We start from the raw sequence: 115,343 nt of genomic DNA on the forward strand, positions 1-115,343 counted from the left end.
TTATTTATTTTTGAAAGCCTGGTATACTATTGTGGCTTATGTAAAGCGATATCTCCTGCTTTTTAAAATTTACAAATACGATATTGTTTATATTCATTTATGGGGCACTCCATTTGGTTTACCAATAGTTATTACTTCAAATATCTCTGATGATTCGGATATAATAGAGAAAAATAATGCCGGTTATGTATTGAAAAGTTTAACTGATAAAGAATACAATCAGGCAATAGTAAAGATAGATGATTTATTAAAAGAGGATAAGGACCTTTTGAAAAAAAGAATTAGAGCTTTAGCCTATAAATATCGTAATTTTGATATCGCGGAAAAAATCTATAAGCAAATTTATAGCGTCCCGGATACTGTTAAATAGCTTGAAAAATTCAATTCTTTTTATCGTCCCTTATCCGTACAATACTGCTCCCAGTCAGCGCCTAAAGTTTGAACAGTATTACGCTTCCTTTCAGCAAAAAGGTTATACAATAACACAAACCCCTTTTATGGATGATAAGCTATGGAATATTGTATATAAGCGTAATTATTTGTTTTTGAAAGCCTGGTATACTATTCTGGCTTATGGAAAGCGCTATCTCCTGCTTTTTAAAATTCACAAATTCGATATTGTTTATATTCATTTATGGGGCACCCCGTTCGGTTTACCAATATATGAGTGGTTGTTGCGTAAACATTCAAAAAAAATCATTTATGATATAGATGACTTAATATACAAAGGAGCCTCAAGCCCTAACAATAAATTTATGCGAATTTTCAAATCAGGTTCTAAAGTAAATTTTTTGATGAAATATGCCGATAATGTATTAGTTAGTACAGACAAGTTATTGGAGTATGCGAAAGGATTAACAACCAAGATCAGTGTAATACCTGCAACGATTGATGTGAATAAATATATTGATCATAATAAAAAGGAATCTGATGTAGTAGTAATTGGCTGGAGCGGCAGTCATACAACCAGTAAATATTTGCATCTACTGGATAATGTTTTAAAAGAAATCTCAAGTAAGCATAATATAAAAATAATGGTTATGGGTGACACGAGTTTTTACATTAAAGGATTAAATATCCAATTAATAGAATGGACAGAAAATACAGAAGTAAATTCTTTAATGCAATTTGATATAGGTATCCACCCATTACCGGATGAGGAATGGGTTTATGGTAAAAGCGGTGGTAAGCTGGTTCAATATATGGCAGCCGGTATTCCTATAGTGGCTTCAGCAATTGGGCCCAATTTTAAGGTTATTAAGAATGGCTATAATGGATTTTTAGTGAATGACGAAAAAGACTGGATTGATAAATTGGATTTACTGGTTACCGATTCAACTTTAAGAAAAACAATGGGTAACAATTCAAGAAAAAATGCAGTTGATTTTTATTCGGTCGAGGCTAATTTGGCCAAATATTTAAAGGCGTTTGATTGTTAAACATGCTTTATATTAATTGATATGGCTAAAGGAAAACTAAAATATGCAACTATCATTTGTATTGTAGTTGGATTTATATTGTTAATTGTAGGTTATATTAAAAGCGATAGTTTATATTATGATAATTTATTAAAGTCAAATAATCTGTCTAACCCTTCACAGGTATTTAATTGGACAACTCAAAATTTCAGTACTCCAAAATCCTTATATGTTCATCCTAATCTCTCTCCACGATATTTAATAGAAAAACATAAATCATTGTGGTGCGATGAAGGCGCAATTGTTATGGCGACACTTGATAATAAACTGGGCTATAAAACCAGGTTAGTGGATTTATACGGTTATGACAATATTGCACATCACACAATTTTACAGGTTATAGAAAAAGGCCAATGGGTCAATTATGATTTTACTTTTAGATTAAGTAACCAACCACTCGTTAAGAGCAGCGACAGCTTCCATATGAAGCTGAAGAAAGGCCGGATAAAAACCTACCCTAAACTTTATAACTACCTGATTAATAATAACTATTTTATAAAACGCATAGTATTTGCATTACGCGGTATTAAAGAAGAGGATCCGGTTCGCTAAAATTTTCTGGTAGTTTTTTTTCATCCTTGTTAAATATCAGAACCATCAAAAACAGCATATAAAACGGAGTGCAAGGAATTTTGTACCTTGATAAAGAACCAAAATTATAGCTGGATATCCCAACAAAAAAAGCGAATATTAAGGTAAAAAATAAACACATGATAAGATTTGGGTCCTTATAAATATTTGTAATTGTATTAAAAATATTTCTTTTTAGAATTAAATACAATGTAAGCAGTAATACGCCTGTAGATTCTATAGAGTTAAAAAATTGAATAATGCTTTTGGCTTCCCAAGGATACGGCCGAAAAAGCGTTACATTAATAGCCGGTAGTATTTTATTTATTATCCCTGCTAAAGTTGGATCAAAATCTCCTAAATTATATGCGGCGCCATCCTGATCTATAGAAACTCTTAATAAATAATCCTTTTGTTTAACAACCTCTAATAAGAGGTTATCCATAGTGAAAGAAGACAAATAAATAGCAATTTTCCTGAAGATAATAAATGCTGCAAAAGCAAATACTGCTAAAATGATATAAAAAACCATTTTCTTTTCAGGTTGTAAAGCGGCTTTTTTCTGATAAATCAAAATTGTTTTTAATAGCAGCACAGGTAATAAAACAACGAGTATATATGCTTTAATTAATATTAAAAGTATAATGGAAACAGAAACGAGTAGAATTAAAACTAGTTTAATTGTCCGTTTTTCAAATAAGGTATGGAAGCAATAAACTAAACATCCTACAGAAAACATACAGAAGCTATCTTTAAATAAGCCTGATCCCCAGACTATTGGGCCAGGCATTAAAAGAATGGCTATAGCTATTGGTTTAATCAATTTATCATATTGAGTTGCAAATGTTAAAAACATTAACCAAATCCCTATAAAGGTTATAGATGAAATAATTACGTTAATAATTAAATATTTTGTAAAACAGAATATTCCTATGAAAGCGCCCAAACAAGCAGTTGTATATGATGGAATATCATCATACCAATACATATCAGCTACTGCTTGTCCGTCGATTAGATTATCAGTATTTGCATGGTGAGTAATTAATCTAATCCAAGACCCAAATGATTTAGTGAAAGTCGAATTAATAATCTTGGAATGGTAAAAAAAGTTTAAAGAGTCACCACCGGCATAATAATAGTTATAAATTAGACCTATAAATATTGCCCCTGCAATTTTTGCTGTAAGTCCGGGAATTAAGTATGATCTGTAAGGATGGCCTTGGGGATAATATTTATTACGGAAATAATAAGCGATTCTATAAATAAGAAACAGGTAAAAAGGTAGTAAAATATAATCAAGCGAAGTAATTTCACCCATATCAAAAATGGCTCTGGTGTTTTATCAATAAATGTAAAATAACAAAATATATTTCAGTATTATTACCTTAGAAAAAATTGATTAAATCTAAAACTTAGTGTGCGGAATTAACGGCCTATTATACAAGGAAGCTACCCTTGATATCGTTGAACAATTACAATTAATGAATCATCGCATCATTCATCGGGGACCGGATGATGATGGAATATATCATGTCGGCCAAGTTGCTATGGGAATGCGAAGATTATCTATTATTGATCTTTCAACCGGCAACCAGCCAATGTATAATGATGATAACGATATAGCCATTGTTTTCAATGGAGAAATTTACAATTATAAGATTCTTAAAGCCGAACTGGAATTAGCAGGGTGTAAATTTGATACCCAATCAGATACCGAAGTCATATTAAGACTATATGAAAAATATGGAGAAAGTATGCTTGGCAAATTGAATGGCATGTTTGCTTTTTCCATTCATGATAAAAAAAAAGAACTAATATTTATAGCTCGCGACAGGTTCGGTGAAAAGCCCCTCTATTATTACCATAATAATGAAAAGTTTGTATGGGCATCTGAGCTTAAAAGCATTGTCTCTCTATTCCCGGAATTAAAAAAAGTAGATCGAGACGCTTTGGCTCTTTTTTTTTCGTTAACGTATATCCCTGCCCCATATTCCATATATCAAAACATTGAGAAGCTTTTACCCGGTCATTATTTGAAAATTAACACCCTTACCTTGGCAGTTGAGGATAGGCAATATTGGGATATAAACCTACATGATAAAGTTGAAACAAATATCTCTTACGTGGATGCTCAAAAGAACATACATAAATTACTTTTTGAATCTGTTGAACAACGAATGATAGCCGATGTGCCATTAGGTGTGTTTTTAAGTGGTGGAGTTGACTCAACAATTATTGCTGCAATTATGGCCAAAATATCTGACAAAAAGGTGAAAACGTTTTCTGTTGGATATGAAAACAAGCGCTATGATGAATCAGCAAGGGCGAGGCAGGTTGCAGCGCATATTGGTTCCGAACATCATGAATATATACTTGATTATAAAGACATTTTTGACATTGCCGATAAAATTATTTTAAACTATGACGAACCTTATGCAGACTCATCATGCCTGCCAACGTGGTTTATTTCATCAAAAACGGCACAACATGTTAAAGTTGCCCTTACAGGCGATGGTGGCGATGAGGTGTTTGGGGGATATAACAAATATATGCTGCCGCATTATCGAAGAAGGGTAAATATGTATATACCGGATTTTATTAAACCGTTGCTGGCCAAAAAAAGCTTGGCAGATATCCTTTTAAGTCGGGGCGATTCCAAATCAATATTTTCAAAAGCCCGGAAAGTTGTTGGAATTTTAAATGAAGACTTAATATCTGGCCACTTAAATCTACTAGCATTAGGATTCAGGCAGGACGAATTAGATCAGTTATTTACCGGCGAGATATCTGATTATAAAAAACTACTAGCAGATCATCTCGGAACAATTGATCCGGAAGTAGATGAATTAAAGCAGTTGCGTTATATAGATAAACAAATATCATTAGAAGGCGATATGCTGGTAAAAGTAGACAGGGCTAGCATGCTGTGTTCTTTAGAATGCAGGTCGCCATTTTTAGATCATCGTTTAATGGAATATACTTATAAATTGCCGGATGATTATTTAATTCATAAAGGAAATAAAAAAAGGATATTGAAAGATACTTTTGAAAATTTATTGCCCGAAAAGTTTTTTAATTCGCCAAAATCCGGGTTTGAGATACCTGTAGGAGAGTGGTTTAGAGGGCCCTTGAAAAATGATATGCTTGAAACGTTATCCGATGTTCACTTAAAACAATCGGGCTTGTTTAATATCAGTTATATAAAAAAACTAATCTCAGATCATTGTGAAAATAAAGCGAATAACTCCCGTCAGTTATGGACACTTTATTGCTTTCAAAAATGGTTTAAAGCTAACATTCATTAATTATGCCCAAAATTTTAAGAATACTTAACCGTTTAAATGTTGGCGGGCCAACTTTAAATGTAGCCTATTTGTCTGGATATATTGAAAATAATTATCAAACAAAAGTATTGGCGGGGCATAAAGAGCCTTACGAGGGCAGTTCAGAATATGTGTTGAATGATTTGAATATAGGGTATGATTATGTGCCGGATATGTATCGCAGCATAAACCTGGTTAAAGATTATCGTGCCTTTAAATATATTCAGTCTGCTATTAAAAATTACCAGCCCGATATAGTACATACTCACGCTGCAAAAGCTGGTGTATTAGGCAGATTGGCAGCATATCACAACTCCAAAAGACCCAGAGCCATTTTGCATACCTACCATGGAAATGTTTTTGATGGTTATTTTTCGCCTGTTAAAACGAAAATTTTTCTTGGTATTGAACGGTACCTTGCAAGCATAAGTAGTGCTATAATTGCAATAAGTGATGAGCAAAAAAATGACTTGGTAAATAAATACAAAATAGCACCCGAGAATAAAGTTCATGTAATCAGATTGGGGTTTGATTTGGACAGGTTTGCGCAAAACACAGATCAAAAGCGGCATGAATTCAGGAGTTTTTATAACATACAAGAAGAAGAAATCGTTATTACTATTACAGGTAGGCTTACGGCGATTAAGAATCATTACTTATTTATAGCTGCATTACAAATGCTTAAACAACAAAAACCAACCCTTAAATTTAAAGCGTTTATCGTTGGCGATGGTGAATTGATGGAGCCAATAATAAATATGATTAAGGAATCAGGGCTTAGCTTTTGTAGGGCCGACAATAATAACTATCAGGCAGATATTATTTTTACCTCCTGGCGAAAAGATATCGATATAATAAATTCAGGATCGGATATTGCGGCACTAACATCACTAAATGAAGGCACACCGGTTAGCATTATAGAAGCAATGGCATCGCAAAAAGCTGTGATTTGCACAAATGTAGGCGGAGTAAAGGATGTAGTTAAAGACGGGTATAGCGGTTTTTTATGTGACCAAACGCCAGAGAGTTTTGTTAGCAAACTAATAAAACTTATTGAAGATAAGGGCCTTAGAAATAAGATGGCCATAAACGGGCAAATATTTGTATTTGAAAATTATTCTTATCAGCGTTTAGTTAAAGAAACGGAAAATTTATATAATAATTTATTAAATTAAATTATTAACTTAACCTCTTATTAAATAACTATATTTAGTAATAGATTTACCCTAATAATGATAAAAATATTGATCACCGGTGGCGCTGGTAATGTTGGCGGTGCCCTTGCCTGCCATTTCGTACAGAAAGGATATCAGGTTGTTGTCGCTGATAACTTGATTACAGGTTCACTCCATAATCTTCCTCAAGGATATGATAACTTTACATTTGTTAAGTGTGATGTAAATCGTTATACGGATTTATCAGCTGTTATGTTTCGTTTTAATTTTGATTACGTTTTTCATTATGCAGCACTGGTAGGTGTAGCACGTACGTTAGATAATCCCATTTCTGTTTTAGAAGATATTGAAGGCATTAAAAACATATTAATGCTTTCAAAAAATACAGGCGTTAAACGTATATTTTATTCGTCTTCGTCAGAAGTATATGGCGAGCCGGTAGAATTTCCTCAAAATGAACACACAACTCCATTAAATTCAAGGTTGCCGTATGCCATTGTAAAAAACGTTGGAGAGGCTTTTTTCAAATCTTATCATAAAGAGTTTGGTTTGGAGTTTACCATTTTTAGATTTTTCAACACTTATGGGCCTAAACAAAGTAATGATTTTGTAGTATCTAAATTTTTAAGCGCCGCATTAAAGAATCAGGATATCACCATCTTTGGCGATGGAGGCCAAACCCGTACCTTTTGTTATATTGATGATAATATAGAAGCCACTACCAAAATTTTTGAAGAATCGCTTTACATAAATGAGGTTATCAATATTGGTAACTCAAAAGAAATGACGGTTTTTGAGCTCGCTAAAAAAGTAATATCAATAACCTGCTCTTCGTCGGCAATAGTTCATCTCGAAGCATTAAAAGAAGGGGATATGACGCGTCGTCAGCCCGATAATTCAAAAATGCTGCGGGTTTTAAACCGGAATTTATTAACTATTGAAGAAGGTATTTCTAAAGTTTTAGAGCTTAAACATCATGTGTCAATCCATAAGCACTCTCTAAATGTCGTTCCAGCTTAAGTTAATTCTATCAGGCTGTGTTTCGCTATTGGCTTGTGTGGCAATTATGCCATTTGTTATCAAGTTAGCGAAATATAAAAGATGGGTCGTATTTCCGCGTAGTGACCGTTGGCACAAAAAGCCTACGGCTTTAATGGGTGGTATTGGGATTTTTGTGGCTTTTAGCGGCACTGTGCTAAGTATAGGAGGTATATCAGAAACAAATTATTGGATGATATACGCCGCAGCCTTTGTTATGTTTTTAGTAGGTTGGGCAGACGATGTATGGGAAGTAAAACCTGTTATTAAACTATTGGCGCAAATAGCCTGCTCTTTTGTTTTAATATATAACGGTTACATTTTTGGCGGCGGAATGCTGGAGTGGGCAGGAATTCCATTAACATTTATTTGGGTTATAGGTATAACTAACGCTATAAATCTGTTGGATAATATGGACGGCCTGGCTGGTGGTATTTCGGCCATTGTCGCGATAGTTTCAGGCGCATTAGCTGTTTTAAATAACGAATATGCATTGGCTGGTTTCGCTTTTGCTATTGCAGGGTCAACTATTGGATTTTTGTTTTATAATTTTAAACCTGCCTTAATATTCATGGGCGATTCTGGGAGCCTGTTTCTTGGCTTCTCCCTTTCTTTCCTAAGTATAGCGGTGCAGGGCAAAATGGGCTCATCATCACCTGTGTTAATGTTATTAATTCCTATAAGTTTAATGGCAATACCTATTATGGATACAACATTGGTTACTATTAAACGCCTTGCGGCCGGCCGGCGGATTGATCAAGGTGGAAAGGATCATGCCTCGCATCGTTTAGTAGCTCTTGGGTTAAGCGAAAAAAAAGCTGTACTCACTTTGTATATTATTAGCGCTATATGGGGTATATTATGCTTGTTTATGTATCACATACAGATTAACAGCTTGTTTTTATGTGTGCTTTTGCTCATTATTTTTTCAGTTGCGTTTTCGTTGCTGCTTTCTAAGGTAAAGGTGTATAACGAATCGCCAGAGAAGTTGTCCTATTTGGAAAAGCGAGGTTTAAAAATAGATAATAACTTCACATTTCGCTTTTTCTTGCTCCATAAAAAAATAATGATTGGTCTTTGTACTGATATTTTAATAATTTACTGTGCCTTTCTATTTGCTAACAAAGCTACCCAGGTTAATTTAAAGTATGATTATATTGTACTGGCCACCTTTATCTGCGTAAAAATTACTGTGTTATATTTAAGTAATCTCTACTATCGTATGTGGCGTTACATGGAGGTTTTAGAGGTTGCGGGATACTTTATTTTTATCAGCATAGCAACAATCATATTAGTTGTAATACTATATATCAAAGATAGAACAAGCACCTACACGCTGTATTTTTTTATGTTCGATTTCCTACTGACTTTTACAGGCATAGTTTTTTCAAGATTATTTTATAGATCACTAAGTGAATTAATTAATAGAAATAGAAGTTCGGAGAAAAAGGTAATAATTTATGGTGCAGGCGATAGTGGATATTTGTTGATAAAAGAAATTTTGCAAAATCACCGGCACGAATTAAAACCAATCGGGTGGATTGATGATGACCCATCAAAGTATAACCAACTTTTGTATGGGTATAAAATACATGGGGGTAAAAAGCAGTTGCTGACGATATGCAAAAAGTTTAAACCAGATATGGTTTTAATATCAACAGGGGCAATTGATAAAGATGCAGAAGATCAACTGAGAGATTTGTTAGGTGTACATAATATTGGTATCGGTCGGTTTAGTTTAACAATATCTTATAATTAATAGCGGACGACTTTTAGACGGTCGCCCCCCTACTTACCCTTCGCCTTGTTGGCTTTATTAATGTCCTTTAACTGCGTAAAAACATCCTCGGCGTTATAATCAGATAGCAGGATATTATAATCTTTCCAGAACTTTTCATCACCATTACTTTTATAGGCGTTAATGTTATCATTACGGCCAATTTTCGAGTTAAACGATTCTTTCTGAGTGGTATCAACAGCGGTGATCTGGTAGTTAAATTTTACGTGAGCTACATAGTCATGCTTTTGGTCGGCGCTTTTAACAGCCAATGCGTCATCGCCCTCAACGCCTGATAGCACCCATTTGTTGCCGACTTCCTGGTAGCTTACTTTGGCATTGTCGGCCTGTAAGCCAATATCTACATTGCCAGTGCGCATTAGTGAGCGTTCGGCAAAAACGCCCGAGCTAAAATCCTTCAACCCGGCAGGGCTTAAACCAAAATCAAAATAGATAAATGCGTAGGTTTTGACATCAACATACATACGGCCCCGATAGGTGCGCTCGCCCGAACCTGGTTTTTCTTTGAAATCAATTTGATAAGCCTGGTAGCCTTTAAAATCAACAATACCCTTTACCTCGAATTTATGTTTGGCTAGCCCCGCATCGTTTAAAAACTCGCAGGCATATAGGTGGTTAATAATATCCTGCTCGAAAATAGAGTTAGGCTTTTGCCCAAACTCCAGCGAGGTAAAATCGCGGTCGTTTTTTTCGTTGCGCGCTTTTATCAGGCGGAAGATATCAGCGTGCTTATCACCATAGCCAAAATTATAAACATCAAAAACCGCTTCCGACAGTTGCAGCGGGACAGCACTGTTATACGTGTACATGCGGTAAAACCCGCGTAAAATATGGCGATGGTTAATATAATTTACCGGTATGCGGGTAATGGCTTTCTGGATGATCTTTAAAGCATCATAGTAAGCTATGGTGACCTCCTTAAGTTCGGTATTGCTTTTCTCTAATAGGATGTTAAGCTGGCTACCCGCTTTTAATCCGGCTAATGGCACCAGTTTAGTTTTATAGCCGATGCACGAGATCTTTAACGTATCGGCATGGTTAGCGGGGGGGATTATCAACGCAAACATGCCCGCGTTATTGGTGGCTGTACCAATTCCCCTACCGTTAATACTCACACCCGCACGGTTGATGTCCCGCCCGGTTTTCGAATTGGTAATTTTACCGCTGATACTGATCTGCGCACTAACCCGGCAGGCCAGCATCAGCAGCAAAAAGGCAAAAAGTAAACGGCGGGTATTATTCATGCGGATGCAATTATTAATATACTGCAAGATGCAGATAAGCAAGATACCAAAAAATTAAAGTAGACCACCCCCACTAATTATGCGACCATTGAATGTTTTTAAGGGATGTGGGTGTCCGGATTATTCACTAACCACAACGTCTTTGCGAGGAACGAAGCAATCTCTGCACTTGCTAATCAAATAAGTATAATTTCGTAATTGAACGTGCCGTAGCGCTCATGGCCGCTGGGCCTAGTTACTTTACCTTAGATGCAAAGTAACCAAACATCAAGTCAGCCCAATCGCTGCCACCTCATAGGCCAGACTCCCGGCCGCGTGTGCTGACGGGCCTTTGCGCTCTTTTTAATTATCTAAGTCCTCGGAGTTCACTTATATCCGATTGCCATTATAACCCATGTTAAATACTTTAGCTCGATGTTTTATTTAATGACAGACCAGCCAACAACCTGCCCTTTGTGTGGTGCAAGAATTGATATAATAGCCGATCTTTATCATACCAACTTACAGTTGCTAATTAATGAATGTTTAAATATCAATTGTAAACACGTATTTTTAGAGTTAGAAAACTAAAATCTAATAAGTGATCGATGTAACCTGCGCTTTAATTATTGATGAGCACAATCGTTTGTTTACCGCTCAAAGGAGTAAAAAGATGAGTTTGCCTTTAAAATGGGAATTGCCTGGCGGCAAAATTGAACCGAACGAGTCTGCAGAGAGTTGCTTGATTCGAGAAATAAAAGAAGAACTAAATGTTGAAATAGAAATTGTTAAAAGCCTTGAATCTAATAAACATACTTACCCATCTGTAACTATTTGCCTTATTCCTTTCATTTGCAAACAGGTTAGCGGCGTAATATCATTAAAAGAACATGCAAAGTTTAAGTGGCGTAATACAAATGAATTATTAGATTTGGATTGGGCAGAGGCTGATATACCTATTATTAACAATTACTTAAAACACCTAAATGTCATCACTTGAATTGGGGCTCTATGAGCAACTCATTACTAAGTTAATCTCCAATAAACTTCAGTTACTTGATGATAGAGCTTTTTATGTAAAGAGTGCGTTATTAGATAAGGAAGAAGCATCACGTTATTTAAGCTTGTATTTATCTGAAACAATAAAGTTTGCGCTTAATGAAATCAAAGATGAGGACAAGACGATTAAACAAATTGAACTATCAAATAAGATAATTCAATTATTAATAGAAGAACTCCCCAAAATTGGGCTATCAGATAATCTTATTGAAAGTCAAGGGAAAATACTCGAAGCTATATTTTCAAAAATAGATTCCCCATATCCAAACTTAGATGCGCGAATTAAGGAAATAACTCCTTATACCAGATTAAGTCAGAGCGAGCTTTTTACGGGTAACAATGTCGGAATTTCTCTAGAGAGTGAAATTAAGAAAGAGATACTTTCTTCCGATGAGATTTGTTGGCTGGTATCTTTTATTAAATTTTCGGGAATTAGAATATTTAAAGAAGAATTAGAAGAGTTCACGAATACGGGTAACAAGTTAAAGATTATAACCACCTCCTATATGGGAGCAACAGATGTAAAGGCTGTTGAGTTTTTAGCCGGTTTAAAAAACACGGAAATAAAAGTTTCTTATAATGCAGATCATGAACGACTACATGCTAAGGCATATCTGTTTATAAGAAATAGCGGATTCAATACAGGCTATATTGGTTCATCAAATATTTCAAGATCGGCGCTAACAAATGGTCTTGAATGGAATTTGAAGGTAACTTCAAAGGAGATTGGTCATATTATAGATAAGTTCAAGAAAACATTTGATACTTATTGGTTAGATAAAGATTTTGAATTGTATCAGCCTGGTAAAGATATTCAAAAGCTGACTACAGCTTTAAGGCAACAAAAGTCATTCGACAATCAAGGAATAACAACTTTTTTTGATTTAAAGCCATTCCCTTATCAAGAAGAAATATTAGAAAAATTGCAATCAGAAAGAGTGATTCATAACAGATTTAAAAATCTTATTGTTGCAGCTACAGGTACTGGTAAAACGGTTATATCATCATTTGATTATAAAAACTTTAAGGATAATAATCCAAGGGCAAGACTATTGTTTGTAGCCCATAGAAAGGAAATATTAGAACAAGCTCAACAGACGTTTAAGCATGTATTAAGGAACGCAAATTTCGGCGAACTTTGGGTAGATGGCATTGAGCCCATAAATTATGAGTTTGTTTTTGCATCAATACAGACACTTGCTAATCGCATTGATAGGTTAACACTATCCGAAGATTTTTTTGACTTTATCATAATTGATGAGGTGCACCATATTGCTGCATCGAGTTATCGGCCTGTACTTGAAAAGTTTAAACCAAAAGTATTGTTAGGCTTAACAGCAACACCTGAACGTAATGATGGCGATGATATCTTAAAAGACTTTTGCCATGTAATTGCAGCAGAAATTAGATTGCCTGAAGCGTTAAATAGAAAGCTATTATCTCCATTTCAATATTTTGCTTTATCAGACAATGTTGATTTATCCAAACTATCATGGAAAAACGGCAAGTATGAAATCAATGAATTAACGAAGCTATATACCGAAGACGATAGACGCGTTAGTGATATTTTAACCAATTGTGAAAAGTATTTAACAGATGTAAACGATGTTATAGCCCTTGGTTTTTGTGTTAGTCAAGAGCATGCACGTTATATGGCGGAGAAGTTTACTTTAGCAGGGCTAAAGGCTGCTTATTTGACTAGTGAAAGCTCTGGGAACAGGACAGAGTTAAGAGAGCGCCTTAGAAATAAAGAAATTAATTATCTTTTTGTAAGAGACATTTTTAATGAGGGTGTAGACATTCCAGAAATTGATACAGTGCTGTTTCTCAGACCAACTGAAAGTTTAACAATTTTTCTCCAACAACTAGGAAGAGGATTAAGGTTGGCTCCAAATAAAGATTGTTTAACTGTTTTAGATTTTGTAGGAAATGCTAGACCAGAGTATGACTTTGAACATAAATTTAGAGCTTTAGTTGGCAAAACACACACATCAATAATTAAGGAAATTGAAGATGATTTTCCACACTTACCATTAGGGTGTTCAATTGTATTGGAAAAGAAAGCTAAAGAAGTAATTCTAAAAAATATTAGAGAAGCCATCGGGTTTAACAGACGGCAATTATTAGCCAAAATTCTAAACTTTAAGCACCAATCAATGCTTGCTTTAAATCTTCAAAATTTTATTGTGTTTCAAAATATTGATATACAACTAATTTATAAAAAAGGGAGTTGGAAAAGACTTTGCGCAGAAGCAGGGGTAATAGAAGATTTTTATGAACCTAATGAAAATGAGATAACAAGAGGAATAAAAAGATTATTGCAGTGTAATTCTATTAGCTATTTAAGTTTTATTAAACAGTTAATTGATAACGATTTTAACATTGTTGGTTTAAATGACAATGAAGAACGAATGCTACTAATGCTTCACTATGACATTTGGCAAAAGGACGGGCCAAAAGCTGGGTTTAAGTCAATTAAAGAAAGTATAAGGCAAATAGCAAAAAACCCTATTTTAGTTTTGGAACTTCAAGAAGTAATTCAATACTTAATAAACAAAATAGACTTCGTCGAAAAAAGAATAGAATTTGACTATCCATTCCCCCTTAAAGTTCATAGCAGATATAATCGCGATCAAATTTTAGTAGCGCTTGAACTACATCAATTTGAAAAGTCATCGTCAAATAGAGAAGGAGTGGCATTAAATAAAGACTTAAACACAGAAGCATTATTTGTCACATTAAAAAAATCAGAGAAAGAGTATTCGCCAACCACCCTCTATGATGATTATGCTATCAATGAATCCTTGTTTCATTGGCAATCTCAAAATGCCACTACTCCTGAATCGTCCAAAGGTGTTTCATACATAAGACAACAAGCGACAAATAAGAAAATTTTGCTTTTTGTTAGAGAGCAAAACGACGATGAATATGGATTTACAATGTCGTATGTATTTTTAGGCGAGGCCAAATTTATTAACTCTAGTGGAGCAAGACCTATGAATATAGAATGGGAGTTGAATGAACCTATGCCAGCCTATATTTGGAAAGAAAGTGGAAAGTTAGCTATAGGATAAGTTCACTTATATCCGATTGACAGCCAACATTTACTAAGCTATCTTAGTAAATGGCTAATATTAAATTTTCATACCTCTATCGCGATGGTGGAAATTATAAAAATTACGATTCTGTAGTCTTTGCAAATCCCAATAGGATTGAGGTATCAGAATTAGAAAATCTCATTAAATCAAAACTGGTTTATGATACTTGGTTTTATCATGACGAATGGAAGTTGCCTAACCTGCGTTTCATAGATTGGAATTTCGAAACCGACCCTACCTGGCATGAGTTTGAAAATGTCGAGTATACCGATGAGCCGCCTAATACATCTATGATCTTATCTAAATTAATTTATAATATAATTCAACAGCAAACAATGTGCATTGATCATTTTACCGACATCGGAAAAATGGTAGCCTCATCCCGCGTTAGTGACAGCAGCGGATACCGGCCACTTCGTGGGCCTCAGTGCAGGCGCCGCGCCTAATGCCTGCAGCCGTATAAGCGGATAGCACGGCCCCGATGAAAGAGGGGAAACGCCCTTGCAATTACCCTCTTTCATCGGCCATTACAAAGTACGGCAACGTCGTTGTAAATAATGGTGGCGCTACTTTGTCACCACATTTAAGTTAAGTTTTTTAACCGGCGGGTTGCTGCTGTTATCGGCATGATGAGTGTCCATAAAAATGTGTGCAAATGGTGGGTGCGGGTGTACAAACGTCGGCAATTGGCAAGCGTATAAGCCATACAACCAAGGTCCGTAGCACTCCTTTGGAGGTGTATATAACTAAAATCTAATACCTTTTGGTGACACCATATTGTCAGTAAACAAGTGTTCCAAAACTTACTTAAAAGTCATAAAAAGTGTACCAAACTGTATCATGAAACCGGATTTAAAGAATTAACCATTTTATTATCAGCAAATTGAAAAAACAGGTGTACCAAAGTGTATCACGGAGAGACACTCGCGCGTGGTACACCTACTTACAGTGTTTAAGGTGGTTGGCAGCGTAAAACCTATCGCTTTGCTAAACCCCTCCCAGCCCCTCCCAGGGGGAGGGAATCGCACGGGCCGCGGCAACGCCGGGTTCTATTTTGGCTTTGAGCTTGTTGGGCAAATAGCTTATCTTTGCCAAATCCATTATGTCGCAACTCGATAAATTTAAAAGATATACCATAACATCGGCATTGCCGTATGCTAATGGCCCCCTGCATATTGGCCATTTAGCCGGGGCCTATTTACCTGCCGATATCTTCGTACGCTTTTTACGCCTTAAAAAACGCGATGTAGTTTACATCTGCGGATCGGACGAGCATGGCGCGGCCATCACCATAAAAGCTAAAAAAGAAGGTACCACTCCGCAGGCTATTATTGATAAATATCATAACCAGATAAAAGCCAGTTTTGAGGAGTTTGGTATCGCGTTTGACATTTACCATCGCACATCATCACAGATCCATCATGACCTGTCGCAAGAGTTTTTCCTGAATTTGTATGAGAAGGATGAGTTTATAGAGAAATTCTCTGAGCAGTATTATGACGAGGATTATAACCAGTTCCTGGCAGATCGCTATATCATTGGTACCTGCCCCAACTGCCATAACGAGAACGCCTACGGCGACCAGTGCGAACGCTGTGGCACCTCTTTAAACCCTACAGACCTGATCAACCCGATATCGACCCTGAGCGGTAAATCGCCGGTGTTAAAGGAGACCAAACACTGGTTCTTGCCGCTGGATAAATACCAACCCTGGCTTGAGAAATGGATTGATACCAAAGAAGGCGAGTGGAAGGTAAATGTTTTTGGGCAATGTAAATCATGGCTAAAATCGGGCCTGCAACCCCGCTCCATGACCCGCGATTTGGATTGGGGCATTGACGTTCCGTTAGAAGAAGCCAAAGGCAAAAAGCTATATGTGTGGATGGATGCGCCAATTGGCTATATATCAGCCACCAAACAATGGGCCATTGATAACGGAAAAGACTGGAAACTATACTGGAAAAAGCAAGAGAACGAGGCAGACGATGCCTGCCTGATACACTTTATAGGCAAGGATAATATTGTGTTTCACTGTATTATATTCCCGTCTATACTACACGCTCACGGCGAGTACGTGCTGCCACAAAATGTACCGGCTAACGAGTTTTTAAATTTGGAAGGCGATAAGCTGTCAACCTCTCGCAACCACGCGGTTTGGCTGCATGAGTACCTGGAGGAGTTCCCCGGTAAGCAGGATGAGTTGCGCTATGTGCTTACCTCTATCCTACCAGAAACCAGCGACAGCGAGTTTACCTGGAAAGATTACCAGGCCCGCGTAAATAACGAGCTGGTAGCCATCCTGGGTAACTTTGTTAACCGGGTAATGATACTGATGCATAAGTTTTATGATGGCAGGGTTGAAAGCGAATCGGGCAAAATTACCCTAACAGACGGCTACCTGAATGACGAGATAGGCATATTTTATGATTCGCTGGAAAGTAGTTTAGAAAACTACCGCTTTAGGCAGGGCCTGCAAAGCGTTATGGACATAGCCCGCCTGGGTAATAAATACTTAACGGATAAAGAGCCGTGGAAATCGATCAAAACAGACCCCGCCAGCGCTAAGGATGCCTTACATAATTGCCTGTTTATTATAGGCCATTTGGCTACTTGCCTGCAGCCGTTTTTACCGGCAACGGCTAAAAAGATATTCGGCATGCTGAACTTGCCTGAGCAGTTTACTTTCGACCAGGAGATAGTGTTTGCCAACGGTCATCAGCTTGAGCCCGCAGCATTGCTGTTTGAGAAGGTGGAGGACGAAGTAATTGAAAAACAAATAGAGAAACTACATAACAAAAAGCAAGAAAACGCAGTAGTGGAAGCAACACCAATCATCCCCGCAAAGGATAATATCAACTACGAATCCTTTGCTACCATGGACATCCGCACAGGCACCATCTTAACTGCCGAAAAGGTTGCCAAAACAAAAAAGCTGTTAAAGCTGACCATTGATACTGGTATAGACCAACGCATCGTAGTATCGGGCATCGCCGAATATTATGAGCCGGAAGCTATCATAGGCCAAAAGGTAAGCATATTGGTTAACCTGGAGCCGCGCGAAATAAAAGGTATCCTGTCGCAAGGCATGATCCTGATGGCAGAGAACAGCGAAGGCAAACTAAGCTTTGTAGCCCCGGTTGACGATTTGCATAACGGATCGGTTGTGAGATAATTTTAATGTGCAAATGTGTGGATGTGCAAATGGCTTTAATTTGGGCTTTACATAATCGCTTATAATTTGCACATTTGCACTTCTGCATATTTGCACATCAAACTGGTCCCGTAGTTCAACGGATAGAATAGGAGTTTCCTAAACTCTAGATATGAGTTCGATTCTCGTCGGGACCACCTGAGACGATTAAGAAGCCCTTAGAGATGATCTAAGGGCTTTTTTGTTTGGTGAAACTTTGAATAAAAGGTCCACCGCGAGGTACACAAAATCGCCATAGGCACACCGCCTAAATTTAAGATAATAACTTGTATATCAATAAGTAGTATCGAAGCTCTGATTTCATCACATATAATCAGTTAAACCAAGTGGTACACAACATTCACATCCTGTTTTTTCTATACAGGTCAAAGGCAAATGAAAAAGGCACTATGCCGATCTTCTGTAGGCTTACTTTAAATGGTAAGCGTAAACAATTTTCAAGCAGCTTCTATCTTAAAGAAGATACCTGGAATGGGCAAACGCAGCGTTATCGAGGTACATCAGTAAACGCGCAACACATCAATTTAGGTCTTGAGGCAATCCGTATTAAACTTTTAAAAGCTTACGATGCACCAGATCCGCAGTGCGGGTGAATTAAGAGATTTATTAAAAAATACTTACTCTATAGATTTGGTAGATTAAATATTAATTTTTATGTTTGTCCCATCATCATGAAAACAACAGCAATAATTGGAAACTCATCTCGCCCCGAGATCATTGTAAAAAGCCAGGTCGCAAACATCTATTTAATAGATGATATGACGTGTTGTTGTTAGTTCTAAATCTCTGTCAATCAGGAGAGCCACAGGTTATTTGCCTGTTTGGTAACTCATGTTAGCTTATTATCAATCCCCAAAAAAATGTGTTGAAATCAATATAAAAAAATGAACCGGCAAGGAAGCCTCGCCGGTCATAATGAAATATCAGTTCTGTAACGGCAAATCACTCACTGATATTCATTCCCAGTCTTAGCAATGAATTTAATCATTAACATAAAACTCGTTAAATATGGAAATATTTATCCGTAAGAAAAAACCGTTTATAGCGGTAAGCTTTTTTATTTTATTGCTCGCGTTGGCACTCCCAACTACAACGCTGGCCCAAATCGAAGCAGTCCCGCCAAACAATTCAAAGATCGTAGGCATCGTTACCGATTCTATTACTAAACAAACGCTTCCTGGAGCTGTAGTACGTATAAAAGGAGTAACCAACGGCGCGACAGCCGATGCAGATGGTAAATTTATATTAATAACCGCACAACGACTGCCGTTTATTTTGGTGGTAACCTATGTGGGTTATGAAACTCAGGAGATTGTAGTTGATGGCAGCCCTGTAACAATCAGGCTAAAAGAACAAAACAGCCAGTTAAATGACGTGGTGGTGGTTGGGTACGGTACCCAAACCCGTAAATCATTAACCGGTTCTGTTTCTACCATTTCGGTTAATGAAGTTAAGGATAAGCCAACCGCTACTTTTGAAGAGCAGTTGCAAGGCAAAGCGCCCGGCTTACAGGTAAGTGCTTCAACAGGTATACCTGGTGACGGTATGTTTATCCGAATCCGTGGTACTACATCGATCAACGCCGGCAATGATCCATTATATGTAATTGATGGAGTTTATGTAAACAGTGGCTCGTTACAGCGCATTACTACCCAAGGGCAGGCCAACAATCCATTATCAGATATTAACCCTGATGATATTGAGAGCATTACCGTATTAAAAGATGCCGATGCAACAGCTATTTACGGCGCACGTGCTGCCAATGGTGTTATATTGGTAACTACCAAACGCGGTAAATACAACACTGCGCCCAAAGTAAGCATAAGTACCTATTTTGGTGGCGCGCGGGCACCAAAATTATGGGATCTGGTAACCGGTCCACAGCATGCAGAGTTGATCAACGAGTTTTACAGAAACTCGAACGCTGATGCTATAGCTATTGCAACTGCAGGCGGAACAACACCGGCCGCAACTTATAAATTCCAACCTTTCCGCGCGTTAACTGATAACCCTACCGCCTCACCCGCGCCACGTGGTTTACCACAAGACCAGCTTACCTACGATCGTTTGCATAAAGCATTCCGTACCGGATTTTTGCAGAACTATGATTTATCTGTAGCTGGTGGTAATGATAAGACCACTTATTATATAGGCGGCGGTTTAAATAAACAACAAGCAGATTTGAAGACAAATGATTTTAGAAGAGCGTCTTTCAAAATCAACCTTGATCAAAAAATAAGCGACTACGTAACCGTTGGAACCAGCAACTCTTTAACGCAAACTTACCGTACTAACGCCCGTGTAGGTGATGGGCCGCAGGGTGGTATTTTGCAATCGGCCCTGCATACACCAACTTATTTGCCTGAGTTTAATGCTGATGGGACCCCCGGTAAGTGGGCCGGTTTTGATAACCTGAACGTGTTGTTAAACAACACTAATATGAACAGTACCAGTAACCGCCTGATAAGTAATTTGTATGCTGAGGTAAAGATCTCAAAAGACTTGAAGTTTAAAACCAGCTGGAGCGTTGATTATAACCAATATAACGAGTTTCAGTACTGGAATAGTTTAACTAATTTGGGTATAGCTAACCTTGGGCTAGGTACATCGGCAATCAGCAATAATACAATCTGGACTAATGAGCAAACGTTAAACTATAATCATCTGTTTGGTAAACATAGCCTTGGTGCTTTAATAGGTAACTCATTGCAAGGTTCGGTATCAAACCAAACCACGGCTCAGGGTACCAATTTCCCTAATGACTCTTTCACGCAAATATCATCGGCAGCTACCAGTACATCAACGGCTTCAGAAACAAGCTATAAGCTATCGTCTTTCTTTGCCCGAGTAAACTATAATTACGATACAAAGTATTATGCTGATTTCAGTATTCGTGCAGATGGCTCATCTCGTTTCGGCGCGAATCATCAATTTGGATATTTTCCATCAGCAGGTTTAGCATGGCGCGTTAAAAAAGAAGATTTCTTAAAGGACGTAGCTTTTATTACCGACTTTAAATTACGCGGCAGCATTGGTGTAACCGGTAATCAAAACGGTATTAACGATTTTGCATCACGTGGTTTATGGGGTGCAGGTAATAACTACCAGAACAACCCGGGTACTACACCAGCCCAACTGGCCAACCCTGATTTGAAATGGGAAAGTACCCGCCAAACCAATATTGGGTTTGATTTAAGCGTGCTAAATGATCGATTAACCATTAGTGGTGACGTTTATAATAAATATACCAGCAACCTGCTGCTTAATTTACCATTGTCATCCAGCTCAGGTTTCTCATCTATCCTAACCAATGCCGGCGAGATGAGCAATAAGGGAGGGGAGCTAAACATCAGCAGTATTAACCTTGATGGGGCCTTTAAATGGACAACCAACTTTAACATCTCGCGAAATATCAACAAAATAGAAAAACTGCCAACACCGGTTGTTGCGGCCTACGCTGCCGAACGGATGGTACAAGGCCTGTCTATGTATACTTTTTTTGTGTACAAACAACTATATGTCGACCCGCAAATAGGTAATTCTGTTTATGAAGATGTTGACCACAATGGGGTTATCAACGCTAACGATATTGAGCCTGCGGGTAACGCCTTGCCTAAGTTTACAGGTGGTTTAACCAATAACTTCCGTTATCAGGGTTTTGATCTTTCTGTATTCTTCAATTTTGTTTATGGCAACAAGGTTTATAATAACAACAACTTTTTCCTTGAAGGCGGCGGTACCCGCGATGCTAATCGGGCAATTGATATTTACCAGCTAAACCGCTGGCAAAAACCGGGTGATGTTACCGATATGCCAAGGCTAACCGCTTATGGACAAAACTATACCATAAGCCCAACCAGCCGCAATATCGAGGACGGATCATTCCTACGCTTAAGCAATGTTAACCTGGGTTATACCATACCAAAAAGCATTACCGGGAAAGCTAAGATTTCATCTGTCAGAGTTTACGTAAGCGGCTCAAATCTTTGGTTATGGACCAAATATAAAGGGCCGGATCCTGAGATCAACGTGTCGTCATCGGCTACAGTGTTAGGTTATGACCTGGGTACCCCACCCATACCAAGAACTATCCAGGTAGGCGCAAACATTACTTTCTGATCATAAAAACAGCAAATCATGAAAAAAGTAACTTATATATTCTCTTTATTATTACTCTTCACTTCCTGCAAGAAATTCCTGGAAGTGCAGCCAAAGCTCCAGGTAGATCAATCAGAAGCAATTACTAATGCCGGAACAGCAAAAACAGCGGCAAACGGTTTATTTAACCTGGTGGCAAACAATAGTTATTATGGTTCAAACTTCCCGGCGCTGGCTTATCTATCTGCCGGTGATATTCAATGGTCCGGCTCGCAGGGAGATCCAAGCGAGATCACAAAACATTTAACATCGGCCACTAATGGCTATGTACAATCTGCATGGACGGCTATTTATAGAACCATATCACAGGCTAATTATATTATTGATAAAGTGCCTGTTGTTACAGATCCACTGTTAACCACGGCTCTTAAAAATCAATACCTTGGCGAAGCCTATTTTGTAAGGGCCCTGGGTTATTTCGACCTGGCACGAGGCTGGGGTGGAGTGCAGTTGATATTGAAACCAACTTATGCATCAACAGATAACATAGGCATACCCCGCGGCAGCTTAGCAGATACTTACGCGCAAGTTTTAAAAGATTTAAATACTGCCGAGACCTTAGTGCCTACAGGTGTTAACCGCAACCGGGTAACTTTAAGAACAGTACAGGCACTTAAAGCACGTTTTTATCTGTATCAAAAACAATGGGCAATGGCAGAGCAATTTGCAACATCAGTAATTGGCGATAATGCAAATTACTCGTTGGTTACGCCTTATAGCGCGTTTTTCGCCAACAACGCCGTTGCCACTAATGAGTCTGTTTTTGAGCTGGCTTATACGGCATCAAACACTAATGGTCACAGCAATTGGTGGCTGCCACCGGCTTTGGGTGGCCGCAGGGAATGGTCGCCTAATGATGCTTTGGTAGCTTTATTAAATAATCCGGCTATTGGCGGTAACCGCAGCGCTTTAATTGCACAAACTGCCCCTCCGGGAAACTTATGGTATGGTAAATTATATTACCGTACCCCATTGGGTACAGACCCTGCTTACGTTATCCGTATTGCCGAGTTGTATCTTATCCGCTCGGAAGCGCGTGCGCAGCAAGGAAATTTAATAGGAGCAAACAGTGCGCAGTCTGACTTGAACGCGGTGCGCAGCCGTGCAGGTGTAGCCGCAAGTACTGCCGCTACCTTACCGGATATTTTACTGGCATTGGAGAAAGAGCGCCAGGTGGAGTTTCCGTTCGAGGCCGACCGTTGGTTTAACCTGGTGCGTACAGACCGCGCCCAAACCGTACTGGCATTGCCCGATAAACATTTGTACTTATTCCCAATACCATATAACGAAACATTGGTTGATCCGCAATTGGCCGGAGCAAACCGTAACCCAGGCTATTAATCACTTTAAAAATATCATCATGAAAAAATTAAGCATCCTTTTTTTAGCGGTAACAGCATTTAGCTATACATCATTTGCACAAAGATCACCCATCACCGTAAAAAAATCAGACACCAGGCATGGGCCCGAAAAAGGCAGCCTGATCATCATCGGCGGTAACGTTGGGTCGCAGCGTGATATCTGGGATAAATTTACAGAACTGGCCGGTGGAAAAGACAAAGCCGTATTGGTAGTGGTAACCACTGCCTCCGGCGACTCAGCAGCTTACGACAAAAAAGACGTTGAAGAAGTAAAGAAACAAACAGGCATTAAAAATGTCACCCTGTTTCATACCAGCGATTTTAAAGAGGCTAACAGCGAAAAATTCATCGCGCCGCTTAAAAATGCTACAGCAGTTTACTTTGAAGGTGGCCGCCAATGGCGCATTGCCGACTCTTATTTAAATACGCTTACTCACCAGGCTTTTATTGACGTATTGAACCGTGGCGGCGTAATAGCCGGCAGCTCGGCAGGTGCAAGTATTTTGGGGTCTTTTCTGTGGAGGGGTGATACCAAAGGCGCGCAAGTGTTGGTAGGCGATCATACGCAGGGCCTGGGTTTCCTTAAAAACTCAGCTATTGACCAACATATCCTAGTGCGTAACCGCGAGTTTGATTTGGTTGATTTCATACGCAAATCGCCGCAGTTGATAGGCATTGGTTTGAACGAAGCCACCGCAGTGTTAGTACAACGCGATACACTGCAGGTGCTTGGTAAATCATACGCGGCTATATATGATTATAACACCATAATAAATAGCGGCGAAAAACATGTAGTAAATGGGCGTGAGGATTTCACCGCGTCAAACGGGCCGTTTTTCTTCCTGAGCGCCGGTCAAAAGTACGATCTGGCTAAAAGACTGGTAATAAAAGAGCCGCGCAAGCCAGGTAAACAAGTAGCGAAAGCAGATGATGATGGTGACGAATAGTTAGATATTGATTGAGCTTGCTTTGAAGTATCAAAGCAAGCTCAATTATAGCCGGGTGACTGAGTGGTGAGGTTTAGGTCTGCAAAACCTTTTACGGCAGTTCGAATCTGCCCCCGGCGTCTACGCTAACCTTATTAAAATTAAAACAATGGGTAAAACTATAACAACCCGCCCACGCTATGAGTGGGCGGAAAAAGAGAAGGACATTTTTCGGTTCTTTTTCATCTTTTTTATTTTGCAGGCGCTGCCGTTAAGTGTCGATATTTTTAAAGTATTATTTGGCTTTAAATGGCTACACATTGGTTATGGCGACATCTTCCAGTTAACCCGCCTGTCGGCCAAGTTTATCCCGGGTGCGGATAGCTTTATCAACTGGATCATCGTTGCCGTAATTGCGCTGATTGGCACACTTGTTTGGGGCAGATCAAAATATAAAGAAATTGATTATAACAAGTTGTACTATTGGTTAAGGGTGATTGTTAGATACCGTTTGGCAATTGGTATTATAGGTTATGGGTTTATCAAATTCTTCCCTTTACAAGCGCCGTTTCCGTCCATCAGTAATTTAAATACAGCTTACGGCGACTTTACCGATTGGAAAATATTTTCGATGAGCCTGGGTATTGTTCCCAACTACGAGTCGTTTTTAGGAGGGGTAGAGATAGTGGCGGGCTTGCTATTGTTTTTCAGAAAAACAGCCACTATAGGGGCCTTGATCATTCTGGTATTTACTGGAAACGTATTTATATCAAACCTGGCTTATGAGGGTGGCGAATATGTATACGCTGTTTACCTTATTAGCTTAGCAATATTTGTATTATCGTTTGACGCGGTGCGGATCTACAATCTGATATCACTTGAGCGGCCTACGCAGCCAGCCAAATTTAAACCTGTTCATACAGGCAAACAACAAACTATCCTATTAGTGTGTAAGAGTCTTGTAATTTTCTTTTTTGTGTTTTTGTATGGATTTAAAACCTATTCGGGATTGCATCATGATCCTTACCAGTTTCCGCGTACGCCCGGTTTGGCAAAAGCAGCTGGCATTTATAATGTGAGCACGTTTAAGATCAACAACAAAGACCTGCCATATTCTGCAACCGACCCTATCCGATGGAAAGATGTAGTGTTTGAAAAATGGGCTACACTAAGTCTACGCTCTAACCGGCCAGTATTGATCGACTCGGCAAATTATGAACAGGTTTTTACAAATGATAAAGATCGAGATTATGAATTGGCAGGATCCGCAGGCAGGCATTATTACAGCTATACTATTGATACAGCTAAGAAGGTTTTGTCTCTGGAAAATAAAAACTCGCATTATAAAGGCGAGAAGCTGACCTTAACCTATACCCGGCCTGATAGTGCTACGATTATCCTTTCGGGACTGGATCAGCATCGCGATTCCATTTATGTGGTATTAAATAAGGTCGATAAAAAATATCCCCTTCAACTGGGCCGCCGTAAGGCTCTTAAACTTTAACAAAAGCATCAACAATATAAATCCTAAATGTTATGTCTTACAAAAAACAAACTTCAGATTATTCTGAATCGATAGATAAAACACCGGCAGCTAAAACGCCATGGTCATGGTACAAAAAGTTTGGATTTCGTGTTCTGTTTGTATTCTTCCTAGCTATGTCTATCCCTTTTACGGGCAGTTGGTACAACAACGTATTTATGTTGGATTGGCTGCATCCGCATTACCGCGACCTTTATGATATAGCCCGCTTTCAACCAAGTTTCCGGTCCATTTTTGGCGGCCAAAGATATGGCGACATCACCGATGCGCCTACCGACAACAATGCACACGGAGGCGATGAAAAGAAAGACGGCAAACGCCATCGTGGCAATGCTGATACCGCGCAGGCGGCAAATAATGGTGGCGAGGGACACCACAAACATCACCACAATAGAGATTTGACAGCAATAGCCGATAATGACAACGATACCGAGGAGCATCATCGCCACAGAGATACAACCGGTGCCGCTTTTGCTAATGATAATCATGGCCTCCGCGACAGGCATCATCGGGATAGCATAACAGCAGATTCTCCTGGCCGTGGGTTGGCTAAAATTGGAGGACAAGGAAATAATAATGACCGGTTAGCTGATGCTTTGCCACCTAAAAGAAATTTTTTAGAAGATTATACCGATTGGGGTATAGCCTTATTAATTGGTATAGCAGGTGCTTTGATCTGGACCATGTTTGATCGTAAAAGTAAATCGTACAACATTTTATATTACTGGATCCGGGTTGTTGTGCGTTACCGCGCAGGTATAGGTATTATTGGATTTGGGTTTACCAAGCTATTCCCAACACAGATGCCATATCCATCATTGGGCTTATTGAATAGTAATTTTGGCGATTTTACTGCACAAAAAATCTATTGGATGTCGGTAGGTATTGTACCGTGGTACCAGGTGTTTGGGGGAGTAGTCGAGATTGCCGCCGGTACGATGCTATTCTTCAGAAAAACTACCACATTTGGCGCAATACTATTAATAGGTGCCCTGGGCGATATCACTTTTGTAAACTATGCTTATGACGGCGGCGTGCATGTATACGCGTTCTATTTTGTATTGCTTGGCCTGTTCATAGCTGCTGATGATTTCCCTAAACTATATAACCTGTTGATATTGGAGCGCTATACCGTTCCGTGCAGGGTTTACCCTGATTTTAAAAAGCCATGGTTAAAGTATACTCGCATTGGCTTGAAGGTGCTTACGTTCATTATCTTTTTTGGTGTATTAACTTATACCGAGGTAATAAACTTTAAGTATGATCCTTATAAGCAGCCATCAACCGCGGGAGTTAAAAAGCTAAGGGGTAATTATTATGTAACCGAGTTTAAAATTAACGGGCAGGATATCCCTTACAACCCGCTTGATTCTACAAGATGGCAGGAGGCGACTTTCGAAAACTGGACAACACTAACCTTTAAAGTAAATCACCCCGTGTTGATAGATCCGTCAAACGGTGGCGGCAGCCCGATGCGGGATATCCAACGCACATTCGAGATCACCGGTGTCGCTGGTGGCGAACGCGCATTTCATTACTATGCTGATACGGTAGATAAAGTCCTTTATCTGCAGGATAAAAACGTCATAGCCGCAAGGGGAGGCAGAGGTGGCCGCAGGAGTGGTGCAAAACGCAATGACGGCGACAAACCAAAGGAAGACAACTGGATAAGTAAAACGGCTTGGCAGCATATTGGCAGCGAAAAAAACATGATCGACAAACGCGCATGGTCGACCAGGAGAGACAGAGAGTTTGCCGCCAAACAACGCGAACCAAAAAGAAACCGTATGGTATTGAAGTATGATACTACCGACGGTTCAAGAGTAATTTTGTCGGGTATTAACGAACGTAAAGATTCTATTTATGTAGTGCTTGATCGTTATGACCGTAAATATGTATTACCGAAAAGTACTTTAAGCGCGGGTAAATATTAATAGGGCGTAGCTATGCTAACAAAGATCATTAAGACGAAACTTACAGCCATTTTTAGCGGAGTGATATTAATCAGTTTGCTGGCATTTAAAGACAGGGCATTACACCAATCATTCCAAATACAAGCCGGCGACACTACAAAGTGGCCGGCCAGGTTTGGTTTTGGCTATACCCCTACCGCGCAAGAAATAACGGCGTGGGATATAGATGTGCGGCCAGATGGTAAAGGTTTACCCAAAGGGCAGGGTGATGTGGAAAAAGGCAAAGGTTTATATACTTTAAAATGCGCTTCCTGTCATGGTGCAAACGGAGTTGAAACGGGTGCTAAACTACCCGGTCCAGCTTTGGTAGGTGATACAGCGGCCAAAAGTAAACCTAAAACCATTGGCAATTACTGGCCCTACGCCACTACGTTGTTTGATTATGTGCGCCGGGCTATGCCTTATAACCAACCCGGCTCGTTGACAGATAATGAGGTTTACAGCATAACCGCTTACCTGCTTAACGCCAATAAAATAATCAAGGCAGGTGCGGTACTAAACGCTCAAAACCTGCCTAAAATAATTATGCCCGCAAAAAAGCTATTTATAATGGACGATCGTAAAGGAGGGCCCGAAGTTAAATAATGAAAAAGAGCGATGAAAAACACACGGTATCAACTCCAACCAAAATAAGCCGCCGCGCTTTATTAGGTGGTATGGTTGCTGCCGCGATTTTACCAGTTAATACATTTGCCGGCTATGTGCAAACTAGTACGCCTGCTTTATCCGGGCCGGGTGACGACCCTATCAAAATACCGGGTCCCGGTCCGAGCCCGGTTGGTAAACGGTCGCCATTTGAGAACCCGGTACGTAAACCATCCGATATATCCTCGCGCACGCCTTTGCAGGATATGTATGGCACCATTACGCCTGCCGATCTGCATTATGAACGCCATCACGCAGGTGTGCCGGTAATTGATCCTGCAAAACATGAGCTGCTTATACATGGACTGGTGGAAAGGCCCATAAAATTTACCATGGCCGATCTGAAAAGGTTTCCATCGGTTACCCGTATTTGCTTTTTAGAATGCGCGGGTAATTTCCGCACAGGTAAAGAGGAGTTGACACCACAGGACGTATTAGGCTTAACTAGTCAAAGCGAGTGGACTGGCGTAATGTTATCAACTATATTCCGAGAAACAGGGATTAGTCCAAAAGCCAAATGGTTTTTAGCCGAAGGATCAGATGCTACAGTTATGGCCCGCAGTATACCTATTGCCAAAGCCTGGGATGATGCAATGATAGTTTACGCCCAAAATGGCGAAGCTATGCGGCCCGAACAGGGATATCCCATAAGACTGCTGTTGCCGGGCTTTGAGGGCAACATGAATATTAAATGGTTAAGGCGGATAGAATTATCAGACGAACCTTACATGACCCGCGAAGAAACCTCTAAATATACCTACCCTGTAAAAGACAAGATAAGGATGTTTAGCTTTGAAATGGATGCACGTTCCATAATTACGTACCCATCTTATCCGCAAAAAGTAGAACGCGGCTGGATAGAGATCCGTGGCATAGCCTGGAGTGGCAGGGGCAAAATAGTAAAGGTTGAAGTAAGCACCGATGTCGGAAAAAGTTGGCAGTTTGCAAACTTACAGGGGACAATACTAAGCAAGGCACACACATACTTTAGGCATTTGTGGAACTGGAACGGTGAGGCGACAGAAATATTAAGCCGCGTTACAGATGAAACAGGCTATCTACAACCCACTTTAAAACAATTAATTGAAGCCCGCGGAACGGCCTTAGGCGGGTACCATATGAACCCTGTTACCGCGTGGCAAATAAAAGGAAATGGTACTGTTTTATTTAAAGTTGAAAGCTAGATAGGAGATAATAGGTAAGAGAATTATTACACGAACCTATTATCTATTAAATCCATATAATTAATAGATAATAATATATTTGCAACGCAGATGAGTTTTAAAAATCAAGATTATGATGCTGTAGTAGTTGGTTCGGGCCCTAATGGGCTTGCCGCGGCTATATTGTTGCAGCAACAAGGGTTGTCTGTGCTTTTACTAGAAGGGAAAGATAAAATTGGCGGTGGTTTACGTACCGAAGAATTGACGTTACCCGGTTTTTTTCATGATGTCTGCTCGGCGGTGCATCCAATGGCGGCGGCGTCTCCGTTCTTTGAAAGTTTACCTTTACGGCAGTTCGGGCTGGAATATATTTACCCGGATGTTGCTGCTGCGCACCCGTTTGATGATGGTACGGCAGCAATACTGCGAAAGTCTGTCGAAAAAACTGCGATATCATTAGGAGCGGACAAAGACGCATATTTAAAATTGATCGGTCCACTTGTTAAATCGTGGCCCAAAATATCGGCGGATGTTTTAAGGCCGCTGAGCTTTCCCTCTCATCCAATTGATACAGCTTTGTTTGCACTGAATGCTTTAGCCCCGGCAACACACCTGGCTAAACGGTTTAAAACCGAACAAGCCAAAGCATTATTCGCCGGAATGGCGGCACACAGTATCCAGTCGCTAAGCAATATCGCATCATCCGCAATCGCATTGGTATTAATAGCTAACGGACATTTGAAGGGTTGGGCCATCCCGATGGGCGGTTCAAAAAATATAGCCAAAGCGTTGGTAGATTATTTCATCAGCCTTGGTGGGGAGATAGAAACCAATACTTATATAACATCCCTTGACCAATTGCCATCGGCAAAAGCTGTTTTGTTTGATGTAACACCCAGGCAGCTACTAAAAATAGCCGGGCATAAATTCTCTAATATCTACAAATGGCAATTGGAGCGCTATTGTTACGGGATGGGCGTATTTAAAGTGGATTGGGCATTGGCCGATACTATCCCTTTTACGGCTTATGGAGCGGGTACAGCCAGCACAGTACACATTGGCGGCTCTTTAAATGAGATAGTAAGCAGCGAACAAGATAGCAGCGATGGCATTCATCCTGTTAAGCCTTTTGTATTGTTAACGCAACCCTCAGTATTTGACGATACCCGCGCACCTAAAGGAAAGCATGTAGCATGGGCCTATTGTCATGTACCCAATGGTTCAACAAAAGATATGACCGAACGCATCGAAAAGCAAATAGAACGTTTTGCACCGGGTTTTCGCGAACGGATACTTGGCAGGCATACCATCAATACCGAGCAATTAGAACAATACAATCCTAATTATATAGGTGGCGATATTAATGGAGGGATAATAGATATAAAACAATTGTTTACAAGGCCGGCGTTGCGCAGATCGCCATATCGCACGTCTGCAAAAGGGATCTACATTTGCTCGTCATCAACACCTCCGGGTGGCGGGGTACATGGTATGTGTGGGTATAATGCCGGTAAGCGTGCCTTAAAGGATATTTTTAACATCGAAATTAAATAACATCAATAAATATAATAACCAATAAACTAATTAATCTTAAAACCGAAATAACTGATATGACAACAAATGATAGTGAAACATCTGGTATAAAATCTTCCGGCTGGAAGGAATTCTGGTCGAAGGAAGACTGGTGGGCAGTTTGGCTTGGCCTGGGCATCGTTTGCCTGGCATATATCTTTTATCTGGCCGGCTCCAGCATTTCATGGATTGCGGTGGCTCCGGCCAAATGGTCAACCCTGTCACAATTGGCTACACAATTTTCAAAGAACGGCATTAAGTATGTTGCTTTGCTCGCTGCTTGCTTAATTGTTTTTACTACTGTGGTTTCCTTTGTTGGGCAAAAGCCGAAGGCATTTATTCCATCTTTCATTTTTATATTTATATTTTCAACAATTATCTACGTCCTTGGTAGCTGGGATCAGGCCAATCGATATAACCTGGAACCGCCGCTGATGGCTCTTGCGCTAGGATTATTTATTTCAAATGTGATTGGATTGCCCCGTTGGCTGGATGCAGGGTTCCGCGTTGAATTTTTTATTAAATTGGGCATTGTATTGCTAGGAGCCACTTTGCCTTTTACGCTAATAATATGGGCCGGGCCGGTGGCTATTTTACAAGCTTCAATTGTTTCGTTAGTTACCTTTTTAACAATATTCTTTGTTGCCCGAAAGCTGGGTCTTGACCACCGGCTGGCAGCCGTATTGGGGGCAGGTGGTGCTGTTTGTGGGGTTTCAGCCTCAATAGCAGTTGCCGGAGCTGTACGGGCTAAAAAAGAACATCCGCCAATTGCTATAAGCTTGGTGGTATTTTGGGCTATCATTCTTATTTTCCTTTTGCCGTTGGTTTCACGTGTGCTTCACCTGCCTACAGGGGTAGCCGGTGCGTGGATCGGCACTTCTGAATTTGCGGACGCTGCCGGCTTGGCTGCCGCCCAATCTTATGGTAATTTAGCTGGAACACATTTAGGCATTTCAGGCACAGCAGAACAGGCACTTGCCTCATATACGCTGATCAAAGTTATTGGGCGGGATATTTGGATCGGTATCTGGTCGTTAGTATTGGCACTTATTTCAGTCACAGTTTGGGAACGTTCAGAAACCAATTCAAAAGTTCAAATTGGCCAGATATGGTGGCGCTTTCCTAAATTCGTGATCGGGTTTCTCATCGCTTCGGTGCTTACGACATTGATCGTCCATGGAAATACGCTGGCTGATTATAATAAATTAGTTAAACCATCACTCATCATACCGATCACAGCATTACGTACCTGGGTATTCACCTTTAGTTTCTTAAGTATCGGATTGACAACGCGATTCCGTGAATTAGCTGCTGCCGGTACCAAACCCTTTATCGCATTCACTTGCGGAGTTATTGTAAACGTGGCGTTGGGATACGTCTTGTCAATAATCGTTTTCGGTCATTACTGGTCTGCTATTGTGACGCACTAACGCATGAAAATTTTTGATTCACTTCAACTGGGGAAAAGTATCGGTGCGACTTGTCAAAAGTGCGCCTATTTCCGAAATGACCCCGCTGTTATTGAAGATGCTTATCCCGGACTCACGATCATGAGTTCGGGGTTTGCTTCGGTCCGAGATCAGGATGGTTTCTGCGATTACAATGAACTTTATCTTTCCGCAGGGGATAGTTGTCCACATTTTGTGTCCCGAACGTCTGAGTTTGATCAGGGGGACAAAACAATAATTGATTAACCGACTATTAGGTATTCAGCCTTTGTTATAGCTGTTATCGTCTTGTCTCTTGAAGTTCAAATATTAGCGATAGCTTGCATATCCTCCAAAAAGTTCGAGATTTGACCCGTTCCGTCTACCGAACGAGGACAATGCAATGAAACTATTATTATATAATAGCGTTCATTGCATTTTTCATTTACATCACTTACAATAATCTTAATTTTGTAGCTATTTGTGTTCGAGTCCTATTCCCCCAACCGAGCGGGAGTATATATAACAGGCTGGTAATTCCTTGTTCTTAACTCATAACTGATTGTTAATCAATATCATTCCAAATGTTTTTTAGAAAATTCTTGGTTCGATTAGAGGAATTTTAATATGGAAAACTAGTAGATGAGGACATAATTAATAACTAAAGTCCGCAAACAGTTACATTTGTGATTTGAATATTGCGGAGTTAATAATAATCTGCATAAACGAAATCAGGATGGGTTGTTGCCGGCCGGAAAAACTAAAAGAAGTTTTCGTTGTTAACCGCTTAATCTATTATTAATCATCATCATTTATGAGGCCTTCGGCAAGTATCACTGACGCAGCCTTGCTATTTTATCGTTAATAAACCATGTTAAGCCACGATGATTTTCAGCGGGTCCATGATCACAGCGCCAACGGGGTGATCGCCATGGATAAGGACGGGCGGATCGTTTACGCCAATCCTAAAGCTATCAGGGAGTTTTTTCCAGTGACGGATTACAAGGGTCAGGCGGTGGAACACTTCTTTAAGGGCCCGGTAAAGCCGGTTCTTGCTGACGATGAGTTTATGGTACTTGATACAAGTGGTGAGGCGACCGATGTGTTGATCAGCTCCACAGTGTTCACCGATGAGGCACAAGTGAGCCTGACCTATTGGTTTATACGCAATATCAGTGTACTTAAAAAAAAGGAAGACCTGCTGGCTTATCTCAATACTGCGACAGCGGAATTATCGCGGGCAAGAGATACAAAGGGGGCGCTGGCCAGGATCTCTGGCCTGATCGTACCTAAGTTTGCGACCTGGTTCAGCATCGACCTGATCAAAGATGGCCAGTTTGAAGAACTGGTGCTGGCGCATGAAGACCCTGATATGATCAGCTGGGCCAGGGAATACCGCGACATTTATCCGATTGACCTGGCTAGTGATAGCGGCACGGCCAGGGTAGTCAAGACCGGCGAACCCAGTTTGATCCCGGTAATTACAGAACAAATGGTACGGGCTTCGATCACAGACCCTGTTCAGTTAGCAGCTATTTTACGGATGAACCTGCAATCGGTCATTACTGTGGCGATCTATACCAAAGAAATTATTAGTGGTGTCATCAGCTTTGTGTCTTCCGAGACCGGGCATTATTATGACGCCGCCGACCTGCGTTTCGCGCAGAACCTGGCCAATCATATCGGGCTGGCGCTGGAAAACGCGCGGCTGAACGAACAACTGGAAAAAACACAGGCGCAGTTGCAATCGGCGCTGTCTTCAGGGCTGGTTGGTACATGGAAGTTTGATATTGAGAACGATATCCTATTCCCCGATGAGAACCTATCCCGAATGTTCGGCGTGGACTACCCGCCCAACGGCTGCAAGCAGGCCGACCTGAGCAGCAAAGTACATCCCGATGACCGCACATTGATCGATCAGCAGCGAAAGGACGCCATCCGCCTGGGCGACCAGTACGAGACCGAATACCGGGTGATCGTAAATGGGGCGACGCGCTGGTTTTTTGCGCGCGGGCAAACCGAACACAATGCCGGGGGTAAACCTTCGGTCTTCACCGGGGTAATCATCGATGTGACTGAGCGCAAGGCTGCCGAATTGGCCTTAAAGGAAAGCGGTGAACTGTTCCGCTTCCTGGCCGATGCCATACCTCATAAGATATGGACCTCAGATCCGGAAGGCCATGCAACCTATTATAATCAGGGCTGGTATGATTATACGGGCGTTTCCGATTTTGAAAAGTTAAGGGAACATATCTGGGATATTTTGCATCCGGAAGATCGCGCCATAGCGGCAGTAGCCTGGCCTGAAGCCATAAGGCGTGGGGAAGAGATGGTCGTTGAACAACGCCTCCGCCGGCGTGACGGTGAGTACCGCTGGCATCTATCGCGGTATTCAGCACACAAAGGCGCTGACGGTAAGATCCAGTTATGGGTAGGCACGAGCACGGATATACATGAGCAAAAGCAAAACGAGCAGCGAAAGGATGAGTTCCTGTCTATCGCCAGCCATGAACTGAAAACACCGCTGACCAGCATCAAGGCATTTAACCAATTGATGAAGCGGACGAAAGATGAGGAGCGCCTTACTGGTTTTATCGACAAATCCGCTGAGCATATTTACCGGTTGGAAAGACTGATCAATGACCTGTTGGATGTGACGAAGATCAACGCGGGGAAGATGAATTATGCGATGGAACCGTTCCTGTTCAGCCAGTTGCTCCGGGACAGTATTGCCAATATGCAGTATAATGCGACCCATGAACTTATTTTGGAAAGCGCTCCGGACGTCACTTTCACTGGCGACCGGCTACGGCTGGAGCAGGTGATGAATAATTTCCTGACTAATGCGGCTAAGTATTCGCCAGACGGGACGACAATCATTGTGAACGGTAAACTGGAGGATAATGGCATTATCGTTTCTGTACAGGACTTTGGGATCGGGATCGCGCCGGAAAACCTGGATAAACTGTTCGACCGGTATTACCGGGTGGATAATACAGCCATGCGGTTTGAGGGCTTAGGCCTGGGCCTGTTTATTTCTTCGGAAATATTAAAGCGCCACCAGGGCAGTTTCTGGATCGAGAGTGAATTGGGTAAAAGTTCGACTTTCTATTTCCGGCTGCCTTTGGCCGCAAATGCAGCGCTTGCGCCAGTCATCCAAACAGAAACGAATTACCAGGACAGTAAAATTACGATCAATTATATAAAAGAATTTGGCCGTATGGAGGTGGACTGGACGGGATTCCAGGATATGGAATCGGTTAAACATGGTTGCCTGTTGATGCTGGATTATTTGACCAACACGCGCTGCGACCGAATCGTAAATGATAATACCAACGTTCAGGGCAATTGGTCGGACGCGGTGGAATGGGTGGGCAATGAATGGTTCCCCATGATGGAAAAAGCCGGGTTAAAGTATTTCGCGCATCTTTTTTCACCCAGCACCTTCAGCCAGCTTTCAGCAAAAAAAAGCATTGACATCATGGCGGGTATTATCACGACGCAATATTTCACAGATATCGAACTGGCCAGGGAATGGATCGACAGCCGGCCGCCAAAACATTAATGATCGGCTGCATCCGGGAGGCGGACCGGACCTGGCCGCTGACGATGGAATTCGGCATAGTTCATGGTATAACGAATTCCTGCTCGAATTTGCGGAAAGCCATAACGTTTCGGTGATCCAGGATATCCCGGCTTCCGCTACACACTGGACAATGTGAGGAGCGACCTGGTCTACCTGCGTTTTCATGGTCCCGGCGGTAAATACCGCGGTACTTATTCAGAAGATGTGTTACAGGAATACAGTTACTATCCGGAAATGGCAGAAAGAAGGTAAAACCGCCTTTGTTTATTTTAACAACACAATGGGCAATGCGGTACAGAACCTGGCGACCTTAAATACCTTCGTCCAGCAGGCGTGAGGTCAAGGTCGCGCAAACCGCGAAAACAATATGAGCCGGCACCAGCTGGATATAGTAATTGGTAAAATCTATCCAGGGCGGCGCAGGATGTGCTTTCAGCGTTGCTTTCCAGACCAGTACAGCCAGTGTGCCGCTCAAAGCCCCGAGGATGAAACCATTGGCAACGGTCTTTTTGATCTTCCCCGTTTTCCATAATTCCCGGTACACCAATACAAATAGCCATCCTACCGCGTAATGGGCACCCCACCCGGCCAGTTGCGTCGCCCGTTTAGAATTTCCAGGCATCATCCGGTGGATCATCGTGCCCAGATGCTCCGGTTCGCTGAAATTCTTATCCGCTGCCATTGAAACCAGGTAACTGAACAGGGTCATCATCGTTGTCCCGGCGGTTGCCGAAAGTAAGGTATTCGCTGCTTTATTCATGAGATTTCGCTTTAATTTGTTCCAGTCCACGGGTTGCAGGCCCGGCCAGGACTTTACCGTCAATATCAAACCGTGCGCCGTGGCAGGGACAGTCCCAGCTTTTTTCTTCGCCGTTCCAGTTGACGATACAACCTGCGTGCGTGCACACCGGGTTCAGGCTATGTAATTGGCCGCTCTCATCTTTATAAGCAGCGACTTTTTCACCATCCACTTCGACTACCTTACCCGTACCGGGGCTGAGCCTTTTCACCGAATCGGTTTCATGCACCTTAAACCGGTCGGCTACAAAATGGTAAGCCACATCTGCGTTCTCCTTTACAAACTCGGCAAACCCATCGATGGGTTTGATACGGGACGGGCTGAACACTTTTTCGTATTTTGTCTTTTTATCCAAAATAAGATCAGATAAAATTTTAGCGGAAATGCTGCCCAGCATCATGCCATTGCCGTTAAAACCTGTGGCGCAATAGATCCCGTCAATATGCCCTATATAGGGCAACCCGTCCACCGGGATATAATATTGGGAAGACCACCTGTAATCAACCGAAGCTACTTTATAATATTTGCGCACGTATCTTTCCAGGCTGGCAAAAGCTTTTTCCGGGTCGTCATGGCCCGTTTTATGATCATTACCGCCGACCAGCAGATATTTTTGACCGTCTATAATATGTGTCCTGAAATAGTGGTAAGGCTCCTGCAAATCATAGATCAGCGCGTGGGGATAATTCTCATCTTTTAACTTCACGCCCAATACATAACTCCGGTAGGGCGCACAGCGGAAACTAAAAATGGTAATACCTGGCGGTACGTGGGTAGCGTAAATGACTTTTAAGGCTTTGAAAGTTTGGTCGCCCGATTTAGCCAAATGTATTTTATTTTCAATTTTGACCGAATCGATACGTGTATGTTCCAGCACCTGCCCGCCGGCCTTGCCGTAGCCTTTTTGCAGGCCTTGCAGATATCTCAGCGGATGGAACTGTGCCTGGTTCTCCATCACGACACCCATCTGATGCGGTACCGGTATAGGCACCTCATCCGTATAAGTACAATCCAAACCCACCTCGCGCATTCCTTTGCAAAGATCTTCGAGTTGTTTCACCTGGCCCTCAGTTTCAGCGTAGACATAACTTTTTTTGATGGCGAAGTCGCAGGCTATTTTATACGTTTTGATATTTTCTTTGATAATGGCAAAGCCCTCATTGACCGCATCAGCAAATAATTGCGCGCCCTCCTTGCCAAACGCGCTTTGCGCTTCGGTGTAGGTTGTATCAGCGAAGGTATTGATATGGGCACTTGTGCCGGCGGTGGTGCCAAAGCCAATGGTTTCTGCTTCGATCAGTAAACATTTTTTTCCGGCATTTTGTAGCATCAGCGCGGAGGTCATGCCGGTAATCCCACCGCCTATGATCAGTACATCATAGACGGTTCGCGGATCAGCGGTTGAGTTGGTTTTTATTGGTGTTAATCCGCTCTGCCACGGGCTTTCATGTACTCCGTCACGCGCGATAATTTGATCTTTTCCGGTTGCCATATACCTACTACAAACCGATAACCGTACTGTTTTTGAATATTTTATAATTAATTAAACAATATAATTTCTCTCCAGTTAATTAAAGACATTAAAAACTAAATTCTACTTATGAAAGCAGCAGTATTCCATAAACCCGGCGATATCCGCTATGATACCGTCGAAGACCCGCGTATCGAGCAGGACACGGATGTCATCTTAAAAGTTACCTCCACCGCTATTTGCGGTTCCGATCTGCACATCCTCAGTGGCGGCGTACCGCAACCCAAACCGATGGTGATGGGCCATGAGTTTATGGGCATTGTCGAAGAAGTGGGCAAGGAGGTGACCAAATTAAAAAAAGGCGACCGCGTGGTGGTGCCTTTCCCGATTGCCTGCGGGCATTGTTTCTTTTGTACACACGGCGCTTCACCAAGCTGTGAGAATTCCAATTATAAACATTATGGCCCGGACGGCGATATGACTGACCAAAAGGGTGCTGCGCTTTTTGGTTATACAGATCTGTACGGCGGTTATTCCGGCGGGCAGGCGGAATATGTTCGGGTGCCCTATGCGGATATCAGCCCGCGGGTGGTGCCGGATAACATGACGGACGAGCAGGTGCTATTTTTGACCGACATATTTCCAACCGGCTGGTCGGCTATTGATTGGGCGCAACTGAAGGGTGGCGAGGTAGTTGCCATTTTTGGTTCCGGCCCTGTTGGCCTCATGGCGCAGAAAGCCGCCTGGATCAATGGTGCGAGCCGCGTGATCGCGATAGACCCGCTGAACTATCGCCTGGAAAAAGCGAAAGCAGTCAACAAAGTGGAAACACTGAACCCGCATGAAGTAGATGTGGTGGAAGCTATCCGTGCGATGACAGGTGGCCGTGGTGCCGACGTTTGCGTAGATGCGGTAGGCTTTGAGCCGGAACGGGATATTCTCGATAAAGCGAAAGCGCTATTCAATTTCGAAGTAGGCAGTATGAAAGTACTGGATATGGCCTTTAAGGCCGTGCGCCGGATGGGTACGGTGTCCATTATGGGTGTCTACGGCTCGACTTATGATAATTTCCCGCTGCACCGGGTATTTGATAAAGGCATTACGCTCAAAATGGGCCAGGCGCCGGTATTGAATTATATCGACCACCTGATCGAGCTGGTGAAAACAGAAAAAGTGGTGCTGGATGATATCATCAGCCATACCCTGCCCCTTAGCGAAGTGACCCATGGTTACGAGATCTTCGACAAGAAAAAAGATGATTGCGTGAAGGTGGTACTGAAACCCTGGGAGCAGCAAAAACCAACCGAAAACAAAGAGCCAATAAAGATTGAAAACTAATCATTAAAACATATTCCTATGTCCAATCAACAAAAAACAGCCTAAATAATATAAGCAATGAACGAAGAACATAAAATGACCCGGCGGCAGGTAGTCGCCGGCTTAGGAACCACGTTGGCGGCCGTTGCGGTATCGCCAGTATTAGGAGGAACTACCATGGAAAAACCGTTAGACGCGGGCGCTGCAAAGATCAGCGACCCGACTAAAATTCACCCGAAACCGCCTTTTAAAAGCCAGCCCCAGCCCTGGCCAGGTTTGCAAAGTAAAATGGACCCGGTGCCTGATTGCGGGGAAACCAGTTATAAAGGCTCAGGCCGTTTAACGGGAAGAAAAGCATTGATCACCGGCGGCGATTCCGGCATGGGACGTGCAGCCGCTATCGCCTATGCCCGCGAGGGGGCCGATGTCGCGATCAATTATTACCCGAGCGAAGAACAGGACGCCCAGGAGGTAATCGCCCTGATCAGGAAAGAAGGCCGCAAAGGCATTGCCATACCGGGCGACCTGCGCAGTGAAGCTTTTTGTAAGGAACTGGTGCAGAAAGCGATCAGCGGTTTGGGCGGACTGGATATTATTGTTAATAATGCAGGCAGGCAGCAATCTATCAATTCCATCATGGATGTTACCACCGAGGAGTTTGACGCTACGATGAAAACCAATATTTATGCGCCGTTCTTTATTATCCGTGAAGCCTTGCCGCACCTGCCGCCGGGTTCGGCCATCATCGGTACCACTTCCGAGCAGGCATATGATCCTTCACCGGATCTGTACGCCTATGCACAAACCAAGGCCGCTACTATGAATTATGTAAAATCGCTGGCTAAACAATTAGGCCCGAAAGGCATCCGGGTGAACGGCGTAGCACCGGGGCCGATCTGGACGGCTTTGCAGATCAGCGGCGGCGCGCAGCCGGAAAAACAGCAAATGTTTGGCAGCTGGACCATGCTGGGCAGGCCGGGCCAACCCGCGGAGCTGGCTTCTATTTATGTACAGTTAGCAGCTGCCGATGCCAGTTTCGCCAGCGGACAGGTTTATGGTTCATCAGGTGGTGTAGGACAACCTTAATCTGACAGTGATGAAAAAAATAACATTCCTATTTCTGTTATGCTTTGGCAGACTTGCTGTCAAAGCACAGATTCCCCAGCCCGACCCGGATACGACGGCCAAACATTTTTTGATTGTGGCGAGTATCAAAAACTTACAGGAAGTTAGCGCGGGTGAACAAGCGCTGCAAAAAGCGAAACAACCGGAGGTCCGTGCCTTCGCGCAAATGATGATCCAGGATCACGGGCAGTCGGAACAACAACTGCTTGCATTAGCAAAAAGGCGGGGGATTAGTTTACCGCCCGCCGCGACCGGCGGGATTAAGCCCGACCGGCTATTGGCCGGCGCGGCTAACTTCGATTCCGCCTATGTCCATGCCATGTCCGCAGGCCACGGCAATACGGTACAAATGTTCGGGAACTATGCCACCACAGGCAAGGACCCTGCCGTACGTGTCTGGGCGCAACAGGTGCTCCCCATCTTAAAAATGCATTTGGAACATATTAAAACCATTGAAAAACAATTAAAATAAAAATACCATTTAAGTCGAAAGGGTAAAAGCAGGCCTTATTGGTCTGCCTTTACCTTTTTCACTGATCAACTCATCGAATGGAAAGCAACCCGGTTGCCCTCGGTGTCGATAAAACGCCCCATAAAACCGTTCGGCCCAAGAGATGTCTTCGGCATAATGATCTTGCCGCCGGCAGCTTCCACTTTGCCCAAGGGAGTGTCCAGGTCCTCGCCGCCGTTCAGGTAGATTAATGCGCCTTGCTGTGACGGTTCAAAACCTTCCTCTTCCGAAATACCGCCGCCGATCTCGCCGTTCTGCATGTCCGCCGGGAACATCGCGTATTTCATATCGGGAAAAGGCGTGATCATTTCGATGCCCAGTACCGCTTCATAAAAGGTTTTCGCCCGCGCTAAATTTTTGGCTGGAATTTCAAACCAGTTGATTGCATGTGCCATAATTTGATGATTGAAAATTAGTAGGTAATAAATTTAACTGTTTTAATGAGGACTGTCAATGTCCATTTTTATTGGTCAAATTGTTTTTTGTAGAGTTCCATCATGGTGCCCCAGCCCTGATCCATACTTTCCACCGTTTTGCCATTACCCAATTTTTGCAGGTCCTTGTGCTCAAATTTCACGCGGGTGGTATTTGGTCCTTCCGGAATAAACTCTACCACAACTTCAGTAATCAGGTCAGGGTCGCACTTAAAGTCCCCATTGATCTGCCAGGCCAGTACGAACAGGTCATAAGGCTGATAGGTGAGCACATAACCGACATTGGCTTCACTCCCATCGGTATGTTTGGTATACCAGCGTCCGTTCACATAAGGTTCTACCACAACTTCGGTCATATCCGAAGTGCCGATATGGTGGCTCCGTGGCCACCAGAGGTCCATTTTGTTAGTGAATACTTCAAAGGCGGTCTGCTGCGTAGCCTGTACCGTAAGTTCTTTTTTGATTGAAGTTAAATTGATGGTTTGCATATAATTTTATAAGGTTATTGTTTTTTGTCATTTTCGGCCGCTTCAGACAGCGCTTTAAAATTGGCCAGCGCATCATCCCAGAATTTATCCAGGTAGTCCCGCATCGCTAAAATCCCCTCCCTATTTAGTTCATAAATATTTTTATTGCCTTCTGTTTTCAGCGAGATCAGTTTGGCTTCTTTCAGTACTTTTAAATGCTGCGATACGGCGGGACGGCTGATGGGCAGTCCATCCGCGATAGCCACCACCGCCAAAGGCCGGTCATGTAATTTTTCGAAGATCGCCCGGCGGGTCGGGTCGCCCAAGGCGTTAAAGGCATGTTCGCTTGTACTCATAATCGTAAACTTAATGGTAAGTATTAACTTACCGTAAGTGCAAGCTTACTAACTATTTCATAAACGTCAAGTTTTTTTTGAAAATATTTTTGGATATGCCTTTAAATGAATGATCCTTATATTTGCAGTATGGCAAAGCTTTTTATTGTTGGGATACCCAAGGACATGCAGGAGATCGAACTGGTCGAAATGTTCAGTGCGCATGGAATTGTCAATACCGTAACGATCGTCACTGACCAGAACACCGGCGGTAGTAAAGGTTACGGCTTCATCACCATGACCGATGAGGCCGGTGCCCAGAGGGCGATCCAGGCGATAGATGGGATAACGATTGACGACCGCACGATCAGTGTCAGGCTGGCCGAAGAAAAAGCGACAGCAAAACCAGCCGCCAGCCCGCATCCCCAACAACGAAGCCAGCCCGCTCCGCCGCGCCGCGAAAACCGTACCGAAGCGCCGAAACCCAAACGTCCCCGCCGGCCGCTGTAATCCGGTTAAACATTTCTTAACCCGCATTGTTATACCCAAAAGGAGGTTTTATGCCCTGGTATAACGGAGATTACCCGCCATCTTATAAGAACCAACCTAAGAAGATACGGGATAAGGCGGTTGAGATTGCGAACGAAGTCTTGAAAACAACCGGCAACGAAGGTGAGGCCATTGCTACCGGCCTGAAACAGGCGCGACTGCATTTTGCTAAGGAAAAAGCCGCGAAAATAAAGGATTGAGTTATGCCCTCAGCCATCATCGCCGCATATGATTATGATGTCGCCACGGAAACGCTGACGATTCGCTACCATTCGGGAAAGGTTTATCATTACCGGCAAGTACCTGAAAAAGTTTTCAAGGAAATGCGCTCCACGATGGTCAAGGGCATTTGGTTTAACCGGCATATCAAGGGTAAATATCCCTTTGAAGAAGTAACGCCCGGGCTTCAACAGGGAAACCTTTTCGAAGACGACACAGGATAGCCACTAGGCTATTACCATTTTACCGGGACGCAGGATGACCCGCGAATTCATCGATAATACCTTAACGTGTAAGTTCAGCGGCTTTCGGCGTTTCCTTTCCGATTCTTTTGTCCCGATGCGAGATGAGTTCGCAGATTTGGATGGCCGAGGTTTCAAAATCTTCATGGTTATCGCTAAGCAGCAGCCAGGCGGTATCGAATACTTCTTCTTCGTTAAATACAAAATCGGTGATGGCCGGTAGATCAGCTTTGAGACTGGTGTGATGTTCTCGCCTTGTTGATAGCCAAACGCCGTTATGATGAATGTTTTTATTAACCTTACGAAAGATCAATACGATCTTTTTCTCCCAGTAAATATAATACATGCCGATAGCAAGCTTGATCACCACACCAGCCGGTAAATAGTCCAGCAAGAAGTCAAAGGGCATCGGTCTTTTCATAGACGTATTTATAATGGACGCCTTGGCCGTTTGGCTTTTGGTGCAGCGTTCCGGTGATCAGGGCGGCGTGGAGCAGGGCTGTTAGTCACTGGTTTTACGTTTTTATCCTCCGCGAAGCGGACACTAATCGTCCGGCTGTCGATGCTGACGCCATCGAATGCCGCAATCGCCCTCTGGGCACCGGCCTCGTCAGTCATCGTGATAAAACCGTAGCCTTTACTACTGCCGGTGTTTTGGTCAGTGACGATAGTTACGGTATTAACAATTCCATGCGCACTGAACATTTCGACCAGTTCAACCTCCTGCATGTCTTTCGGAAAACCGACAATGAATAATTTTGCCATAGCTGCCGCAAATATACAAATGGTTATGAATGTACGATGTAGTCAGCATCAACCTTTTAAAATTACAACGGGTGTGACCGCATCGTTAACGACAATACCTACGTGCAGGGGAACTGGTAGGATGCAGTGAATTGAGTAGGCAATGGATGGCTTCCGTGATGGAGCAGGCGGGCCTAAAGTATTCGCGCATATCTTTTCGTCAAGCACATTCAGTCAATTATCAGCCAAAAAAAGCATTATATCATGGTAGGGATCATCACGACACAATATTTTACGGATGTTGAATTGGCGCGGAAATGAATCGACATACGGCCGCACTGATTATTTTCTCCGCTCCACCCCGTTTATTATTACAAATTTATATCATATTTGATGACAACAAATCCGGAGTAATTACTGTTTAACAGCTACTATATATCAGCACAATTTATTATGCTTAAAGGTAATATTACCAAGTCAGGGGGAAGTCGGCCGGAAGGTCACTATCAACCGCCCGGTGAAATATTTGACAATTTGCCGGTAGCGATTTACACATGCGACCACGTGGGCTATATTACTTCCTATAACCAGGCGGCCGTAAAGCTCTGGGGCCGCGCGCCCCAAATTGGCCGCGACCTGTGGTGCGGCTCCTGGAAAATATTTTCGATCGATGGTACGCCTATTTCGTTAGATGACTGCCCTATGGCCCGCACGCTAAAGACCGGCATCGCCATCGCAGGCGAAGAAATTATTGTGCAGCGGCCGGACGGACAGCAAGTGCCGGTGCGGGTTTTTCCAACGCCTGTATTTGACGGCAAGGGAATCATGACCGGCGCTTCCAATACGTTGATCGACCTGACCGAACAGAAAAGCAGCGATGGAGAAAAGACCAGGTGGGCCTCCATCATTGAGTCTTCGGAAGTGGCGATCGTCAGCAAGACCCTCGACGGTATCATTACCAGCTGGAATAAAGCAGCTGAACATTTGTTTGGTTATATGGCGGAAGAAATCATCGGTAAACCGGTACTCCTGCTATTCCCGGAAGACCGCCTGGAGGAGGAAGTAGAGATCCTCGGTAAAATCTGCAACGGCGAAAAAGTCGAACATTATGAAACTTACAGGCTTACGAAAACCGGCGTAGAAATACCGGTATCCCTGACGATATCGCCCATACATGATGCCCGGGGAAGGGTTATCGGCGCTTCCAAGATCGTACTGGACATCTCCAAACAAAAGACCTACGAAGAGAAACTGCAACGCTATACCGAAAACCTCGAGATCAGGAATACGATCGGTAAAGTCATTTCTGAAAGCCTTGATATCGAAGCCATTTTACAGCAGGTAACGGACGTGACCACCCAGGTAACGGGTGCAGCCTTTGGCGCGTTTTTTTATAACAAGCTGGATGAACACGGAGAATCGTATATGCTTTTCACCTTATCCGGTGCACCCCGGGAAGCGTTTGAACAGTTTGGCATGCCACGGAACACGGCCGTTTTTCACCCTACCTTCAGCGGGGACGAAATTGTGCGGATGGATGATATTACCAAGGACCCGCGGTACGGAAAAAACCATCCGCATTACGGCGTGCCCAAAGGCCATCTGCCGGTGGTTAGCTACCTGGCGGTGCCGGTGATCTCCAAATCAGGCGCGGTGATCGGCGGATTATTTTACGGCCACCCGGAACCCGCGAAATTTACGCTCGAACATGAGAACCTGGTCGCCGCTGTGGCGATCCAGGCCGGCATAGCACTGGATAATGCGAAACTGTACGAAGAGGTTCAAAAGCTGAACTCCAAAAAAGACGAATTTATCGGGCTGGCCAGCCATGAATTAAAAACGCCCGTAACCAGCCTGACCGGCTATTTACAGATTATCAGCAGACGGCTGTCGGAAGGGGATGTCAATAAACCATTTATTGACCGGGCGATCCACCAGGTCAGGAAATTGTCCGGGCTGATTTCGGATCTGCTTGATGTTTCCAAGATCGAAACCGGGCAATTGCCGCTCAGCCCTACGGCGTTTGACTTGAAATTTTTAGTGCAGGAAGTTATTGAATTGCAGCAATATGGCACCAAGTCCCACCGGATCGTTTTTCAAAGCGACCTGGACGTTTTAATGGTAACAGCGGACAGGCAGCGGCTCGAACAGGTTATCATCAACCTGCTTTCCAATGCCATCAAATACTCGCCGGTTGCCGACCAGGTTAACGTGTCTCTGTCTAAGATCCAGGGCAAGGCTGTGTTGAGTGTTCAGGACTTCGGGATGGGTATCGCCGCGGAGCAACTGGAGCACGTATTTTCCAGGTTTTACCGGGTCGAAGATATGGCCGCCCACATTTCAGGGCTGGGCATCGGCCTATTTATCAGCCGGGAGATCATCAACCGCCACCAAGGCAGGTTATGGGTGGAAAGCCAACAGGAAAAGGGTTCCGTATTTCATTTCGAAATACCCCTGGGGCTACCAGTTTAGCTGGCTTGCTGATGGGCAGTTTTATAAAAAACCTTTGTCCTTGAGCGGTGTTCCCCAGAGATCATTTTCGAATGCGCACAACAGATAGTATCTAACGAAGCCTGGATGTCCTGCGTAAATCCGGTTTTGGGATAAGCGCAAAAAAGACAGAAGGCTTCCGTTTCGCAAAAGCGGTTCCATAGGTTTTCCAGGTGGATCGTGGCGGCGCTTTGGCCCTGCACCCATAATAAGGCAACCATTTCGCCAAAAGCGCGCACCCGGCGGTTTTTGTTATTATCCCGTTTAATGATACGCGAAACGGTTTGCTGGAACAGCTGCGCATCCGGCCAGCCGTTTACCATAAATTTAGCCAGCGTTTCCTCGGCATCCAGGCGGATCAGTTGCTTGTCGGCACTCAGCACGGCTACATCATAGCCTTCCCGGTTCAGGCGCTCGGTTAAAGCGGTCAAATGAACAGTCGTAGCGATCACCACGACACATTCATCCGCGTTTAAGCCGCTGCTGACAAAGCCCAGTAGCAAATTTAAAAAAGCGTCATCGTTTTCATAGATCTGGACAACGTGATCGGTCGGTGCGATCTCGCCCCAAAAAACTTGTGGATCAGCAGTCATCCATTGGGTATCTTCCGGCATTTTCATAGGTTTCATTTTGCGGTAGTCAAAACTACGGTTGAATAAAGATAGTTTTTTAGCAGGATTAAAAAAAATAGCTTCACCAAAAAGGGGAGATAAAGGGAGGGCTAATTCAGGCATTCCATACTTTAATAACCATCATCAGGCTTAAATGTTTTCAGGCATAGTTTAACCGCGTTTGCGGCTTGCCTTTCGGGGATTTCAGTCTCGGGTTGTCCAATGCCTGAAGCGCCGTCCGGATAGCGGCCAGCAGCGCAGGTGCTATACACTGGCCCATCACCGGCGTCAATGACAAGCCCTCCCGCGCGAACCAGCATTGGCTGATCAGTGCGATGACCGAGGGGAGTGCCACTTTATACAATACATTTCCCCGGCTATAGGTGCACTTCAGCGCTTTTGTCGTGTAAGTGCGCCCCAGGTAATGTATCGTTAATGGCAGCAGGACTGTCTTTCCTTTCATCAATAGTGAACAGCCGACAACGGCGATTGTTTGGCCGCGCTAGTAAACCTTTGTTTGCGGGACACGTGCTTTCCAGCGCTCGCCAATAATAGAACGTGCCACCTTCAAGCATGTCATGGATTTAACACATTGTTAATATATTAAATCCTAAAGAAAAATAGGCCAATTAAATTGCTTACCTTGTGTACTTATTAAAATAAATACAATGCAAAAAGAAGGAACCGTGAAATTTTTCAATGACCAAAAAGGTTTTGGATTCATTTCACAAAGCGAGGACAGAAGCGATATTTTTGTTCACGCATCAGGACTCATCGATGAAATCCGTGAAAATGACCGGGTGGAGTACGATGTAGAAGAAGGCAAAAAAGGCCTTAACGCGATCAATGTAAAAGTTATTTAATACATAAAATTGAATTTATCGTAAAGCATCAGCCTTTACTGGCTGGTGCTTTTTTGTTTAAACCTCATGCTGATCTCACAATAAATAACCAGATCCGCTGTTTTAATTATAGTCCTTCGGGATATCAAGTACCTGCTTTCTGGCCCGACACCCCACCATACAGGCCAACAGTGAACCATTTACTTTCTCTGTTTACTATACCTGCTACCAGTCATGGAAAAGCCATGCCTGTAATTTTTAATGCTATTAAATTATTTTATGCTGATCATATTCATCTTTTTTATCGCGCACTGGTTCTTGTCGCTGTTCTTTCAGACCTTTTTCCAGCATCGCTATGCATCGCACCGCATGTTTACCACCAATAAGTTTTGGGAACGGGTATTTTACCTGCTGGCCTACCTGTTTGAAGGCGCTTCATTTTTAAACCCGCGTGCCTATGCTTTGATGCACCGCGCGCACCATGCCTACAGCGATACCGAACAGGATCCGCATTCGCCACATTTCTTTGTGGACGTTTACCAGATGATGAAGGCGACAATCATCACTTTCGGTGATTATGTCAAACATACCAAAGATCCTGAAGCGCAATTCCCGGGACATTACCCTGAATGGCCACTGATAGACCGGATGGGCTCATCCCTGTTATCAAGATTAGTATTCGGCGCAGCCTATACCACTTTCTATATCTTTTTCGCGCCTTACTGGTGGTTGTTCCTATTGCTGCCAATCCACTTTATGATGGGGCCGATCCACGGCGCGATTGTCAACTGGTGCGGCCATAAATACGGTTATACCAATTTTGATAATAAGGATAAATCCAAAAACACGACCCCATTTGACTTTTTGATGCTGGGTGAACTGTTCCAGAACAACCACCACAAGCATCCCAACAGCGCCAACTTTGGTAAGCGCTGGTTTGAGATCGACCCGGTTTACCCGGTGATGAAAATCATGCACTGGCTGCGCATTATCAAATTAAGAAAAGCATATTAATCTATAAGACAATAACATGAGTAAAGATAAAGGCAGTAAAAATGTCAAAAAAGCGCCGGCCACCGAAGGTAAAAAGGTCACATCCGATTACCAGGCCGGCAAGAAAACCGTGTCGAAAGACGACGTATCTATTAACAAAAAAAAATAAAATGAGTAACGATAAGCAAACCCCACAATATAAAGCCAGGGAATACATCTATGACCTGGGCAACGCGGCTTTAGAGAACGGCTTTAAACCAGACGAACGCTGGGAAGTCAGCCTGGCCACCATGGCCGAGAAAAAGGCGATTGAAAAACAGTATCACCCGACCGTGGCAACGACTATGCTGCCAGAATTGTTAAACGCTGCCTTTCGGCTGGTAAAAACACAACTGAAACAGGCCATCAAAGAAAGGCCCGTTGTAGCGGACCGTTTTGCCGTGCCGCCGGTTTACCAATACCTGGTAGCCTATAATCCGGATCGCTTGCGCCGGTAATACTTCTTCCAGTCAGGCCATCTCCTCCAGGTTTTTCAAGCGGAAGATCTCGCGCGCGATGAGCTTACAGTTGATACCCAACTCGTCCAGCGTACAGCAAATGCTTTTGATCCGTACCGGCAGCTCATCAACGGTTTCCATCAGGTCGATATGCAGCAAAGCGGTGTCACGAAGCGTTTCATCACCTTTCAGCTGGCCGAACAGGTCATAAGCGGCTGCACGGTCATTGCCAAAGAAACATTGCCCGTAATCCACGAAGCCGTGCGGGGTTTTCAGGCTCAACAAAATATAGAATTGTGTTTTCATAGTGGCATAAAAAATTAAAGGCCCCTGCCTGCAGGAGCCTTTAAAAAAAACTAACTTATTTGATCTCGATCTGCCTGCGCACCGCTTTCGCTTCTTCACGTTTGGCGATATCGATACACAGCACGCCATCGGTATAGGTAGCTTCGATCTGGCCGGCATCGGCGCTTTCAGGCAGCGTAAAGGAACGCACGAAGGAGTTGAACCTGTATTCGCGTTTGCTGTAATCCCTTTGGGTTTCCTGCTGGTCTGCGGACTGCTCTACGGAAATGGTCAGCACATGGCGTTCCAGGCTCAATTTAAAATCCTCTTTCTTTAGCCCCGGAGCTGCAAGTTCCACATGGTAGTAATTTTCGCTTTCGCTGATGTTCACCGCAGGGACGCGGGCCATCATGCGGTCGTTAAAAAAAGTATCGTTGAAGATGGAATCAAAAACGTCATTAATGCCTGGCAATAATGCGTTGTTACGGTTGTTGTTGAATTTAACTAAGGTCATGGCCTTTTTCTCCTTTAAATGTTAATTTAAAAAATGAACGAACAATAATTAATTAAACTTTATAACAATTGTACAAGCCCTGTGCCAGCTTGGAAATGCTGAAAAATTTTCAGTGTTTAAATGAAATTTTTTTAGCCGAAATGTCAATTTTTCAGCTCAGGTGACGCGTTTAATTCCACGTCATACCTGCCTGACCCAGCACCATCCAGATGGAATAACGGCAATCAGCGACATTGCCACCTAAACAATTCGCGCCTGTGTTCGTTAACCTTACTGGACTATTTCTATCCGGGCGGTATATCATGCAATTAATTAACGAAGAAGACCTGCGCGACACCGTGCTCACGGCGCCTATCGGCATCTGTATTTTAAATGCGGACACCCTGATCGCCGAAATACTGAACGATAAATTTCAGGAAGTCGCCGGCAAGCCGCGGGAGGCGATCATCGGCCACTGGTACTGGAAACCTTTTGCCGAAGCAAAAGCTTACTACGAAGCGGCGCTGGCTGGCGTTGTAGCCACTGGTGAACCTTTTTATGCCAATGAAGTACCGCTCCTGCTGATCCGGCATGGCCGCGAAGAAAAAGTCTTTGTTACTTTTGTTTACGCGCCGGTCAAAGATAAGGGCGGCAAGGTCCGCAAAGTCGCCGTCTGGGTACTGGAAAATACCCACCAGGTCAATGAGCGCGAAAAGGTCGCAACTGCTAAAGCTGCGCTGCAACGCGAGCGCGACCGGCTGCGAGAATTTTTTATGCAGGCGCCCGCGGGTATCTGCATCGTGAGCGGCAGCGAGCTCGTGTACGAACTGGTCAACCCGCTGTACCAGCAACTCTTTCCCGGCCGGGATCTCCTCGGCAAACCCCTGCTCGAAGCACTCCCGGAAATCAAAGGCACGCCCATCTGGGATCATTTGCAGGAGGTTTACCAAACCGGCAAAACCTTTGAAGGCAACGAACTGCTGGTCCCGCTCGCGCGGACACCCGATGGGCCGGTAGAAGATCGTTATTTTAATTTTATCTACCAGGCCAGGCAGGGTGAAAGCGGCGAGGCGGATGGCATCGTTGTTTTTGTCATCGAAGTCACGGAGACCGTGACGACAAAAAAAGCCATCCTGGAACGGGAACGGCAGCTGCGCAGCCTGGTCATGACCTCGCACTACGGCCTGATGATCCTGACCGGCCGGGAATGGAAGATCGAACTCGTCAACCAGCAAATTGCCATGCTCTGGCAAAAGGAACTGGCGGAGATCACCGGTAAGAAACTGATGCAGGTACTGCCTGAACTGGAAGGCCAGTCTTTCCCGGCACTGCTAGACCAGGTTTTTGATACCGGCATTGCCTATGCCGGGGAAGAAGAGCGGTTCTATCTCGAATCGTCTGAAGGGCGGGTATTAAAGTATGTTAGTTTTTATTACGACCCGATGTTTGATGCGGCCGGCCATACCGCGGGCATCATAGTCGCCTGCGAGGATGTCACCGAAAAAGTGAAGGCGCGCGAACTGTTGAAGGAAAGCTACAACGAGCAACAATCAGTCAATGAGGAGCTGTATGCTTCCAATGAAGAACTCGCCGCGACTAACGAAGCATTGATGACCGTGCAACAGCGCCTGGAAGATACCAACCAGAAACTGGCTGCGAGCGAGTCGCGCTTACGAATGGCGATTGAAGCCACCAACCTGGGTACCTGGGAGTACCAGCCGACGACGGGCGAATTATACTGGTCTCGCGAATGCCGGGATATTTACGGCATCCCCGAAGGCGAGCAGCCCAACTTTAAAACTTTTTCTGAGCATATTCACCCGGAAGATCGCGACCGCGTGCAAAAGACGATCACACGCAGCCTCGATCCGCAGGGCGGCGGGAAATATGACCTCAATTACCGCATCCTCCGTTTCGGCAACCAGGAGACCCGCTGGATCAGGGCCCAGGGTATTGTTTATTTTGATAACAACCAGGCAACCCGCTTTGTCGGCACGGTGCTGGACATCAACGAAATGAAACTGGCTGAGGAAAAAAGCGCCAAGCTCGCCGCCATCATTGAAACTTCGGATGATGCCATCATTAGTAAAACCCTTGAGAGCGTCATTACCAGCTGGAACGATTCCGCGCAGCGGATGTTCGGCTACACGGCCGATGAAATGATCGGGGAAAGCATTTATAAACTCATCCCGGCAGACCGTCAGCAAGAAGAGCCGCAGATCCTTGCCCGTTTAAAGTCCGGCGACCGCGTTGAGCATTTTGAAACCAAACGTCTGGCCAAGGATGGCCGGCTGATCGACGTATCGCTCACCATATCGCCGATCAAGGACCCCGAAGGCCGGATCATCGGCCTGTCCAAGATTGCCCGCGATATCACCGAAAGGAAACTGGACGAGATCCGGAAAAACGATTTCATCGGTATGGTGAGCCACGAACTCAAAACGCCGCTGACCTCGCTGAACGCGTTGCTCCAGATGGCCAGCCTGAAGTTAAAGGACAGTTCCGATGGCTTCCTCGCCAATGCGATGGAAAAATCCACCACCCAGGTGAAACGGATGACCGCCATAATTAATGGCTTCCTGAATATTTCGCGGTTGGAATCGGGTAAGATCCACATCGAAAAGCAGAGCTTTGAGATCGAGAGCCTGATCAGCGATATGGTGAGCGAAGCGCAGCTCACCGCCGGTGCCCACGACATCCGCTTCGCTCAATGCGCGGCCTTACAAGTGAGCGCGGATCGCGATAAGATCGGCTCGGTCATCTCCAATCTGATCAGCAATGCCATCAAATACTCACCTAAGGGCAGAAACATCGAAGTGGCCTGCCATAGCAACGAAAAAGAGCTCATTGTCAGCGTGAAAGACGAAGGCATGGGCATCAAACCGGATGACCTCGGCAAGATATTTGACCGCTATTACCGCGTGGAATCCAGTCACACGCACCATATTTCCGGTTTCGGCATTGGCCTGTACCTGAGCGCCGAGATCATCCGGCGACATGACGGGCGCATTTGGGCGGAAAGCCAAAGCGGTGTAGGCTCAACTTTTTATTTCAGCCTGCCGGTCCAGTCTTCTTAAAAAAGGGGATACCTCCTGGCATCCCCTGATCTTCAAAATTAGCATTGGACTTATTCTACTTCTGCGGCAGCGGCTTCATTTACATAATTTTCGGCTACCTGGGTCAACAGGGAATCGGCATTTTTTTCTTCGGCTAAGGTTTCCTCGAACAGGCTTTGTGCTTCGCTGTAACCTAAAGTTCCGGCTAAGGTGCGCAGTGTACCGTATGAAGCGATCTCATAATGCTCTACTTTTTGAGCGGCAGAGATGATCGCTACATCGCGTACTTCGGTTCCTTTATCCGTATCCGATAGCAGTTCGGTGGCTTCCTCCAATAAGCCTTCCATAGCCAGGCATTTTTTTGCTACGGCTTTTTCGCCAATAGATTCAAAAACGCTTTCCAGGCGGACCACATGGTTCTTGGTTTCCTCCAGATGGGTGGTGATGGTTTGTTTCAGTTCTTCCGAGGTCGCTCCTTTGATCATCTTAGGCAGGGCGGCAACCAAATGCTTTTCAGCCCAGTAAATGTCCTTGATTTCATCAATAAATAGTTCTTTTAAAGCGCTTTCAGCTTCCGGTGTACGGCTTGCAGCTGCTGCCGCCGCACCTCTGTTTGTTTTTGTAGGCATAATTGTAGATTTAAATGATTCTTATTTACGTGTATGCTGTACAATTCTTATTCCAAAAAGTCTTATTTTTTGATAGCACTGATTTCTCCGTTGCGTTCCATATAAACTTTTTCAATTTTGCCCATATCTTCAGTGAGTGCCGATTTACGGACACCCTGCATGAGGTCTTCCTGGCAAACCAGCGCCTTTTTCATGTTCTCTTTTTTGAACATTCCGTCCTCAAAAAGCAGTATTTTCTCGCCTTCAATAAAGCGGCCGAAAGGTTTGCTGCTGGCGATCAGCCAGCCTATAAAGCGGTGCAGGAGGACGATCACAAAACAGCAAACAACCACTGGTGCAAAATCCGATGCACCCACGACTGCGCGGCTCATGATAGCACCCAGCGATATCGTTATGATATTATCCAGCGGCGAACGCACACCAAAAGAACGGCGGCCTGAAATGCGAATGAGGATGAGGGCGATAAAGAACATTACAATACCCCGGTCGCTCATTTGAAGTGCGTTAAGGTCCTTGCCCTCGCCAAAAAATTTTAATAACAGTTCCATAGCAATTGATTTTGGTCTATAAATCAGTTCTTTTTGCCGCAGACAGCTACGGGCTTCTTTAACACTGCCGCCGGTTGCCGGCCGATGCCCCAGGCGATGCCTATCAGTAGTATAAGGATAGCCAGCATGATTTGGGTTCTTTTGTTTTTCATTGACTTAATAATTTGGCAGCCTGCCGGGCGGTTAACCGTGCAGTCACTTGAAATGCTTTGCCGGCCTGTTCGTTATAATTCTTAAAAAAGGCTTCTAGCTGATTCAGGATCGCTTCTGGCAATTGTTCCAGTGTTTGAATTTCAGCAAATAGCTGCGAGACATCGGACACGCCGATAAAACGGTCATTACTCATAGTTTCGCCATTACGCTCGGTTTGCTCCGCCTGCAGCGCGCCGATGATGCGGCAGTCGATCAGACAACCGGGAAAAGTGGCGTCCTCAGAAACCACGATGATATCCAGCGGGTCGCCGTCCTCACCTTTGGTACCGGGAATCATCCCGAAATCGAACGGGAAGGTCAGCCCGGCCGGCAGGATCTTGCTCAGCTTGAACCGCTTTTCTTTGGGTTCATAATCAAACTTCTGGTTAAAGCCTTTGGGGCATTCGATCATGGCAGTAACGATCTTTTCTGTTTTCATAAGAGGCCTCCTTCGTATGCTTTTAAATAACTTTTATAATAGCTTTTGGTTTTGGCGGCATATTTCTTCGCATACGCAATCACGGTTTCCTGCCAGCCTTGGTCCAAACCAAAGGCCATCAGCTCATCGATGATCGCCGAGCCCTGTATGCCGCCGCTGCGCAATTGAGCGGACGCGGTCAGCGCGGCCATATCATTAATGACCTGATACATATCCCGGTAACTGTCTTTGAGTAATTTGAACCTGATCGTGTCTTTAACTGGCTGTAATTCCTGTAAAATATAGGACTCGCCGCGAAAGATGGTGGTGCTGAGCAAGGCTGCCGGTACGTTTTGCAGCCGCTGCTGGACACTGATCACCCTTGCGGCCTCGCTTTCCCATTGCAGTTGTTGCACGGTGATATAAGACAATAACGATGATGCACGGGCCTGCTTCATATCCAGTAAAAGATATTTATTCTTGGTATTGGTGCTTTTAAGCAGGAACAAATAGCGTTTGACACCGATGCTTCCAGTACCAGCCAGCCGGAACACCGCGCTGATGACCTCGTAATTATAGGGGCCATCGCTGCTGGTTTTGATCCATTCATTGATGTGTGCCTTGAGTTCTCCCCGCAGCTTTTTATCCACTTTGAAGTGCCGTTCATCCTCCAGCGAGAGCATGATCCGTTTTTTCTTGCTTACCGTGCGTTTTTTGAGCAGCTCTTTTTTGCCGCTTTTTGTGGCGGCAGTCAGGAAATCGTAAACGATTCCTTTAGCTGTACGCGGCTCTATACTGATGGACTTACCTTTAGCCAGGGTAGCAGAATAGGTTTTTAAAAACAGGCCTGCCATCTTTGTTGCTTTTTCGGGTTCGATCTTTAAATGGTCGAAGGCGACAAAAATACTGGCGAGCATCCGGGCCAGTTCATAACTAACCGGGGCTAGTAACCCCTCATCAAAATCATTCAGGTCAAAATACACCAGTTTGTTATCCCCTTTATAACTGCCGAAGTTCTCGATATGCAGGTCACCACATATCCAGCCCAGCGGCGAAAGTGGTAAGGCCTCTGCCGCCGCCAGGTCTTCGTAGAATAAATGGCAGGTGCCTCGAAAAAAGGCAAAGGCATTTTCTGCCATCGCCTCATATTTAAGCTGCACCTTATCCGGCAAAAGGCTCGCATTAAAATTTTTCAATCGTTCGGCAAGGCTCGTCATAATTTGTTAGGTTTTATGCAGGTTTGCGATTGCCTGATTTTCTTTTCTGATTCGCTTCCGCCGCGTCAATCGAATGCGTACTGGTGAGGTCGGCATCCCGCTGCGCCAGGCTGGATAATTTGATATAGAATTTATATAAATGATCCAGTTCTTCTTCGGTTAGGTCTTCAATATTAACCATCCGGTTACTGGTGCCTTCATGCGAGGCCAGCAGCTCGTTCAGTTTGAGATGGATGGCCTTGGAGTCCTTGTTTTGCGATTTCTGGATCAAGAAGACCATTAAAAAGGTAATGATGGTTGTGCCGGTATTAATGATGAGCTGCCAGGTGTCCGAATAGTGAAATACGGGACCGGTGACCAGCCAGACCACAATGACTGAGATGGCGGTAAAAAACGCCGCAGAACTGCCGGTGGCCAGCGTCGCCCAGTTGGAAAAGCTCTCAAAAAAGTTTTTTTTCTTTTTCATGGTAAACCTCCTATTTTGACACCCGTATCCTTGAGGTCCTGTAAAATGGCTTCCTGCAGGATCAGTCTCGTGTCTTCAAAACCGTGCGCAGCGACCCAGACATTAATAACTAAGGTAAAGCTGTCGGGTTCCAGCAACGACACCCCGATCCTTCGTTCGGGTGTTTTTAAACACGCTTCTTCCTCATCGATTGTTTTACTGATGACGCCCTTTGCCTGTTTTGTATCCACAGCGTTGCTAAACTTATAGCTAATATCCAGCCTGCGGCTGCCTTCGCGGCTAATATTGATGATCATATTATTTGACAGCATACTATTGGGAAGGATGACCGAACGGTTGTCAAACGTAGTCACCAGGGTATAAAAGATCTGAATAGATGTGACTGTGCCTTCAATACCGTTGGTTAGGATATTATCGCCCACCACGAAAGGTTTTAATAACATGATGAGGATGCCGCTGGCAAAGTTCTGCAGGGTGCCCGATAAAGCCAGGCCCACGGCCACGCCAAAAGCACCCACTAATGCGGTGAACAGCGTCATCTGGATGCCCATGATCTGCATGACCCCTAAGACCAAAAGGATGCGCAACGCAATACCGAGGATGCTGATCAGGAACGGTTTGAGCGTCGGATCGACCCCTTTGCGGTGCATGCCGCGGTGCGACCAGCTTAACAGTAATTTGATCATCCATAAACCAATAAAAAGGACCAGCATCCCCACGAGGAAGCGCGGCCCGTAACGAATCACCCAGTCGTAAGCCTGGTTATAAAACTTTTCGATTTTCATGATTTCCAGCTGATATGGATTACACTGTCGCCGGGCACTGTAAATTCCAGGTGTCCTTCTCTCGTTTGTTCTCCTTTAACAACTTTTTTACTGCCGTTCAATGTCACCGAGAATTCGGGCATTTTCCCTTTATCCGTTTTCACCAGCATCAGGCGGCAGGCCAGCCTGGAATCGCCGGCAAGTTTGAAATTAGCAGGGCGGTGTTTTTTAGGGGAGAACCCGTAGGTAGGGTAATCGGTATAGATCATAAAAGGTCTTCCTTCCACCTGCATATAGTGTCGCGGCAGGATACCAAAAGCGTTGCCCGCGCCATAAACTTCCTGGCCGACCTCGCCTGATTTTTCCCAGCCGTCGTGCATGTCTTCCAGCGCGATCCAGAGGTTTGGGTCTACCTCGCCGGTCTTGACCTCCTCCGACAACATCTCTTTTGGTAACATGGTTGGATAATAGTATACCGCCCGTTCTACCAGGAAACGGATATATTCTGCTAATAGCAGGCGTACAGATGGCAGGATTTCCTGCCCTTCGGCGTGGTGCAGATAATCGTGGAAGGCGCAAAACACTTCCTGTTCTTCATATACAGCCGTATAAGGTGCATCGTTTAACGGGAAAAGCGCAAAAAAGGACGGAAAGTTTTTTCCGTAACCATAGTTGCAATCCCATAAGCTGACGTTTTTGAAAACATTGGACAGGCACAGGTAGCTCAGCTCCTTATAAACTTCTTTTTTAGTGATCTTATATAAGCGCAACAGGGCCCCCGAAGAAAATGCCGTATTGTTGGCTTGGTAAAAAAGTTCGAAACCCAGCCCCTTCAGTTTTTGTGCTGATTTTTCAGCTTCCGCTAAAAATCTCTTTTCCCCCGTCAGTTCCCAGGCCTGCAGCATCACGTGGGCATACAAGCCTGGCACATCCTTTTCGCCGCCTTTACCGGGCTGGGTTTCCTCCTTTACAACCTCCAGCGTATCCATTTTATAAAATACCGGCCAGGAATAATCAAAATGACGGGCCACTTTGATGGCGAAGTCCAGGGAATCGAGGAATAACTTTTCTGCGGTCTTATCACCCTTCAGGGCTAGGCGGGACAGGTTGAGTAAAGGGTGATTAAGATACCAGGAGTCCATCACCATGGGTTTCTTGTGCTCTTCTTCACCTTGCATGTTATGGGCCACTTTGGGGTGCCAGCGCATAATGGTGCCAAGTTCTTTGTTATAAAAAGCCGGCAGGCCGTCTTTGATCTTTTTCATGACTGCCAACTGCGAATCGTTCCATTCCACATAGTCAAACAACGGCAGCAAGATCGCAAGTTGCACCATGATCTCCGGGGGCGTGGCGTAATCGCAGACATAAGCGTTAAAATAGTGATGCCCGTCCACTTGCGACCAGCAGCCGGGGCTGTCCATCAGATCTGTCAGGCCTTTATTCAATATTTCCGGCCAGTGCTGATAATGGGTAGGCGGTTTGGGTAAAGCCAGGTAAACATCGGCCAACAAGTTCAGGTATTGTCTGACCATAGCCGATTCATCCGCCGGTACTTCTTCAGAAAAAGAAACCAGGGCGTCACTCAACATATAGGTCTTGCCTGCTTCAAGTGGTTTGTTTTTGAGTGTTGGCGGTAAGGCGAAGCCGATTTCGGGCCATTCGCCGCCCACGGTGTCCCCGGCCGAGGTTTCGGTAATCTGGTTGTAATCCGCCAGGGAAGTTAGGTTTTGCAAATATAATATGGAGCCCGCCTTTGGCCGGGTCAGGCTAAAATAGAGCTGGCCGGACCGCGTGCCGACCTGGCTGACCTTAATCTCGCCTTCAGCCAGGATGTCGCTGCCCGCTGCGCCCAGGGGCACGATGTCCCGCGGCCAGTAAGGGAACAGCAACGATGCCGATGGGGTCAGCGCACTTGTAAAATGTAAAACCGGGGTGCCCTCATCCGGCAATTGGAAGGTCGCCTCATAATCACCAATCAAAGACCCGATCTGAAGAATGACCCGGCCATTTTTCTCGGTCACCTTTTTAATCTCCAGCTGATCATTGGGCGAATAGGCCAGGCGGAAAGCGATCCGGCTGCCTTTAGGCCAGGACACCACGATCCACAGGGAATCCTGGATCAGATATACCTTAAAAAGATAGCCTCGCTCTTGTTCGTAAACTGGCGGAAGATCGGGCTCGTTCAGGGCGGCATTAACATTTAACAGCCAGGGTGATATTGCATTCATTGTAAAAAAATAATCGTTAAGCAAATTTTTATACTCCGTGAGCGCTGCGGTAGCGCCAATAAAAAAAGGGTAAAACATTAACTGATTAGGCATATTTTTGTTTTTAATTTCTTTATAAATTATATTATTAATTCAAAGCACGTGTTTGGACTGAAAATTGTATGCTGTCTAATTCACCTTTCAAAATCTACAACTATGTTTCACCACGTAAAAGATCTACAATTCAATGCCAGGGTATCCCGCCCTGATCCGCGCTTTGCCAACCTGCTGTTGGAGCAATTCGGCGGCGAGAATGGAGAGCTGGCTGCGGCCATGCAATACTTCACCCAGGCCTTTGGTGCGAAAGTGCCATACCCGGACAAATACGATATGCTGATGGATATTGCGACCGAGGAATTCAGTCACCTCGAGATTGTCGGCGCTACTATACAGATGTTGTTAAAAGGGGTCAATGGGGAGTTGAAGGATGCGGCAGATAACTCCGAGATCATGCAGGTCATGGATGGGAAGGCGGCTAAAGAAAGCATCATTCACCAGGCGCTGAGCGCCAACCCGCAGTTCGGCATCATTACCGGAGGCGGCGTGACCCCGAGAAACAGCCAGGGCATTCCATGGTGCGCATCCTATATCAATTCAAACGGGGACTTGACAGTAGACTTGCGCAGTAACCTGGCTTCGGAGTCCAGGGCCAAACTCGTGTACGAGCATTTAATGAAATTCACGGATGATCCCTATATACACGAAACTCTGTCATTTTTAATGACCCGCGAAGTGGCCCATTATAAAATGTTCGAAGCTGCGCTGAATGATATTCAGCCCAACTTTCCGCCGGGGGTATTGGCCGCCGATCCGAGGTTTACCCAACAAGCTTTCAATTTATCCGATGGCGCTACGGTGCGCGGTCCCTGGAATGAAGGCGAAATGCCGGATATGGGCAAAGACTGGAACTATATTGCGGACCCGGTTGCCTATGTGAAGGAAACTCAGGGTCTCACCAAAACTGATAAAGCGCTGGAAAAAGAATTAAAGGAAACCGAAAAGCTGGATAAGGAAATGAGCAAAGTCAAAAGCGCCGAGGTAAAGGACGCTGAACCTGAAGGCGTAGCGCAATGGAGCACTTATTAACGATCAACAAAAAATATCAAAATCCTATGGAAATCTCTGAAAAAGCATTTGATGTGATCAATGATCTCATCAAAATTAACAATGACCGGGTAGCCGGTTTTGAAAAAGCAGGCGCCGACCTGGAAGATTATGACAACGGCCTGATCGCCGTCTTTAATAAACTGGCGGGCGAAAGCCGGCAATATGCAGTTGAACTCACCGATATCGCCCGGCAATATGGCGACGAAGCAGCCGAAGGCACCAGTACCTCCGGCGACCTACACCGGGCCTGGATCGACATTAAAGCCACCTTTACCGGCAGCGATCTTTTGGCTATCCTGAACGAATGTGAGCGTGGCGAAGACGCAGCCAAGGCAGCCTACAGGGATGCGCTGGACCCCGAAAATGAATTGAATCCGGAATTGGCACAAGTCCTGCAAATACAGCAACGCGGAATCACGGAAGGCCATGACCTCATTAAATCCTTACGCGACCAGGTGGAAACCACGGATGATGACAGGAACGAAACGGAAAATATCAGTAACACAACCAGGGAACCTGCTTACCAGGAACAACAGGAGCAGTTCACCGAACAGCCGTCCTATGAAGGGGCTGCGGGCGAGTACCAGAACCAGGCAGCCTACGCCCCGGAACCCGAAAGTATCGAACAGGAAGAAGCCTGGGAAGAAGAACAAGCCTCTTCATCCGCCAATTCGAAATTAATGGAATTTTTCGTTGAGGAATTGAAAGACCTGCTTTGGGCCGAAAGGGAACTGGTGGAAACGCTGCCCGATATGGCCAAAGCCGCGACCACCCAGGAACTGAAAACCGCCTTTACCAACCATCTGGCAGAAACCGAAACGCACGTAACCCGTTTGGAACAGATCTTTGGCCTATTAGGACTGGAACCGGAAACCACCAAATGCGATGCCATGTCTGGTATTATTGATGAGGGTGACGGCATCATCAGCGACACGGAAGAAGGCACTGCGCAACGTGATGTGGGTTTGATCTTCGCCGGGCAAAAGGCCGAGCATTACGAGATCGCTTCTTACGGCGGCATGATCAGCCTGGCTAAAACGCTGGGCTATTATGACATTGCCGAAATGCTGGTGCTGACCATCGACGAGGAAAAATCCGCCGATGCTTTGTTAACGGAGATCGCCGAAAACCATGTCAATTATGAAGCCAGTACCGAACGGGCAGAAGACTGATAAAACTTATCGAATAAAAACTTGTTAATACAGGCAACTAAAAATATAAACTCATGAAAAAATTAACTTACATCACTCTGATCGCAAGTATTGCCTGCCTGGGTCAGGCTTGCTCAGGGCCTAAAGACAGCAAGGCCAGCGCGGACAGCGCGAACATGGCTAAAGCGGACACCGCTAAAAAAGATTCATCGATGGCAGCCGTAGATAAAGACGATGCCAAATTCGCGGTAGCCGCCGCAAATGGCGGCATGGCCGAAGTCGAATTGGGCCAGCTGGCGCAGCAAAAAGCGGCGAATGCTAAGGTAAAGGATTTCGGGGCCATGATGGTAACGGATCATACCAAAGCTAATGACGAAATGAAGGCTTTAGCGAAATCCAAGGGCATAACGCTGCCGGTAGCGATCGACACCGATGAACAGAAGGTAAAAGATGACCTATCCGCAAAAACCGGTGTAGACTTCGATAAAGCCTATGTCAGCAATATGATCGATGACCATAAAAAAGATATCAAAGAATTTGAGGATGCCTCTAAAAATTGCAAAGATGCGGATCTTAAGGCATTCGCTACAAAGACTCTGCCTACCTTAAAGATGCACCTGAATGCCATTCAAAAGATCCATGACAGTATGAAATAGGTATCGGATTGAATAGTTTTTAGAAGGGCCGCTTAATGAAGCGGCTTTTCTTTTTTAAACACCCAGCGTTTCTCACTAACCTTGGCTGCACGAAAAGCGGACCGGAATTCCGCGGCATTTTTAAAACTGAGCTGCGGGATCAAGCGGGTCTCAAAATAAAGCTCGAATCGTTCATCCTCAAACGGCCAGGGTTCAACGGTCAAATTTCCTGCGCCGGGCTGTACTAATTGGTAAGCGCAATCTTTCGGCCCTTTACTAATCTCGATGGTACGTCCTTCCGGTTGGTTCTCGTGCTGGCAAAGCAATAGCGACAAAGCATCGCACCATTCCAGCAAGCGGTAATCCCGTTGCGCTTCAGCAGCCGTCAGCCCCAGTACCTTCCGCCATTTTTTTTGCAGCAGCCGTTGCGCCTGCATGAATTTAGCGGCGTCAGGGTTATCAGCGCATTCCTTTCCATAAACAAACGCCAGGTGCATCGAGCAGAGCAGGGCAATGTACCTGCTTTTTGACAGTGCGAAATCCATCGTTTGCGTGCAATGGCGTTGCTCAAATTCCTTCATCTTAAAATTAACCGGCCCGCCCTGCGGCGTCAGCAAATTGTCCCGTTCCAGTTCTACCTGCGCGTCATCATGCTCGGCAATGGCCAACAAAGTTTCTATCCACCGTTCCGTTCGGATGTTATATTCCCATTGCGCCGCGATCTGCGCCGCCAGCAGGCCGTGCGCTCGCTGCGTAATGATTTCCCAACCTGTGATTGTATAGTTAACGATCATTTGATGGATCCAGTTCAAGTGTAAGGAGTTCTGCAGCAGCTTCAACGGTTTGATGAATGATCTCTTCGCAAGTACCGGTAAATACCTTTCGGAAGCTGGCTTCTTTAGCTTTAATAAGGGCAAATACAAACATGGTCCCCACCGGCTTTTCGGGTGTTTCGCTGCCACCGGGTGTCGTCAGGCCGGTAACCGTTACCTGGATATCCGAGGGGATGAGCCCGCGCAGGCCATAAGCCATGGCGCGGGTAACTTCCATTGATTCCGGTGTGTATTTATCGATCAATTCCTGGGGCACTTTCAATAACTGTACTTTAAGATCAGCATCATAACAAGCAAGCCCGCCCTTTAATACCTTTCCCGATTCTTCGGTCAGCGCGAATTCAGAACAGAGCCAGCCCGCAGTTGCGCTTTCGGCAAAGGCGACTGTCCAACCCCGTTCGGCCATTAATTTACTGCATTGACTGATCTTGCTTTCTGCCATAATTATCCATTCGTTTCACTATTTAACAGTCCGGTAAAATCATTGTTTGCGTTAGCTGCGATTAGCATTAGCTACTGATTTCGGCAAGCATCAGCAAATAACGTTTCGCCAGGTCTTTCATATTTTTCTGTCTTTTCAACACCAAAGGGCAGCCTGTGTTTTTAAAAATTGATAAAACCATTGCCCGCAGTCGTAGTTTATAGGTTATGGGAAAGACACCAGAAAAACAGAACAGGCAACCGGGGATTGAATCCAAAATGAACCCAGCACCGGAATATATCAAAGCGGGTTACCGGGGTGCCGCTAAATTGAAAGATAGGGTCGCGTTGATCACCGGGGGTGACAGCGGCATAGGCCGTGCGGTCAGCGTGCATTTCGCCCGCGAAGGGGCGGATATCGCCATTGTTTATTTGGACGAGGATATTGACGCGGAGGAAACCAAAAAACTGGTGGAAGCAGAGGGGAAGAAATGTTTATTATTAAAAGGGGATGTCAAGAAAAGCAGTTTTTGTAAAAAAGCCGTGCAGCAAACCATCAAAAATTTGGGTGGTTTGAATATACTCGTCAATAACGCCGGTATGCAGGTGCCGCAAAAAGACCCGAAGGCTATTGATGAAAAACAACTGGACGATACTTTTCGCACTAATATCTTTGCTTATTTCCATTTCGCCAATGAAGCACTGGAATATATGAAAGCGGGCGACTGCATCATCAATACTACTTCCGTAACCGCCTATCGTTCTTCGCCAAACCTCGTAGATTATTCCTCCACTAAAGGCGCGATCACCTCTTTTACCCGCTCGCTGGCTACTAATATTGTCAAAAAGAAGATCAGGGTCAATGCGGTCGCGCCGGGGCCGGTATGGACTCCGCTAATCGTTTCTACTTTCGATAAAGAGAAAATCAAATCCTTTGGCTCGGAAACCGCGATGAAAAGAGCTGGACAGCCTTCGGAACTCGCCCCGGCTTATGTTTTCCTGGCCTCGGACGATGCTTCGTTCATTACCGGGCAGGTGATTCATGTAAACGGAGGCGAAGTGGTCAATGGCTAACTATTATGCCGGCACCAGCGGTATGGTATTGCCGGTGCCTAATAAAAGCTATTATCCGCAGGAATTTAAAGAACGAAGCAGGCTGTGCTATTATGGCTCGCTGTTCAACAGTATCGAGGTCAATTCTTCGTTTTACAAAATACCGCAGGCCAGGACTATCGCTAAATGGGCGCAGGATGTCCCCCCTGATTTCAGGTTTACTTTTAAGCTTTGGCGGGGAATCACGCACGAAAAAGGCCTGGTATTTAACCGGGACGATATATACCGGTTTATGCAGGCTATAGATTCCGCAGGAGAAAAAAAAGGGTGCCTGCTGGTCCAGTTCCCGCCGGGTGCCAAAGCTCACCTCATGCCGCAGTTGACGGCATTAGTAAATTACATTCGCGATGCAGACCGGGAACAAAGGTGGAAGATTGCTTTGGAGTTCAGGCATGCCTCCTGGTACAACGATAACATCCGGGAATTTGCAGCAAATCATGTCTTGTCTATCGTTCTGCAGGATATCCCGGCTTCGGCCACACCACTTGACTTCGCGGACAACGTGACCATTTACCTGCGTTTTCACGGGCCTGGTGGAAAATACCGGGGCAGCTATGACGACTATATTTTACAGGAATACAGTACCTACATCCGTGATTGGCAGGGAGAAGGAAAAACGGTTTATGTGTATTTTAACAATACAATGGGTGACGCAGTGCAAAATCTTGCCACCCTTAACCGGCTGGTGAATAACCACTGAACCGGGGGAAGCACCAGGAAAGATGGGATATAAAATAAAAAAGCCTCCGATCTTTCAACCGGAGGCTTTTTATTTAATCCCTATTTTACTCGTTCAATATAATCCCCGGTACGGGTATCTACTTTTATTTTATCGCCCTGGTTTATAAACAGCGGCACTTTTATTTCTACACCATTTTCTGTTGTAGCGGTTTTTAGCGCGCCCGATGAGGTATCGCCTTTAACTGCCGGCTCAGAATACGTAATTTCTAATTCAACGCTGTTAGGCATTTGTGCCATAATAGGCTCTTCGCTTTCAAACGATACAATAACATTCATGCCTTCTTTCAGAAACCTTACAGACGGGCCCAATAGTGTTTTTGAAATATTAAACTGATCATAAGTAGTATTATTCATGATCACCATAAAATCACCATCATCATACAGATATTGGTAATCGCTGGTTTCTACCCGGCAAATTTCAACCTGTTCGTCAGTAGCTAAACGGGCCTCAACTATTTTTCCGGTTTTAATATTACGGAACTTATCTAAATAAAATGCCCCGCCTTTACCTGGTGTACGGTGCATAACTTCGGTAACGGTTACCAGTTCGCCATTATAACGTAATATATTCCCTACTTTAATTTCAGATGCCTTTGCCATGAATATCCTTTTAAATTTTTTTGAAGCCCAAAGATATATTAAGTTATGGTAACATCAACAAAGAACTAATCTACTTCACCTCCGCATCAAAAGCACTATTCAAAATAACACCATTACGTTTAGCCTGTATCCAGATACGGTATTTACCCGGTTGCGGGAACGTATAGGGGAAACTTATCTGGTGCGCCATTGAGCCGTCTTTCATAGTCGTTATCTCCGGCATATTAACCATTAGCAGTTTATTGCGCTGGGGTTCATCCATAGCGTTTAAACGGGTTATAAAATGATTAATGCTATCGGCAAATATGTTAGGTTGCGGTAAATATTTATCCAAAGGTTCATGAAAAGCTATCCTATCCAGTAACGCCTTTTGCGATGCCATCGAGTAGCTGCCCGCGGGATGCAGGTGTATGTAAACACTGCCGTCATCTTTTAATATTACGGCATGGGCCATCATACCCATATAGGGTTCTAATTTGGCGGGTTTATGATCGGGATCCAATATTTCAAACTTGAGCATGGTTAGCTCGTTAGCCTTAATTTGCTGGCCGGGGCTCTGCATCCATACAGCGGTCGAGCCATCGTTTAATTTAGTTTCAACGCCCGGCAGGCCACAAATAGCAGCGCCTACCCTGATGGCATTTTTACTGCCTACGGGATTACTTATGTAATAAGTATCGTCTGGATCAGATGCCGGGCCGGCGTTTGTTTTAAGGCTGGCGTTATGGAAAATATTTTCTTTAACTACCAATGTATCTACAATGGTTTCGGCAAAACCGCTAAGGCGAGTTATATCTGCATAAACCCAATAAGTACCGGCAGGCAGATTGGGTACTTTAGCCACAAACGTAACCGAATCTAACCTGTGCGGGTGTAGGTGTGCAAATACGTCCAGATCGCCTGCTTTTATCAGGAACATGTGCATCAGCTTTCCGTGATCGGGTACCAGGTAATTCATTTTACGGGTAATGTTCATGCGGCGACTGCGACCCATGCTGTTTAGTTGGGCGATATCAACAGTCAGTGTAAGCGTGCCGTTTTGCGCGTCTACTTTTGTAGCGGCCCGCAATGGCCGATATAAAAATTTATTGTAGCTATCGGCTGCCGAGTTCCACCAGGCGCGTCCGCCCCAAAGTATCAGTATCAATATAACCAACGCGCTAATGCTGCCAAAAACACGGCGTCTGCGCAAACGTCTGGTCATTTCTTCGCCGGGATTAAGCTGGCTATCCCCCACACTCGAGCTGATTATAGTCACCATCAGCAACACCAAAAAAACCGACATCGCTAACAACCCCCAGCCCAAACCGGCAGGCATTGATCTTTTAGCTGTCGATACGGCCATAACCGGCACTAATACAGTGCCCTTGCCTTTTGGCCCGTCAACCATAACTTCAATGCTTGAGGTGCCAATGTTCATGAACCATATTTTTACATCAAAACGGCCCGGTTGAGTGTCTGATTGTTTGGCCAGATCGGCACGCGGGGTGCCGTCTGTTCCGGCGCTCCAGTACACAGGTTTGGCGCTTACCTGCACGCCCTTAACACCATCTTCCAAAAAAACAGTTACCATGGCAGTACCGGGTATTACATCGGGCGGCATAATGCTTACTATCACTTTATAGGGGCCGGCATATCCTTCAAAGGTTACACCGGGGCTGCCTACGTGCGCGTAGCTTATGCATACTGTTAAAAGCAGTGTGATGCAAAAAATAATTTTCTTCATAATAAAGTTACCGTTTAACTGATTTCATCCAACGGCCCCAGGTTAATCCCAGCCATGACGACAGGATGCTTAATACAACAGCTATAGTCAAGCCGGTTATCAGCACGGTACCACCCTCCACATTATAAGGCGCAAATGCATAACGATATTGAAAGGCCGGGTCGGAGCCAAAGTACCATGATGTAGTACCAAAGAACCAGTTGCGGGCATATTCGGTAGTTAAAAAATCTCCGAATGGCCACTGTACGACAAATAGTATCAATGTAAAAGCCACTCCTAATGCCAGGGCCTTAATAAAAAAAATTTTATTTTGCAGACGCTGGTTAAGCCAATCAATAGCAATGGCCGGGAATATCAGCAGCAATGGAAAATGAAATGCTTGATAATGGGTGATATGATTAAATACCGGCCCCAGTTTTGGTTCGGCGTGGAATATCGGTAGTATCCATACCATAGCCGCCATTACAATGGTGTAGATAGCAGCCATCCGCGTAGCGCCCCATTTACTGGTTGATGCCCGCGATATGGCCACCAAAAACAACGGGAATAAACCCGATGCCACTTGGTAAAACAGCGTTTTATGCATGGCGTAACGGCCAAGGTATTCGGAAGCGATGGTAAATAACATCACCAATAAAAAGCCCGATGATAATATAAAGCACCATGATATAGCGTTAGCAGAATAAGTATTCACTGCCGATTTACGATTTTGGAGCGCTATTACACTCACCATGGCTCCAAATTGTATAGTTATCATTCCCAGTAAAAGCACGGTATGCGGCGGCGAAAGTATCTGTACATCCAGCCCAAAGGTATTGTGCCACCAGTCGTCAAACGGCGCAGAAGTGATCATGGCAAAAGCCCCCCAGATGCAAAACAAAGCTCCTAGCGATCCATAAAATACTTTCCAGAAATTTATAGACTGCTGTTTTTCTTCGGTACGGCCAGCAAAGGTTAAACGTAACACATAATAGCCCGAGAATAGCCCCGATGTTATAGCACCGATGTATGTAGCCAAATGCGGTGGCGAAAACAAACCATCCCGACCAATACTGGTATGCCATGAGATATCCCAGATCAATCCCACCGTTATACAAAAGGATGCAAATACAACCGCATAAATGTAAACCGGCAGCGTGCGGGTGGTAGTATGATTTGGTGATAGGGTCATAGTACTCATAGAGATCTGTTTTATATTAATTAAGTGGCAACGCAAGCCATAGCTTTACGATGTACAACGCACTAAGGTACATCAAAAACTTAAACATAAAAAAGCCCCGCAAATGCAGGGCTTTTAATAAATAATTAGTTTTTAAGCTTATACATCACCAACTTCTTTTTGAATGGATGGTGGCGGTAACTCCTGCGGCACCTCTTCTATTTCTTTTTCGGGCAAATCCGGCCCTTTTGGGTCTGCAGGTTGTTGTATCTCGGGACGCTCGGGTTGTACCGGCATTTCATCGGGTTCGTTTGGTACTGTTTGCTTTTTCATGGTATTAGTAAAATACCTATAAGGCTAAAATTGTTTCAGCAAAATCGCGTAAGCAACCTATTAATCCTTATTTTCCCATTCTAAGGTACCTTCCTTTTTTCTATAAGGCGTGCCGTTGCCGGTAGTTAAGAAAACATGTATGCTACCCATAAAATAATCCCAAGCCGGTTCACATACGTCATAACATTCAACGCTTTTATTCAAACCTTCATGCAGCATGGTTAATGTAGCGCCGTATTCATCGCTTGTAATTGTCCATATTATCTTAGTGCCTACCCATTCATCTTTTTTCGCCAGCGTCTCCATATCAATATAGGCCTTTAGGCATAGCCATACAACTTTCTCATTCGGCACTGCTTCAAATATTTCGAAGGTCTTTTTTGTTCCGCCAAAGGCGATGTTAAATTGGTCGCCTTTTTGATTTGCCGCTCCCGATAGATCATCGCTCCACCAATCCTGGATGTGTTCGGTAATCGCCGCGTATACTTCGCTAGCCGGGTTGTTTACCGTAAAGCTGTTTTTATAATTGTTCATATCGTAAATTTAATATATTACTTCCCCTCAGATCCTAGCCTCTTTTCATCTTCAGTTTGTGGTTTCTCCTTGCCGTTAGGCATTCCTTTACCGGTGGCAATTAAATTGCGCAAACTGTTTTGTATGTAAGTAGTCCAGGCATCATGGCATATATCATAACATTCGTAAGCAGGCACCAACCCGTGGTGAGTAAATTTCATCTGCGTTTTATTGCCTTCCTTAGAAATTTCAAAGCTGATGGTGTTACCTATCCATTCGGTTTTATCAGTAGTAAACTTAAAATAGTTTTCTAACACCTGCCAAACCACTTTTTGGTCGGGCACTAATTCTATAACTTTTATTTTGCAGATGTGAACGTCCTGGAAATGATAGTTAAATGCCTCGTTCAATTTATCTGTAGGACCTTCAATTTCTTCGGACCACCATCCGCGAGGATTGTTAATGGCATCGAATACTTGTTTCGTAGTTTGGTCTACCAATAAGGTAGTAGTAAAATCTGGTGTGCTCATTGTAGTATGATCTTAGTTATTAATTATTTAATTATGTTTAAGTAAAATTAGGGGCTTAATTTGATATTGTTCGGGTGTAAAATAGACATTATAACGGGTTGATTTGGACAACATTATCAATTACCTTTATCAAAAAAATCATCATGAAGCAAGTAACCATAGTTGTACCAAAAGGCAAGGTCACTTTAAGCAGCGTAACCGGATCGTTCGAGATACTGCGGTCAGCCAACGCGCATTGGCAAAAGCTTGGCAACAAAACGATGATGGAAATATGCATAGCCGGTTTTATGCCCGAATTGAAATTAGACGCAGGATTCTTCTCAATCCACCCGGTAAATATCAACGATATACAAAAAGCCGACTTAATCCTTATCCCCGCCACTGTTTATGATGAAAATTTGTTTAAAGAGAATGAAGAGTTGCTTAACTGGATAAAAGAGCAATATAAAAAGGGCGCCGAAATAGCTACCATGTGCTCGGGTGCGTTTTTACTGGCCTCTACCGGTTTGCTTGACGGTAAAACCTGTTCTACCCATTGGGTCCATGCAGCTAATTTTAAGCGGTTGTTTCCAAAAGTTGATCTGCTGCCGGATAAACTGCTCACTTCAGAAAAAGGAATATATACTAATGGCGGCGCTTACTCTTTTTTAAACCTGGTGCTTTTTTTAGTTGAAAAATATTTTGACCGGCAGACGGCCATTTACTGTTCAAAAATTTTCCAGATAGATATGGATAGAACGTCCCAATCGCCTTTTTTTATTTTCCAAAAGCAAAAGAATCATGGTGATGAATTGATAGACAAGGCACAAACTTATATCGAAGAAAACCTGAGTGGGAAGATATCCTTTGAGGAACTGGCATCCAAACTGGCTATCAGCAGGCGCAACTTTGATCGCCGGTTTATTAAAGCTACCGGTAACACCCCGGTTGAGTATTTGCAGCGTGTAAAAGTTGAAGTCGCCAAAAGCACTTTAGAAAAAGGCCGGAAAAGCATTTTTGAGGTAATGAACGAGGTAGGCTATGCAGACGACAAAGCGTTTAGAGAGGTCTTTAAAAAAATAACCGGCTTATCGCCGCTGGATTATAAGGCCAGATATAATAAGGAAGCTGTTTAGACTCCTTAAAAAAAATCACAAACAATTTAAGCCTTTGTTTATTATGTAATTATGATAACAGTGATCGGCATATTTGAAAACCTTGAACTAGCGGATGAGGCCAGCTCTTATCTTATAGCTAACAACTTTGAAAGCGAAAATATAGATATCCATACACATGCTGACGAGCCCGAAACAGATCGCATAGGTAACTTTTTCAGTCATTTTTTTGAAAACGAAAAAGAAGCCACACACTATGCATCATTAGGAAGAAACGGCTCCATTGTAACCATACACGCCGCCTCAACCCGCGAGGCGCAGGAAGCCGTTGATGTTTTTAACCAGTATGGCGCGATAGAAGTTGATGCTTCAGCAACCGATACCCGTAGTTTGGTTATAGACCAGATTGTAGCCCAAGACATGCGTTTAAAATAGCCAACCCCAGACTTTTGTTTAGCTATTTTTTGTAAGTTAGTACCGCGATGAGTATATAATATTCAGTAATACATGAACACTAATCCGGGCAAATTATCTTTAAAAATCAAAACCTTGTTTTGTGGTTTCAATCTGTTTTATCTTTTAGGGGTAACGCCCGCAATAGCCCAAAAAATGATCATCGAAAACCTGGATGGGCCGGTTACTGCAAACGAGATCAATGCGTTTAAGGCTCATATCAAAACAGCCCCTGCACCACCCGGAAACGGAAATGTATGGGTTTTTGGCAATGGCGGCAAAAGTATTGAGGCCTGCGGATTAATGTATGAGGTATCGCACGACAGAGAGATCATGGATCGAATGATCTATTATTGCGATGAAATGCTATCGCGCCGTAACGATATCTGGCCCGCTGATAAAGGCGGACAAAAAGCAGTTTGGACAGGCAAAGTCGAGCCTGTTTGGCCATCATCAAACCCTGACGTAAGCCCCGCGGGCGCGGGTGTTGAACAAGGCGATGAAATTGCCCATATGGCTTTTTGCGCCAAGCTGATATTACAAAACCCGGCATTATGGGATTTAAAGGTCGACATTGGCGATACCTACCAATTTGGCGCAACATATAAACAACGCGCCCTGAAATATATTAAAGAAGGCGACTTCGTGATTGATAACTGGATATTGCCTCATTTTATCCGCGCGAGCGAAAACAACCACTACTATTTTCCTGGTGCACCCAATACTTATAAACCTAATGACCCTGCACCCTGGAACCAGGCCTGGATGGTTACTAATGCCTTAGTGCGATTAGTGGAATGCCATTTACTATTGAAGGATGGCGCTGAAAGAATAGCAAGTTATGATGCAATAGTTCAACCAAATATTGATTGGTTTAGGGCAAATTGCAAACCTGCTACATCTGCCAAAGGGACGGCCTGCTATACCTGGGCCTATGCCTACCCAAAAGGAATAGAAGACACCAACCATGCCGCTTATGATAGCGAGGGCCTTTGGATAGCTTACGATAGCGGCAGGTATCATTTAACATTTAATGATATAGTACCTTATGCCAATACCTATTGCGATCTGGTAATGGGCACTGTAACCAACGGCAAGTTTGCCGGCAGGGTTGACGGCACAACCGGTACCGGGCACGGCGGCGGCGATAACTATGTACGCGATGAATATCTTTATCTTACCGAGTTTAGGCCGGATATGTTTATAGAGATGGCTCAAACAGAGATCAATACCAATAAAGTAGCTGTATCAATACCCATAACTGCCCGACTGCTTTGGGAAAAAGATCGCCGGTTTAAAAAGAAAAGTAAATAGCCTACTATTAAGATCAATGGAAGTGCATTTATAGTTTTCGGGACAAGGCAGATCACGTGTTTTTTATTAAGATATTTTGTAGGTTAGCAGTAGGATAACCATCCGGCTAAAACCTTTATAAATATGAAATACGCTAACTTGTTTTTTACATTGCTTCTTTGTGTTGTGGCTTTGGGTTTTACCACCATCCAACAAAAATCTGTATGGAAACCATTATTTAATGGCAAGGACCTAACTGGCTGGGATAGCTACATTGGCCCTGACCAGGATGATAAAGGCAATCATATCAATAACGTCCCAATCGGCCTTAACAATGACCCCCGGCATGTGTTTACTATTGTTAAATTGGATGGTGAAAATGTGATCCGAGTATCCGGCGAGAACTGGGGCGCTATATCTACCAAAAAAGAATATGAAAACTACCATCTGCAATTACAATATAAATGGGGCTCACTTGTATGGGGGCAGAAAAAAGGCAAGAATAAAGATAGCGGGTTACTGTATCACTCCGTAGGTAAATACGGTGCAGATTATGGTGCCTGGATGCGGTCGCACGAGTTCCAGATAGAGCAAACCAATAGCGGCGAGTATTGGGGCGTGGCCGGTGGCCTGGCCGATATCCCCGCTAATAAAAAGCCTGATAACAATTATGAGTATAGCCCTACCGGTACCTTATATACCTTTGCCGAAGAAACCCAACAAAGCCGTCATTGCCAAAAAAGAGGTGGCGACGCAGAAAACCCAACCGGCCAATGGAACACGCTCGATCTGTATTGCCATGGCGACACTGCTATCCACCTAATAAACGGGAAAGTGATGATGGTGCTATATCATTTAAAACAAAGCGATAAGGGACAAAACATACTACCGCTAGTTAAAGGAAAAATACAGTTGCAATCAGAGGGGGCTGAAATATTTTACCGAAATATAAAAATTCAGGATGTTCATCAATTACCAATAGAGTTAATGTAGGCCATTTCGCCTAACCAATCTAGCATTTAAAGCTCGAATATTGTTAAATAATGTTAACAATAACTCCTTTTTAGCGTAAATTACTTTATATCAACAAATCCATGCATTTCTTTGGGTATCTTTGCAAAACATGAGGCAACTGAAAATCACCCAATCTATCACTAACCGCGAGTCACAATCGCTTGACAAATATTTAACAGAGATCGCTAAAGTTGGTCTGATCACGGCACAGGAAGAGGTTGTTTTAGCACAAAAAATCCGCGAGGGCGACCAAGCGGCATTAGAGCGCTTAACAAAAGCAAATCTCCGTTTTGTGGTTTCGGTAGCCAAACAGTACCAAAATCAAGGCCTTACACTTGGCGATTTAATTAACGAAGGCAACTGCGGTTTAATAAAAGCGGCGGGCCGATTTGATGAAACCAAAGGCTTTAAATTTATATCTTACGCGGTTTGGTGGATACGCCAATCTATTTTAACAGCAGTTGCAGAACAATCCCGCGTAGTGCGTTTGCCACTTAACCAGGTTGGGGCATTGAATAAGATCCGTCATGCATCTTCCAAATTGGAGCAATTACTGGAGCGCCCGGCCACAACAGAAGAGTTGGCCGAGGATTTAGAAACCACACCCGAAAAAATATCTGATTCGTTAGCTAATTCCGGCCGTCATTTATCAATGGATGCTCCTTTCATAGCCGGCGAAGACAACACGCTTTTGGATGTATTGCAAAATGATGCAGAGGCCACGGATCACGATCTGATGACAGATTCGTTGGCAAGCGAAATCAAACGCTCATTGGGTATACTTGCAGAAAGAGAAAGAGAAGTACTTACCCTGTTTTTCGGACTAAATAGCCGTTCGGCACATTCGCTGGAAGAAATCGGTGAAAAATACGACTTGACGAGAGAACGTGTAAGACAAATAAAAGATAAAGCGTTGGCGCGTTTGCGTCATAACTCTAAATCTATGCTATTGCAAAGTTATTTGTAATACTCTTTTAAAAACTCACATCACTTTTTAGCAAAATCAGCTGCCGATTTATTAAGCTGTTTTGCTGTAAGTGTATTGCCTCCATTATTAATAACTATCCGGTATATAAAAGTAACCGATTCTCCCTTTTTTAAGGTAAGGTTTTTGGCTGATTTACCATTGGTAAAAATCTTTTCTCCCAATGGGTTAGCCGCAAAAAGGCCATAGCCCCTGGCATGCCAAAAGGTAGGGTAGTTTGGATTTCGGGGATGATCAATAATTGCGATACTTACCGAGTCGGCACCCATTTTACCATACACTTTGCACCAAACACCACGGGTACTCCAGGCATCATCGCCGGTTTTACCCTGGCTGGTTAAGTAGTTGCCATTGGCCAGGTTATCTGTACCACCTTTTACTACAGTTACAATCCCTTTATCATCTGTAAATTTTTGGTCTACTTTACTTGGCATCTGCAACTCATGTGCCAAGCGAAGGCCCAGCATGCCGTCCTTAGCATCGTTAAATTTGGCTTCAACATTGGCTTTTAAAGTGGTGATCCTGTCAATAATACGTTGGTTAGCGTTGCCGCTAAATTCAAACCGTGTAGTTTCTTCCAATATCACATCTTTAGCCTGGTTTGTCCAGTTGGCGTGGTAGGCTATTACGCCTGTGTTGCCGCTTTGGGCCTCTAATATCTTATCGGTACGTATCCAGCCGTACTGGCTTTTTTTGGCCGCCGGTATAGCATAACTGTTGTTCCAGAAATCAAGTCCGTTTAAATTTTCATAATTGAACCAAAGACCAATATGATGCGGATGATCCGTTGGGTCCCCTGTTCGTTTATCTAACGGAAAACTACGCGTAACCACCGTTCCGCCGGCATCATGCAACGGATACAGCACCGGTTTTTCCAATGAATCAGGATATAAAAAACTGGTGAACAACTTGCCGCCAATTATCACATCTATCTTTTTATCCTTTGTAGATCTAACCACCGCTACTGGTTGCTGTTGTGCAATGGCTACGGTTGATACCGCCGTCATCATTAGGGCTAATGTTACTTGTTTGATCTGGTTCATCTTTTAATAATATATCGAACATCAAATAACAAATGCCGAATATCGCGGAACTTCAGCGTTCGATATTCGGCATCCACTATCAATATTTCAGGTTAATATTTAAACACTTTACCACCAGCCATTACCTCCTGCGTAGCCTCGTCAAAGGTAGCTTTTTGGCCTGTATGTGCTGCCGCATTAGTCATTATAAGAGCTATAGCGTGGCTGTATCCAGCTTCAACCGGCGCATTAGGCTGTTTACGGCTGCGCACACACTCCATCCAGTTACGCACATGGTTTGATGTTAATACGTCGCCACCTGTATTTGCTGATGTTACAACTTTCTCCGTATTTTTTAATTCTATGGTTGGCAATAGATTGGCTTTCATGCCCATGGCTTTCGCCATCTTTTCTGTAAGGCCACCAGTTGGGGTTACCTTATTGGTCATCAGGTTTAATTCACCACCATTTGAGTAATATATTTCAGAAGGATCATCATCGCCATTATGCATCCGCGAGGCAAATGTCACCTGGAAACCTAATGATGGGTCGTTTGCAGGCCCATAATCAAAAGCAGCCGTTATGGTATCCCAGTTACGGCGGCCATCTTTCCACATATAAATACCGCCGTTAGCTGTTACGCTACGCGGATGTTTCAACCCGCTGAACCAATGCACCGTATCAATCTGGTGGCTCATCCATTGCCCCGGTAATCCTGATGAATAAGGCCAAAACAAGCGGAACTCTAAATATTTACGCGGATCGAAGGCTTCATAAGGCCGGTTCATCAGCCAGCGTTTCCAGTCGGTATCTTGTTCTTTTAATACAGTTAATAACTCGGGCCTTCTCCAGCGTCCCGGTTGGTTTACATTCCACTTTAATTCAACCATGGTTATTGGCCCAAACTGCCCCGATTTTATAAAATCGTCGGCTGCATGGTAGTTAGCACCACTACGGCGTTGTGAGCCTATTTGTACAATTTTGCCTGTTTCTTTTACTGCTTTTAATGCAAAACGGGCATCTTCCATGGTTTCGGCAAAAGGTTTTTCGCAGTAAACATCGCACCCGGCGCGCACGGCTTCGGCGCAATGCCTCGCGTGTTGAAAATCGGCAGTGCTCATAAACACCGCGTCTACCGCTTTTGCGTTATACATTTCCTCGTTATTTCGATACGCTTTTACGTCATTATTCATTTTCTGTTTCCAGGCGGCGGCACCTTCCTCGCGGCGTTTGTTCCAGATATCAGATACGGCAACTACTTCAAAGTTTAGTTCTTTATAATGGTTCATGAAGGAGGGCATGTGCGAGCTTTTATGCCTGTCAGAAAACCCGACTACACCAACCCGCACACGGTCATTAGCGCCAATAATACGGTTATAACTTTTAGCGCTGAAACCGGTTTTAGCCAACATTACACCCGCGCCCGCTATTGATGCCTGCCTGATAAAAGTACGACGTGATTTTTCCATAATTTTTTAATATTTTATTGGTTGCAACAATCTTAGTATGTACGGCTGAGGTTTAAATGCAGCCCAATTGGTTGTTGCTTATAGTTTATAACAAGGGCAAGTTAATCAAAAGAAAAAAAATCAGGTATTGGAATAAAAATTTATTTATGCAAACGTTACCATTTGCCAAACAAAATTGGTTTATAACACCCCAGCCAATGGTTACAAAGCAAACCGGTATTAGTGCCTGCAATAATTATTTAAAGAATTGGTACATTGCATTATAAACTATATCCCGTGAAAAAAAAGCTTATTCTACTATTTTTACTGTTAGCAAATTGCGCTATAGCACAAACCAACGATAATTGGGCGCTAAAAGAAAACAATAACGGAATAAAAATATTTACCCGCGATTTAGAGTCATCAAAAATTAAAGCGATAAAAGTAGAGTGCAAATTAGAGGCAACCCTATCGCAAGTTGTGGCAGCACTAATGGATATTAAAAACAGTGAAGAGTGGCTTTACCATACTACGGGTAATTATTTGATCAAACAGGTATCACCGGCAGAGTTGTATTACTATTCGCTAATTGAGATGCCATGGCCGGTGAGCAACCGCGATTTTATTGCGCATCTTAAAGTATCACAGGATGCGGTTACCAAAACTGTAACGATAGATGCACCTTGCGTAGCCGATATGGTACCGGTAAAATCAAAAATAGTACGCATTACTAATTCCAATGGGAAATGGGTATTATATGCATCTGGCAAGGACCATGTAAAAATTATTTATACGCTTCATGCCGACCCCGGTGGCAACATACCCGCCTGGTTAACCAATTTATTTGTGACCCAGGGCCCTTTGCAAAGTTTTAAAAAATTTAAAATACATTTACAAAAACCAATTTATAGAAATGCCCGGCTTGATTATATCATTGATTGATAAGTTGGCTTTAAAACCATACCTAAAAATGAAGGCAAAATATTTTACACTAGCTTTATTCTTGCTTTCTTCGGTAACACAGGTTATCGCACAAAACGCGATATTAAGCCAGCCTATGGGTTCTTTAAAGTTGCTTAATATAGGCAATGGCAAACCACGCAATATCGTATTTATTTTGGCCGATGACCATCGGTATGACGCGTTGGGCTTTTTAAAAACGCAGGATTTTATTGAAACGCCCAACCTGGACCGTATGGCCCGCGAGGGCGCTTACCTGCCAAACGCGTTTGTAAATAATTCGCTTTGTTCGCCCTCAAGGGCATCTATTTTAACAGGGTTGTACTCGCATAAACATACTGTTGTTGACAACGAGCATAAGGTGCCGGCAAACCTGATATTCTTCCCGCAATATTTACAGCAAATTGGTTATCAAACCGCCATGGTGGGCAAATGGCATGCAGGGAATGACGGCGACCAGCCACAACGCGGCTTTACTTATTGGGTATCATTTAAAGGGCAGGGATCTTACCTGCCCGAAAAGAACGGCTTAAACGTTAACGGCAAACATGTGCCCCAAAAAGGCTATATCACTGATGAGCTGACCGATTATGCGCTTAACTTTTTAAGTCACCGGCAAAAAGATAAGCCTTTTATGCTGTACCTGGCACATAAAGGCGTACATGCCGATTTTATCCCTGCCGAACGCGATAAGGGTCGTGCACAAAAATTTGAATTTAAACCACCCTATACCATGAACCCCAAAAATGTAGAAGGTGCACCAATGTGGGTTCAAAATCAACGCAACTCATGGCATGGGGTTGACTTTCCTTACCATAGCACTTTAGATATCGGCGCTTATTATAAACGCTATGCCGAAACACTGTATAGTGTTGATGCGTCGGTAGGTAAAGTGATGGATTATTTGAAAAAAGAAGGATTGTTAGAATCGACCCTTATTATTTATATGGGCGATAATGGTTTCCAGTTTGGCGAACATGGGTTGATTGATAAACGCACCGCTTACGAGGCGTCAATGCGGGTACCGATGCTGGCTTATTGCCCCGAGTTGATCAAGCCCGGAACTGTTGTTAAAGAGGTGGTAGCCAATATTGATATTGCTCCTACTTTGCTTGATGCAGCCGGATTAAAAGCCCCTCAATATATGGATGGCATGAGCTACCTGCCTTTATTAGAGGGTAAAAAACCCGCAACATGGCGCACGGGATTTTTATACGAATATTATTGGGAACGATCTTTCCCGCAAACACCAACTATGCACGCCTTACGTAATGATCAATATAAATATATCCACTACTATGGCATTTGGGATACTGATGAGCTTTATGACTTGCAAGCCGATCCGATGGAAACAAAAAATTTGATCAGGAACTCAAAATACGCGACTGTAGTAAAATCAATGAACCAACAATTGTTTAAAGCTCTGGATGACTCGCAAGGCATGTACTTGCCATTACATACAGATGTGGGTGGACAATCAAATTTTCGCAGTAAAAAAGGGCCTGCGGAGGCTAAGTTCCCGGCATATTTAATAAAAGATAAATAAATTGCACGCCGACTATTTATAATAGTCCATTTGGGGATTTTGACAGTGTTTGAATACTAGAATAACAATCAAAAGCCCGAAGAGATTTAAATGTTAAATAAAATTACCCCCGCCTGAATGTGTGCGTACTTTAGCTATAAAATGCTCCAAATCAAAAGGTTTATGAATAATATCATCTGCACCGCATTCATCTCTAATTGATTCCAGTTCGCTATTGGCCGAAACCAGGATAACCGGTATATGTTTAAGGTCGGCCTGACCTTTAATGTAGGCACACATGGATTGGCCGTTCTCGCCCTTTAAGTTAAGATCAAGCATCACCAGGTCAACCTCTTTAGCATGCAGTTTGCGCCTTGCCATACCCGTATCATCAAGGCTAATTACCTTGTAACCCTCAATCTCCAGCAATATGCTCATCATTTCGCCTATTACAGGCTCGTCTTCAATTACAAGGACCCTCTTCTTCATACCAAGTGTTAAGCAATATATGGACCAATGTTTTTTACAAGTCGCTTTAAAACAAAAACATTAATTTAGGCTATAATTATAACCATAGCATAAATCTGCTATACCTCATTTAAAAAATATGCGCCAATTAAAACCATTGATAGCTATAATGCTTATATCGCTTTGCGTTTTCTGTAATGACAGCTTCGCTCAAAATAACAACAGGCAAAAAGTAAATGATGTATTATACCCATCCATCGAAGTACATTTTACCGGTTACCTGGCTGATAAGCTAAGCGGCTCTATTAATAACCGTATTCTGGCGCAGGATGTTAACAGGCTGATAGAGCCCTTTAAACCCGAACATAGAACCGAGACTCACCTATGGCAAAATGAGTTTTGGGGTAAATGGTTTACCTCGGCGGTATTGGCTTATAAGTATCGTCTGGATGCCCGCTTAAAAGCTGTGCTTGATCATGCAGTTACCGGATTACTGGCTACCCAAACCCCCGATGGCTATATAGGTAATTATGCCCAGGCGCACCGTTTAGAAGAATGGGACATTTGGGGCCGGAAATATTGCATGCTGGGGTTATTAGCCTATTATGACCTTACCAAAGACAAAAAAAGCCTGACAGGCGCTTCCCGCATTTTTGACAATTTAATAGATGATCTGCATAAAAAAGACGGCATTATTGTAACCAAAGGCAATTACCGGGGTATGGCGGCATCATCAGTACTAGAACCGGTTTGTCAATTGTACACCCGCACCGGCGATAAAAAGTTCCTGGATTTCGCATTGGAGATAGTTAGGCAATGGGAAACCCCCGAAGGGCCGAATTTAATAAGCAAAGCCAATGTAAATGTGGCTGATCGTTTCCCGAAACCTAAAAATTGGTACAGCCCTGAGCAGGGACAGAAAGCATATGAAATGATGTCGTGTCACGAGGGCTTGCTGGAACTTTACCGCATAACTGGTAACGAAACTTATAAAAAAGCAGTTGAAGATTGTTGGGCAAATATCAAAAAAACAGAGATAGATATTGTAGGTTCGGGCGCGTCAACCGAAATGTGGTTTGGGGGCAAGGCAATTGAAAATACACCGATCAATCATTTCCAGGAAACTTGCGTTACTGTAACCTGGCTCAAGCTTACCGAGCAGTTACTGCGCCTAACCGGCGAGGCTAAATATGCTGATGAAGCCGAAAAAACTTATTACAATGCATTGCTAGGTTCCATGAGTCATAACGGCGCGTCATGGGCAAAGTATACGCCACTAAATGGCCAGCGTCTGCCGGGCAGCGAACAATGCGGCATGGGCCTAAACTGTTGCGAAGCCAGCGGTCCGAGGGGTCTGTTTGCTACCCCGATGCATTTTGTAATGGAAAGGCTGGAAGGTTTACAGATAAATTATTTTGCCGATGGCACTTATAAATTAAACACCCCTAAAGGACAGGTAATTAATTTGGCAGAACATACCTCTTACCCCAAATCAGGGGTAGTAGAAATAACTGTCGATCTGCAAAAACCGGAGGATATGGCTATTGATGTACGCATACCTGCCTGGAGCAAAACTACTAAGCTAACTGTAAACAATGTAGCTATTGAGGTACAGCCAGGTCAATATACCCAACTAAAACGCAACTGGAAAACAGGTGATAAAATATCCTTTACCCTGGATATGAGGGGCCGCGTAGTTGAAACCGGAACAAATATCCGCAGCGCGACTATTGTACGCGGGCCGATTGTTTTGGCACGGGACACTCGTTTCGAAGGCGCAAACATTATTGCCGTACTAAAACCTGTTGCCGATAAAAATGGCTATATCAACCTAACCGAAGTACCTAATCAGGCAAGTGATGGTATGCTGTATAAAGCAAATTTCATCCCCGAATCGTACACTGAAAGCGCGAAAGGCCCGGTAGCTATCACACTTTGTGATTATGCCTCGGCAGGAAATAATAATGAGAATTCGTTTTTTGAAGTTTGGTGGCCGCAATTGCTGCAGCCGGCGGCTCATTAAATAGTCGCACCTTTTTTATTGATACGATTTTGCTGAACCCGGTCGTATTCTTCTACATAATTAGGATGTTCGGTGCCCATCAACCTATCCCAAAATCTAAAATATAAACCATAGTTACCTGTAAACTTACTATGGTGCAGATTGTGATGTACAGAAGTATTGGTAAATTCAAACAAAATGGTTTTTCTTAACCACTTGGGGGCAATTTCATACCCAAGGTGTCCGTAAACATTAATCATAAAGGCAATAAATACAAATAAGCTTATGGAAATGACATTCATCGGCAAAATAACAGTAATTAGCAGTAGCACTAAACTCTCTACGCAGGCCTCAAAAATATGGAATGAATATGATGTCCACGGTGAAGGGTTGGTAGATCTATGATGTAATAAATGCGCGTGCCTGAATAGTTTAGGGTGATGTAGCAGGCGGTGTGTCCAGTAAAAATACGTGTCGTGTATAATCAAACTTATCACAACGCTAACATATAACCACCATGCGGGATATGCATGCGGACTTGTATAAACACGCGTTATATTTTTAACCGGGCTGTATAAAACTAAGCAGGCAGCTGCTGCAAAAACAATGGTGGACTGTAAAGAGTGGAGTATCTCGCGCCTAAAATCATGTCGTGATGCTGCCTTATTTTGTATTTTTGATGCGTCAAACCATTCATTAAGCCATACGTAGCATAATACAAAAGGGATACCCGCCACCAAAAAATACCTGATGGCTGATGTGCTGAAGATTTTTATAAATGGATCAAATACCTGGTGCATAGTCTTTTAACGCCTTACAAATATCGGGTAATTTATGAGTTTTGATAGATAATAACTTAAATTAATAAACATACCTTATTTTAGTTTCAATAGCTATTTAAAACAAGCACTCCAAAAAAATGGAGCCATTTATTGAGAATGTTAATAGGATATTAATAAGTTAGCGTTGAGGAAATAAAAATGGATTTAAAAGATAAAGTAATAGTTGTAACCGGTGGTACCGGCGTGTTGGGGCAATCGTTTATTAATGGTATCCATAAAGCAGGCGGCTCAGTTTGTATTTTAGGGCGAAATAAAGAAGAAGCTGAAAAAAGAGCCAACCAAATAAACAACGCCGGCGGCAAAGCCCTTGCGCTGGTGGCCGATGTTTTAAATGAACAACAGCTTGAAGAAGCAAAAGACAAAATATTAACTCAATTTGGCGCAATATATGGCCTGGTAAATGCCGCCGGGGGCAATATGCCCGAAGGAGTATTACAGCCTGAGCAAAGTGTATTTGATCTGAACATTTCCGGTATGCAGCGTGTAACCGACCTTAACCTTTGGGGAACCATTATACCTACACAAGTTTTTGGAAAAACCATTGCCGAATCTGGCGGCGGTAGTATTGTAAACATATCGTCAATGAGTGCCAGGCAGGCCATAACCAAAGTTTTGGGCTACAGCTTAGGTAAAGCTGCTATTGATTGCTATACGCAATGGTTCGCGGTTGAAATGGCCAACCGCTATGGTGATAAAATAAGAATGAACGCTATTGCGCCGGGCTTTTTTTTAACGGAACAAAACCGCACTTTATTAACTAATTCGGACGGCTCATATACCGCCCGTGGTAAGCTCGTACTGCAACAAACACCCTACAAACGTTTTGGTTCGCCTGATGAACTAAATGGCGCGTTAATATGGCTATTAAGCGATGCCTCCAAATTTGTTACAGGTACGGTGATTAATGTAGATGGTGGATTCTCTATTTTTAGTGGTGTATAAACACTTGCTTATTTTATCCCGCTAGGTAAGGCGCTAACAGATGTCCAGCCACCATCAACTATCAGGCTTTGCCCAGTTATATGTTTCGCCTCCTCTGACACCAAAAACAAAGCCGTGTTGGCTATATCACTTACGTAAGCAGGGCGCCCCATCGGTGTAATTTCAGACCATACGCGTTCATAATCTTTTTCTTCCATCGTGCGTTCTGTAAGCGTAGCACCAGGGGCAATTGTATTTACGTTAATTTTATGTTGCGACAGTTCAATCACCAGATTTTTAGCCAGCATTTCTAAAGCGGCTTTGGTCATGGCATAAGCAGCCAGGCTTTTAAGTGCCTGATGTCCTACTACTGATGAAGTGAACAATATTGCTCCGCCATTAGGTTGCAGCTTCATTTTGTTGGATGCCGCCTGCGCCAAAAAGAACGATCCGCCCAAATTAACATGCAAAACTTTAAAAAAAGATTCCTGGGAGTAGGTAGCGAAATCGCCGTATAAGGTAATTCCTGCATTGGCAATTACAATATCTAAATGCCCGTAAGCATCTATAGCCGCGTCAACCATCTTATTAATAAATGCAACGTTACTGGCATCGCCCGGAAAAGCAACACAAGCACCTTCGGCCTTAATTTGTAAGGCGGCGCTTTCGGCTAACTGGGTGTTCAGGTCATTTAATAATACAGTTGCTCCGTTTGCGGCCAATAGCCTGCATATTTCAAAGCCAATACCCTGGCCTGCGCCGGTAACAATAGCTACTTTATTTTTAAAATTCATAGTTTATAAAAGTCGTGCACTAATTTGAGCATTTACAAACCCGTTTGCAATAGCTAATTTTTAGAACGACTCATTTAAATTCAAGAAGAAGCCTTTGTTGCCATATTTACCAAAAGCATAATCGAGGGCCAGGTTGGTGCGGGTAGCTTTATTAAACAACACCCGTAAACCGGCACCATATCCCGGTTGGAATACCTGGAACAGTTTAGTACCATGCTCGTCATTAGCGGTTTGCATACTGGCGAAGGTTACACCGCTGATAAATTTATTTTTTAAAATAGGGAATCGAAACTCCACCTCTGTATCATTAAACTGGGTCCCTTTAAAATATTGGCTGGTATACCCCCTGCCGCTTCTGGAAGAGCCATCTTTTGCCGTACCCGGCAATTCCAGATAAGGTACATTGCCGGTTACCAAATACGACCCCCAGTTCCAAAATGCAAGCACGGTTTCGGGACTTACATCTGACAGGCTTACATATTTGCGAAGGTCCGTAGTAACCTGCACCGAATTTTTTGTGCTACCTATCCAAGTTTGGTTTACCCGGATACCTGCATCAAAATAAATACCTTTATAAGCACGGTTTGGATTATCGCGGGTAGTATAAGCTATGTTAAAAAGGAAACCATCTGCCGCGTAATGATCCTGCGGGAAACCGTGCTCATTATTATAAACGCTTGATGGTGTGGCATTGTTAGTAGTGTCTTTGTTGGTAATGTTACGCCTTATCTCGAACGATAATCCAGCGCCAACAAACAACCCTTCGGCAACTTCTTTATATACCTTTTCTCTGATATTATAATAGTATGAATGGATAGCGTAAACCTTGTGCGCGGCATCAGCCAACAAGTTTTGAGGAGCGGTCCCACCATTTGCAGCTTGACCAATACCCAGTCCATAATCAGGTGCTACCGTTTTTGCGACAACCATATTGCCCTGTAAATTCCACCTATTGCCCGGTGTAAATATGTTATGGTTTAAATAAAAGTAAATAATCCCCTTACTGGTGATGGAAGCTGATGTTGCAGCAATTGATAAGAGTGTTTTTGGATCGTTGCCCAGTTTTTTACCAGCTACGGCCTTTATACCTATCTGCGCACCGATTGTAGGATTGGCGGCGATATTTGGCACAATGGTAATACCCGATCTTCTATGTAAGGTATCAGCCTTCTTTTTCGGGTTAAAAACATTACTGAGCAGGTCACCAAAATCATATTGTTGGTTAGTGTTCTCAATCGACGCTTTTGCTTTCAAAGCTTTTACGCGTAGAGAATCTTCTTTTAGTGAATCAGCAGGAGTAATTACCTGGGCATAAGCAAATACCGGAAGAATAAAAAAAAGTAATAATAATAAATTGGGTAAGTAATTCTTTTTATTAGATAACCGATGCCACATGTTGTCAATTTATACCCGGCTGTATTAACCGGATACATCTTAAACCAACATATTGATTAAATGTTTAAACCTAAATGAGCCAATAATTGGATGGCTCCTATTTTGTAAACCTAAAAATCGTATAAGAATTAGCCGGGAAACTATAGTCGATTTTATTACCGGTGATTTGTATAGTGGTTTCTTTAGTCGATATTTTTTCAGGGTCTTGCGGTGTGTTTTCACCTTTTGGATCGCCTGTTAAGGTATAAACCTTTATTAATGGCCTTCCCGAAAACCCTGTTAAATCAACCGATGATCTAATAGCGTTGGCAGAGGTATTTACCGTATGTATTACCAGCTCATTACCTGCATCGTTACGAGTTGCGGTAACATCCAGATCACCCTCAACACTACTAAAAACCCTTAACGGCTGATGATTTTTTGCAGCCATTTGCTCGCTGTAAAACGGCGGCATGCCCCAAACTTGCGCAGGCGTAAAAAACACCTGCCCCTGATCCCAATCGTTATCATTTTGGCCTAATGCCTGTAAGCCATTAGCCGCGCATGATGTCAATACAAAATCGCCATGTCGGCGTACCGCATTTAGTGTAGTAGCGTGGCCTAACGCGCGTTGCATGTTATGCAGGCCGCCATTTTCTTCAAATATGGTACATTTTAGTCTAGTGTTTGGGTCCCATTTCATGAATAGGTCATGCATTATTTGCAGGTTTTTGTCGACTGTTATACCGGCGCGCGCCTCATCTGCATCTGTATGCAGATCCCAATAATCGGCTTTGCCATTAACGGCTTTAAACACAATTTCCATATTTGGCGATCTTGGCCGCCACCAAGCCGCGCAAATAACTTTTATATCCGGATTTTTGGCATGGATAGCATCATACAGCAAATTAAACCGCTCAGTATAATGCTTGTAGTCATTTTCCAGATCGCCCCAAATAACTTCTTCATTGCCTAGCTCTATATAATGCAAAGGGTATGGTTTTGGATGCCCGTTTGCTGCCCGTCTTTTACCCCATGAGGTTGTTGTGGAACCGGTAAGATACTCTACCATATCAGCTATATCTTGCGGCGTTTCCTCAACATTTATAGCAAATGCTCCTTCAAATCCGGCTGCCTCGCAATAGGCAACAAACTCTTCAATACCAAAGCCATTACTGGTATAAGGGTACCAGTGCCCGTTATATTGTGGCCGTTTATCTCGCGGGCCTATCATGTTTTTCCATTTATAGTCAGGCGCATTTACCATTGTCCCACCGTAGCGTACAAAGTTTAACCCTTCTTGCTGCATTTTGGTGGCTATATCAGCACGAATAGGCAAACCCTTAAATTGGTCAGCACCTGTCGACATCAGGACAGCCTGGTCAATAGTTAATTTGCCCTTGCCTTCAATAAATAGGGCAAATCTTGTTTTTGTATCGGTTGTGTTTGAAGTTAGCGCAATAGGGTATTTTTTCCATGTTGGTGATACGTTAACTATTTTTTGCGATGCATAGGTTTTACTGCCATCGGCACTTTGCAAGACAATGGTAACCGGGCCGTTTAATTGCCCCGCCCGCAGGCAAACATATCCTTGAAATTTTTGGCCACCCTTTATCGCAATACCCCAGCGGTTCAACCCGTTATTCGCTATGCCAACTTTGCCTTTCCCGGTAATATTTTCTATAACCTGGGCTTGTTTGCTATTGTAAGCGTTAATGGTGTCCAGCGCAAATCTGGCCTTCGCTCCCTGGGTTTCAATAGCATCCCAAACGCGGCTTATTTGTATAGGAGGCGTAGTTTTAAATTCGTTTTTTATGGTGGATGTGCCATCGGCAATAACTATATCTTTAAATGCTGCGGCGGCATTGTAGGTGCGTAACCCTATCTTTCCTGTCAGTATCGGGTTGTCATTGTCAACATAGTCAATAGCAGGTTGGGTCTCGTTATTCAGATAAATCAAAATATGCGCGCCTTGCATAGTCACCTTTACATGCTGCCACTGCTTACCATCAAAAGTTGCTTTAGCTTCGGCCAGTGGTTTATAGTTATGTACATGCTTGCCTAAAATCACATTATGACGGCTAGCCGATATGCTGACCTCATAACCGTCAAAATTATCGGCACCGCTGCCCTCATTATTTACCCTAACTATAAACCCGGCATTAAAACCATTACGGGTAAACTTGATATCTGCTTCAAGACTACCATCTTTTACTACCGTGTTCTCCCGAATAAACTTATAGCCCTCGCCCGAATTTACTGCCACCCCACTTTCGTAAGACCGCCAGTTTCCTTGCAATATTTTCCAATCATTAAACTTTGGGGATGGTGCCGGTTCTTCAAAACTTTCGCCGTATAGTCGCTGATCATACAGACCGCCATAAATTTCATGGTTAACATCTTCAATACATGAGCCATACATTTTAGCTGGTATCTTATTCATCACCTTAGATGCATCCACAATTATATGCGCGTTTTGTCCAAGGGCTGTCAGCGAAAAAAATGCAATTAAACTAACTGCAAGTAGTTGTTTTGTACTATTTATATTGATCATGATATAATATCTGGTATGTATTGAATTAACATGCTCAAAAATCTAATATCCAAATGGACACTGGTTGAACAAATTTGATGTTTTTTAATTCAATTTTGACTAAAGTATTTTTCCGGGAATAAAATTCAGTAAGTTTAACAAACCGGTAACTATTGCTTTATGAGAATTTTTCGTGAGAACATTGTTAGTCCAGAAAATCTTTTTGTTGTTAAAGCAGAGGAATTTAAGTTTAATGATTTCCCGTTTCATTCGCACCCCGAGTATGAAATAATTTTAATATTGGAAAGCGCCGGCCAACGAATAGTGGGCGATAGTATTACAGAATTTATCGCGATTGATCTTTGCATGTTCGGCGCTAATTTGCCGCATACATTTTACACAAAAGGATTAGGCAACGAGGCAGTAAAGCAAGTTGTAATCCAATTTCATGAAAACTTTCTCGGTCCCGGTTTTTTCGACAGGAAACATTTTAAACAGATCAAGGATCTGTTGCAGCGGTCATCGCAAGGTATTGTATTTACAGGGCAAACAAGACTAACCTTAACACAAAAAATAACTGCCCTGGTTGAGAAAAACCCAGCCGAAACGGTTATTGGCTTATTAGATATTTGCATTTGCTTTCCATTTCTCAGGAATACACGCTCTTATCCAGCCCCGGATTTCTTAACAATCTTAACTTTGATGAATCAACCCGGATGAGCAATGTTTACGACTACATTCTGGATAATTTTAAACGCGACCTATCGCTTAATGAAGTTGCCACGATAGCTAACTTATCGTCATCTGCTTTCTGCAGATACTTTAAAAAGTTTACCCGTAAAACTTTGTCAGAGTTTTTAATCGATCTGCGTATTGGTTATGCTTGTAAATTACTGCAAAATAATAACATGGGTATCTCGCAGATCAGTCTTGACGCGGGATTTAATAATGTATCCTATTTCAACCGGAAGTTTAAGGTACTAAAAGGCGAAACCCCGATGGAATATCAGCGCCATTTCATTGTAAAAAAGGCTAATTAATTCCACCGGGGAATCCAGATTAAATTTATGCGGTAACCGTATCATTCAATTTTGTTTTTCGCTTTAATATCAACGCCGCCAACAAAGCAACTATCAAACCTACAGGTACTATTTCGCAATAGGTCATGATGGCGTTGAAAAATGGATTCTTATACATCCGGCTAAACTCGGCCATCTCCTTAGCTTTTTTAGCTATTACCACAGTACTTGCGCCAGATGCTTTTAGCTTATCAAGCACATGCGCGGTATAGATCTCGGCAAAATTTGATATAAAGCAATAATAATCTATCAACCATAACACTACATAAATAGTTGATGCCACCATCACAATTAATATACCTACCTGGAAAGCCTTGCCAAAACTAATTTGGCCGTGCAGATTATTATCCCGATAGTTTTTAACGCCCACAAAAACCAACGAAAATGCTACGATCATAGCTGTGTAGCCATATATCTCGCCATTATCAAAATCCATTTTATTGCTGCACAGGTAAATATAAAACACGGCCCAGCCACCGGCTATCAGCCCGGCTATCGCGCCACAAACAAGTACAATCTTTTTCATCTTAAATAAGTTTAGTGTTAAACATTAATAGTCCAAAATTCAATTATCGGCTTAACTTTTCGGTCATACTTTAGGGTGATTTTAATAAAATAGAGCCAATTCGTTCTTTAGGATGAGTTTATTTTAACTTATCAAACGTAAACGCTTTGCTTTTTCGATAGCTTGGGTACGGCGTTCGGCCTCCAATTTTTCAAATAAATTTGCCGAGTGTGTTTTAATAGTATTTAATGATACAAATAAACGCCCGGCAATTTCCTGGTTACTCAGGCCATCGGCCATTAGCTGCAAAACTTCCAGCTCGCGTTTGCTTATTCGCAATTGGTCAACGGCATCCTGATTTAAAATGAAGCCTGCGTTGTTATCTACAAAAATCTGCTTCTCAACCACAACGGTTTTAACTTTGGGTTTGATGAGTTTCTGGGCAAGCCATATACCCAACGCGGTAAAGATGAGGGCTATCGCACCGGCATAAACTTCAAAGGCGTGGTCAAAAATTACAAATCGAAGTTCCAGCCATTGTAATAAAAACAATAGCAGGGCAAGCGCTACGCCATAAACTATAATTTGCTTGTATTTTACCCGGATGCTAAACGCCATTTCACTATTATTTATCTAAAAATAAAGTATTTTAAATGAAATGCCTATAAAACAAAAAACCTCAAGGCTTTCGGCTTGAGGTTTTTGATCAGTAGTTATATTTTATTTGTAAACGATCTTAAAAATAGCACCCTTCACATCATCAGCTACATATAAAGCGCCATCAGGCCCTTGTGCTAACCCCATAGGACGATATTTCATCGGGCCGGTTGGATGCTCCAGGTCTGAGCCTGTAAAGTTGTCAGCAAATATCTCCCAATCGCTTGATAGCTTGCCGTTAACAAATGGTACAAAAGCTACCAGGTACCCTTTAACCGGCGAGTTAGCACGACCATGGAAAACTACGAACGCGCCGTTTTTATAACGCTTAGGAAACATATTACCGGTATAAAACAACAGGTCATTGGGTGCCAGGTGGCCCGGGAACGCAACCGCTGGGTCGGCATATTTATCGGTAGGTGTTTTGCCATCGCCGCCATACTCGGGCGATACCATTTTCTTTTTTAGTTGCTGATCGTAATACGCATACGGCCAGCCGGCGTCTAAGCCTTGTTTTAGCTCGTAAATAGTTTCAGCAGGCAGCTCCGAGCTTTTTTGGCCGGAAAAATAAGGCGGCGATAGTTTATCAAAACTGCGGCCATGTTGCGTAGCAAATACTGTTTTTGATGCCGGATTGTAATCAATACCAACCGCGTTTTTTATCCCGGTTGAAAAGCGAACGCCATCGCTAAAACCTTGGTTCAATTTATTGGCTTTAAACTTCCATATACCTGCTGCCGAATCTAAAATAGGGCAACCCGGTATACCCGAGGCAGAGCCTGTTTGCCTGCATGCGTCTGAATAAGAGCCAATGGTTACATATAAGTTATTTTGATCGTCAAGAGCGATGGATTTTGAATTATCGTGCACTTTGTCCAATAATCCCTGAACAATTACTTCAGGTTTATCGGCATTAATCACCTCGTCCCTATCATTCAGTTTATATCTGAACACGCCTGTATTTGAAGTTGAATACAAATAATGATCTTTTATTTTAATGCCCGTACCGGGATAGTCGGCAAACGCCAGTTTTTTATCCAGCCTGCCATCGTGGTTGGTATCGCTCAAAAAATAGATCCCTTTACCTTTGCTTTTTCTTGTCGAATTTAAATTTACATAAACATCGCCATTTTTAGTAACTACCAAATGCCTTAATGGTCCCAGCGAATCGGCAAGGATAGTGGCCGAAAAGCCTGCTGGTAGTTTCAAATCTGCATTGTAAACAGTTAATTTATTGGCGATGAATCCTGTTAATCCAATAGCCGCAACCATAAAACCGGCTGCCCAAACAAATACTTTATTCATTGATTGTTGTATAATAATTGATGTCTATATTTAAGTCGAAGCAAGATACACATTAACGCTAATCTGTCAATTATCTATCCTAATCGTTACCTTCCAGGCGTTTCACCACGTAAGGGGCTATTATATTTTTAGAGCTTTCCACACCCGGATGGATACCATCGGGTATCGCCTTTAAATAAGCATCCTGACTCTGATCCAATAGTTTTTTCCAATGCGGATAGTGGTCTATCAGCAATAATTTCCTTGCTTTAGCAACATCCCGATACATTTGGTAATATTTCAGCAGATCGGGGCGCTGTTGGGCATGTATGTTTAATGGTATATTCATAACCTGCAAAATAACCTCGCAATCGGGATTATAAATTTTAATACGATCGATGATATAATTTAAATTTAGCCTGGCCAATTCAACGCTTGTTTTATAATTTAAAAAAGCATCGTTCATGCTAAACTCCATCAGTACTGCATCGGGGGCTTTTTTAATTACACTGTCCTCCAGATTCTGCACACCCCATGTCGACCACATGCCGCTCTTGGCCGAGTTAATGGTAGTTAACAACCCATGATATTTATTATTTAACGCGCGGTTAACAGAATCTACCCAGGCATGGCCACCAACTGCCGCTGTTAGGCTGGTGCCATAAGTTACCAATGTTTGGTGTTTACCTGCTGCCAAATTCTTCACTAATCTGCTTTGAGCAAAAGTTGCATTGATTTGAAAACATATCAAGAGTATACAAACAGTTACACCTATTTTAAAAGTATTTTTCACTGGCTTATATTAAATGGTTAGGACAAATATGTAAAAACAGTTGGTTAGTACAATGACATAACTTGCATATACCAGTGATAACATATAAATTTCGCAAATGGATGTAAAAAAAATATTGCTTGGTGTTGCATGTTTGGTATTGAGTTGCACCCAAAACTATGCTCAGACACCTATTACCGCAGATCTGACCATAAAAAAGGGTTTAACCGATAATCAACTGCTTGACCTGGTACAAAAGCAAACCTTTAGATATTTCTGGGACTACGCGCATCCAACAAGTGGCATGGCGCGCGAGCGGAGCCATCTTAATCTACTGCCAATAAACAATGTGGTAACCAGTGGCGGGACTGGTTTTGGCATAATGGCCGCTATTGTTGCTGCCGATCGCCAATTTATATCTCGCAAGGAAGCCGCCGAACATACCCTTAAAATTGTAGATTTTTTATTAAAGGCCGATAGATTTCATGGCGCTTTCTCACACTGGCTAAATGGCGAAACCGGCAAAACGATACCTTTTAGCAAAAAAGATGACGGAGCCGATATTGTTGAAACCTCTTATCTTTTCCAAGGGCTATTAGCCGCGCAGCAATACTATAAAGCTAACAACCCAGTTGAAAAGGACTTGCGTGTTAAAATACAGCAGTTATGGAATGGTGTTGAGTGGGACTGGTTCACCCGCAACCAAAACGTATTATACTGGCACTGGAGCCCCAATTATAATTGGGATATGAACATGCCGATAAGAGGCTGGAATGAATGCCTGATCACTTACGTTATGGCGGCATCATCGCCAATGTACGCTATTGGCAAATCAGTTTATACAGAAGGTTGGTCTAAGAGCAATACGTTTATCAATGGTAAAACTTATTACATTAATCTAACCTTGCCATTGGGCCCCGATTATGGCGGACCATTGTTTTGGACACAATATTCATTTATGGGTCTAAATCCAAAAGGACTAAAAGACCAATATGCAGATTATTGGCAGCAGGCTACTAACCATACATTAATTAACCGCCGGTATTGTATTGACAACCCGTTAAAGTATAAAGGCTATGGCGACAATTGCTGGGGATTAACCGCCAGTGATAGCTGGAAAGGCTATTCGGGCCACTCGCCAACTAATGATCTTGGGGTGATTACACCTACTGCTGCTTTATCGGCATTCCCGTATGCTCCGCAATATTCCATGCAGGCATTGAAGCATTTTTATGAAGATCTGGGTTCGCAAATTTGGGGCGAATATGGATTTGTAGATGCCTTTAGTGAGCAGCATGAATGGTATGCAAAATCATATTTAGCTATTGACCAGGGGCCAATAATTGTAATGATAGAAAATTATAGAAGTGGCCTGCTTTGGAAATTATTTATGAGTAACCCGGATGTTAAAAAAGGTTTGAAAAAATTAGGCTTTACTACAACGGTGTTAAAGAGATGATATTCATCAACTTAGATTATTCACCTCTGTAAAAAACCTGTCGCAAATAACCAGGCATAGCAAAAATTGCTACCTTGCTTCAGAAGAGTTATAAACCTCTTACTGTATTGGATATGTATTTGTAATCTGTGATTACGCTTTGCAAACAGATATCCGCCAAACGTAATTTTATGAAGAAAACTATACTCTTTTTTGGTTTTATGGCTACTGCTTTTGCGGCTCTAGCACAGGTAAAACCAGCAACGACAGAACTGCCACAAAAAACCACTTTCCAAACCGGCAGCCCATGGATACCGCAAATTGATGTACGATCAGACATCGCCATAGTTTATGGAACGAATGACCGCCCGAATATGACGTTTGAGCAGCGTGTACAATCATGGCGCGATCATGGTTACCAAACCGCTTTTATGACGGGTATTGCCTGGGGTAGTTATGATGATTTCTTTTTAGGCAAATGGGATGGCAAAAATCACCTTGACCTGGCACAGGTTGAGCAAAATGGCAAGCCTATTATGCACGGGCGCAATATCCCCTACGTTGTACCTACCGATGTATTTATTGAATACATGAAAAAAGCTGTAATGAAACGGGTTATCGATGTCGGCATTAAAGAGATTTTTTTAGAGGAGCCAGAGTTTTGGGCGCGTGGTGGTTATAGCGTTCCGTTTAAAGAGGAGTGGCAAAAGTTTTACGGCTTCCCATGGAAACCACAGGATGAAAGTGCAGAGAACACCTATCTGTCAAGCAAACTTAAATACCAGTTGTATTACAATGCCATTAAACAAGTATCAGATTACGCAAAGGACTATGCTAAAAGCAAAGGAATCAACATTAAAATATACATAGCTACACACTCTCTGGTTAACTATTCGTCATGGCGCATTGTAAGCCCTGAGGCTAGTTTGGCATCATTGCCGGGTATAGATGGCTATATAGCCCAGGTTTGGACAGGCACATCCCGCGAGGCTACTTATTTTAACGGCGACCGGAAAGAACGTGTTTTTGAAAACGCGTTTTTAGAGTATGGTTCAATGGTATCCATGACAGCTCCAACCAAACGAAAACTTTTCTTTTTAACAGATCCTATTGAAGATGCACGCCGCGATTGGGCAGATTATAAACGTAATTACCAGGCCACTTTCAGCGCTAAATTGTTATACCCGGTAGTTGCCAATTACGAGGTGATGCCATGGCCGGAACGTATTTATACCGGTAAGTATAAAATGGCCAATAGCGACTCAAGCGTAAACATCCCTAAGTACTATTCTACCCAGATGCAGATCATGGTTAACTCTTTAAACAGCATACCTGAGTCTACTAATAAAGTATCGGGCGTAAATGGGATCGGGGTGTTAATGAGCAACTCTTTAATGTTCCAGCGTTTCCCAACGCATAATGGTTTTGAAGATCCTCAATTTTCTATATTTTATGGCCAAACCCTGCCATTGGTAAAACGAGGTGTACCGGTACAAACCGTACACATGGAGAACCTGGGTTATGCCGCAACTTTAAAGGATATTAAGGTTTTGGTGATGAGCTATTCGAACATGAAACCAAATTCGGCATTGGTGCATGAGCAATTGGCGGCCTGGGTGAAAAAGGGCGGGGTGCTGATATATTGCGGCAAAGATGATGATCCATATCAATCTGTTATGGAATGGTGGAACACCAAAGGGAACAGCTTTACCGCGCCATCACAACACCTGTTTAAACTGCTTAATATAGATCCATCAAGCGGCAAGCAAAAATTTAAAGTTGGCTTGGGTGCCGTTTACGTGATAAGAGAAAACCCTAAAGACTTTGTAATGCAGGCCAATAACGATGGCAAGTACCTTAATACCGTTAAAGAGGCTTACGAAACCGATAGCAAAGCCGGTAAGCTGGTATTTAAAAACAGCTTGTATTTAGAGCGTGGACCTTATGATATAATAGCCGTGCTGAATGAAAATGAAGACACCAAACCATACACTGTTAAAGGCCCTGTTATTGACCTGTTCGACCCTAAATTACCGGTGCTTGCAGAAAAGGTGGTAAACCCCGGCGAGCAATCTTATTTATATGATGTTAAGCGTGTAGTAAATAAAGCCAAGCCCCAAATACTGGCATCAGCGTCAAGAGTATATGAGGAGAAGGTAGCCGGCAAACAATACAGCTTTGTAGCCAAAAGCCCTATCAATACGTTAAATAGCATGCGTGTATTATTACCTGCACAAGCCAAAAATATTACCATTACTGATAGTCGGGGTCAAACCATTACCAATTTCCAATCATCATGGGATGCATCGTCAAACACGTTGTATTTGGGTTATGATAATAGCCCTGATGGCATCCATGTGAGTCTTAGCTGGTAATCAATAATATCGAACACCGAATATTGAATAATGAAGGATTTTTGGTGTTCGATATTTATAAGCTCAAAGAAGTGTTTTGTTTCACGCGAGAGTGAAACAGATGAAACAAGATTTTGACTTAATATATTGAAAATAAGTGATTTGTGAAAAACCCGTGAAACAAAATGAAACAACCTTTCGTCAGTGCTTTTACACGTATATTTTTAATAAAATCCTTAATATCAAATAATTGAAATTTGTCGGTTTTGTGAAGAGTGAAACAGAAGATAAACTACTTCTTCATAATATAAAAACAGATCTCCCGGCGGGTTTCAAACCCCATAGTTTCATAAACTTTAATAGCGCGCTCATTATCGGTCCGTACATGTAAAAACGGGATATTGCCTGCGGCTATTATACGGTTAATGTGGAATTGCAGTAATACCTTTGCGTATCCTTTCCCGGTATGATCTGGATGTGTACAAACCGCGCTAACCTCGGCATAAGGCGATGGATGCATACGCTGCCCTGCCATGGCCACAAGTTTATTATTATCAAAAATGCCGTAGTAAAATCCAAAATCAATAGTACGTTCTGCAAACGGGCCGGGGTTGGTAAGTTTTGTAAGTGCGAGCATTTGAGGGATATGCTCATCCGTTAGTGCAAGCAGCTCTATAGATACATCGGTAGGTGTAGCATCCCCGGTATATACCATCTGCAAACATTTTATGGCATTTAAAACATTCCATATTTTGGGTATTTCTCTTTCAACTGGTGATACAAAACCTACAGGGCCGCTATGAGTAATAAGATCATAAAGCTGCTGAAAATTATCCGGGCGATATTCTTTAAAACCTATAAATGGCGAAACTTCTTTATCAAAATATTTAATTTGTTCGTTACCTTTAGCCAGCTGTTTGTTGCCCGTAGCCAAAGCATTGTAGGCCGGGTTATCTAATACATGTTCCATCATAAGCAAACCTATAAAAAAAGAATTTGAATGTTGGTTAAGGTGTCATTTACAGCACATTTTTACTATTTAATTACCGTTAGATCATAATGAAATATATTACCTTAATCTGCATTGCAGCATTATTTATAACTGCCTGCTCATCGCCACAAAAAAAAGAAGGTGGTGCTGATGGTGCTATTAACAGCTACGCGATACCTAAACAAACCGAAAATGCTAAAACTGTTGCGTATACATTGCATTTTATAAATAAACAGGGAAAGGATAGCACCCTTATTGACCTGTTAATACACGGCGAGCAGGTAACCGGCCTTATAAATTGGTACCCCTATCAAAAAGAAGGCCGTAACGGCGTTATAGAAGGCAGATTAAAGAATGATACTATTCATGCCATTTGGGGGTTTCCGCGAGGGCTGGATAAAGACACCATAGGTGTTGAGTTTTTATTGAAAGACAAACAACTATCACAAAAGCCGCTTAAACTAAACACCAAAACCGGTAGGCAGCAAACTGATGAAACTACAGGTTTTTCTATAAAATACAAACCCGCGCCTAAAAATCATCGCTAATTAATAACCGGTTTTACGTTCATATAGCTCGCGCATAATTAAACCTAATAAAATGCCAAATGCAATACCCAGTGCCAGGTGATGCATGGCTTCGCCAACAGCAATACCTATAACCAAACCAATAATAAACAGGTTTCTTTTTCTCTTGTGCTTATCCACCCGGTAAAAGTAACAAACAAACATAAAAACCCGGCTCTTATACAGAGGCCGGGCTAAAGTAAATATAGGGAAAAGAGTAATTAGCGTACAGGCATTGCTTTAATGAAAACTCCGCTGGCATCAAATCGCACAACATACCTGGTACTGCTTGATATTATAAATACCGAATACTCCGATGCAGCTGTAGTTTTTGGTTTTGCACCTTCGCGCAGCTTATGCCGCAATAAATTATCAAAAGGTTGTAAATAATAAACGGAGCCTGTTAACAACAACACAATTATGCCATAACTAAAATATCGTTTCCTGAACACAAACTGCACATCAGCCAGCCTGCTGCATGTATAATAAAAACGGTGAGTCTAGAGCGATACATCTGCTAAAAAATTATGCTTTATAAATATATTAATTAATGCTTTACCCATTATTTTATGATAGTTAAACTGCCTGTCATTTTTTTAGCCCCGTTTTTAGGGTCTATTATATAATAGTAAACGCCAAATGGTAAACTCCTCCCGTCAAACTTACCATCCCAGGGGATAGTATAGCCGTTTGATGAAAATACTTTTACCCCATAACGGTTAAATACTTCTATAGTAGCGTTAGTATAAGTGTTTAAATATTTTATATCCCAGGTATCATTGATGCCATCATTATTGGGCGTAAACGCGTTGGGCACTACGGGCTTCTTTACTACATGTACATCAACCTGTGCTGACGCCGAACATCCTTTGTCCGAAGTGACCGTCAGCGTATATCTTGTATCAACTGTTGGGCTAAAAGAAGGGTTAAGTATGTTGGGATTACCAATACCGGTAGTTGGCGACCATAGGTATTTTAAACTATCGCTGGCAACTTTAGGGTTTAAAGTGTTTTGCTCTCCTTCCAGCATATTGGCTGTTGCCGGCAATGTTATAACAGGGAGAGGACTAACAGCAATAACAAAAGGTGTAGTAGTTGTACACCCGCTATTATCAGCTACAAAAACGCAACTTATTGTAAAAGTACCTGTTCCGGAGATCTTAGGATCAAAAACACCTTGTGACGATATGCCGGTACCGCTAAATGTTGCGCTTCCGGGCACATTTGATTGAGCTGTTATAGTTGCCGTACCACCTTCCTGGCATAATACTACCGGACTTACAAGCGGATTGTTATTTACCATTAACGTAACCGCAGGCGTAGGATTTATGATTACATCCTGCCGCGTGGTAGTATAAGAGCACCCACTGGCTGTATAGACAACTAGTACCGCATGATAGATTTGTGGCAACGCTGTATTATTTATCCCGTAAAAATGCCGGTATTTTTTATCGCTGCGTATAGTGGTCTTTTTAAACACTATTGAATCTGTTGGATGATTATCAATATCATAATACCATATCAGCTTGGCTATTTTGGCATTAACAGTATCTGATTGATCAATAAAAGTTACGCTATCGCCGCCGCAGAGCATAGTCCGGTTTTCAATATCGAATTTTGCAACCGGCGTGTTGGTTATTGTAAATGTCTTTGTCTTGCCTACAGGCGCACAGCCGTTTGACGAAGTAACTTTTAGCGTAGCTGTATAGACCCCGGTATTGGTGTACTTATGCGTAGGGTTTTGAGCTGTTGAGGTGTTTGGATTTAACGGGGTAGAGGCCGCGTCACCAAAGTTCCAGTTATAAGTAAGACCGGTAGTGTTGGCAGTAGCAGTTATATCTGTAAATTGCGTAATATCATAAGGGCAAACATTAAAATTGACAGCAACTACTTTAATTGTTTGTGTACGAAGATCACTTACGCAACCTTTATTTGATATGATTTCCAGGGTTACTTTATAACTGCCGCTTATTGCATAAGTATGGGTAAATGGGGCACCGGTAGTACGGGTAAGTGTGGTACCATCGCCAAAATTCCACTGCCATTGCGCAATTGGATCAACATTAGTGGACTTATCTGTAAATGTAACAATCGAATCAGGGCACGTTGATGCTGATGCATTAAAATCCGCTACAAGTTTTGGCACAATGTGCATTATTTGTACCGCTGATGTTGAAGAACAGCCAGCACTATTGTAAACAGTTAGTTTTACATCATAATCGCCAGGAGTAGTATAAGTATGCGTTGGGCTTGGAGATGTGGATGTTTGCCCATCGCCAAAATCCCAGAACCGGGTAGTTATGGCGAGTGTGGATGTTGAAGCATCTTTAAAATCAAGGGTACTAACCAGGCAATTAGCATTAGTATTATTAGCTACAGTAAAAGCTGCTATTGGCATATCGGCTAAACTGCCAGAGCATAGTTGTGCATAGCTTGCGCCGGGTTTGCCTGCAAGCAAACCCATAAGAATAAAAAATAAATTATATTTTTTTATAAAAGCTAATATACCTTTTATGCGCATAGTCCAGTAACAAATCAACCCGGCTTTAAAATAAGCGCCCCGACTAATCGGGGCGCTTATTTTCATTAACTAAGATACCACAATCCATCGCACAATATCTATTTTGAAGTGACATTATGGCTTAAAATTAGTTAAACGTAAGCTTAGCGCAAAAATGTATCGGTGAATAAGTATTTTGTATAGATGAATGAAATTTCACTGGCAAACAGGTGTTCCATTTTGAAAGTGGAACACTACATCACCCTCCCCAATCCAAACTGGTCGCCGGCCCTAACTGGTTTGCCATCTTTAAAATCAATTTCCAGTACCTTTTCGCTTTCAACTGTATTGTAATGTTCGTCTTTAAGTACGGTTAGTATTTTACGGGTTTTTACATCAATAACCTCGCCGCTTGATGGGTAGGCATACTTACCATCTAAAGTAAATGTTACCCATCCCGGCATATCTTGCAAGGGTATGGTGGTTAATTGTTGGTACGGCTCTACACCGCTAAAAATATGCAGGCGCATGTTTGCGCCATCAGACAACCAAATTTCTTTTTCATCGGGCGTTAGGCCAATACCATGACTTGGACAACCGTGGCGCCTTACGCTGCCCTTATCCCAGCCTTCAACTACAACTTGCTTTATTTTTTTGCCGGTTGTTAAATCGCCAACCTCAAAGCCCAGCAGTTCATTACAATTAACAAAAATGCGGGTTTCTTTGCCGTTAACCGTAAATGGTCTCACAAAATTGCTGAATGGCCCAACCTCGGCAGTAACTGTATTTGTTTTTGTATCAGCAATTTTTACCGTTGTATTTTTAATATCGGCCAAATAAACATGCTTGCCCGATAATGCATATATAGTATTGTGTGATGCGTTAAAACCATCCAGTCGTTTAATGATGTCGCCTGTTTCGCAATCTACAACGTTCCAGTAATGGCTCTCCAATGATGGCAAATACATGGTTTTACCATCAGGGGCTATAGATAAGCGGTCGCAGCCGTTGGGGATTGGTTTTTCCCAGATCAATTTACCGGTTATCAGGTCCAGGCGCTGCAAACCTTCAAGCGTGGTTACATAAACGCTATGCAGCGCAATGCTTACCGCGATGCCTTTAATATTTGAGGGTTGTCCGTTTTTAGGGTGATAGCCTTTAAACGGAATACGTTTTACAAACTTATGCCCATGATCTATATCAAATATCAATAAGCCGTGGCCGCCGTAACCTAAATAATCGCGCACGCCCGGTACCGCCGCAAATAAATATCGCCCGTTCATTAAAAATGGCACTGCATTTGAAGCAACGTTTGCTTTAGCAAACGGGCGCCATGATGCAGCTAGTAGAATGACAGCGCACGACAGGAGCGCGATAAAAATGCGGATATTGGTTTTCATAACTTACTTTGATTGAGGGTTATATTGGTGATGTTAAGATAGGTAGTGGTATTGATAATTGCAAGGGAATTACAAACCCGCTTTTCCGCTTGCGGAAGAGGTTTATTAAGCACCATGTTTTCATCATCTACAAAAACTATTTAATATTGTTTAGCATATAGATATAATCTATACTATATTTAAAATTGCAATATTTTCGCATCGGCAAATTCCGTATATTTGCATAAAATTTAAAAACACACATTTATAATATGATTACTATAGGACAAAAATTTCCGGCATATTCTAAAACAGCAGTTGTTAGTTTAGAAAAAGGAAAAGAATTTGAAACATTAACATCTGATTATTTAGTTAATGATGATAACGTTTGGACAGTTATGTTTTGGTGGCCAAAAGATTTTACTTTTGTTTGCCCTACAGAAATTGCCGAGTTTAATAAAAACTTTGGCGAGTTTAGAGACCGCGAAACCCGTTTAATTGGCGCATCGACTGATTCTGAATTTGTACATGCTGCATGGAGAACTCATCATGAGGATTTGCGCGATCTTAAATTCCCGATGCTGGCCGACACATCAAAGTCATTGGCCGAAGATCTGGGCATTTTAGAGCCTAACGAAAAAATTGCTTACCGTGCTACTTTTATAATTGACCCTACCGGCATAGTACGTTGGGTGTGTGTTAACGATTTGAGCGTTGGCCGTAACGTTAAAGAAGTTTTACGTGTACTGGATGGTTTACAAACCGATGAGCTTTGCCCATGTAACTGGGAAAAAGGCCAGGAAACGTTAACCGTTTAAAAACTAAAGATCCCCGACAAAACGGGGATTTTTTATTACCATAAATTATACAAATACCATGAGCGAAAGTACAGAAACTATAAACGAACTATTGCAAAGCATTGGCGTAGACACAGCTTATCGTACAGCCAGCCTATCTTTGCTTGAACAAGGCGAGTCGCGCTATTTACGCGATTTGAAGTTGAATTTCACCAGCACGTTAACCTCTGAACATTTAAGCACTAAAGAGTGCGCTTTGCTTGGATTAAGCGTTGCTGTTAATAACAACAACCTGCCGCTTACTAATTTTTACACCAAATATGCTACAGAGCAAGGCGCAACCGATGAAGATATAGCCGAGGCGACTGCTTGCGCATCATTACTGGCATCAAACAATATATTTTACCGTTTCAGGCATTTTACCCAGAAAGAAAAATACAGCCAGATACCTGCCCGCATACGTATGCAGATTATGATGAAACCTATAACCGGCAAAGAGTTTTTTGAATTAATGAGCTTAACCATATCTGCGGTAAACGGCTGCGAAATGTGTGTTAATGCCCATGAAGATTCCCTAATAAAATTAGGCACAACCGAAGAGCGGATATTTGATGCCGTACGTATTGCATCATTAGTTACCGCGGCGGGTAAAATAATATTCTGATTGATCGATTTTTTTTAGATATTTATACTTAAATTGTAACAACAGGATCGTTTCTTGTCTAAACAAGTAAGAAACGATCTTATTATACGTTTAACAGTTATCATTTATTTAAAAGTCAATCCCTAATGGCCGATAAAAAAATAACAATCCTTTATGTTGATGATGAAGAAAACAACCTGTTTTCTTTTAAAGCAGCTTTCCGCATAAAATACCAGGTATTTACTGCAATTAGCGGCAACGAAGCCTTAAAGTTTCTGGAAGAAAAACCCGTACACCTAATTATTACAGACCAGCGCATGCCTAATATGACAGGGGTTGAGTTTTTAGAGAAGGTTATTGAAAAGTTTCCGGATCCAATGCGTATTTTATTAACCGGTTATGCTGACATGGGGGCGGTTGTTGACGCGGTTAATAAAGGCAAAATATTTCATTACCTTACCAAACCATGGAACGAGGAAGAGCTTGACATGACCATTACCCGGGCGTATGATGCTTACCTGCAAAAGTTGAAATTGAAAGAAGAGAATGAAAAACTGGGTACGTCCAATGATCAGTTGGAGTTTCTGTTAAGGCAAAAATTGCTGTCGTAAACCTTTAATCCAATTCTATTCCAAATTCTGTAGCTATTTTATTTAACAGTTGGGTTATACCATTGGCTGTTATGGGCTTAGTTATCCGTGTTCTGAATGATCGGTAAGAGTTGATCTTGTTTATGTCGGATATCTCTATCGATGAGGTGAGTGCTGCTATATAGTATTTATCCTGTATGGCTTGATCTAATTTTTCAAATTCTTCTACAAACTGGAAACCGTTCATCAACGGCATATAAATATCCAGGAAAACCAGTATGATCTTTGCATCTTCATCATGGTTATCCTCCTGGATATAGGCCAGCGCTTGCGGGGCATCTAAAAAACTTTTAATACTATAGTTTTTGTTTGCATTCGCAATCACCTTTCGGGCAATAAAATGATCCAGTTCGGTATCATCAATAATAATAAATGACAATTCCATGCGACACTTTATTTAGTAGGAATAGTTACTTTAAAAGTAGTTCCTTTATTTAAAACAGAGTTAACCTCTATTTGGCCATTTAGTTTTAACAGCGCACTTTTAACATTATATAAACCAAAGCCAGATCCTGCTTCTTGCGAACTGGCTCTGTAAAACAGGTTAAATATCTCGCCTAAATGATTGCCTAAAATACCAATACCGGTATCGCTTACCTGTATTGTGGCTACGCCTCTATGTACCTCGATATTTAACTCTACCATTTTGGCATCGTTATTTTTATTTTGGTATTTAAACGCGTTTGATAATAGGTTATTCAAAATAAGCTTTAGCGGTACAGTATCACTTCTAAAAGGCTCGCGCTGGTTTATATTTATTTTAAAATTTATACTGGCCGTATTAGAAAAAGCTTTATAAATGTCTTTAAATTCATCTATCAACTTTTTAAAGTCAATGTCGCCTATATGCAATTCGCCGCGTTGCAAACTGTAATAATCATGCATACTCAGGATGTAGGTGTCTAACTTTTTCAATGATTTCTCCATTAAAAAAAGCATTTCCTTCATTTCTGTTATATCATGCATATCCCGGGCAACATTTATGGCACCCAAAATACCCGATAATGGGCCACGTATATCATGACTTACACTATAAGCAAACTTATCTAACTCATTATAGGCTCTTTGCAGCTCTTCATTTTTTATAGAGAGCATAGAATTTGCCTGGTAAAACTTGTTTGCTTCCTCAATAGCAGAAACTATTTCGGCCTCGACCCATGGTTTTTTAACAAATCTGAAGATGTTACCCCTGTTTATAGAATCAATAACCGACTCAATATCAGTATAAGCAGTTATCAATATCCGCATGGGTAGCGGATGGGTAACTCTAATCTCTTCAAAAAACTCAACGCCGGTTTTAACGGGCATACGCTGATCACAAAATATAACTCTTATGTCAGGATGTTTTTCCAGGTGCTCTAATGCAACGGGGATGGTTACTGCAGTGAATACCTGGTAATCTAGTCTTAAAGTAGCTTTAAAACCTGTAAGATTATCCATCTCATCATCTATATACAGTATTTTAATTTTCTCTGCCATTGTGGTGAGTTTTATGTGCAGTTAGTATTTGGTTCAATCAATTTTAATAGGATTATCTGTTTACGAAAATCAAACAACTTTTGTGTCAAAAATAACCGGGATCTTTATAATAAGTGCTGCGCCTTTACCCGGGTCAGAGTTAACTGTAATTTGCCCATTATGCTTTTTAATAGTATTATAGGCTATACTCATCCCTAAACCAGTTCCTTCGCCAACTTCTTTAGTAGTAAAAAATGGTTCAAACATCTTTTTTAGTGTTTGCTCATTCATACCTATTCCATTGTCGGCTATGGTAATAATTACACTTTCGTCATCGGCAGTTGTGTTTATTTTTATTTCGCCGCCTGTCTTATCACCAAACTTCCTTTCAACAGCATATATAGCGTTTGATATAATATTTAAAAACACCTGGTTAAGCTTTCCTGCGTAACACTCTACCAATGGCAGTTCACCAAATTCTGTTATCACTTTTATATTATTGTTTAATAAATTATTGGCAACAACCAGTGTTGATTCCAATCCTTCATTAAGATTTGTTCTTTTAAGGTCATCCTCATCCAGGCGCGAAAATATTTTAAGTCCCTTAACTATCTCAGCTGTACGCGATGCCCCTTCGTCTATACCTTTTATTAAATGCCTTATCTCCACCACCAGGTAATCAAAATCTATCTCCTCTTTATATTCTTCTATCTTTTTCTTCTTCTCCTCAGCCGGCAGGTCAGACTGGCTCACGCTTTCAATAGTTGCCATCACTTCCAGTATCATCTCAACATCGCGTTTAAGCGGATTAATATTTGATGTGACAAAATTGATAGGATTATTAATTTCGTGCGCAATACCAGCAGTTAACTGACCGAGTGACGCCATTTTTTCTGACTCGACTAATTGCGACTGTGTCTGTTTCAAATCTTCTAATGATTCATTTAACTCGTGCGTACGTTCTTCAACTTTTAATTCCAACACTACATTTTGTTCACGTATAATGCGTTCATTTTCTTGCAATACCCGCACCGTTTCTTCTTGTGATTTTTCTTTGTCGGCTTTAAAAACATTTATACGGTCTGCAAGAGCTAGCGATAGCAGAGTTACTTCGATAGCTGTGCCCACCTGCATGGTATTATTGGTGAAGTTATTATAGCTTAATATACCCAGATTACGCAATACAAATAATATCAGGCCCGCTAAAAATATAGTCCATGCCAATGCAAAAAACTTAGCCGGCCTATAGCCCTTTATAGAAAGCGTAATTACTGCAACATAAATGCTTAGTGATAAACATAAAGCAGAAATATCAATGGCCCGGTAACCAATTAACGGATGGCCGGAAAGCCTTATACCTATGGCTATAACATACATTACTATAACCGCTTTAAATATATACCCCATTACAGGCATCCTGTCTTTTATTCCTAAAAACGAGCGGGAGAAAAGCATGAGCGAAATACCCGCCAATGCAGGGAATATTATTATGCAGTTGTTAAACAATAACGGCGAATTAGGGAAAAGGAACCGATAAGTATAGCCTGATAGCGTAGTTTGAGTAAGCCCTATAAACAACGTATACAATACATAATACAGGTAACTGATATCTTTAGTTGAGATGTAAACGAACAAGTTATAAAGCATCATTACCAGCAATATGCCTACAAGGCAACCCCATAACATATCATTGGTAAGTTTTGATTCGGCTATTTTTTGTGGTGTGCCCAATACAATTGGCAGTACCATTTCCTGGCCGCTTTGTACTTTTAAATAATAAGTACCTATACTATCTTTGGATGTGTTTATATCAAATAAAAAATCCTGGTGCTTATATTTTCTTTTTGCAAAAGGGTCATTATCACTTAATCTTTCCATTTTATATACACCATTAACAGGGTAATAAAACTCGCATACATCCAGTGTAGGATACTCCAGATTAAGCAGCATTTGATTGCTTGCGCTTTCATTCTTTATAATAAACCGCAACCAAAAATCAGATTTACTTAACTGCAGATTGGGTACCTGGGTTTGTGATGGTATAAACTTTGTTGATTTGCGTACTTCGTCAATATCAAGTTTATTGGTAGTGTCCTCCAGTATGGCTACATTTTTACCGATAACTAAATTCTGGCCTTTAAAAATAATTACCTGCTGCGCATTTACCTTTGTAAAAAAGACAGAAAGAACAGCAAATACAATCAAGTAGAAGTTTTTCATATTAATCATTACTTATTTAATACCAATACCTGCTCTAAAGGTAACCTATGCGATTTTAATACCGGTTCTTCGGCTATAGCTATTTTAGTTAAAAACACCTCGGCCCGGTTATTGCCTAAGTTCACTATTTTATCAAATTTTTTCCTTAGTTCTGTAAGTTCTTTAATAGCGCGGGCATCTAATCCTTCGCCATTGCCATGCAATATCCTTGAGAACAGGTAAAATGGTGAGATAACCGGGTGTACCGCCAAATTAAGATTAGTTGCCTCCAGCCAAAAACGTTCCATGGCGCGGCCGCCTTCAAAAAAGTTTGCCAGGTTATATTCGGGTAGGGTGATCATGCATATAGCCGATGCTGTTTTAATTATCTTATGCGCCAACCCATCAAAGCCATAGCCGCCCTCCAGTTTATTTATGGTGGTAATTACTTTTTCGTTCCGGATGATATTTAGAGCCGCTAATTGCGAATTGGTAAAACCCAGTGTTTTGGTGTCGATGCCGTCTCTTGTACGCTCGGCATCTTCTGATGTCCAGCGCATTTCATGATTGATAAAATCATTATGCCCGGCCGGGTTTAAAAGCCGCGCCCTATCGCAGGCACCAATAACCGTACCTAATTCTTTTAGTGTATCCTCATCAGTAAAAAACTGAAACTTAGCGCCGGGGATAGTTTCGGCAATGCCGCCCAACTGCTCAATGATGCTAACTGGTATGGCAGTTTTGGGTGCCGGGTTACGGTTGGTATGGCGCTTATAAATAGCCCGATCTAATTTAATCAGTTCGGGTTTTGGGCTTTCTGCTTTTTTGAAGCGGATAGCGGCTACCAGCCTTTCGTTCTGTTCATTAGGCAGAAACTCATATACAGGTTCCAGGCCTAATGTTAGGGCATGAATATTTAAATTCTCATAAGCGGCACCAAATGATATGAACGATGCCGTTTTTTGGAAATCACCAAATGAGAAAGAGCGATACTCGTCATGATAAAGGAACAGTGTACCTTTATGATACAACCATTTCCACGGCTGGTCATTACCTGTTGAGGGGGCAGCGCAAGCTGCATTAACCAACTCAACGATGATATTATCATCAAGGTCAACGGTATTTAAATTATTTTTAGGCTGATATTTTTGTGCGAGTAGACGCATCTCATCAACCGGCATTGGCGAGAATGGATTTTTGGGTACTTGCGTAACAAATGGCTTGGGGTTTCTATCCCCTACGATTTCGTCCAGATCAACATAATACCTGCCTGAGTCATGAAACTGATCCAGTAAAATACGCCTGCAAACATCGGCACCAACCGCACCGCCCAACACTACCGAGCTTGCCAATTGCGGCCAGGTATTAATGGTTTGTTCTACCTCTATCATAGATGCCTTAATGCGCAACGACACATTTTCAATACCCAGCATTTGTAATATAATGGGTATTTTCTCCTCGTTAGTTAATTCTTTAATTGTTGAAGTATCTACACCTTCAACCGTGCCGTGTAGTATGGGCCTGTCTGGTTCTAAATCAAAACGTTCCACATCTAACATGCCCCTGTCGCTGGTATCCATTACTACCGGTATCCTAAGCTCGCGGGCTTTAATACGCGAGTTTATTTTTACATCCAACCCATCACACTCATCTACCAAAATATCAAGCTTGCCATTTTGCAAGAAGAAATCGTCCATGTTCTTATCCGTCAAGCCGTCAAAAAAGCAAGTCACTTTTAAAAACGGGTCTATTTCGGCAATCTCGCGGGCGGTAACAACCACTTTCGGTAATCCTAAACTATGCACCCCGGCACGTATGCGATTTAAATTACTTAGTTCCAATTCGTCAAAATCGGCCAGGCGTAGTTCGCCAAATCCACGCTCCATAGCTAACGTCAACGCTATGGATTGCCCCACCGAAAGGCCAATTATACCGATCTTTTTGGTGCCTAATATATCCCGTTCGGCACGGGTAATTTTATATTGGTTGCGGTTGGTACGTACTTCAATAAACTCATCTTCATCCAAAATATGCACCAGGCGTTGGCTCCATGGATAATATACCCATGCACCATATTCATTTATATCTGTCCCGTTTAAAAAATCATTGATACGGTTGGGGTATTCTTCTTTCGGTATTTTTATGGATGGGTTCCTGCTTTTTATTAGCTCGTATAACTGGCCATACATTTCGTCAGTAACAAATGGTACCTTTTCACCGGCAAGCAGGTCATTAAATACTTCTTTATCCACCGCGTTATTAAGCCGTAATATTTGCGGCTGATGTATTTGTTTTAATTGGTTGGTACCGGCAACCAGGCTGGTTAAATTCTTCATTAAATTGTTATTCTTTCTTTGTTGCTAAACTTTTTTTAAATAAAATCCCACTCTTTTTTGGTCACTTTGGCACTTAACAGGTTCTTTTCGGCATTGATAATAGTCTGTTTCAGATCCCATTGATCCAGGTTAGGTATTTTAGCTTCATAATGTATAACTATTTTCTTTCCCCTTAATTCTTCGGTGCGTACGGTATTTAAGTTCTCTCTTACTTTAATTATAGCTGCCTTTTCTTCGGGATGGGCTTTAGTAAGTTCAGGTACATCTTTCAATAGCATGGCTGTAGCTATCAGGTCAAGCTTGGGATAATAAAATGTTCCATTGTTGCCAATGCTGTCCTCTAACTCCATACCCACCGTTTGTACCGGCTTTACAGTATAGGGCGCACATAGTGCAAATAGCGATTGAAGGCCGATCTGGTGCGCAATAACAACCGCCGCGCGTATTAAAAAAATACTACCTACGCCGTACCCGGCAATTTCGCGCGAGTTCCATAATCCACAAAGTTCGCCGGTTCCATATTTTGCAAATTTCCAAACCAGGTTATATATTTCGGGGTCAATAGCACCTGTTGCCATCTCAATAGGCAAAAACTCTGTTCCGCCTGATACATGGACACGTGCACCACCAAAAACCCGCTTCCTGTCTAACGACTCTACGACCATAACAAAAACAGCAGGGTTGTTTACCCATTTGTTTTTACTGTATGATACCTTGGTTACACCAATGCTGGTTAAAACTTTGGTATGTCCTTCGATAAATAAAGCACAGGTTTCGGGCTCATCAATCGCCCTAAATGCTCTTAGTCTTACTTCCGGGTTTTCTTTATTTATACCACCATCCATTTGTTGTTTATAAAAAAGAATATCAATAGTTATTATTAAAAAGGTAAGCCTTAAACGACAAAACAATTAGGTATGTTTCACCAAAAAGTTTTATAAAACTAAGCCGATCAGAAGTTAATTATATAGTCTTTTGCTTATAGGTTTAATTCTGGAAATTAATAAATATTTTTTTAACGTATGGCTCTAAACAGTTTAAACTGCATTTATTTACGCTTAATATTTAATATCTACTAACAGGCTAAATTAAGTATTAATTAAATATCGTCTTTATTATTTAGCCCCTATAAATATAATTAAATTTATTTTTAATACGTTGTTATACAGTTAGGTATTAAATTAACGTTATTGCCTATTATTGTACAACGTAAAATACAAGAATGAGAAAAAGTTACTTAGGGCATCCACCCACTTTATTGTCCTTACTGTTTTTAATACTATTGGTGGTTTCCTGTAAAAAAGACCCGCAAGTAACACCCCCCTCTATCGAGCCGGTTAATTTTGCAAAATTGGGTTTGTATGAACAAGCTAGCGGCAACAACAGGCGCATATTTATGGCTGTTTCAAAACTGGGAGATATAACCACTGTTAACTATGGCTTAGTATTTGATACCGGGTCTACCGGGATGACTATTGATGCTAACGGAATTATACCCGCATCTATGATCACTTCAAACGGTTTCCAGATAGTCGGCGACTCAGTAAACGTAAGCGGCATTACTATTACTTCGCAACAGGCTATAATAACCTATGGTGGTGTTGACGGCTCTATACAAGAGTATGGTAACCTGGCTTATGCAAAAGTAACCATTGGCGATGGTAACGGTAATTTAGTAACCCCACGCATACCTATATTTTTATATTATAAAATTGTTAATCCCACTACTAATCAACAATTGGCGGCACACTCGGCCGATGTTTTTGGCGTCGGCCCTGGAGTTAGCGCCACCAGCCGCAAAATAGCCAGTCCGTTGAGTTACTTTTCAATGGCCAATAATGTTGCCAGCGGTTTCCGTTTGGCAATGCTTAACTCTGCAAATTTTAGCAGCACTGCAACTTATACTCCCGGCTTGCTTTATATTGGCTTAACACCTAATGATCTTAATTCATCAGGCTTTATAATGCACCCACTTACTTATAATGCCATAGGCGGCTACTCGCCCAACATTGCCTCAACCATAACTTATAACGGGCAAAGCATACCGGGTACTATTTTATTTGATACCGGCACACCGGCAACTACTATTATTGAAAACAATGCGGCTACTACTAATTCGGCAGCTCTACCTGCAAATACAACGGTAGCTATAACAACAGGGCAGGGCTTTAGCTACCAATACACTACCAGCAGTAATTATAACTTAACGCAAGTTCAAAATCCGTCTTACTCGCACGATACCCGTACCATTTTCAGTATAGACTTTTTCCTGAGCAATGAATACCTGCTTGATTACACTAATCATCGCCTTGGATTAAAAAATAATTAAAATATTTAGGTATGTACACCATCCTGCTGGAACACATACGTAAGTACGTAGCTATAACCGATGATGAGGCCGGCCTGATCTGCTCAAAACTCAAGGTTACCGCCATTAAAAAAAAGGCGTTTTTATTAATTCCGGGCAAAGTATGTAAGGCCAATTATTTTGTAAGCAAGGGGCTTTTGCGGTTATACTTCATCAACAAAAAAGAGCAGGAGCAAATAACCCAATTTGGATTAGAGTGCTGGTGGATAACTGATTATGATAGCCTTGACACCCAAAAACCATCAGGCTTTTATATACAGGCGGTTGAGGATGCCGAAGTAATTGCCTGGACACAGGAAACGCAAGCCGAATTAACCCATGCTATACCTCAGTTAGAAACTTATTTCAGAAAAATATTACAACGGGCCTATACGGCTGCCCAACGCAGGATAGTTTACATTCTTGACTATACGGACGAAGAGCGTTATCGTTTGTTTAGTACCAGCTATCCTGGCTTTTTACAACGCGTACCGCAATATATGCTCGCATCGTACTTAGGTTTTACACCGCAGTTTTTGAGTAAGATAAGGGCGAAGAAGTAAGGCAGCGGTTACTCAACCCACCTACGCTGCGCTAGGCGACCTCTCTTCGCCTTTGGCGGAAAGATGGTTAATAAATTACGGCTAAACCCCTCTTTCTCGCTTGCGAAAGAGAGGGTGATTGAGCGAAGTGATGATCGGGTGAGTAATCGCCTCACCGCTCATTTCTTAATCCTGATTAACTTTTTGCAACCTGTTTAATGCTCACCTTTGCATGTATAAAAAACATACAGTCATGAGTAAAAGAATAAATATTCTGCAAGCAGAACCCGATGCCTATAAAGCAGTAATGGGTTTAGAAAACTATGTTGCCAATGGCGGCATCAGTAAAACACATTTTGAATTGATAAAAATACGCGCGTCACAAATAAACGGCTGCGCCTATTGCCTGGACATGCATACCCGCGATGCCCGCAAAGCCGGCGAAACCGAGCAACGCATCTACGTTTTAAATGCCTGGCGCGATACCTCTTTTTTTACGGAGGAAGAAAAGGCAATACTTGCTCTTACCGAGGAAGTGACGTTGATAAGCCATGCAGGAGTATCAGACCAAACCTATCAGCAAGCTGCCAGCGTATTAGATGAACATTATCTGGCTAAAGTTATTATAGCTATTACGGTGATTAATGTCTGGAACAGGATCAGCATAAGCACACGTTTGGAACCGAAGAGAGTTGAAGCGTAATTATATTGATATAAATCACAGGAATAAACAGGTCTCTGTTTCAGTTTATATCCGGTTTTAGCTTATTCATTTTTATTAAATTTATCTCAAACAAAAACATTTGTTTTCTATTATAGTTATATATAGCTTCACACCAATAGCTTTTATATGCCTATGAGCGATATTAATACCAAACGGAAGATCATTATTTTTGATGATGATGAGGATATATTGTCTATCTGTAACTATATTTTAGAAGAAAAAGGG

The 115,343-nt window shown here is 42.7% G+C and carries 110 protein-coding genes and 2 tRNA genes (1 of these 112 running past the window's edge); 63 read left to right on the top strand and 49 right to left on the bottom strand.

The features are described from left to right. From JWQ34_RS16685 to JWQ34_RS16695, 3 genes are all read left to right on the top strand, one after another. A partial coding sequence (locus JWQ34_RS16685; protein ID WP_299359149.1) for a hypothetical protein occupies positions 1 to 370 on the top strand: 370 nt, incomplete at its 5' end. A gap of 1 nt (position 371) precedes the next feature. After that, positions 372 to 1,439 (top strand): glycosyltransferase, encoded by a 1,068-nt coding sequence (locus tag JWQ34_RS16690; RefSeq protein WP_299359151.1) that lies wholly within the window; start codon positions 372 to 374, stop codon positions 1,437 to 1,439. Between the two features lie 21 nt (positions 1,440 to 1,460). Beyond that, a complete protein-coding gene (locus JWQ34_RS16695) occupies positions 1,461 to 2,030 on the top strand; it encodes a hypothetical protein (protein ID WP_299359153.1) in 570 nt (189 codons plus the stop codon). On the opposite strand, the gene JWQ34_RS16700 is transcribed toward JWQ34_RS16695, so the two are convergent. After that, positions 2,005 to 3,366, bottom strand: a complete 1,362-nt coding sequence (locus JWQ34_RS16700) for a hypothetical protein (protein WP_299359155.1) — start codon at positions 3,364 to 3,366, stop codon at positions 2,005 to 2,007. The two genes, JWQ34_RS16695 and JWQ34_RS16700, sit on opposite strands and share 26 nt — an antisense overlap. Before the next feature lie 97 nt (positions 3,367 to 3,463). Here JWQ34_RS16700 and asnB point away from each other — a divergent pair, with 97 nt between their 5' ends. Genes asnB through JWQ34_RS16720 form a run of 4 tightly spaced genes read left to right on the top strand, consistent with a single transcriptional unit; the run spans position 3,464 to position 9,343 of the window. After that, positions 3,464 to 5,353 (top strand): asparagine synthase (glutamine-hydrolyzing), encoded by a 1,890-nt coding sequence (gene asnB, locus JWQ34_RS16705; RefSeq protein ID WP_299359157.1) that lies wholly within the window; start codon positions 3,464 to 3,466, stop codon positions 5,351 to 5,353. 2 nt (positions 5,354 to 5,355) lie between these two features. Further along, complete coding sequence (locus JWQ34_RS16710) at positions 5,356 to 6,546, top strand: glycosyltransferase (protein ID WP_299359159.1); 1,191 nt, start codon at positions 5,356 to 5,358, stop codon at positions 6,544 to 6,546. 57 nt (positions 6,547 to 6,603) lie between these two features. Then, positions 6,604 to 7,566, top strand: coding sequence for an NAD-dependent epimerase/dehydratase family protein (locus tag JWQ34_RS16715; protein WP_299359161.1), 963 nt, complete (start codon positions 6,604 to 6,606; stop codon positions 7,564 to 7,566). Then, positions 7,550 to 9,343 (top strand): hypothetical protein, encoded by a 1,794-nt coding sequence (locus JWQ34_RS16720; RefSeq protein WP_299359163.1) that lies wholly within the window; start codon positions 7,550 to 7,552, stop codon positions 9,341 to 9,343. The genes JWQ34_RS16715 and JWQ34_RS16720 overlap by 17 nt, the downstream gene beginning before the upstream one ends. A 29-nt stretch (positions 9,344 to 9,372) precedes the next feature. On the opposite strand, the gene JWQ34_RS16725 is transcribed toward JWQ34_RS16720, so the two are convergent. After that, positions 9,373 to 10,626 (bottom strand): carboxypeptidase-like regulatory domain-containing protein, encoded by a 1,254-nt coding sequence (locus JWQ34_RS16725; RefSeq protein WP_299359165.1) that lies wholly within the window; start codon positions 10,624 to 10,626, stop codon positions 9,373 to 9,375. Positions 10,627 to 11,206: 580 nt separating this feature from the next. On the opposite strand from JWQ34_RS16725, the gene JWQ34_RS16730 reads away from it, so the two are divergent. The 17 genes from JWQ34_RS16730 (at position 11,207) to JWQ34_RS16810 (ending at position 36,306) form a co-directional block, all read left to right on the top strand. Then, positions 11,207 to 11,605 carry a (deoxy)nucleoside triphosphate pyrophosphohydrolase gene (locus JWQ34_RS16730; RefSeq protein WP_299359167.1) on the top strand — a complete coding sequence of 133 codons (399 nt, stop codon included), beginning with the start codon at positions 11,207 to 11,209 and terminating at the stop codon, positions 11,603 to 11,605. After that, the gene (locus tag JWQ34_RS16735; protein WP_299359169.1) at positions 11,592 to 14,738 is read left to right on the top strand and encodes a DEAD/DEAH box helicase; all 3,147 of its coding nucleotides are present in this window, start codon (positions 11,592 to 11,594) and stop codon (positions 14,736 to 14,738) included. Before JWQ34_RS16730 ends, JWQ34_RS16735 begins: the two co-directional genes overlap by 14 nt. A 50-nt stretch (positions 14,739 to 14,788) precedes the next feature. Next, positions 14,789 to 15,208, top strand: a complete 420-nt coding sequence (locus JWQ34_RS16740; protein WP_299359170.1) for a hypothetical protein — start codon at positions 14,789 to 14,791, stop codon at positions 15,206 to 15,208. 656 nt (positions 15,209 to 15,864) lie between these two features. Continuing rightward, positions 15,865 to 17,934: a methionine--tRNA ligase gene (gene metG / locus JWQ34_RS16745; RefSeq protein WP_299359171.1), complete on the top strand. Its 2,070-nt coding sequence runs from the start codon at positions 15,865 to 15,867 to the stop codon at positions 17,932 to 17,934. Between the two features lie 104 nt (positions 17,935 to 18,038). After that, positions 18,039 to 18,110: transfer RNA gene (locus JWQ34_RS16750), tRNA-Arg, on the top strand. 189 nt (positions 18,111 to 18,299) lie between these two features. Next, entirely contained in the window at positions 18,300 to 18,566 is a 267-nt protein-coding gene (locus JWQ34_RS16755) for an Arm DNA-binding domain-containing protein (protein WP_299359173.1), read from the top strand. A gap of 415 nt (positions 18,567 to 18,981) precedes the next feature. After that, positions 18,982 to 22,092: a TonB-dependent receptor gene (locus tag JWQ34_RS16760; RefSeq protein WP_299359175.1), complete on the top strand. Its 3,111-nt coding sequence runs from the start codon at positions 18,982 to 18,984 to the stop codon at positions 22,090 to 22,092. A gap of 18 nt (positions 22,093 to 22,110) precedes the next feature. Then, positions 22,111 to 23,472: a RagB/SusD family nutrient uptake outer membrane protein gene (locus JWQ34_RS16765; RefSeq protein ID WP_299359177.1), complete on the top strand. Its 1,362-nt coding sequence runs from the start codon at positions 22,111 to 22,113 to the stop codon at positions 23,470 to 23,472. 19 nt (positions 23,473 to 23,491) lie between these two features. Then, positions 23,492 to 24,439 (top strand): cyanophycinase, encoded by a 948-nt coding sequence (locus JWQ34_RS16770; RefSeq protein WP_299359179.1) that lies wholly within the window; start codon positions 23,492 to 23,494, stop codon positions 24,437 to 24,439. Positions 24,440 to 24,488: 49 nt separating this feature from the next. Next, a tRNA-Cys gene (locus JWQ34_RS16775) sits at positions 24,489 to 24,559 on the top strand. A gap of 28 nt (positions 24,560 to 24,587) precedes the next feature. After that, positions 24,588 to 25,922, top strand: a complete 1,335-nt coding sequence (locus JWQ34_RS16780) for a DoxX family protein (protein ID WP_299359181.1) — start codon at positions 24,588 to 24,590, stop codon at positions 25,920 to 25,922. 32 nt (positions 25,923 to 25,954) lie between these two features. Next, complete coding sequence (locus tag JWQ34_RS16785) at positions 25,955 to 27,895, top strand: hypothetical protein (protein ID WP_299359183.1); 1,941 nt, start codon at positions 25,955 to 25,957, stop codon at positions 27,893 to 27,895. Positions 27,896 to 27,907: 12 nt separating this feature from the next. Beyond that, positions 27,908 to 28,519: a c-type cytochrome gene (locus JWQ34_RS16790; RefSeq protein ID WP_299359185.1), complete on the top strand. Its 612-nt coding sequence runs from the start codon at positions 27,908 to 27,910 to the stop codon at positions 28,517 to 28,519. Then, a complete protein-coding gene (gene soxC / locus JWQ34_RS16795) occupies positions 28,519 to 29,763 on the top strand; it encodes a sulfite dehydrogenase (RefSeq protein WP_299359187.1) in 1,245 nt (414 codons plus the stop codon). Before JWQ34_RS16790 ends, soxC begins: the two co-directional genes overlap by 1 nt. A 90-nt stretch (positions 29,764 to 29,853) precedes the next feature. Beyond that, positions 29,854 to 31,296: an NAD(P)/FAD-dependent oxidoreductase gene (locus tag JWQ34_RS16800; protein WP_299359189.1), complete on the top strand. Its 1,443-nt coding sequence runs from the start codon at positions 29,854 to 29,856 to the stop codon at positions 31,294 to 31,296. Between the two features lie 56 nt (positions 31,297 to 31,352). Then, a complete protein-coding gene (locus JWQ34_RS16805; RefSeq protein ID WP_299359190.1) occupies positions 31,353 to 32,744 on the top strand; it encodes a putative sulfate exporter family transporter in 1,392 nt (463 codons plus the stop codon). Positions 32,745 to 33,612: 868 nt separating this feature from the next. Then, entirely contained in the window at positions 33,613 to 36,306 is a 2,694-nt protein-coding gene (locus JWQ34_RS16810) for a PAS domain-containing protein (RefSeq protein WP_299359193.1), read from the top strand. 331 nt (positions 36,307 to 36,637) lie between these two features. On the opposite strand, the gene JWQ34_RS16815 is transcribed toward JWQ34_RS16810, so the two are convergent. After that, positions 36,638 to 37,087: a hypothetical protein gene (locus JWQ34_RS16815; protein ID WP_299359195.1), complete on the bottom strand. Its 450-nt coding sequence runs from the start codon at positions 37,085 to 37,087 to the stop codon at positions 36,638 to 36,640. After that, positions 37,080 to 38,618 (bottom strand): FAD-dependent oxidoreductase, encoded by a 1,539-nt coding sequence (locus tag JWQ34_RS16820; RefSeq protein ID WP_299359197.1) that lies wholly within the window; start codon positions 38,616 to 38,618, stop codon positions 37,080 to 37,082. Before JWQ34_RS16820 ends, JWQ34_RS16815 begins: the two co-directional genes overlap by 8 nt. A gap of 108 nt (positions 38,619 to 38,726) precedes the next feature. On the opposite strand from JWQ34_RS16820, the gene JWQ34_RS16825 reads away from it, so the two are divergent. The 3 genes from JWQ34_RS16825 to JWQ34_RS16835 are packed head-to-tail and all read left to right on the top strand — an operon-like array spanning position 38,727 to position 41,511. Next, on the top strand, positions 38,727 to 39,935 hold the full coding sequence (locus JWQ34_RS16825) for a zinc-dependent alcohol dehydrogenase (protein WP_299359199.1): 1,209 nt from the start codon (positions 38,727 to 38,729) through the stop codon (positions 39,933 to 39,935). A 57-nt stretch (positions 39,936 to 39,992) separates the two neighbouring features. Then, a complete protein-coding gene (locus tag JWQ34_RS16830; protein ID WP_299359201.1) occupies positions 39,993 to 41,000 on the top strand; it encodes an SDR family oxidoreductase in 1,008 nt (335 codons plus the stop codon). Between the two features lie 10 nt (positions 41,001 to 41,010). Beyond that, entirely contained in the window at positions 41,011 to 41,511 is a 501-nt protein-coding gene (locus JWQ34_RS16835) for a DUF4142 domain-containing protein (protein ID WP_299359202.1), read from the top strand. A 65-nt stretch (positions 41,512 to 41,576) separates the two neighbouring features. Here the strand turns inward: JWQ34_RS16835 and JWQ34_RS16840 are convergent, their stop codons facing one another. The 3 genes from JWQ34_RS16840 to JWQ34_RS16850 all read right to left on the bottom strand — a co-directional run bounded on the left by JWQ34_RS16840 (position 41,577) and on the right by JWQ34_RS16850 (position 42,807). Then, complete coding sequence (locus tag JWQ34_RS16840) at positions 41,577 to 41,945, bottom strand: VOC family protein (RefSeq protein WP_299359204.1); 369 nt, start codon at positions 41,943 to 41,945, stop codon at positions 41,577 to 41,579. A gap of 68 nt (positions 41,946 to 42,013) precedes the next feature. Further along, a complete protein-coding gene (locus tag JWQ34_RS16845; RefSeq protein WP_299359206.1) occupies positions 42,014 to 42,385 on the bottom strand; it encodes a hypothetical protein in 372 nt (123 codons plus the stop codon). Between the two features lie 101 nt (positions 42,386 to 42,486). After that, positions 42,487 to 42,807, bottom strand: a complete 321-nt coding sequence (locus JWQ34_RS16850; RefSeq protein WP_299359208.1) for a helix-turn-helix transcriptional regulator — start codon at positions 42,805 to 42,807, stop codon at positions 42,487 to 42,489. 129 nt (positions 42,808 to 42,936) lie between these two features. Between JWQ34_RS16850 and JWQ34_RS16855 the strand changes: the two genes are divergently transcribed. Genes JWQ34_RS16855 through JWQ34_RS16865 form a run of 3 tightly spaced genes read left to right on the top strand, consistent with a single transcriptional unit; the run spans position 42,937 to position 43,778 of the window. Continuing rightward, on the top strand, positions 42,937 to 43,296 hold the full coding sequence (locus JWQ34_RS16855; protein ID WP_299359210.1) for a hypothetical protein: 360 nt from the start codon (positions 42,937 to 42,939) through the stop codon (positions 43,294 to 43,296). Between the two features lie 50 nt (positions 43,297 to 43,346). Then, positions 43,347 to 43,535 (top strand): hypothetical protein, encoded by a 189-nt coding sequence (locus JWQ34_RS16860; RefSeq protein WP_299359212.1) that lies wholly within the window; start codon positions 43,347 to 43,349, stop codon positions 43,533 to 43,535. Between the two features lie 3 nt (positions 43,536 to 43,538). Next, positions 43,539 to 43,778: a KTSC domain-containing protein gene (locus tag JWQ34_RS16865; protein WP_299359214.1), complete on the top strand. Its 240-nt coding sequence runs from the start codon at positions 43,539 to 43,541 to the stop codon at positions 43,776 to 43,778. 61 nt (positions 43,779 to 43,839) lie between these two features. Here JWQ34_RS16865 and JWQ34_RS16870 read toward each other — a convergent pair whose 3' ends face one another. Together JWQ34_RS16870 and JWQ34_RS16875 are read right to left on the bottom strand one after the other, a co-directional pair. After that, the gene (locus JWQ34_RS16870; RefSeq protein ID WP_299359216.1) at positions 43,840 to 44,217 is read right to left on the bottom strand and encodes a hypothetical protein; all 378 of its coding nucleotides are present in this window, start codon (positions 44,215 to 44,217) and stop codon (positions 43,840 to 43,842) included. 8 nt (positions 44,218 to 44,225) lie between these two features. Next, positions 44,226 to 44,561, bottom strand: coding sequence for an RNA-binding protein (locus tag JWQ34_RS16875; protein ID WP_299359217.1), 336 nt, complete (start codon positions 44,559 to 44,561; stop codon positions 44,226 to 44,228). A gap of 432 nt (positions 44,562 to 44,993) precedes the next feature. Between JWQ34_RS16875 and JWQ34_RS16880 the strand changes: the two genes are divergently transcribed. After that, on the top strand, positions 44,994 to 47,012 hold the full coding sequence (locus JWQ34_RS16880; protein WP_299359218.1) for a PAS domain S-box protein: 2,019 nt from the start codon (positions 44,994 to 44,996) through the stop codon (positions 47,010 to 47,012). On the opposite strand, the gene JWQ34_RS16885 is transcribed toward JWQ34_RS16880, so the two are convergent. Beyond that, entirely contained in the window at positions 47,009 to 47,659 is a 651-nt protein-coding gene (locus JWQ34_RS16885; protein WP_299359219.1) for an MEDS domain-containing protein, read from the bottom strand. The two genes, JWQ34_RS16880 and JWQ34_RS16885, sit on opposite strands and share 4 nt — an antisense overlap. Before the next feature lie 113 nt (positions 47,660 to 47,772). Then, positions 47,773 to 47,961 carry a hypothetical protein gene (locus JWQ34_RS16890; RefSeq protein ID WP_299359220.1) on the bottom strand — a complete coding sequence of 63 codons (189 nt, stop codon included), beginning with the start codon at positions 47,959 to 47,961 and terminating at the stop codon, positions 47,773 to 47,775. Between the two features lie 348 nt (positions 47,962 to 48,309). Here JWQ34_RS16890 and JWQ34_RS16895 point away from each other — a divergent pair, with 348 nt between their 5' ends. The 4 genes from JWQ34_RS16895 (at position 48,310) to JWQ34_RS16910 (ending at position 49,973) form a co-directional block, all read left to right on the top strand. Beyond that, the gene (locus JWQ34_RS16895) at positions 48,310 to 48,504 is read left to right on the top strand and encodes a cold-shock protein (protein ID WP_299359221.1); all 195 of its coding nucleotides are present in this window, start codon (positions 48,310 to 48,312) and stop codon (positions 48,502 to 48,504) included. Between the two features lie 261 nt (positions 48,505 to 48,765). Then, a complete protein-coding gene (locus JWQ34_RS16900; RefSeq protein WP_299359398.1) occupies positions 48,766 to 49,497 on the top strand; it encodes an acyl-CoA desaturase in 732 nt (243 codons plus the stop codon). Positions 49,498 to 49,513: 16 nt separating this feature from the next. Continuing rightward, a complete protein-coding gene (locus JWQ34_RS16905) occupies positions 49,514 to 49,645 on the top strand; it encodes a hypothetical protein (protein WP_299359222.1) in 132 nt (43 codons plus the stop codon). A gap of 1 nt (position 49,646) precedes the next feature. Next, positions 49,647 to 49,973 (top strand): hypothetical protein, encoded by a 327-nt coding sequence (locus tag JWQ34_RS16910; RefSeq protein WP_299359223.1) that lies wholly within the window; start codon positions 49,647 to 49,649, stop codon positions 49,971 to 49,973. A 12-nt stretch (positions 49,974 to 49,985) separates the two neighbouring features. On the opposite strand, the gene JWQ34_RS16915 is transcribed toward JWQ34_RS16910, so the two are convergent. After that, positions 49,986 to 50,279, bottom strand: a complete 294-nt coding sequence (locus JWQ34_RS16915) for a hypothetical protein (protein ID WP_299359224.1) — start codon at positions 50,277 to 50,279, stop codon at positions 49,986 to 49,988. Between the two features lie 55 nt (positions 50,280 to 50,334). Next, complete coding sequence (locus tag JWQ34_RS16920; protein ID WP_299359225.1) at positions 50,335 to 50,772, bottom strand: Hsp20/alpha crystallin family protein; 438 nt, start codon at positions 50,770 to 50,772, stop codon at positions 50,335 to 50,337. Between the two features lie 302 nt (positions 50,773 to 51,074). Between JWQ34_RS16920 and JWQ34_RS16925 the strand changes: the two genes are divergently transcribed. Then, on the top strand, positions 51,075 to 53,828 hold the full coding sequence (locus JWQ34_RS16925; RefSeq protein WP_299359226.1) for a PAS domain S-box protein: 2,754 nt from the start codon (positions 51,075 to 51,077) through the stop codon (positions 53,826 to 53,828). A gap of 50 nt (positions 53,829 to 53,878) precedes the next feature. Here JWQ34_RS16925 and JWQ34_RS16930 read toward each other — a convergent pair whose 3' ends face one another. From JWQ34_RS16930 to JWQ34_RS16965, 8 genes are all read right to left on the bottom strand, one after another. Next, a complete protein-coding gene (locus JWQ34_RS16930; RefSeq protein WP_299359227.1) occupies positions 53,879 to 54,436 on the bottom strand; it encodes a ferritin-like domain-containing protein in 558 nt (185 codons plus the stop codon). A 62-nt stretch (positions 54,437 to 54,498) separates the two neighbouring features. After that, positions 54,499 to 54,984, bottom strand: coding sequence for a DUF421 domain-containing protein (locus tag JWQ34_RS16935; RefSeq protein ID WP_299359228.1), 486 nt, complete (start codon positions 54,982 to 54,984; stop codon positions 54,499 to 54,501). Positions 54,985 to 55,007: 23 nt separating this feature from the next. Then, complete coding sequence (locus JWQ34_RS16940) at positions 55,008 to 55,136, bottom strand: hypothetical protein (protein WP_299359229.1); 129 nt, start codon at positions 55,134 to 55,136, stop codon at positions 55,008 to 55,010. After that, positions 55,133 to 55,615, bottom strand: a complete 483-nt coding sequence (locus JWQ34_RS16945; protein WP_299359231.1) for an inorganic diphosphatase — start codon at positions 55,613 to 55,615, stop codon at positions 55,133 to 55,135. Before JWQ34_RS16945 ends, JWQ34_RS16940 begins: the two co-directional genes overlap by 4 nt. Next, entirely contained in the window at positions 55,612 to 56,811 is a 1,200-nt protein-coding gene (locus JWQ34_RS16950) for a DUF2252 family protein (RefSeq protein ID WP_299359233.1), read from the bottom strand. Before JWQ34_RS16950 ends, JWQ34_RS16945 begins: the two co-directional genes overlap by 4 nt. Before the next feature lie 13 nt (positions 56,812 to 56,824). Next, a complete protein-coding gene (locus JWQ34_RS16955; RefSeq protein WP_299359237.1) occupies positions 56,825 to 57,277 on the bottom strand; it encodes a low affinity iron permease family protein in 453 nt (150 codons plus the stop codon). Then, positions 57,274 to 58,062: a mechanosensitive ion channel family protein gene (locus tag JWQ34_RS16960; protein WP_299359239.1), complete on the bottom strand. Its 789-nt coding sequence runs from the start codon at positions 58,060 to 58,062 to the stop codon at positions 57,274 to 57,276. Before JWQ34_RS16960 ends, JWQ34_RS16955 begins: the two co-directional genes overlap by 4 nt. Further along, positions 58,059 to 60,362 (bottom strand): hypothetical protein, encoded by a 2,304-nt coding sequence (locus JWQ34_RS16965; RefSeq protein ID WP_299359241.1) that lies wholly within the window; start codon positions 60,360 to 60,362, stop codon positions 58,059 to 58,061. Before JWQ34_RS16965 ends, JWQ34_RS16960 begins: the two co-directional genes overlap by 4 nt. Before the next feature lie 102 nt (positions 60,363 to 60,464). Here JWQ34_RS16965 and JWQ34_RS16970 point away from each other — a divergent pair, with 102 nt between their 5' ends. Genes JWQ34_RS16970 through JWQ34_RS16980 form a run of 3 tightly spaced genes read left to right on the top strand, consistent with a single transcriptional unit; the run spans position 60,465 to position 63,222 of the window. After that, entirely contained in the window at positions 60,465 to 61,394 is a 930-nt protein-coding gene (locus JWQ34_RS16970) for a manganese catalase family protein (protein WP_299359242.1), read from the top strand. After that, the gene (locus JWQ34_RS16975; RefSeq protein WP_299359244.1) at positions 61,379 to 62,587 is read left to right on the top strand and encodes a DUF892 family protein; all 1,209 of its coding nucleotides are present in this window, start codon (positions 61,379 to 61,381) and stop codon (positions 62,585 to 62,587) included. The genes JWQ34_RS16970 and JWQ34_RS16975 overlap by 16 nt, the downstream gene beginning before the upstream one ends. A gap of 53 nt (positions 62,588 to 62,640) precedes the next feature. Continuing rightward, complete coding sequence (locus JWQ34_RS16980; RefSeq protein WP_299359246.1) at positions 62,641 to 63,222, top strand: DUF4142 domain-containing protein; 582 nt, start codon at positions 62,641 to 62,643, stop codon at positions 63,220 to 63,222. Positions 63,223 to 63,254: 32 nt separating this feature from the next. On the opposite strand, the gene JWQ34_RS16985 is transcribed toward JWQ34_RS16980, so the two are convergent. Both JWQ34_RS16985 and JWQ34_RS16990 read right to left on the bottom strand, forming a co-directional pair. Next, positions 63,255 to 64,013, bottom strand: coding sequence for a DUF3891 family protein (locus tag JWQ34_RS16985; protein ID WP_299359248.1), 759 nt, complete (start codon positions 64,011 to 64,013; stop codon positions 63,255 to 63,257). Beyond that, positions 63,985 to 64,476 (bottom strand): CinA family protein, encoded by a 492-nt coding sequence (locus JWQ34_RS16990; RefSeq protein ID WP_299359249.1) that lies wholly within the window; start codon positions 64,474 to 64,476, stop codon positions 63,985 to 63,987. The genes JWQ34_RS16985 and JWQ34_RS16990 overlap by 29 nt, the downstream gene beginning before the upstream one ends. A gap of 206 nt (positions 64,477 to 64,682) precedes the next feature. On the opposite strand from JWQ34_RS16990, the gene JWQ34_RS16995 reads away from it, so the two are divergent. Together JWQ34_RS16995 and JWQ34_RS17000 are read left to right on the top strand one after the other, a co-directional pair. Then, the gene (locus JWQ34_RS16995) at positions 64,683 to 65,528 is read left to right on the top strand and encodes an SDR family oxidoreductase (protein ID WP_299359251.1); all 846 of its coding nucleotides are present in this window, start codon (positions 64,683 to 64,685) and stop codon (positions 65,526 to 65,528) included. Continuing rightward, on the top strand, positions 65,521 to 66,267 hold the full coding sequence (locus tag JWQ34_RS17000) for a DUF72 domain-containing protein (RefSeq protein ID WP_299359253.1): 747 nt from the start codon (positions 65,521 to 65,523) through the stop codon (positions 66,265 to 66,267). Before JWQ34_RS16995 ends, JWQ34_RS17000 begins: the two co-directional genes overlap by 8 nt. A gap of 80 nt (positions 66,268 to 66,347) precedes the next feature. Here JWQ34_RS17000 and efp read toward each other — a convergent pair whose 3' ends face one another. The 6 genes from efp to JWQ34_RS17030 form a co-directional block, all read right to left on the bottom strand. After that, positions 66,348 to 66,908, bottom strand: coding sequence for an elongation factor P (gene efp, locus JWQ34_RS17005; RefSeq protein ID WP_299359254.1), 561 nt, complete (start codon positions 66,906 to 66,908; stop codon positions 66,348 to 66,350). 70 nt (positions 66,909 to 66,978) lie between these two features. Next, entirely contained in the window at positions 66,979 to 68,634 is a 1,656-nt protein-coding gene (locus JWQ34_RS17010; protein ID WP_299359255.1) for a hypothetical protein, read from the bottom strand. A 7-nt stretch (positions 68,635 to 68,641) separates the two neighbouring features. After that, on the bottom strand, positions 68,642 to 69,814 hold the full coding sequence (locus JWQ34_RS17015; protein ID WP_299359256.1) for a hypothetical protein: 1,173 nt from the start codon (positions 69,812 to 69,814) through the stop codon (positions 68,642 to 68,644). A gap of 138 nt (positions 69,815 to 69,952) precedes the next feature. After that, positions 69,953 to 70,126 (bottom strand): hypothetical protein, encoded by a 174-nt coding sequence (locus tag JWQ34_RS17020; RefSeq protein ID WP_299359257.1) that lies wholly within the window; start codon positions 70,124 to 70,126, stop codon positions 69,953 to 69,955. A gap of 60 nt (positions 70,127 to 70,186) precedes the next feature. Continuing rightward, positions 70,187 to 70,660 carry a hypothetical protein gene (locus JWQ34_RS17025; protein WP_299359259.1) on the bottom strand — a complete coding sequence of 158 codons (474 nt, stop codon included), beginning with the start codon at positions 70,658 to 70,660 and terminating at the stop codon, positions 70,187 to 70,189. A gap of 17 nt (positions 70,661 to 70,677) precedes the next feature. Then, positions 70,678 to 71,169: an SRPBCC domain-containing protein gene (locus JWQ34_RS17030; protein ID WP_299359261.1), complete on the bottom strand. Its 492-nt coding sequence runs from the start codon at positions 71,167 to 71,169 to the stop codon at positions 70,678 to 70,680. Between the two features lie 143 nt (positions 71,170 to 71,312). Between JWQ34_RS17030 and JWQ34_RS17035 the strand changes: the two genes are divergently transcribed. The 5 genes from JWQ34_RS17035 (at position 71,313) to JWQ34_RS17055 (ending at position 75,990) form a co-directional block, all read left to right on the top strand. Next, a complete protein-coding gene (locus JWQ34_RS17035; RefSeq protein ID WP_299359263.1) occupies positions 71,313 to 72,284 on the top strand; it encodes a GlxA family transcriptional regulator in 972 nt (323 codons plus the stop codon). Positions 72,285 to 72,335: 51 nt separating this feature from the next. Beyond that, positions 72,336 to 72,698, top strand: a complete 363-nt coding sequence (locus tag JWQ34_RS17040; protein WP_299359265.1) for a hypothetical protein — start codon at positions 72,336 to 72,338, stop codon at positions 72,696 to 72,698. Between the two features lie 72 nt (positions 72,699 to 72,770). After that, a complete protein-coding gene (locus JWQ34_RS17045; protein WP_299359267.1) occupies positions 72,771 to 74,030 on the top strand; it encodes an alpha-1,2-mannosidase in 1,260 nt (419 codons plus the stop codon). Between the two features lie 123 nt (positions 74,031 to 74,153). Then, a complete protein-coding gene (locus JWQ34_RS17050; protein WP_299359269.1) occupies positions 74,154 to 75,002 on the top strand; it encodes a DUF1080 domain-containing protein in 849 nt (282 codons plus the stop codon). Between the two features lie 130 nt (positions 75,003 to 75,132). Continuing rightward, on the top strand, positions 75,133 to 75,990 hold the full coding sequence (locus tag JWQ34_RS17055) for an RNA polymerase sigma factor RpoD/SigA (RefSeq protein WP_299359271.1): 858 nt from the start codon (positions 75,133 to 75,135) through the stop codon (positions 75,988 to 75,990). Positions 75,991 to 76,010: 20 nt separating this feature from the next. On the opposite strand, the gene JWQ34_RS17060 is transcribed toward JWQ34_RS17055, so the two are convergent. Both JWQ34_RS17060 and JWQ34_RS17065 read right to left on the bottom strand, forming a co-directional pair. Further along, the gene (locus JWQ34_RS17060) at positions 76,011 to 77,051 is read right to left on the bottom strand and encodes a PmoA family protein (RefSeq protein WP_299359273.1); all 1,041 of its coding nucleotides are present in this window, start codon (positions 77,049 to 77,051) and stop codon (positions 76,011 to 76,013) included. 92 nt (positions 77,052 to 77,143) lie between these two features. Continuing rightward, positions 77,144 to 78,499: a Gfo/Idh/MocA family oxidoreductase gene (locus JWQ34_RS17065; protein WP_299359275.1), complete on the bottom strand. Its 1,356-nt coding sequence runs from the start codon at positions 78,497 to 78,499 to the stop codon at positions 77,144 to 77,146. Between the two features lie 276 nt (positions 78,500 to 78,775). Between JWQ34_RS17065 and JWQ34_RS17070 the strand changes: the two genes are divergently transcribed. Continuing rightward, entirely contained in the window at positions 78,776 to 79,420 is a 645-nt protein-coding gene (locus JWQ34_RS17070; RefSeq protein WP_299359277.1) for an START domain-containing protein, read from the top strand. A 28-nt stretch (positions 79,421 to 79,448) separates the two neighbouring features. Next, positions 79,449 to 80,984 carry a sulfatase gene (locus tag JWQ34_RS17075; RefSeq protein ID WP_299359279.1) on the top strand — a complete coding sequence of 512 codons (1,536 nt, stop codon included), beginning with the start codon at positions 79,449 to 79,451 and terminating at the stop codon, positions 80,982 to 80,984. Positions 80,985 to 81,077: 93 nt separating this feature from the next. On the opposite strand, the gene JWQ34_RS17080 is transcribed toward JWQ34_RS17075, so the two are convergent. Beyond that, the gene (locus tag JWQ34_RS17080; RefSeq protein ID WP_299359281.1) at positions 81,078 to 81,452 is read right to left on the bottom strand and encodes a response regulator transcription factor; all 375 of its coding nucleotides are present in this window, start codon (positions 81,450 to 81,452) and stop codon (positions 81,078 to 81,080) included. 118 nt (positions 81,453 to 81,570) lie between these two features. Between JWQ34_RS17080 and JWQ34_RS17085 the strand changes: the two genes are divergently transcribed. After that, positions 81,571 to 83,454: a beta-L-arabinofuranosidase domain-containing protein gene (locus tag JWQ34_RS17085; RefSeq protein ID WP_299359283.1), complete on the top strand. Its 1,884-nt coding sequence runs from the start codon at positions 81,571 to 81,573 to the stop codon at positions 83,452 to 83,454. On the opposite strand, the gene JWQ34_RS17090 is transcribed toward JWQ34_RS17085, so the two are convergent. Beyond that, positions 83,451 to 84,233, bottom strand: a complete 783-nt coding sequence (locus tag JWQ34_RS17090) for a sterol desaturase family protein (protein WP_299359285.1) — start codon at positions 84,231 to 84,233, stop codon at positions 83,451 to 83,453. The genes JWQ34_RS17085 and JWQ34_RS17090 overlap by 4 nt on opposite strands. Before the next feature lie 180 nt (positions 84,234 to 84,413). On the opposite strand from JWQ34_RS17090, the gene JWQ34_RS17095 reads away from it, so the two are divergent. After that, on the top strand, positions 84,414 to 85,217 hold the full coding sequence (locus JWQ34_RS17095; RefSeq protein ID WP_299359288.1) for an SDR family oxidoreductase: 804 nt from the start codon (positions 84,414 to 84,416) through the stop codon (positions 85,215 to 85,217). Positions 85,218 to 85,225: 8 nt separating this feature from the next. Here the strand turns inward: JWQ34_RS17095 and JWQ34_RS17100 are convergent, their stop codons facing one another. The 3 genes from JWQ34_RS17100 to JWQ34_RS17110 all read right to left on the bottom strand — a co-directional run bounded on the left by JWQ34_RS17100 (position 85,226) and on the right by JWQ34_RS17110 (position 89,918). Then, positions 85,226 to 85,990 carry an SDR family NAD(P)-dependent oxidoreductase gene (locus tag JWQ34_RS17100; protein WP_299359290.1) on the bottom strand — a complete coding sequence of 255 codons (765 nt, stop codon included), beginning with the start codon at positions 85,988 to 85,990 and terminating at the stop codon, positions 85,226 to 85,228. Between the two features lie 60 nt (positions 85,991 to 86,050). Further along, positions 86,051 to 87,385 (bottom strand): BamA/TamA family outer membrane protein, encoded by a 1,335-nt coding sequence (locus tag JWQ34_RS17105; protein WP_299359292.1) that lies wholly within the window; start codon positions 87,383 to 87,385, stop codon positions 86,051 to 86,053. 97 nt (positions 87,386 to 87,482) lie between these two features. Further along, positions 87,483 to 89,918 (bottom strand): family 16 glycoside hydrolase, encoded by a 2,436-nt coding sequence (locus tag JWQ34_RS17110; protein ID WP_299359294.1) that lies wholly within the window; start codon positions 89,916 to 89,918, stop codon positions 87,483 to 87,485. A 159-nt stretch (positions 89,919 to 90,077) separates the two neighbouring features. Here JWQ34_RS17110 and JWQ34_RS17115 point away from each other — a divergent pair, with 159 nt between their 5' ends. Together JWQ34_RS17115 and JWQ34_RS17120 are read left to right on the top strand one after the other, a co-directional pair. Then, the gene (locus JWQ34_RS17115) at positions 90,078 to 90,617 is read left to right on the top strand and encodes a hypothetical protein (protein WP_299359296.1); all 540 of its coding nucleotides are present in this window, start codon (positions 90,078 to 90,080) and stop codon (positions 90,615 to 90,617) included. Beyond that, on the top strand, positions 90,614 to 90,937 hold the full coding sequence (locus JWQ34_RS17120) for an AraC family transcriptional regulator (protein WP_299359298.1): 324 nt from the start codon (positions 90,614 to 90,616) through the stop codon (positions 90,935 to 90,937). The genes JWQ34_RS17115 and JWQ34_RS17120 overlap by 4 nt, the downstream gene beginning before the upstream one ends. A gap of 25 nt (positions 90,938 to 90,962) precedes the next feature. Here JWQ34_RS17120 and JWQ34_RS17125 read toward each other — a convergent pair whose 3' ends face one another. The 4 genes from JWQ34_RS17125 to JWQ34_RS17140 all read right to left on the bottom strand — a co-directional run bounded on the left by JWQ34_RS17125 (position 90,963) and on the right by JWQ34_RS17140 (position 94,215). Beyond that, positions 90,963 to 91,502, bottom strand: coding sequence for a DUF4199 domain-containing protein (locus tag JWQ34_RS17125; protein ID WP_299359299.1), 540 nt, complete (start codon positions 91,500 to 91,502; stop codon positions 90,963 to 90,965). Between the two features lie 123 nt (positions 91,503 to 91,625). After that, entirely contained in the window at positions 91,626 to 92,099 is a 474-nt protein-coding gene (locus JWQ34_RS17130; protein ID WP_299359301.1) for a LuxR C-terminal-related transcriptional regulator, read from the bottom strand. A gap of 102 nt (positions 92,100 to 92,201) precedes the next feature. Next, the gene (locus JWQ34_RS17135) at positions 92,202 to 93,443 is read right to left on the bottom strand and encodes a PQQ-dependent sugar dehydrogenase (protein WP_299359303.1); all 1,242 of its coding nucleotides are present in this window, start codon (positions 93,441 to 93,443) and stop codon (positions 92,202 to 92,204) included. Positions 93,444 to 93,522: 79 nt separating this feature from the next. Beyond that, positions 93,523 to 94,215: an SGNH/GDSL hydrolase family protein gene (locus tag JWQ34_RS17140; protein WP_299359305.1), complete on the bottom strand. Its 693-nt coding sequence runs from the start codon at positions 94,213 to 94,215 to the stop codon at positions 93,523 to 93,525. Positions 94,216 to 94,312: 97 nt separating this feature from the next. Here JWQ34_RS17140 and JWQ34_RS17145 point away from each other — a divergent pair, with 97 nt between their 5' ends. Next, positions 94,313 to 95,653 (top strand): glucoamylase family protein, encoded by a 1,341-nt coding sequence (locus JWQ34_RS17145; protein WP_299359307.1) that lies wholly within the window; start codon positions 94,313 to 94,315, stop codon positions 95,651 to 95,653. Positions 95,654 to 95,823: 170 nt separating this feature from the next. Next, on the top strand, positions 95,824 to 98,007 hold the full coding sequence (locus JWQ34_RS17150) for a hypothetical protein (RefSeq protein ID WP_299359309.1): 2,184 nt from the start codon (positions 95,824 to 95,826) through the stop codon (positions 98,005 to 98,007). Positions 98,008 to 98,278: 271 nt separating this feature from the next. Here the strand turns inward: JWQ34_RS17150 and JWQ34_RS17155 are convergent, their stop codons facing one another. Continuing rightward, positions 98,279 to 98,956: a GNAT family N-acetyltransferase gene (locus JWQ34_RS17155; RefSeq protein ID WP_299359311.1), complete on the bottom strand. Its 678-nt coding sequence runs from the start codon at positions 98,954 to 98,956 to the stop codon at positions 98,279 to 98,281. Positions 98,957 to 99,045: 89 nt separating this feature from the next. On the opposite strand from JWQ34_RS17155, the gene JWQ34_RS17160 reads away from it, so the two are divergent. Continuing rightward, positions 99,046 to 99,525, top strand: a complete 480-nt coding sequence (locus tag JWQ34_RS17160) for a hypothetical protein (protein WP_299359313.1) — start codon at positions 99,046 to 99,048, stop codon at positions 99,523 to 99,525. On the opposite strand, the gene JWQ34_RS17165 is transcribed toward JWQ34_RS17160, so the two are convergent. Beyond that, complete coding sequence (locus JWQ34_RS17165; protein WP_299359315.1) at positions 99,526 to 99,684, bottom strand: hypothetical protein; 159 nt, start codon at positions 99,682 to 99,684, stop codon at positions 99,526 to 99,528. Positions 99,685 to 99,786: 102 nt separating this feature from the next. Here JWQ34_RS17165 and JWQ34_RS17170 point away from each other — a divergent pair, with 102 nt between their 5' ends. Continuing rightward, the gene (locus JWQ34_RS17170; RefSeq protein WP_299359317.1) at positions 99,787 to 99,933 is read left to right on the top strand and encodes a hypothetical protein; all 147 of its coding nucleotides are present in this window, start codon (positions 99,787 to 99,789) and stop codon (positions 99,931 to 99,933) included. Positions 99,934 to 100,105: 172 nt separating this feature from the next. Here JWQ34_RS17170 and JWQ34_RS17175 read toward each other — a convergent pair whose 3' ends face one another. Next, positions 100,106 to 102,130 carry a PKD domain-containing protein gene (locus JWQ34_RS17175; RefSeq protein ID WP_299359319.1) on the bottom strand — a complete coding sequence of 675 codons (2,025 nt, stop codon included), beginning with the start codon at positions 102,128 to 102,130 and terminating at the stop codon, positions 100,106 to 100,108. A 167-nt stretch (positions 102,131 to 102,297) separates the two neighbouring features. Next, a complete protein-coding gene (locus JWQ34_RS17180) occupies positions 102,298 to 103,443 on the bottom strand; it encodes a hypothetical protein (RefSeq protein WP_299359321.1) in 1,146 nt (381 codons plus the stop codon). Between the two features lie 251 nt (positions 103,444 to 103,694). On the opposite strand from JWQ34_RS17180, the gene JWQ34_RS17185 reads away from it, so the two are divergent. The 3 genes from JWQ34_RS17185 to JWQ34_RS17195 all read left to right on the top strand — a co-directional run bounded on the left by JWQ34_RS17185 (position 103,695) and on the right by JWQ34_RS17195 (position 105,473). Continuing rightward, positions 103,695 to 104,240 (top strand): peroxiredoxin, encoded by a 546-nt coding sequence (locus tag JWQ34_RS17185; RefSeq protein WP_299359323.1) that lies wholly within the window; start codon positions 103,695 to 103,697, stop codon positions 104,238 to 104,240. 58 nt (positions 104,241 to 104,298) lie between these two features. Beyond that, positions 104,299 to 104,883, top strand: a complete 585-nt coding sequence (locus tag JWQ34_RS17190) for a carboxymuconolactone decarboxylase family protein (RefSeq protein ID WP_299359325.1) — start codon at positions 104,299 to 104,301, stop codon at positions 104,881 to 104,883. A 125-nt stretch (positions 104,884 to 105,008) separates the two neighbouring features. Continuing rightward, positions 105,009 to 105,473, top strand: a complete 465-nt coding sequence (locus JWQ34_RS17195; protein ID WP_299359328.1) for a response regulator — start codon at positions 105,009 to 105,011, stop codon at positions 105,471 to 105,473. 4 nt (positions 105,474 to 105,477) lie between these two features. On the opposite strand, the gene JWQ34_RS17200 is transcribed toward JWQ34_RS17195, so the two are convergent. From JWQ34_RS17200 to JWQ34_RS17220, 5 genes are all read right to left on the bottom strand, one after another. After that, entirely contained in the window at positions 105,478 to 105,897 is a 420-nt protein-coding gene (locus JWQ34_RS17200) for a response regulator (protein WP_299359330.1), read from the bottom strand. Between the two features lie 8 nt (positions 105,898 to 105,905). Beyond that, the gene (locus JWQ34_RS17205; RefSeq protein WP_299359332.1) at positions 105,906 to 106,991 is read right to left on the bottom strand and encodes a hybrid sensor histidine kinase/response regulator; all 1,086 of its coding nucleotides are present in this window, start codon (positions 106,989 to 106,991) and stop codon (positions 105,906 to 105,908) included. Positions 106,992 to 107,060: 69 nt separating this feature from the next. Beyond that, positions 107,061 to 109,190 carry a 7TM diverse intracellular signaling domain-containing protein gene (locus tag JWQ34_RS17210; protein ID WP_299359334.1) on the bottom strand — a complete coding sequence of 710 codons (2,130 nt, stop codon included), beginning with the start codon at positions 109,188 to 109,190 and terminating at the stop codon, positions 107,061 to 107,063. A gap of 8 nt (positions 109,191 to 109,198) precedes the next feature. Beyond that, entirely contained in the window at positions 109,199 to 111,505 is a 2,307-nt protein-coding gene (locus tag JWQ34_RS17215) for an Rv1355c family protein (RefSeq protein ID WP_299359336.1), read from the bottom strand. 35 nt (positions 111,506 to 111,540) lie between these two features. Beyond that, on the bottom strand, positions 111,541 to 112,350 hold the full coding sequence (locus JWQ34_RS17220) for a hypothetical protein (RefSeq protein ID WP_299359338.1): 810 nt from the start codon (positions 112,348 to 112,350) through the stop codon (positions 111,541 to 111,543). A 377-nt stretch (positions 112,351 to 112,727) separates the two neighbouring features. Here JWQ34_RS17220 and JWQ34_RS17225 point away from each other — a divergent pair, with 377 nt between their 5' ends. The 4 genes from JWQ34_RS17225 to JWQ34_RS17240 form a co-directional block, all read left to right on the top strand. Next, complete coding sequence (locus tag JWQ34_RS17225; protein ID WP_299359340.1) at positions 112,728 to 113,834, top strand: hypothetical protein; 1,107 nt, start codon at positions 112,728 to 112,730, stop codon at positions 113,832 to 113,834. A gap of 11 nt (positions 113,835 to 113,845) precedes the next feature. Beyond that, on the top strand, positions 113,846 to 114,415 hold the full coding sequence (locus JWQ34_RS17230) for a Crp/Fnr family transcriptional regulator (RefSeq protein WP_299359342.1): 570 nt from the start codon (positions 113,846 to 113,848) through the stop codon (positions 114,413 to 114,415). A gap of 232 nt (positions 114,416 to 114,647) precedes the next feature. Then, positions 114,648 to 115,097, top strand: coding sequence for a carboxymuconolactone decarboxylase family protein (locus JWQ34_RS17235; protein WP_299359344.1), 450 nt, complete (start codon positions 114,648 to 114,650; stop codon positions 115,095 to 115,097). A gap of 153 nt (positions 115,098 to 115,250) precedes the next feature. After that, positions 115,251 to 115,343 carry the beginning of a response regulator gene (locus JWQ34_RS17240; protein ID WP_299359346.1) on the top strand. 279 nt of this gene lie beyond the right edge of the window, so the window shows 93 of its 372 coding nt (coding positions 1–93); it begins with the start codon at positions 115,251 to 115,253; its stop codon lies beyond the right edge, outside the window.

It is taken from the genome of Mucilaginibacter sp. (genome assembly GCF_028288185.1).
In the GTDB taxonomy this organism is placed as follows: domain Bacteria; phylum Bacteroidota; class Bacteroidia; order Sphingobacteriales; family Sphingobacteriaceae; genus Mucilaginibacter.

What these genes read in the sequence shown, in the direction of transcription:
- JWQ34_RS16695 (WP_299359153.1), top strand. Translation starts at nt 1,461, where the DNA reads ATGGCTAAAGGAAAACTAAAATATGCAACTATCATTTGTATTGTAGTT.
- JWQ34_RS16700 (WP_299359155.1), bottom strand. Translation starts at nt 3,366, where the DNA reads ATGGGTGAAATTACTTCGCTTGATTATATTTTACTACCTTTTTACCTG.
- JWQ34_RS16710 (WP_299359159.1), top strand. Translation starts at nt 5,356, where the DNA reads ATGCCCAAAATTTTAAGAATACTTAACCGTTTAAATGTTGGCGGGCCA.
- JWQ34_RS16715 (WP_299359161.1), top strand. Translation starts at nt 6,604, where the DNA reads ATGATAAAAATATTGATCACCGGTGGCGCTGGTAATGTTGGCGGTGCC.
- JWQ34_RS16720 (WP_299359163.1), top strand. Translation starts at nt 7,550, where the DNA reads ATGTCGTTCCAGCTTAAGTTAATTCTATCAGGCTGTGTTTCGCTATTG.
- JWQ34_RS16725 (WP_299359165.1), bottom strand. Translation starts at nt 10,626, where the DNA reads ATGAATAATACCCGCCGTTTACTTTTTGCCTTTTTGCTGCTGATGCTG.
- JWQ34_RS16735 (WP_299359169.1), top strand. Translation starts at nt 11,592, where the DNA reads ATGTCATCACTTGAATTGGGGCTCTATGAGCAACTCATTACTAAGTTA.
- JWQ34_RS16740 (WP_299359170.1), top strand. Translation starts at nt 14,789, where the DNA reads ATGGCTAATATTAAATTTTCATACCTCTATCGCGATGGTGGAAATTAT.
- metG (WP_299359171.1), top strand. Translation starts at nt 15,865, where the DNA reads ATGTCGCAACTCGATAAATTTAAAAGATATACCATAACATCGGCATTG.
- JWQ34_RS16760 (WP_299359175.1), top strand. Translation starts at nt 18,982, where the DNA reads ATGGAAATATTTATCCGTAAGAAAAAACCGTTTATAGCGGTAAGCTTT.
- JWQ34_RS16765 (WP_299359177.1), top strand. Translation starts at nt 22,111, where the DNA reads ATGAAAAAAGTAACTTATATATTCTCTTTATTATTACTCTTCACTTCC.
- JWQ34_RS16770 (WP_299359179.1), top strand. Translation starts at nt 23,492, where the DNA reads ATGAAAAAATTAAGCATCCTTTTTTTAGCGGTAACAGCATTTAGCTAT.
- JWQ34_RS16780 (WP_299359181.1), top strand. Translation starts at nt 24,588, where the DNA reads ATGGGTAAAACTATAACAACCCGCCCACGCTATGAGTGGGCGGAAAAA.
- JWQ34_RS16785 (WP_299359183.1), top strand. Translation starts at nt 25,955, where the DNA reads ATGTCTTACAAAAAACAAACTTCAGATTATTCTGAATCGATAGATAAA.
- JWQ34_RS16790 (WP_299359185.1), top strand. Translation starts at nt 27,908, where the DNA reads ATGCTAACAAAGATCATTAAGACGAAACTTACAGCCATTTTTAGCGGA.
- soxC (WP_299359187.1), top strand. Translation starts at nt 28,519, where the DNA reads ATGAAAAAGAGCGATGAAAAACACACGGTATCAACTCCAACCAAAATA.
- JWQ34_RS16800 (WP_299359189.1), top strand. Translation starts at nt 29,854, where the DNA reads ATGAGTTTTAAAAATCAAGATTATGATGCTGTAGTAGTTGGTTCGGGC.
- JWQ34_RS16805 (WP_299359190.1), top strand. Translation starts at nt 31,353, where the DNA reads ATGACAACAAATGATAGTGAAACATCTGGTATAAAATCTTCCGGCTGG.
- JWQ34_RS16810 (WP_299359193.1), top strand. Translation starts at nt 33,613, where the DNA reads ATGTTAAGCCACGATGATTTTCAGCGGGTCCATGATCACAGCGCCAAC.
- JWQ34_RS16815 (WP_299359195.1), bottom strand. Translation starts at nt 37,087, where the DNA reads ATGAATAAAGCAGCGAATACCTTACTTTCGGCAACCGCCGGGACAACG.
- JWQ34_RS16820 (WP_299359197.1), bottom strand. Translation starts at nt 38,618, where the DNA reads ATGGCAACCGGAAAAGATCAAATTATCGCGCGTGACGGAGTACATGAA.
- JWQ34_RS16825 (WP_299359199.1), top strand. Translation starts at nt 38,727, where the DNA reads ATGAAAGCAGCAGTATTCCATAAACCCGGCGATATCCGCTATGATACC.
- JWQ34_RS16830 (WP_299359201.1), top strand. Translation starts at nt 39,993, where the DNA reads ATGAACGAAGAACATAAAATGACCCGGCGGCAGGTAGTCGCCGGCTTA.
- JWQ34_RS16835 (WP_299359202.1), top strand. Translation starts at nt 41,011, where the DNA reads ATGAAAAAAATAACATTCCTATTTCTGTTATGCTTTGGCAGACTTGCT.
- JWQ34_RS16840 (WP_299359204.1), bottom strand. Translation starts at nt 41,945, where the DNA reads ATGGCACATGCAATCAACTGGTTTGAAATTCCAGCCAAAAATTTAGCG.
- JWQ34_RS16845 (WP_299359206.1), bottom strand. Translation starts at nt 42,385, where the DNA reads ATGGACCTCTGGTGGCCACGGAGCCACCATATCGGCACTTCGGATATG.
- JWQ34_RS16850 (WP_299359208.1), bottom strand. Translation starts at nt 42,807, where the DNA reads ATGAGTACAAGCGAACATGCCTTTAACGCCTTGGGCGACCCGACCCGC.
- JWQ34_RS16855 (WP_299359210.1), top strand. Translation starts at nt 42,937, where the DNA reads ATGGCAAAGCTTTTTATTGTTGGGATACCCAAGGACATGCAGGAGATC.
- JWQ34_RS16860 (WP_299359212.1), top strand. Translation starts at nt 43,347, where the DNA reads ATGCCCTGGTATAACGGAGATTACCCGCCATCTTATAAGAACCAACCT.
- JWQ34_RS16865 (WP_299359214.1), top strand. Translation starts at nt 43,539, where the DNA reads ATGCCCTCAGCCATCATCGCCGCATATGATTATGATGTCGCCACGGAA.
- JWQ34_RS16870 (WP_299359216.1), bottom strand. Translation starts at nt 44,217, where the DNA reads ATGAAAAGACCGATGCCCTTTGACTTCTTGCTGGACTATTTACCGGCT.
- JWQ34_RS16875 (WP_299359217.1), bottom strand. Translation starts at nt 44,561, where the DNA reads ATGGCAAAATTATTCATTGTCGGTTTTCCGAAAGACATGCAGGAGGTT.
- JWQ34_RS16880 (WP_299359218.1), top strand. Translation starts at nt 44,994, where the DNA reads ATGCTTAAAGGTAATATTACCAAGTCAGGGGGAAGTCGGCCGGAAGGT.
- JWQ34_RS16885 (WP_299359219.1), bottom strand. Translation starts at nt 47,659, where the DNA reads ATGAAACCTATGAAAATGCCGGAAGATACCCAATGGATGACTGCTGAT.
- JWQ34_RS16890 (WP_299359220.1), bottom strand. Translation starts at nt 47,961, where the DNA reads ATGCTGGTTCGCGCGGGAGGGCTTGTCATTGACGCCGGTGATGGGCCA.
- JWQ34_RS16895 (WP_299359221.1), top strand. Translation starts at nt 48,310, where the DNA reads ATGCAAAAAGAAGGAACCGTGAAATTTTTCAATGACCAAAAAGGTTTT.
- JWQ34_RS16905 (WP_299359222.1), top strand. Translation starts at nt 49,514, where the DNA reads ATGAGTAAAGATAAAGGCAGTAAAAATGTCAAAAAAGCGCCGGCCACC.
- JWQ34_RS16910 (WP_299359223.1), top strand. Translation starts at nt 49,647, where the DNA reads ATGAGTAACGATAAGCAAACCCCACAATATAAAGCCAGGGAATACATC.
- JWQ34_RS16915 (WP_299359224.1), bottom strand. Translation starts at nt 50,279, where the DNA reads ATGAAAACACAATTCTATATTTTGTTGAGCCTGAAAACCCCGCACGGC.
- JWQ34_RS16920 (WP_299359225.1), bottom strand. Translation starts at nt 50,772, where the DNA reads ATGACCTTAGTTAAATTCAACAACAACCGTAACAACGCATTATTGCCA.
- JWQ34_RS16925 (WP_299359226.1), top strand. Translation starts at nt 51,075, where the DNA reads ATGCAATTAATTAACGAAGAAGACCTGCGCGACACCGTGCTCACGGCG.
- JWQ34_RS16930 (WP_299359227.1), bottom strand. Translation starts at nt 54,436, where the DNA reads ATGCCTACAAAAACAAACAGAGGTGCGGCGGCAGCAGCTGCAAGCCGT.
- JWQ34_RS16935 (WP_299359228.1), bottom strand. Translation starts at nt 54,984, where the DNA reads ATGGAACTGTTATTAAAATTTTTTGGCGAGGGCAAGGACCTTAACGCA.
- JWQ34_RS16940 (WP_299359229.1), bottom strand. Translation starts at nt 55,136, where the DNA reads ATGAAAAACAAAAGAACCCAAATCATGCTGGCTATCCTTATACTACTG.
- JWQ34_RS16945 (WP_299359231.1), bottom strand. Translation starts at nt 55,615, where the DNA reads ATGAAAACAGAAAAGATCGTTACTGCCATGATCGAATGCCCCAAAGGC.
- JWQ34_RS16950 (WP_299359233.1), bottom strand. Translation starts at nt 56,811, where the DNA reads ATGACGAGCCTTGCCGAACGATTGAAAAATTTTAATGCGAGCCTTTTG.
- JWQ34_RS16955 (WP_299359237.1), bottom strand. Translation starts at nt 57,277, where the DNA reads ATGAAAAAGAAAAAAAACTTTTTTGAGAGCTTTTCCAACTGGGCGACG.
- JWQ34_RS16960 (WP_299359239.1), bottom strand. Translation starts at nt 58,062, where the DNA reads ATGAAAATCGAAAAGTTTTATAACCAGGCTTACGACTGGGTGATTCGT.
- JWQ34_RS16965 (WP_299359241.1), bottom strand. Translation starts at nt 60,362, where the DNA reads ATGCCTAATCAGTTAATGTTTTACCCTTTTTTTATTGGCGCTACCGCA.
- JWQ34_RS16970 (WP_299359242.1), top strand. Translation starts at nt 60,465, where the DNA reads ATGTTTCACCACGTAAAAGATCTACAATTCAATGCCAGGGTATCCCGC.
- JWQ34_RS16975 (WP_299359244.1), top strand. Translation starts at nt 61,379, where the DNA reads ATGGAGCACTTATTAACGATCAACAAAAAATATCAAAATCCTATGGAA.
- JWQ34_RS16980 (WP_299359246.1), top strand. Translation starts at nt 62,641, where the DNA reads ATGAAAAAATTAACTTACATCACTCTGATCGCAAGTATTGCCTGCCTG.
- JWQ34_RS16990 (WP_299359249.1), bottom strand. Translation starts at nt 64,476, where the DNA reads ATGGCAGAAAGCAAGATCAGTCAATGCAGTAAATTAATGGCCGAACGG.
- JWQ34_RS16995 (WP_299359251.1), top strand. Translation starts at nt 64,683, where the DNA reads ATGGGAAAGACACCAGAAAAACAGAACAGGCAACCGGGGATTGAATCC.
- JWQ34_RS17000 (WP_299359253.1), top strand. Translation starts at nt 65,521, where the DNA reads ATGGCTAACTATTATGCCGGCACCAGCGGTATGGTATTGCCGGTGCCT.
- efp (WP_299359254.1), bottom strand. Translation starts at nt 66,908, where the DNA reads ATGGCAAAGGCATCTGAAATTAAAGTAGGGAATATATTACGTTATAAT.
- JWQ34_RS17010 (WP_299359255.1), bottom strand. Translation starts at nt 68,634, where the DNA reads ATGAAGAAAATTATTTTTTGCATCACACTGCTTTTAACAGTATGCATA.
- JWQ34_RS17015 (WP_299359256.1), bottom strand. Translation starts at nt 69,814, where the DNA reads ATGAGTACTATGACCCTATCACCAAATCATACTACCACCCGCACGCTG.
- JWQ34_RS17020 (WP_299359257.1), bottom strand. Translation starts at nt 70,126, where the DNA reads ATGAAAAAGCAAACAGTACCAAACGAACCCGATGAAATGCCGGTACAA.
- JWQ34_RS17025 (WP_299359259.1), bottom strand. Translation starts at nt 70,660, where the DNA reads ATGAACAATTATAAAAACAGCTTTACGGTAAACAACCCGGCTAGCGAA.
- JWQ34_RS17030 (WP_299359261.1), bottom strand. Translation starts at nt 71,169, where the DNA reads ATGAGCACACCAGATTTTACTACTACCTTATTGGTAGACCAAACTACG.
- JWQ34_RS17035 (WP_299359263.1), top strand. Translation starts at nt 71,313, where the DNA reads ATGAAGCAAGTAACCATAGTTGTACCAAAAGGCAAGGTCACTTTAAGC.
- JWQ34_RS17040 (WP_299359265.1), top strand. Translation starts at nt 72,336, where the DNA reads ATGATAACAGTGATCGGCATATTTGAAAACCTTGAACTAGCGGATGAG.
- JWQ34_RS17045 (WP_299359267.1), top strand. Translation starts at nt 72,771, where the DNA reads ATGAACACTAATCCGGGCAAATTATCTTTAAAAATCAAAACCTTGTTT.
- JWQ34_RS17050 (WP_299359269.1), top strand. Translation starts at nt 74,154, where the DNA reads ATGAAATACGCTAACTTGTTTTTTACATTGCTTCTTTGTGTTGTGGCT.
- JWQ34_RS17055 (WP_299359271.1), top strand. Translation starts at nt 75,133, where the DNA reads ATGAGGCAACTGAAAATCACCCAATCTATCACTAACCGCGAGTCACAA.
- JWQ34_RS17060 (WP_299359273.1), bottom strand. Translation starts at nt 77,051, where the DNA reads ATGAACCAGATCAAACAAGTAACATTAGCCCTAATGATGACGGCGGTA.
- JWQ34_RS17065 (WP_299359275.1), bottom strand. Translation starts at nt 78,499, where the DNA reads ATGGAAAAATCACGTCGTACTTTTATCAGGCAGGCATCAATAGCGGGC.
- JWQ34_RS17075 (WP_299359279.1), top strand. Translation starts at nt 79,449, where the DNA reads ATGAAGGCAAAATATTTTACACTAGCTTTATTCTTGCTTTCTTCGGTA.
- JWQ34_RS17080 (WP_299359281.1), bottom strand. Translation starts at nt 81,452, where the DNA reads ATGAAGAAGAGGGTCCTTGTAATTGAAGACGAGCCTGTAATAGGCGAA.
- JWQ34_RS17085 (WP_299359283.1), top strand. Translation starts at nt 81,571, where the DNA reads ATGCGCCAATTAAAACCATTGATAGCTATAATGCTTATATCGCTTTGC.
- JWQ34_RS17090 (WP_299359285.1), bottom strand. Translation starts at nt 84,233, where the DNA reads ATGCACCAGGTATTTGATCCATTTATAAAAATCTTCAGCACATCAGCC.
- JWQ34_RS17095 (WP_299359288.1), top strand. Translation starts at nt 84,414, where the DNA reads ATGGATTTAAAAGATAAAGTAATAGTTGTAACCGGTGGTACCGGCGTG.
- JWQ34_RS17100 (WP_299359290.1), bottom strand. Translation starts at nt 85,990, where the DNA reads ATGAATTTTAAAAATAAAGTAGCTATTGTTACCGGCGCAGGCCAGGGT.
- JWQ34_RS17105 (WP_299359292.1), bottom strand. Translation starts at nt 87,385, where the DNA reads ATGTGGCATCGGTTATCTAATAAAAAGAATTACTTACCCAATTTATTA.
- JWQ34_RS17110 (WP_299359294.1), bottom strand. Translation starts at nt 89,918, where the DNA reads ATGATCAATATAAATAGTACAAAACAACTACTTGCAGTTAGTTTAATT.
- JWQ34_RS17115 (WP_299359296.1), top strand. Translation starts at nt 90,078, where the DNA reads ATGAGAATTTTTCGTGAGAACATTGTTAGTCCAGAAAATCTTTTTGTT.
- JWQ34_RS17120 (WP_299359298.1), top strand. Translation starts at nt 90,614, where the DNA reads ATGAGCAATGTTTACGACTACATTCTGGATAATTTTAAACGCGACCTA.
- JWQ34_RS17125 (WP_299359299.1), bottom strand. Translation starts at nt 91,502, where the DNA reads ATGAAAAAGATTGTACTTGTTTGTGGCGCGATAGCCGGGCTGATAGCC.
- JWQ34_RS17130 (WP_299359301.1), bottom strand. Translation starts at nt 92,099, where the DNA reads ATGGCGTTTAGCATCCGGGTAAAATACAAGCAAATTATAGTTTATGGC.
- JWQ34_RS17135 (WP_299359303.1), bottom strand. Translation starts at nt 93,443, where the DNA reads ATGAATAAAGTATTTGTTTGGGCAGCCGGTTTTATGGTTGCGGCTATT.
- JWQ34_RS17145 (WP_299359307.1), top strand. Translation starts at nt 94,313, where the DNA reads ATGGATGTAAAAAAAATATTGCTTGGTGTTGCATGTTTGGTATTGAGT.
- JWQ34_RS17150 (WP_299359309.1), top strand. Translation starts at nt 95,824, where the DNA reads ATGAAGAAAACTATACTCTTTTTTGGTTTTATGGCTACTGCTTTTGCG.
- JWQ34_RS17155 (WP_299359311.1), bottom strand. Translation starts at nt 98,956, where the DNA reads ATGGAACATGTATTAGATAACCCGGCCTACAATGCTTTGGCTACGGGC.
- JWQ34_RS17160 (WP_299359313.1), top strand. Translation starts at nt 99,046, where the DNA reads ATGAAATATATTACCTTAATCTGCATTGCAGCATTATTTATAACTGCC.
- JWQ34_RS17170 (WP_299359317.1), top strand. Translation starts at nt 99,787, where the DNA reads ATGAAAACTCCGCTGGCATCAAATCGCACAACATACCTGGTACTGCTT.
- JWQ34_RS17175 (WP_299359319.1), bottom strand. Translation starts at nt 102,130, where the DNA reads ATGAAAATAAGCGCCCCGATTAGTCGGGGCGCTTATTTTAAAGCCGGG.
- JWQ34_RS17180 (WP_299359321.1), bottom strand. Translation starts at nt 103,443, where the DNA reads ATGAAAACCAATATCCGCATTTTTATCGCGCTCCTGTCGTGCGCTGTC.
- JWQ34_RS17185 (WP_299359323.1), top strand. Translation starts at nt 103,695, where the DNA reads ATGATTACTATAGGACAAAAATTTCCGGCATATTCTAAAACAGCAGTT.
- JWQ34_RS17190 (WP_299359325.1), top strand. Translation starts at nt 104,299, where the DNA reads ATGAGCGAAAGTACAGAAACTATAAACGAACTATTGCAAAGCATTGGC.
- JWQ34_RS17195 (WP_299359328.1), top strand. Translation starts at nt 105,009, where the DNA reads ATGGCCGATAAAAAAATAACAATCCTTTATGTTGATGATGAAGAAAAC.
- JWQ34_RS17200 (WP_299359330.1), bottom strand. Translation starts at nt 105,897, where the DNA reads ATGGAATTGTCATTTATTATTATTGATGATACCGAACTGGATCATTTT.
- JWQ34_RS17205 (WP_299359332.1), bottom strand. Translation starts at nt 106,991, where the DNA reads ATGGCAGAGAAAATTAAAATACTGTATATAGATGATGAGATGGATAAT.
- JWQ34_RS17210 (WP_299359334.1), bottom strand. Translation starts at nt 109,190, where the DNA reads ATGAAAAACTTCTACTTGATTGTATTTGCTGTTCTTTCTGTCTTTTTT.
- JWQ34_RS17215 (WP_299359336.1), bottom strand. Translation starts at nt 111,505, where the DNA reads ATGAAGAATTTAACCAGCCTGGTTGCCGGTACCAACCAATTAAAACAA.
- JWQ34_RS17220 (WP_299359338.1), bottom strand. Translation starts at nt 112,350, where the DNA reads ATGGATGGTGGTATAAATAAAGAAAACCCGGAAGTAAGACTAAGAGCA.
- JWQ34_RS17225 (WP_299359340.1), top strand. Translation starts at nt 112,728, where the DNA reads ATGAGAAAAAGTTACTTAGGGCATCCACCCACTTTATTGTCCTTACTG.
- JWQ34_RS17230 (WP_299359342.1), top strand. Translation starts at nt 113,846, where the DNA reads ATGTACACCATCCTGCTGGAACACATACGTAAGTACGTAGCTATAACC.
- JWQ34_RS17235 (WP_299359344.1), top strand. Translation starts at nt 114,648, where the DNA reads ATGAGTAAAAGAATAAATATTCTGCAAGCAGAACCCGATGCCTATAAA.